The sequence below is a fragment of the Nocardia wallacei genome (assembly GCF_029868745.1).
Classification (GTDB): Bacteria; Actinomycetota; Actinomycetes; order Mycobacteriales; family Mycobacteriaceae; genus Nocardia; species Nocardia wallacei_B.
Genome location: NZ_JARWOP010000255.1, coordinates 1 through 94,885, shown reverse-complemented (window position 1 = coordinate 94,885; position 94,885 = coordinate 1). Strand labels below are relative to the sequence as shown.

General features: G+C 67.8%; 91 protein-coding genes, 5 tRNA genes, 1 other RNA gene and 1 riboswitch. Of the genes, 42 read left to right on the top strand and 55 right to left on the bottom strand.

Going from position 1 to position 94,885, the window contains the following annotated elements; genetic code table 11:
• Positions 1-329 precede the first annotated feature (329 nt).
• Positions 330-704, top strand: coding sequence for a VOC family protein (locus QH470_RS23145; RefSeq protein ID WP_280274444.1), 375 nt, complete (start codon positions 330-332; stop codon positions 702-704).
• A gap of 7 nt (positions 705-711) precedes the next feature.
• Here QH470_RS23145 and QH470_RS23140 read toward each other — a convergent pair whose 3' ends face one another.
• From QH470_RS23140 to QH470_RS23100, 9 genes are all read right to left on the bottom strand, one after another.
• Entirely contained in the window at positions 712-1,845 is a 1,134-nt protein-coding gene (locus QH470_RS23140; protein WP_280274443.1) for an LLM class flavin-dependent oxidoreductase, read from the bottom strand.
• Complete coding sequence (locus QH470_RS23135) at positions 1,842-3,206, bottom strand: NtaA/DmoA family FMN-dependent monooxygenase (RefSeq protein ID WP_280274442.1); 1,365 nt, start codon at positions 3,204-3,206, stop codon at positions 1,842-1,844. The genes QH470_RS23140 and QH470_RS23135 overlap by 4 nt, the downstream gene beginning before the upstream one ends.
• Positions 3,207-3,213: 7 nt before the next feature.
• Positions 3,214-4,293 (bottom strand): LLM class flavin-dependent oxidoreductase, encoded by a 1,080-nt coding sequence (locus tag QH470_RS23130; RefSeq protein WP_280274441.1) that lies wholly within the window; start codon positions 4,291-4,293, stop codon positions 3,214-3,216.
• Positions 4,294-5,931, bottom strand: coding sequence for a dipeptide ABC transporter ATP-binding protein (locus tag QH470_RS23125; RefSeq protein ID WP_425302765.1), 1,638 nt, complete (start codon positions 5,929-5,931; stop codon positions 4,294-4,296). It lies immediately after the preceding gene.
• An 8-nt stretch (positions 5,932-5,939) separates the two neighbouring features.
• Positions 5,940-6,767 (bottom strand): ABC transporter permease, encoded by an 828-nt coding sequence (locus QH470_RS23120; RefSeq protein WP_280274455.1) that lies wholly within the window; start codon positions 6,765-6,767, stop codon positions 5,940-5,942.
• A 306-nt stretch (positions 6,768-7,073) separates the two neighbouring features.
• Positions 7,074-8,033 (bottom strand): ABC transporter permease, encoded by a 960-nt coding sequence (locus tag QH470_RS23115; protein ID WP_280274439.1) that lies wholly within the window; start codon positions 8,031-8,033, stop codon positions 7,074-7,076.
• Entirely contained in the window at positions 8,030-9,100 is a 1,071-nt protein-coding gene (locus tag QH470_RS23110; RefSeq protein WP_280274438.1) for an LLM class flavin-dependent oxidoreductase, read from the bottom strand. Before QH470_RS23110 ends, QH470_RS23115 begins: the two co-directional genes overlap by 4 nt.
• Positions 9,101-9,208: 108 nt before the next feature.
• Positions 9,209-10,006 carry an amino acid ABC transporter ATP-binding protein gene (locus QH470_RS23105; RefSeq protein ID WP_280274437.1) on the bottom strand — a complete coding sequence of 266 codons (798 nt, stop codon included), beginning with the start codon at positions 10,004-10,006 and terminating at the stop codon, positions 9,209-9,211.
• Positions 10,003-10,947, bottom strand: a complete 945-nt coding sequence (locus tag QH470_RS23100) for an amino acid ABC transporter permease (protein ID WP_280274436.1) — start codon at positions 10,945-10,947, stop codon at positions 10,003-10,005. The genes QH470_RS23105 and QH470_RS23100 overlap by 4 nt, the downstream gene beginning before the upstream one ends.
• Positions 10,948-10,958: 11 nt before the next feature.
• Positions 10,959-11,052: riboswitch (SAM riboswitch) on the bottom strand.
• A 188-nt stretch (positions 11,053-11,240) separates the two neighbouring features.
• On the opposite strand from QH470_RS23100, the gene QH470_RS23095 reads away from it, so the two are divergent.
• A complete protein-coding gene (locus tag QH470_RS23095; protein WP_280274435.1) occupies positions 11,241-12,104 on the top strand; it encodes an SDR family oxidoreductase in 864 nt (287 codons plus the stop codon).
• Between the two features lie 114 nt (positions 12,105-12,218).
• On the top strand, positions 12,219-12,860 hold the full coding sequence (locus QH470_RS23090; protein ID WP_280274434.1) for a hypothetical protein: 642 nt from the start codon (positions 12,219-12,221) through the stop codon (positions 12,858-12,860).
• A 93-nt stretch (positions 12,861-12,953) separates the two neighbouring features.
• On the opposite strand, the gene QH470_RS23085 is transcribed toward QH470_RS23090, so the two are convergent.
• From QH470_RS23085 to QH470_RS23075, 3 genes are all read right to left on the bottom strand, one after another.
• A complete protein-coding gene (locus tag QH470_RS23085) occupies positions 12,954-13,127 on the bottom strand; it encodes a hypothetical protein (RefSeq protein WP_280274433.1) in 174 nt (57 codons plus the stop codon).
• Positions 13,111-13,632, bottom strand: a complete 522-nt coding sequence (locus QH470_RS23080; protein WP_280274432.1) for a flavin reductase family protein — start codon at positions 13,630-13,632, stop codon at positions 13,111-13,113. The genes QH470_RS23085 and QH470_RS23080 overlap by 17 nt, the downstream gene beginning before the upstream one ends.
• A gap of 341 nt (positions 13,633-13,973) precedes the next feature.
• Positions 13,974-14,678 carry a DUF8020 domain-containing protein gene (locus QH470_RS23075; protein ID WP_425302764.1) on the bottom strand — a complete coding sequence of 235 codons (705 nt, stop codon included), beginning with the start codon at positions 14,676-14,678 and terminating at the stop codon, positions 13,974-13,976.
• Between the two features lie 268 nt (positions 14,679-14,946).
• On the opposite strand from QH470_RS23075, the gene QH470_RS23070 reads away from it, so the two are divergent.
• The 4 genes from QH470_RS23070 to QH470_RS23055 are packed head-to-tail and all read left to right on the top strand — an operon-like array spanning position 14,947 to position 18,666.
• Positions 14,947-15,753 (top strand): ABC transporter permease, encoded by an 807-nt coding sequence (locus QH470_RS23070; RefSeq protein WP_280274431.1) that lies wholly within the window; start codon positions 14,947-14,949, stop codon positions 15,751-15,753.
• Complete coding sequence (locus QH470_RS23065; RefSeq protein WP_280274430.1) at positions 15,726-16,499, top strand: ABC transporter ATP-binding protein; 774 nt, start codon at positions 15,726-15,728, stop codon at positions 16,497-16,499. Before QH470_RS23070 ends, QH470_RS23065 begins: the two co-directional genes overlap by 28 nt.
• Complete coding sequence (locus QH470_RS23060) at positions 16,496-17,497, top strand: ABC transporter substrate-binding protein (protein ID WP_280274429.1); 1,002 nt, start codon at positions 16,496-16,498, stop codon at positions 17,495-17,497. The genes QH470_RS23065 and QH470_RS23060 overlap by 4 nt, the downstream gene beginning before the upstream one ends.
• Positions 17,498-17,511: 14 nt before the next feature.
• Entirely contained in the window at positions 17,512-18,666 is a 1,155-nt protein-coding gene (locus QH470_RS23055) for an LLM class flavin-dependent oxidoreductase (RefSeq protein WP_280274428.1), read from the top strand.
• Between the two features lie 835 nt (positions 18,667-19,501).
• Here QH470_RS23055 and QH470_RS23050 read toward each other — a convergent pair.
• Positions 19,502-19,648 carry a hypothetical protein gene (locus QH470_RS23050; protein ID WP_280274427.1) on the bottom strand — a complete coding sequence of 49 codons (147 nt, stop codon included), beginning with the start codon at positions 19,646-19,648 and terminating at the stop codon, positions 19,502-19,504.
• A gap of 379 nt (positions 19,649-20,027) precedes the next feature.
• Between QH470_RS23050 and QH470_RS23045 the strand changes: the two genes are divergently transcribed.
• Genes QH470_RS23045 through QH470_RS23035 form a run of 3 tightly spaced genes read left to right on the top strand, consistent with a single transcriptional unit; the run spans position 20,028 to position 21,707 of the window.
• Entirely contained in the window at positions 20,028-20,363 is a 336-nt protein-coding gene (locus tag QH470_RS23045; RefSeq protein ID WP_280274426.1) for a hypothetical protein, read from the top strand.
• The gene (locus tag QH470_RS23040; RefSeq protein WP_280274453.1) at positions 20,353-20,874 is read left to right on the top strand and encodes a DUF6879 family protein; all 522 of its coding nucleotides are present in this window, start codon (positions 20,353-20,355) and stop codon (positions 20,872-20,874) included. The genes QH470_RS23045 and QH470_RS23040 overlap by 11 nt, the downstream gene beginning before the upstream one ends.
• Positions 20,871-21,707, top strand: coding sequence for a helix-turn-helix domain-containing protein (locus QH470_RS23035; RefSeq protein ID WP_280274425.1), 837 nt, complete (start codon positions 20,871-20,873; stop codon positions 21,705-21,707). The genes QH470_RS23040 and QH470_RS23035 overlap by 4 nt, the downstream gene beginning before the upstream one ends.
• Positions 21,708-21,820: 113 nt before the next feature.
• Here the strand turns inward: QH470_RS23035 and QH470_RS23030 are convergent, their stop codons facing one another.
• On the bottom strand, positions 21,821-22,060 hold the full coding sequence (locus QH470_RS23030) for a helix-turn-helix domain-containing protein (protein WP_280274452.1): 240 nt from the start codon (positions 22,058-22,060) through the stop codon (positions 21,821-21,823).
• 305 nt (positions 22,061-22,365) lie between these two features.
• On the bottom strand, positions 22,366-22,950 hold the full coding sequence (locus QH470_RS23025; RefSeq protein WP_280274424.1) for an HhH-GPD-type base excision DNA repair protein: 585 nt from the start codon (positions 22,948-22,950) through the stop codon (positions 22,366-22,368).
• A 240-nt stretch (positions 22,951-23,190) separates the two neighbouring features.
• Between QH470_RS23025 and QH470_RS23020 the strand changes: the two genes are divergently transcribed.
• Complete coding sequence (locus QH470_RS23020; RefSeq protein WP_280274423.1) at positions 23,191-24,015, top strand: methyltransferase domain-containing protein; 825 nt, start codon at positions 23,191-23,193, stop codon at positions 24,013-24,015.
• A gap of 173 nt (positions 24,016-24,188) precedes the next feature.
• Here QH470_RS23020 and QH470_RS23015 read toward each other — a convergent pair whose 3' ends face one another.
• A complete protein-coding gene (locus tag QH470_RS23015) occupies positions 24,189-25,475 on the bottom strand; it encodes an aspartate aminotransferase type Ic (RefSeq protein ID WP_280274422.1) in 1,287 nt (428 codons plus the stop codon).
• Positions 25,476-25,618: 143 nt separating this feature from the next.
• Positions 25,619-25,713, bottom strand: an RNA gene (gene ffs, locus QH470_RS23010) — signal recognition particle sRNA small type.
• Positions 25,714-25,904: 191 nt separating this feature from the next.
• Between ffs and QH470_RS23005 the strand changes: the two genes are divergently transcribed.
• A complete protein-coding gene (locus QH470_RS23005) occupies positions 25,905-26,948 on the top strand; it encodes a hypothetical protein (protein WP_280274421.1) in 1,044 nt (347 codons plus the stop codon).
• Positions 26,949-27,107: 159 nt separating this feature from the next.
• Here QH470_RS23005 and QH470_RS23000 read toward each other — a convergent pair.
• The 3 genes from QH470_RS23000 to QH470_RS22990 form a co-directional block, all read right to left on the bottom strand.
• A tRNA-Ser gene (locus QH470_RS23000) sits at positions 27,108-27,193 on the bottom strand.
• Positions 27,194-27,255: 62 nt separating this feature from the next.
• Positions 27,256-27,945 carry a TIGR03086 family metal-binding protein gene (locus QH470_RS22995; protein WP_280274420.1) on the bottom strand — a complete coding sequence of 230 codons (690 nt, stop codon included), beginning with the start codon at positions 27,943-27,945 and terminating at the stop codon, positions 27,256-27,258.
• A gap of 81 nt (positions 27,946-28,026) precedes the next feature.
• Positions 28,027-29,448, bottom strand: coding sequence for a WS/DGAT/MGAT family O-acyltransferase (locus QH470_RS22990; protein ID WP_280274419.1), 1,422 nt, complete (start codon positions 29,446-29,448; stop codon positions 28,027-28,029).
• A 71-nt stretch (positions 29,449-29,519) separates the two neighbouring features.
• On the opposite strand from QH470_RS22990, the gene qcrB reads away from it, so the two are divergent.
• The gene (gene qcrB / locus QH470_RS22985; protein WP_280274418.1) at positions 29,520-31,139 is read left to right on the top strand and encodes a cytochrome bc1 complex cytochrome b subunit; all 1,620 of its coding nucleotides are present in this window, start codon (positions 29,520-29,522) and stop codon (positions 31,137-31,139) included.
• Between the two features lie 67 nt (positions 31,140-31,206).
• Here the strand turns inward: qcrB and QH470_RS22980 are convergent, their stop codons facing one another.
• Positions 31,207-31,416, bottom strand: a complete 210-nt coding sequence (locus QH470_RS22980; protein WP_280274417.1) for a DUF397 domain-containing protein — start codon at positions 31,414-31,416, stop codon at positions 31,207-31,209.
• 398 nt (positions 31,417-31,814) lie between these two features.
• On the opposite strand from QH470_RS22980, the gene QH470_RS22975 reads away from it, so the two are divergent.
• The 3 genes from QH470_RS22975 to QH470_RS22965 are packed head-to-tail and all read left to right on the top strand — an operon-like array spanning position 31,815 to position 34,098.
• Positions 31,815-32,285 (top strand): DUF309 domain-containing protein, encoded by a 471-nt coding sequence (locus tag QH470_RS22975; RefSeq protein WP_280274416.1) that lies wholly within the window; start codon positions 31,815-31,817, stop codon positions 32,283-32,285.
• A gap of 29 nt (positions 32,286-32,314) precedes the next feature.
• Complete coding sequence (gene gluQRS / locus QH470_RS22970) at positions 32,315-33,250, top strand: tRNA glutamyl-Q(34) synthetase GluQRS (protein ID WP_280274415.1); 936 nt, start codon at positions 32,315-32,317, stop codon at positions 33,248-33,250.
• Between the two features lie 44 nt (positions 33,251-33,294).
• Entirely contained in the window at positions 33,295-34,098 is an 804-nt protein-coding gene (locus tag QH470_RS22965; RefSeq protein ID WP_280274414.1) for an RDD family protein, read from the top strand.
• Between the two features lie 70 nt (positions 34,099-34,168).
• On the opposite strand, the gene QH470_RS22960 is transcribed toward QH470_RS22965, so the two are convergent.
• Complete coding sequence (locus QH470_RS22960) at positions 34,169-34,750, bottom strand: DUF4190 domain-containing protein (protein WP_280274413.1); 582 nt, start codon at positions 34,748-34,750, stop codon at positions 34,169-34,171.
• A gap of 49 nt (positions 34,751-34,799) precedes the next feature.
• Between QH470_RS22960 and QH470_RS22955 the strand changes: the two genes are divergently transcribed.
• Positions 34,800-35,573 (top strand): queuosine precursor transporter, encoded by a 774-nt coding sequence (locus QH470_RS22955; RefSeq protein ID WP_280274412.1) that lies wholly within the window; start codon positions 34,800-34,802, stop codon positions 35,571-35,573.
• Here the strand turns inward: QH470_RS22955 and tgt are convergent.
• From tgt to QH470_RS22940, 3 genes are read right to left on the bottom strand one after another with little or no spacing between them, the layout of a single operon-like run.
• Positions 35,564-36,805 carry a tRNA guanosine(34) transglycosylase Tgt gene (gene tgt / locus QH470_RS22950; RefSeq protein ID WP_280274411.1) on the bottom strand — a complete coding sequence of 414 codons (1,242 nt, stop codon included), beginning with the start codon at positions 36,803-36,805 and terminating at the stop codon, positions 35,564-35,566. The two genes, QH470_RS22955 and tgt, sit on opposite strands and share 10 nt — an antisense overlap.
• A 58-nt stretch (positions 36,806-36,863) precedes the next feature.
• Positions 36,864-37,301, bottom strand: coding sequence for a VOC family protein (locus QH470_RS22945; RefSeq protein WP_280274410.1), 438 nt, complete (start codon positions 37,299-37,301; stop codon positions 36,864-36,866).
• 1 nt (position 37,302) lies between these two features.
• Entirely contained in the window at positions 37,303-37,887 is a 585-nt protein-coding gene (locus QH470_RS22940; protein ID WP_280274409.1) for a DinB family protein, read from the bottom strand.
• 61 nt (positions 37,888-37,948) lie between these two features.
• Here QH470_RS22940 and QH470_RS22935 point away from each other — a divergent pair, with 61 nt between their 5' ends.
• The gene (locus QH470_RS22935) at positions 37,949-38,926 is read left to right on the top strand and encodes a helix-turn-helix transcriptional regulator (RefSeq protein WP_280274408.1); all 978 of its coding nucleotides are present in this window, start codon (positions 37,949-37,951) and stop codon (positions 38,924-38,926) included.
• Here the strand turns inward: QH470_RS22935 and QH470_RS22930 are convergent.
• From QH470_RS22930 to QH470_RS22915, 4 genes are all read right to left on the bottom strand, one after another.
• Complete coding sequence (locus tag QH470_RS22930; RefSeq protein ID WP_280274407.1) at positions 38,923-40,857, bottom strand: ABC transporter ATP-binding protein; 1,935 nt, start codon at positions 40,855-40,857, stop codon at positions 38,923-38,925. The two genes, QH470_RS22935 and QH470_RS22930, sit on opposite strands and share 4 nt — an antisense overlap.
• 8 nt (positions 40,858-40,865) lie before the next feature.
• Positions 40,866-42,599 (bottom strand): ABC transporter ATP-binding protein, encoded by a 1,734-nt coding sequence (locus tag QH470_RS22925; protein ID WP_280274406.1) that lies wholly within the window; start codon positions 42,597-42,599, stop codon positions 40,866-40,868.
• An 85-nt stretch (positions 42,600-42,684) separates the two neighbouring features.
• A complete protein-coding gene (locus tag QH470_RS22920; protein WP_280274405.1) occupies positions 42,685-43,155 on the bottom strand; it encodes an RrF2 family transcriptional regulator in 471 nt (156 codons plus the stop codon).
• Positions 43,139-43,969 carry a TetR/AcrR family transcriptional regulator gene (locus QH470_RS22915; RefSeq protein ID WP_280274404.1) on the bottom strand — a complete coding sequence of 277 codons (831 nt, stop codon included), beginning with the start codon at positions 43,967-43,969 and terminating at the stop codon, positions 43,139-43,141. The genes QH470_RS22920 and QH470_RS22915 overlap by 17 nt, the downstream gene beginning before the upstream one ends.
• Positions 43,970-44,169: 200 nt before the next feature.
• Here QH470_RS22915 and QH470_RS22910 point away from each other — a divergent pair, with 200 nt between their 5' ends.
• Positions 44,170-46,530 (top strand): MMPL family transporter, encoded by a 2,361-nt coding sequence (locus tag QH470_RS22910; RefSeq protein ID WP_280274403.1) that lies wholly within the window; start codon positions 44,170-44,172, stop codon positions 46,528-46,530.
• Positions 46,531-46,715: 185 nt separating this feature from the next.
• Positions 46,716-49,019, top strand: coding sequence for an MMPL family transporter (locus QH470_RS22905; RefSeq protein WP_280274402.1), 2,304 nt, complete (start codon positions 46,716-46,718; stop codon positions 49,017-49,019).
• Between the two features lie 105 nt (positions 49,020-49,124).
• On the opposite strand, the gene QH470_RS22900 is transcribed toward QH470_RS22905, so the two are convergent.
• Positions 49,125-50,060, bottom strand: coding sequence for an LLM class F420-dependent oxidoreductase (locus tag QH470_RS22900; RefSeq protein ID WP_280274401.1), 936 nt, complete (start codon positions 50,058-50,060; stop codon positions 49,125-49,127).
• Between the two features lie 233 nt (positions 50,061-50,293).
• On the bottom strand, positions 50,294-51,631 hold the full coding sequence (locus tag QH470_RS22895) for a lipase family protein (protein WP_425302763.1): 1,338 nt from the start codon (positions 51,629-51,631) through the stop codon (positions 50,294-50,296).
• Positions 51,632-51,792: 161 nt separating this feature from the next.
• On the opposite strand from QH470_RS22895, the gene QH470_RS22890 reads away from it, so the two are divergent.
• Positions 51,793-51,969, top strand: a complete 177-nt coding sequence (locus QH470_RS22890) for a DUF6374 family protein (RefSeq protein ID WP_280274399.1) — start codon at positions 51,793-51,795, stop codon at positions 51,967-51,969.
• Here QH470_RS22890 and tnpB read toward each other — a convergent pair.
• The 4 genes from tnpB to QH470_RS22870 all read right to left on the bottom strand — a co-directional run bounded on the left by tnpB (position 51,931) and on the right by QH470_RS22870 (position 54,828).
• Positions 51,931-53,472: an IS607 family element RNA-guided endonuclease TnpB gene (gene tnpB / locus QH470_RS22885; protein WP_280274398.1), complete on the bottom strand. Its 1,542-nt coding sequence runs from the start codon at positions 53,470-53,472 to the stop codon at positions 51,931-51,933. The two genes, QH470_RS22890 and tnpB, sit on opposite strands and share 39 nt — an antisense overlap.
• Positions 53,473-53,587: 115 nt before the next feature.
• Positions 53,588-53,675: transfer RNA gene (locus tag QH470_RS22880), tRNA-Ser, on the bottom strand.
• 65 nt (positions 53,676-53,740) lie between these two features.
• Positions 53,741-54,196, bottom strand: coding sequence for a nucleoside deaminase (locus tag QH470_RS22875; RefSeq protein ID WP_280274451.1), 456 nt, complete (start codon positions 54,194-54,196; stop codon positions 53,741-53,743).
• A 92-nt stretch (positions 54,197-54,288) separates the two neighbouring features.
• A complete protein-coding gene (locus tag QH470_RS22870) occupies positions 54,289-54,828 on the bottom strand; it encodes a tRNA adenosine deaminase-associated protein (RefSeq protein WP_187686144.1) in 540 nt (179 codons plus the stop codon).
• A gap of 58 nt (positions 54,829-54,886) precedes the next feature.
• On the opposite strand from QH470_RS22870, the gene QH470_RS22865 reads away from it, so the two are divergent.
• A complete protein-coding gene (locus QH470_RS22865; RefSeq protein WP_280274397.1) occupies positions 54,887-55,837 on the top strand; it encodes a prephenate dehydrogenase in 951 nt (316 codons plus the stop codon).
• Positions 55,838-55,985: 148 nt separating this feature from the next.
• Here QH470_RS22865 and QH470_RS22860 read toward each other — a convergent pair whose 3' ends face one another.
• The 3 genes from QH470_RS22860 to QH470_RS22850 form a co-directional block, all read right to left on the bottom strand.
• Complete coding sequence (locus QH470_RS22860; RefSeq protein WP_280274450.1) at positions 55,986-56,534, bottom strand: putative glycolipid-binding domain-containing protein; 549 nt, start codon at positions 56,532-56,534, stop codon at positions 55,986-55,988.
• A 162-nt stretch (positions 56,535-56,696) separates the two neighbouring features.
• Positions 56,697-58,589, bottom strand: a complete 1,893-nt coding sequence (locus QH470_RS22855) for an ABC transporter ATP-binding protein (protein ID WP_280274396.1) — start codon at positions 58,587-58,589, stop codon at positions 56,697-56,699.
• A gap of 167 nt (positions 58,590-58,756) precedes the next feature.
• On the bottom strand, positions 58,757-60,703 hold the full coding sequence (locus QH470_RS22850; RefSeq protein ID WP_280274395.1) for an ABC transporter ATP-binding protein: 1,947 nt from the start codon (positions 60,701-60,703) through the stop codon (positions 58,757-58,759).
• Between the two features lie 174 nt (positions 60,704-60,877).
• Between QH470_RS22850 and QH470_RS22845 the strand changes: the two genes are divergently transcribed.
• On the top strand, positions 60,878-61,165 hold the full coding sequence (locus tag QH470_RS22845; RefSeq protein ID WP_342228459.1) for a putative quinol monooxygenase: 288 nt from the start codon (positions 60,878-60,880) through the stop codon (positions 61,163-61,165).
• A gap of 3 nt (positions 61,166-61,168) precedes the next feature.
• On the opposite strand, the gene QH470_RS22840 is transcribed toward QH470_RS22845, so the two are convergent.
• The gene (locus QH470_RS22840) at positions 61,169-61,945 is read right to left on the bottom strand and encodes a maleylpyruvate isomerase family mycothiol-dependent enzyme (protein WP_280274394.1); all 777 of its coding nucleotides are present in this window, start codon (positions 61,943-61,945) and stop codon (positions 61,169-61,171) included.
• 113 nt (positions 61,946-62,058) lie between these two features.
• On the opposite strand from QH470_RS22840, the gene QH470_RS22835 reads away from it, so the two are divergent.
• Entirely contained in the window at positions 62,059-63,609 is a 1,551-nt protein-coding gene (locus tag QH470_RS22835; protein WP_280274393.1) for an esterase-like activity of phytase family protein, read from the top strand.
• Between the two features lie 117 nt (positions 63,610-63,726).
• Here QH470_RS22835 and QH470_RS22830 read toward each other — a convergent pair whose 3' ends face one another.
• The 3 genes from QH470_RS22830 to QH470_RS22820 all read right to left on the bottom strand — a co-directional run bounded on the left by QH470_RS22830 (position 63,727) and on the right by QH470_RS22820 (position 66,225).
• On the bottom strand, positions 63,727-64,491 hold the full coding sequence (locus tag QH470_RS22830; RefSeq protein WP_280274392.1) for a DUF998 domain-containing protein: 765 nt from the start codon (positions 64,489-64,491) through the stop codon (positions 63,727-63,729).
• 76 nt (positions 64,492-64,567) lie between these two features.
• On the bottom strand, positions 64,568-64,984 hold the full coding sequence (locus QH470_RS22825; protein ID WP_280274391.1) for a very short patch repair endonuclease: 417 nt from the start codon (positions 64,982-64,984) through the stop codon (positions 64,568-64,570).
• Between the two features lie 50 nt (positions 64,985-65,034).
• On the bottom strand, positions 65,035-66,225 hold the full coding sequence (locus QH470_RS22820) for a DNA cytosine methyltransferase (protein ID WP_280274448.1): 1,191 nt from the start codon (positions 66,223-66,225) through the stop codon (positions 65,035-65,037).
• 144 nt (positions 66,226-66,369) lie between these two features.
• Between QH470_RS22820 and QH470_RS22815 the strand changes: the two genes are divergently transcribed.
• Positions 66,370-66,945, top strand: a complete 576-nt coding sequence (locus QH470_RS22815) for a GNAT family N-acetyltransferase (protein ID WP_280274390.1) — start codon at positions 66,370-66,372, stop codon at positions 66,943-66,945.
• 53 nt (positions 66,946-66,998) lie between these two features.
• Here the strand turns inward: QH470_RS22815 and QH470_RS22810 are convergent.
• The 3 genes from QH470_RS22810 to QH470_RS22800 all read right to left on the bottom strand — a co-directional run bounded on the left by QH470_RS22810 (position 66,999) and on the right by QH470_RS22800 (position 68,007).
• A tRNA-Arg gene (locus tag QH470_RS22810) sits at positions 66,999-67,071 on the bottom strand.
• Between the two features lie 52 nt (positions 67,072-67,123).
• A tRNA-Ser gene (locus tag QH470_RS22805) sits at positions 67,124-67,213 on the bottom strand.
• Between the two features lie 98 nt (positions 67,214-67,311).
• Entirely contained in the window at positions 67,312-68,007 is a 696-nt protein-coding gene (locus tag QH470_RS22800) for a dienelactone hydrolase family protein (protein WP_280274389.1), read from the bottom strand.
• A gap of 125 nt (positions 68,008-68,132) precedes the next feature.
• On the opposite strand from QH470_RS22800, the gene hisC reads away from it, so the two are divergent.
• Positions 68,133-69,212, top strand: a complete 1,080-nt coding sequence (gene hisC / locus QH470_RS22795) for a histidinol-phosphate transaminase (RefSeq protein ID WP_280274388.1) — start codon at positions 68,133-68,135, stop codon at positions 69,210-69,212.
• A gap of 145 nt (positions 69,213-69,357) precedes the next feature.
• On the opposite strand, the gene QH470_RS22790 is transcribed toward hisC, so the two are convergent.
• Positions 69,358-70,425, bottom strand: a complete 1,068-nt coding sequence (locus QH470_RS22790; protein ID WP_280274387.1) for an alpha/beta hydrolase — start codon at positions 70,423-70,425, stop codon at positions 69,358-69,360.
• A gap of 100 nt (positions 70,426-70,525) precedes the next feature.
• On the bottom strand, positions 70,526-71,575 hold the full coding sequence (gene nicT, locus QH470_RS22785) for a Nickel transporter NicT (RefSeq protein WP_483243948.1): 1,050 nt from the start codon (positions 71,573-71,575) through the stop codon (positions 70,526-70,528).
• A gap of 128 nt (positions 71,576-71,703) precedes the next feature.
• Between nicT and QH470_RS22780 the strand changes: the two genes are divergently transcribed.
• Positions 71,704-71,788, top strand: a tRNA-Ser gene (locus QH470_RS22780).
• Positions 71,789-71,853: 65 nt separating this feature from the next.
• Here QH470_RS22780 and QH470_RS22775 read toward each other — a convergent pair.
• Positions 71,854-72,345, bottom strand: a complete 492-nt coding sequence (locus tag QH470_RS22775) for a MarR family winged helix-turn-helix transcriptional regulator (protein ID WP_280274386.1) — start codon at positions 72,343-72,345, stop codon at positions 71,854-71,856.
• A 63-nt stretch (positions 72,346-72,408) separates the two neighbouring features.
• Positions 72,409-73,584, bottom strand: coding sequence for an alpha-hydroxy-acid oxidizing protein (locus QH470_RS22770; protein WP_280274385.1), 1,176 nt, complete (start codon positions 73,582-73,584; stop codon positions 72,409-72,411).
• A gap of 56 nt (positions 73,585-73,640) precedes the next feature.
• Here QH470_RS22770 and QH470_RS22765 point away from each other — a divergent pair, with 56 nt between their 5' ends.
• Both QH470_RS22765 and QH470_RS22760 read left to right on the top strand, forming a co-directional pair.
• On the top strand, positions 73,641-74,132 hold the full coding sequence (locus tag QH470_RS22765; protein ID WP_280274384.1) for a GNAT family N-acetyltransferase: 492 nt from the start codon (positions 73,641-73,643) through the stop codon (positions 74,130-74,132).
• Between the two features lie 115 nt (positions 74,133-74,247).
• On the top strand, positions 74,248-75,237 hold the full coding sequence (locus tag QH470_RS22760; protein ID WP_280274383.1) for an NAD(P)H-quinone oxidoreductase: 990 nt from the start codon (positions 74,248-74,250) through the stop codon (positions 75,235-75,237).
• Between the two features lie 12 nt (positions 75,238-75,249).
• Here QH470_RS22760 and QH470_RS22755 read toward each other — a convergent pair whose 3' ends face one another.
• On the bottom strand, positions 75,250-76,452 hold the full coding sequence (locus QH470_RS22755; RefSeq protein ID WP_280274382.1) for a cysteine desulfurase-like protein: 1,203 nt from the start codon (positions 76,450-76,452) through the stop codon (positions 75,250-75,252).
• A 254-nt stretch (positions 76,453-76,706) separates the two neighbouring features.
• Between QH470_RS22755 and QH470_RS22750 the strand changes: the two genes are divergently transcribed.
• From QH470_RS22750 to QH470_RS22720, 7 genes are all read left to right on the top strand, one after another.
• A complete protein-coding gene (locus tag QH470_RS22750; RefSeq protein ID WP_280274381.1) occupies positions 76,707-77,288 on the top strand; it encodes a bacterial proteasome activator family protein in 582 nt (193 codons plus the stop codon).
• 147 nt (positions 77,289-77,435) lie between these two features.
• Entirely contained in the window at positions 77,436-78,260 is an 825-nt protein-coding gene (gene wzm / locus QH470_RS22745) for a galactan export ABC transporter permease subunit Wzm/RfbD (RefSeq protein WP_483243947.1), read from the top strand.
• Between the two features lie 7 nt (positions 78,261-78,267).
• Positions 78,268-79,086: a galactan export ABC transporter ATP-binding subunit Wzt/RfbE gene (gene wzt / locus QH470_RS22740; RefSeq protein ID WP_280274380.1), complete on the top strand. Its 819-nt coding sequence runs from the start codon at positions 78,268-78,270 to the stop codon at positions 79,084-79,086.
• The gene (gene glfT1, locus QH470_RS22735; RefSeq protein ID WP_280274379.1) at positions 79,083-80,024 is read left to right on the top strand and encodes a galactofuranosyltransferase GlfT1; all 942 of its coding nucleotides are present in this window, start codon (positions 79,083-79,085) and stop codon (positions 80,022-80,024) included. Before wzt ends, glfT1 begins: the two co-directional genes overlap by 4 nt.
• 30 nt (positions 80,025-80,054) lie before the next feature.
• Positions 80,055-81,029, top strand: coding sequence for a hypothetical protein (locus QH470_RS22730; protein WP_280274378.1), 975 nt, complete (start codon positions 80,055-80,057; stop codon positions 81,027-81,029).
• 254 nt (positions 81,030-81,283) lie between these two features.
• A complete protein-coding gene (rsgA, locus tag QH470_RS22725; RefSeq protein ID WP_280274377.1) occupies positions 81,284-82,327 on the top strand; it encodes a ribosome small subunit-dependent GTPase A in 1,044 nt (347 codons plus the stop codon).
• Positions 82,328-82,673: 346 nt separating this feature from the next.
• A complete protein-coding gene (locus tag QH470_RS22720) occupies positions 82,674-83,522 on the top strand; it encodes an SDR family oxidoreductase (RefSeq protein ID WP_280274376.1) in 849 nt (282 codons plus the stop codon).
• A 197-nt stretch (positions 83,523-83,719) separates the two neighbouring features.
• Here the strand turns inward: QH470_RS22720 and QH470_RS22715 are convergent, their stop codons facing one another.
• On the bottom strand, positions 83,720-84,118 hold the full coding sequence (locus tag QH470_RS22715; RefSeq protein ID WP_280274375.1) for a hypothetical protein: 399 nt from the start codon (positions 84,116-84,118) through the stop codon (positions 83,720-83,722).
• A gap of 21 nt (positions 84,119-84,139) precedes the next feature.
• Between QH470_RS22715 and QH470_RS22710 the strand changes: the two genes are divergently transcribed.
• Entirely contained in the window at positions 84,140-84,736 is a 597-nt protein-coding gene (locus tag QH470_RS22710) for a TetR/AcrR family transcriptional regulator (RefSeq protein WP_280274374.1), read from the top strand.
• A 14-nt stretch (positions 84,737-84,750) separates the two neighbouring features.
• On the opposite strand, the gene QH470_RS22705 is transcribed toward QH470_RS22710, so the two are convergent.
• Both QH470_RS22705 and QH470_RS22700 read right to left on the bottom strand, forming a co-directional pair.
• On the bottom strand, positions 84,751-86,688 hold the full coding sequence (locus QH470_RS22705; RefSeq protein WP_280274373.1) for a glycosyltransferase: 1,938 nt from the start codon (positions 86,686-86,688) through the stop codon (positions 84,751-84,753).
• 57 nt (positions 86,689-86,745) lie between these two features.
• Positions 86,746-87,255 (bottom strand): GtrA family protein, encoded by a 510-nt coding sequence (locus QH470_RS22700; protein WP_280274372.1) that lies wholly within the window; start codon positions 87,253-87,255, stop codon positions 86,746-86,748.
• Between the two features lie 124 nt (positions 87,256-87,379).
• On the opposite strand from QH470_RS22700, the gene QH470_RS22695 reads away from it, so the two are divergent.
• Both QH470_RS22695 and QH470_RS22690 read left to right on the top strand, forming a co-directional pair.
• On the top strand, positions 87,380-88,348 hold the full coding sequence (locus tag QH470_RS22695; protein WP_280274371.1) for a glycosyltransferase: 969 nt from the start codon (positions 87,380-87,382) through the stop codon (positions 88,346-88,348).
• Positions 88,345-89,889 carry a DUF2142 domain-containing protein gene (locus QH470_RS22690; RefSeq protein WP_280274370.1) on the top strand — a complete coding sequence of 515 codons (1,545 nt, stop codon included), beginning with the start codon at positions 88,345-88,347 and terminating at the stop codon, positions 89,887-89,889. Before QH470_RS22695 ends, QH470_RS22690 begins: the two co-directional genes overlap by 4 nt.
• A 5-nt stretch (positions 89,890-89,894) precedes the next feature.
• Here the strand turns inward: QH470_RS22690 and rfbB are convergent, their stop codons facing one another.
• A complete protein-coding gene (rfbB, locus tag QH470_RS22685; protein ID WP_280274369.1) occupies positions 89,895-90,896 on the bottom strand; it encodes a dTDP-glucose 4,6-dehydratase in 1,002 nt (333 codons plus the stop codon).
• A gap of 409 nt (positions 90,897-91,305) precedes the next feature.
• Between rfbB and QH470_RS22680 the strand changes: the two genes are divergently transcribed.
• Positions 91,306-92,013 carry a DUF8020 domain-containing protein gene (locus QH470_RS22680; RefSeq protein WP_280274368.1) on the top strand — a complete coding sequence of 236 codons (708 nt, stop codon included), beginning with the start codon at positions 91,306-91,308 and terminating at the stop codon, positions 92,011-92,013.
• A gap of 67 nt (positions 92,014-92,080) precedes the next feature.
• Here QH470_RS22680 and QH470_RS22675 read toward each other — a convergent pair whose 3' ends face one another.
• Positions 92,081-93,076, bottom strand: a complete 996-nt coding sequence (locus tag QH470_RS22675) for an alpha/beta hydrolase (protein WP_280274367.1) — start codon at positions 93,074-93,076, stop codon at positions 92,081-92,083.
• Between the two features lie 195 nt (positions 93,077-93,271).
• Between QH470_RS22675 and rfbA the strand changes: the two genes are divergently transcribed.
• The gene (gene rfbA / locus QH470_RS22670; protein ID WP_280274366.1) at positions 93,272-94,195 is read left to right on the top strand and encodes a glucose-1-phosphate thymidylyltransferase RfbA; all 924 of its coding nucleotides are present in this window, start codon (positions 93,272-93,274) and stop codon (positions 94,193-94,195) included.
• A 2-nt stretch (positions 94,196-94,197) separates the two neighbouring features.
• Entirely contained in the window at positions 94,198-94,758 is a 561-nt protein-coding gene (locus QH470_RS22665) for a dTDP-4-dehydrorhamnose 3,5-epimerase family protein (protein ID WP_280274445.1), read from the top strand.
• The last annotated feature ends 127 nt before the right edge of the window (positions 94,759-94,885 follow it).

Here is a 94,885-nt window from a genome sequence, read left to right as displayed (position 1 = left end):
CGAACCGTCGTCGCCATCCCGCACACCCACGAATCGCTATCGCCACCCCCGCACACCCACGAACCGTTGTCGACGACCCCGCCCACCCGCGACCCCAGTACGCCACCCCCCCACCCCCACCAACCTTTGTCGCCATCCCGTAATGCTTTTGGCCGGTATCAACACCGTTACTGCGGTTTTCCGCCAAAAAGCATGCCGGAATGACGAAGGAATTCGCGCCAGCATGGCGAAGGGTGCACGGCGGGATGGCGAAGGGACTGCTGCTGCGTCCTGCCCGGACGCACCGACTGCCGCAGACACCCTGCGCCGTCCCGGAATACCCTCATGTGATGATCCACCACGTGCAGGTCAGCAGCCCTGCCGGCAGCGAGCCGCGGCAGCGGGCCTTCTACACCGGCGTGCTCGGCTGGCCGGAGCTACCGAAGCCGCCCGTGCTGGCGGCGCGCGGCGGCTGCTGGTTCCGGGTACCCGGCATCGGCGGCCCCGACGGGGAGATACACATCGGCATCGAAAATGATTTCCGCCCGGCCCAGAAGGCTCACCCGGCATTCGTCGTGGACATCGACGCGACCGCCGCGGCGCTGACCGCGGCGGGTTACCCCGTGCACTGGGCAGACCCGGCCGAAATCCCGGGCCGCCGCCGCTTCCACACCCACGACGGCGTCGGCAACCGCCTGGAATTCCTTGCGCCGGAAGCGGAATAACCACACTTCACGCGGCACGTACGTGCGACAACCCCCATTCGCGGGCCAGCAGCCGATGGGAGTTCAGTCGGTCTTCGTGGCGGTGGGTTACCGAGGTGATCACGAGTTCGTCCGCGCCGGTGAGTTGTTGGAGGGCCGTGAGGCGTTGGGCGACAACGGCTGGAGTGCCGACGAACTGGGTGGTCAGGCGGTCGTGCACGAGACGTTGTTGCTGCTCGGTGAGGGGCTCGGCGGTGTCGGGGTCCTGGTACCGCGCCGCGCCGGAACCGCTGCGGATGCTGTAGACCCAGTGGCCGAAGGTAGAGGCCAGGTGCTTGGCGGTCGCTTCGTCCTCGGCAACCACCACGTCCGCCGACACCACCAGGTACGGCTCTGGGTAGCGCACGGATGGCCGGAACGAACCACGGTAGGCGGCAACGGTTTCCAGGATAGTTCCGGGAGACACGTGATAGTTGGCGGCGAACGGCAGCCCCAATCGTCCCGCCAGCTGCGCGCTCTCGCCGCCGCTGGAGCCGAACAACCAGAGGTCCACATCAGCCCCTTCGCCCGGGACGGCTTGCAGCGCAATGCCGTCCGCGGTCCGATAGCTTCCCTCGAGCAGTGCGCGGATCTCCTCGACCTGCTCGGTGTAACCGATCGCCTCGGCCCCGGGCAGCAACAGCGCCTGGAAGGAAGCCGCGAGCCGAGCGGTATCGAGCTGCTGCCCCGGAATGAACGGCGGCGGGATCACCACACCGTCCCGCACCTGGGTCGGCCGAACCGGCGCGGGCACCGGTTTCACACCCGCCGAACGCAATTGGGCCACGCGATGCGCCGAACGACCAAGACCGAGATCTAGTCGCCCGGGATACAGCGCGTCGATCGTCCCGAACGCCTCGACCACCGAGGCCGAGGTGTGGTGCCCGAGCTGCACCGCCGCCGAGCCGACGCGAATCGTGTTGGTAGCAGCGGCGATCAGCCCGATCAGCGTCGCCGTGGACGAGCTGGCGACCTGCACGAAATGATGCTCGGCCAGCCAATAGCGCCGGTATCCCCAGGATTCCGCGTGCCGAGCCAGATCGACGCTGTTGCGCAGCGCCTGCTGCGGCGTGGACCCGGCGCTGACCGGGGATAAATCCAGGACTGACAGCGGAACGCTCATGACGCCCGTACTCCTTCGCTGTGCTGGTGAGGATGGCGCAGACCCAGGTGCTCCCGCAGGGTCGTGCCGGTGTACTCGGTCCGGAAACTGCCGCGCTCCTGCAATTCCGGGATCACCTTGTCGACGAATTCGTCGAGCCCGCCGGGAGTCAGGTGCGGTACGAGGATGAATCCGTCGGCGGCATCGCTCTGCACGTAGTGGTCTATCTCGGCGGCCACCTCGCCCGGCGAGCCGACGAACTGCTGCCGCGCGGTCACCTCGATGATGAGTTCGCGGATGCTGAGATTGCCCGCCTCCGCCCGCGCCCGCCAATCCTCCGCGACCGCGCGCGGGTCCTTGGCGTGGCGGACCCGTCCGCGGGTGATGTCCACGTTGTCCGCCGGGTCCACCGCGGGCAAGGGGCCGTCGGGGTCGTAGCCGGAAAGGTCACGGCCCCAGACCTGTTCGAGGAAGGCGAGGGCCGTCTGCGGCCCGACCTGTTGCAACCGGATGTGGCGGGCCCGCTCCTCGGCGTCCGCGCGGCTGTCCCCGAGCACGAAGGTCGCGGCGGGCAGGATCTTCAGATCGTCGCGGGAGCGCCCGTATTTCGCGAGCCGCCCCTTCATGTCGGTGTAGAACCGCTGCCCGTCCTCGAGTTCGCCGTGGCGGCTGAAGATGGCGTCGGCCTTCGCGGCCCCGAATTCGCGGCCGTCCTCGGAATCACCGGCCTGCAACTGCACCGGGTAGCCCTGCGGGCTGCGCGGCAGTACGAAGCGGCCCTCGATGTCGAACTGGCTGCTGTCGACGCGGACACTGGGCGCGGGCCGCGCGAACACGCCGCGCTCCCGGTCCACCACCAGTGCATCCGGCGGCCAGCTGTCCCACAGCGCGCGGGTCGCGTCGATCACCTCGGCGGCGCGGACATACCGTTCGGCGTGCGGGAGGTAACCGCCGCGGCGAAAGTTCTCACCGGTGAACGCGTCCGAGGAGGTGACGGCGTTCCAGGCGGCGCGGCCCCCGGACAGATGGTCGAGCGTCGCGAACTGCTTCGCCAGCTCGAACGGCTCGTTGAACGTGGTGTTGATGGTCCCGGCCAGCCCGAGCCGGGTGGTGACCCCGGCCAGCGCGTTGAGCACGGTGAAGGTGTCCGGTCGGCCCACGACGTCCAGATCGAAGATGCGACCGCGGTGCTCGCGCAGCCGCAGCCCCTCGGCCAGGAAGAAGAAATCGAACAGCCCGCGCTCGGCGGTGCGAGCCAGGTGCACGAACGAGTCGAACTCGACCTGGCTGTGCGAATCTGGATCGCTCCAGACCGTGGTGTTGTTGACGCCCGGAAAGTGGGCGGCCAAGTGAATCTGCTTGCGTACCTTGTTCTTCGACATCTCGTCCTCAGGAAATGGTCGCGTAGCGGTTGACCGGTCGGGGCAGGCCGAGGCGCTCGCGCAGCGTCGGCGCGATCCGGGGCAGTTGTGCGGCGAACGCGGACAGCGCGAGGGGACGCAGCACCACGCCGTCGCCCGCGCATTCGGCGCGGACTTGCTCGAACACCGCGCGCAAGGAATGCGGAGTCCCGATGTGGCGCAGTGTGTTCGGCGGTTCGGTCGGCGTCCACGCCTCGAGCTGTGCGACGTCGAGGGCGGCCTGGTCGTCGGTCTCGGCGATGTGCACGTCGATGTCGACCAGCACCCGCACCAGGTTCGGGTCGCGGCCCGCCGCGGCGACGGCCGCACGCAGCTCACCGCGGGTCTGCGCGGCCGCGGCGAGGTCGGCTGCCGCGATCCGGATCAGGTCGGCCCGGTGGATCGCCACGCGTGTGCTGTGCGGATCGGCGGCGCGCACCGCGACCAGCGGCTGACCCTGTGGCGAGCGCGGCGTGATCGACGGGCCCTTCACCGCGAAGTTGTCCCCGGCGAAGTCGATGTAGTGCAGCTTGTCGCGGTCGATGAAGCGGCCGGTGGACCTATCGCGGATCTCGGCGTCGTCCTCCCAGCTGTCCCACAGCCGGGTGACGACCTCGATCGCCTCGTCCGCCTCGTGCCACAGCGACACGTCGTCCTGCTCGCCCTTGCGCCCGAACAGCTTCGACTGTTCGCGTGACACCATGACCTCCCAGCCCGCCCGGCCGTAGGTCGCGAAGTCCAGGCTCGCAATGGCTTTCGAGACATGGAAAGGCTCGGTGTGCGTCACGGGAGCCTGCGGCACCAGCCCGATGCGCCGAGTAGCGGCCGCGGCACGCGCGGCGATCCCGACCGCCTCCAAACGGCCTGCGGCACCGGCCGATTGCAGTGCGAACGAGTCGGGCAGGAAGGCGAAGTCGAGGCCCGCGGCGTCGGCGTCGGCTATCGCGTCGACCCAGTAATCGGCGGTGAACAGGCCCTCGGCACGCGAGTCGGGCCGTCGCCAGGACGCGGGATGGGTTCCGGTGCCGGACAATTCGACACCGAGCAGCAGTGGATTGGACAGGGGCATTCAGGCCGTCCTTTCGATCGGAGCGGGCCGTGCGGTCGGCTCGCGTACGGCGCCCGGGATCGCGGTCAGCAGGTCGCGGGTGTACTCGTGTCGTGGCGTGACGAAGATGTCGGCGGTGGTTCCCGTCTCGACGATCTCGCCGGCGCGCATGACCGCGACCCGATCGGCGATGCGGCGCACCACGGCCAGGTCGTGGGTGATGAAGAGGTAGCTCAGGTCCAGGTCGCGCTGAAGTTTTTCCAGCAGTTCGAGGATCTGCGCCTGTACCGAGACGTCCAGTGCCGATACGGGTTCGTCGAGTACCACCAGGTCCGGGTGCAGGGCCAGGGCGCGGGCGATCGCGACGCGTTGCCGCTGGCCGCCGGAGAGCGCGTCGGGGCGGCGGTTCAGGTAGTCGGCCGGCAGTGCGACCTGTTCGAGCAGCTCGGCGACGCGGTCGCGTCGGGTGCGCCGGTCCCCTATACCGAAGGCGCGCAACGGTTCCGCGATGGCCTGCGCCACCGTGAGTTTGGGATTCAGTGAGGCGTAAGGGTTCTGGTAGACGACCTGGATACGGCGACGCAGCTCGCGCAGTGGACCGCCGCGCAGCCCGCCGATGTCCTGTCCGTCGAAGGTTATGGTTCCGGCGTCGGGTTGTTCGAGGCGGGCGACGATGCGCGCGGTGGTGGTCTTGCCGGAACCGGATTCGCCGACCAGGGCGAGGGTTTCGCCGCGGTCCACCCGCAGGGAGACGTCGTCTACCGCGGTCAGCGTGGTGCCGGGGCCGAGCCGGAAGGTTCGGCGTAATCCGGTGGCGGCCAGCAATGGTTTGTCGGCGGCCGGTCGCGCCGGGCGGGTCGCGGCGTCCAGAGCGGGGACGGCGGACAGTAACCGGCGCGTGTAGTCGTGCCGGGGACTCGCCAGAACCTCGGCGGTGTCACCGATTTCGACTATTTCGCCGCCGCGCATCACCGCGATCCGGTCCGCCCGGTCGGCCGCGACGCCCAGATCGTGGGTGATCAGCAGGACCGCGGTGCCGGATTCGGCGGTGCGCTTCGCCAGGTGATCGAGGATGCGGCGCTGCACGGTGACATCCAGCGCGCTGGTCGGTTCGTCGGCGATCACCAGGTCGGGACCGCAGGCCAGCGCCATGCCGATGAGTACCCGCTGGCGCTGACCGCCGGACAAATCCTGTGGGTACTGCCGCGCCCGCAGTTCGGGACGGTCGAGTCCGGCCTCCTCGAGGATGCGTACGGCCTGTATCCAGCCGGTCCTGCGGGTCGCGCGACCGTGGATGCGCAGGGTCTCGGCGACCTGATCGCCGATGCGCAGCACGGGGTTCAGCGAGGTGCCCGGGTCCTGCGGCACCAAACCGATACGCGCGCCGCGCAATCGGCGCAGGTGACGTTGCGGAGCATTGTCGATGCGTTCGCCGGCGAAGCCGATGGCGCCGCCGATGATCGTGCCGCCGTGCAACAGACCGATCACCGCGTGCGCGAGAGTCGACTTGCCGGACCCGGATTCGCCGACCAACGCCACGGTCTCCCCCGGCGAGACCGTGAGCGTCGCCCCGGCGACGGCCGTCGTGGAGTTCGCTCCCTCGCCGTACCGCACCCGCAGTTCATCGATGCGCAGCAGCGGCTCCGGCAGCCGTTCCACCGCCGCGCTCACCGGTCACCGTCCCGGGCGATGGTGCGGCCCAAGTGCTGTGCGGACAGCACGACCGCCACGATGACCAGGCCCGGCAGAGTCGTCATCCACCACGATGTCGCCAGGTAGTTGCGACCTTCGGAGATGAGCGAACCCCATTCCGGGGTCGGCGGAGTCGCGCCGTAACCGAGAAAGCTCAGCGACGAGACCGCCAGCACGGCGACGCCGAACTCGACCGCCGCCAGCGCCGCCACGGGCGCGTAGGCATTGCGCAGCACATGCCGCACCAGCACCACCGGCCACCGCACGCCGCTCGCCAGCGCCGCCTCCACATACTGCGCCCGCCGCACCCGCAGCACCTCGGTCCGCATCACCCGGGCGAAGCGCGCGACCAACGCCACTCCGACCGCGATCGCGACATTGCGAGTCCCGAAACCGAGCACGGTGACCAGCGCCAGCGAGGTCAGCAGCTCCGGAATCGACAGCAGCACATCGACAATCCGCATGATCACCGCGTCCACGCCGCCACCGGCGGCCCCCGCCACGAGACCGATCAACGTGCCGAACACCAGCCCGATCAGCACCGCGAAAACAGTTGCCGTCAAAGATAACTCGGCCGCATGCACCACCCGCGTATAAACATCCCGCCCCAAATTGTCCGTCCCGAACCAGTGCTCCGCACCCGGCCCCCGCAGCTTCTCCGCAGGCACCCCCACCAACGGATCACGCCCGCTGAACACCCCCGGCACCACCGCCCACCCCAGCACCACCAACAAAACCACCCCGGCCACCCCAGCAAAAACATTGCCCCGCAAAGCCTTCAACACCCCGACCCCACCAGGCACCGCAACCCGCAGCACCCCACCCCGCTCCACAACAACCGATTCACTCACTCCCGGCCCCCTCTCTCCCACCCCACAAACATCCCGGCACACCACACCCCACTCGCCATCCCGGCACACCACACCCCACTCGTCATCCCGGCACACCACACCCCACTCGACATCCCGGCACGCTCTTGGCCGGGATCCATCCGGACCAGACGCGCATTCCGGTCGCAAGGACGCCGGACTGGCGGAGGGACTGCCGACAGCAGGATGGCGGGCGGTGAGATCGGCGCTACTCGGGACGTGGGCGCCTGCACCACGGGCCTACGCATGGGAGGGCTCCTTTGCTCGGAAGGCTTGGGCGACACGGGGGTCCAGGGCGGGATACACCAGGTCTACGGCGAGGTTGACCAGGACGAAGGCGGCGGCGGTGAGCATGACGATGCCTTGGACCACCGGGATGTCCTGGTTCAGGACGGCGGTTTGGGTCAGGCGGCCGAGGCCCGCGCGGGAGAAGACGGTCTCGACGATGACCGAACCGGCGAGCACCGTGCCGACCCACACGCCCGCGACCGTGAGCGCGGGAGCGACCGCGGGCCGCAGGACATGGCGCAACTGGACCCACCAGCGCGAGGCGCCCTTGGCCAGTGCCACTTCCACGAACGGCTGCCGCCAAGTCTGTGCCAGGCTGCTGTGAAGCACCTGCGCGATGACCGCGCCGACGGGTATCGCCAACGTCACCGCGGGCAGCAACGTGCCCTGCAATCCGGTGCCGCCGAAGGCAGGCACCCACCGCAGCCGGAACGAGAACAGTTGCAGCAGAAGCAGTCCCACCCAGAACGTCGGGGCCGACGCGCCGATCGGCGGCAACGCGGTCAACAGTCCGCGCAGCCAGCGGCGTTCCGTATAGGTGGCGGCGAGCGCGAGCGCGGTGCCGAACACCACCGCCAGCGCCAGCGCGAACGAGGCCAGCGCGAGAGTGGTCGGCAATGCGTCCGCGAGCGCGCCGGTCACCGTCTGCCCGGTGCTCAACGACCGCCCCAGGTCACCCTGCACAGCGTGGGTGAGCGCCGTCCAATACTGCTGCCACACCGGCTGATCCAGCCCGTACCGAGCCCGCATCTCCGCGATCGCCGCCGGATCGACCGGCGTCCCCGGCGTAGCCCCAGCTGCCAGCTCCACCGGATCCCCAGGCAACAAGTACAACACCGCGAACGACACCGTGAACGCCGCCCACAACACCGCAACCGCCTGCAAAATCCGCACACTCACATACCGCTTCATCCCCACACCCCCAACCCCCCACGCCGCGCTCCCAGTTCACGGGACGGAATGCGCTGGCGCAGTGCGGGAGCCACCTCGGATTGGAACAGCTCCAGGCTTTCGCGATGTTGTTTGTCGGTGAAGCCGTCGCCGTCGGCGGACAAATGGATTACCTCGTGGCCGAACCGTTCGTGGTAGCGCAGTACCTTTTCCAGCACCTGTGCCGGGCTGCCGATCAGGGCCGAACTGCGGTCGACGAAGTCCTCTACGGTCTGGAATACGCTGGGGAGGCCGTGCTTTCGTGCAACAGCCTGGCGTGCCTCGAAGATCGGGCGGTACCGTTCGAGTGCGTCTCGAGAGTCGCGGGTCACGTGGAAACCGGCGGTGCCCGCGCCGATCAGCGCGGCCGCGGGGTCGTGGCCGTAGGCAGCCCAGCGTTCTCGATAGTGCTGCACCAGTTCGGCATACGGCTCGATGGGGTAGGTGACGTTCGCGGAAAAGAGCGGATCACCGTAGCGCGCGGCCAGATCCACCGATTCCCGGCTGGTGGCGCTGCCGTGCCAGATGCGCAGGCGCGGCTGTAGCGGCCGCGGCAGCGCCTTGGCCTCGGTCAGCGAGGGCCGGAACCGGCCGCTCCAAGTGACGCTGTCGTGTTCCCACAGCTGCCGGAACAGTTCGTAGCCTTCGCGATTGCGGTCCCACTGATCATCGGGAGTGACATGGAACAGCTGCGCCTGCGCGGCGCCATTACCCTTGCCGATGATCAGTTCGAGCCGGCCGCCGGAGAGATTGTCCAGCGTCGAATAGTCCTCGAAGGCCCGCACCGGATCCAGCAGACTCAGCGTGGTGACACCGGTGAACAGCGCGATCCGCGAGGTCACCGCGGCGATATGGGAGAGCACCACCGGCGGCGCGGAGGAGATGAACGGATCCTCGTGCCGCTCACCGACGGCGAACCCGTCGTAGCCGAGTTCCTCTGCGAGCCGGGCACTGTCGACCATCCGCCGCAAGCGCTGCGCCGGGGATTCGGTCACGCCGGTGACCGGGTCGGGCTGGTGTGTGATCAGTGTCAGCAGCAGGAATTTCATGCCACGCACACCTCCTCGGTCCTTCTCGGCCACCGCACGGAACGGCCTGAGCTCATCTGCTTTTCGTGCGCCGGACGCCACGGGGAGGCGGGCGACTCCGCACCGGTCTCAGAGCACATGGGCCAGGAAGGCTTTGGTACGCGAATGGGCCGGGTCGTCCAAAACCTGTCCGGGCGGCCCCTGTTCGACGATCTCCCCCGAATCCATCAGCACCACGGTGTCGGCGATCTCTCGCGCGAAACCGATCTCATGGGTGACGATGACCAGCGTGGCTCCGTCGCGGGCCAGCCCGCGGATCACCGCCAGCACCTCGCCGACCAGTTCCGGATCCAGCGCCGAGGTGGGCTCGTCGAACAGCACCACCGCCGGGCGCAGGGCCAGCGCCCGCGCGATCGCCACCCGCTGCTGCTGTCCGCCGGACAACCGCCGCGGGTGCTCCGCCGCCTTGTCCGCCAGTCCCACCCGCTCGAGCAGCTGCCCGGCCTCCGCTTCCGCCTCGGACCGCCGGCGCCCCTGCGCGGAAACCGGTGCCAGCACGACGTTTTCGAGCACCGTCAGATGGGGGAACAGGTTGAAGTCCTGGAAAACGAAGCCGATCCGCGAGCGCTGCCGCAGAATCTCGCGTTCACTCAGCTCGTGCAGTTTCGCGCCCTTGCGGCGATAGCCCACCAATTCGCCGCTCACCCGGACGCTACCGGCGTCGACCTTCTCCAGGTGATTGATGGTGCGCAGCAGTGTCGACTTGCCCGATCCGGACGGTCCGAGAATGACGGTCACCTCACCGGGCCGAACCGCCAGATCGACTCCGCGCAGCACCTCCTCGGTCCCGAAACGCTTTCGCACCCCGCGTAATTCGACCGCGTACGCGGCGGAACGCGGGTCGTCTTCGGTGGCGGGCTCGCTCATCGGCGTTCCTCCGTGATCTCGGCGATCTTGCCGCGCACCCGCTGCCAGGGTGTCGGCGGCAGCTCGCGCCGGCCGCCCTTGGCGAAATGCCGCTCGATGTAGTACTGCACGACGGTCAGCACCGTGGTGAGCACGATGTACCAGACGGTGGCCACCATCAGCAGCGGCACCACTCGCCCGTTACGGCCGAAGATGACCTGGACCTGGTAGAACAGCTCGGCGATGGCCATCACCGACACGATCGAGGTGCCCTTGAACAGGCTGATCACCTCGTTGGCGGCATTGGGCAGGATGCCGCGCATGGCTTGGGGCGCGACGATGGTGAAGAACTGACGCCGCCACGGCAGGCCGAGCGACTTGGCGGCCTCCAGCTGCCCCGGATCGACCGAGATGATCCCGGCGCGAATGATCTCCGCCGAATACGCCGCCTGGTGCAGCGCCAGCCCGATCACGGCGGCGGTGAACCCGCTGATCACGCCGTTGACGTCGAAGGTCAGGAAGGCCGGGCCGAACGGAATGCCGATCGACATCCGCTGGTACAGGTAGGCGATGTTGAACCAGAACAGCAGCTGCACGATCAGCGGGATCGACCGGAAAGCCCACACGTAGACCCACGCGATCACTTGCAGCACAGGGATTTTCGACAGCCTCGCGACCGCCAGCCAGATCCCGAGCAGGAACCCGAACAGCGTGCCCCAGAAGGTCAGTTCCACGGTCACCCGCACGGCCTCGAGGACCGATCGGGCCGTGAAGTACCGGGTGAAGGTCGGCCAGTCCCAACCGGGGTTGGTGGCGAGGCCGTGCACGAACTGCGCGACCACCACCAGCGCGGCCGCCCCGACCAGCCAGCGCCACGGATGCCAGGTTCGCGCGACGGGTAGCGCGTCCTCCTCGGCGGCCGATACCACGCCGGACGACTCTGCGGCGGCCAGTGTGCTCATGGAATCGCGATCCTCCATCGGTCCTGGCGGTAGCACCCGCACCCGGCGAGCGGGGGGTTGCTGCGGTCTCGTCGAGCCAGGTCTCTCAACCGCTCTGGATGGGTGAAATCGACGGTAAAGGAGCCTCGACCGGATGTCTGCCCTCCCGATCACCGTGAATCCAACTGTTGGCAAAGGGTTTTCCCCAGCGGACCCGGGAATTGCACAGGAGAGGACGCCCTCTGTGTACAGTGCTGTTCGCAATACTCTAGTGTGAAATCACAGTTGTTCTGAATCCGCTAGGAGATCCGCTCATGAAAGACCTGACCGGCCGGAAATGCCTGATCACCGGCGCGGCCAGCGGCATCGGCCGGGCCACCGCCCTGGCCGCGGCGCGCCAGGGGGCGCAGCTGTTCCTGACCGACATCGCCGAGGCCGGACTACGGGAGACGGCGCGGCTGGTCGAGGAGGCCGGGGGCCGGGTGGCGGCGCTGCAGGCGCTGGACGTATCGGACTACGACGCCGTGACCGCGTGGGCCGAGCGGGTGCGCGCCGAGCACGGCAGCCTCGACGTAGTCATGAACATCGCCGGCATCGCCACCTGGGGCACTGTGGAGAACCTCGAGCACCGGCACTGGCGTGCCGTCATCGACGTGAATCTGATGGGACCTATCCACATCATCGAGAATTTCGTGCCGCCGATGGTGCGAGCCGGGCGCGGCGGCCATCTGGTGAACGTGTCCTCCGCGGCCGGGCTGCTCGCCCTGCCCTGGCACGCCGCCTACAGCGCCAGCAAGTTCGGGCTGCGGGGCATCTCGGACGTGCTGCGATTCGATCTGGAGCGACACGGCATCGGGGTGAGCCTGGTAGTGCCGGGCGCGGTGCGGACGCCGCTGGTGGGCACCGTGCAGATCGTCGGGGTGGACCGCGACGATCCGCGGGTGCGAAAGCTGACCGGACTGTTCGAGGGACACGCGGCGAGCCCGGAGCAGGTGGCCGATCGGATCATCGCGGGCATCGAGCGCAATCGCTACCTGGTGCACACGTCGTTCGACATCCGCGTGGCGTACTGGTTCGCCCGGAAATTCGCGCTGCCCTACGAGATCGTGATGCGCATCGCGAACCGGCAGTTCAGCAGGCTGCTCGAGGAGCGGAACCGGGCGTCCGCGCTGGAGTGAGCCGGACGTGTGGGCCGCGCCGACGAACCGAATGCCCCGCTTTTGCTTGCGCCGGTGCGGTATTCATGGCTCAATCCGAGTGGATGTGGCAGTCGGAGCGAGCGGGGACCACCGATGATGACTCGGAATTCGCATCGCTGGGAGCCGACCGGCGAAGCGGACATGGTGGAGCTACAGGATCTGGCCTCCGGCCGGGCCGTGCAGCTCGTGCGCCCCGCGGCCGACGAGCTACCCGGTGAACTGCTCGCCGAGACCGAAGAACTGGTGTTCCGGTGGGCGAGCCTGGGCACGCACGCCCAGGCCGAGGCCGAGCTCGGCGACCTGCACCCGACCTCCACGCTGTCGGCCCTGAGCTGGCTGTGCGCGCTGTGGGCGGTGGTGTGCGAGACCAGACTGGGCAAATCGGCCGGCGACATCATTCGCGACCTGGACTATCGCGGCGGCTGGCGCAAGATCCGCACCGACGAGGAGGCCCACGTGTGGAACGGGCTGACCCAGCGGGTGCGGCTCGGCGCGCTCGCGGCGCTGACCGAGGACCCGCGGGCCGTCGAATCCTATTACCGCGCGTGCACCGATCCGCCGGACATCGGCCCGACCCTGGTGCGGCACACGCTGATTCATCTCGACGCCTTCAGCCAGGACATGCACATGCACGACCTGCAAGCCCGGGGTCTGGCGGCGACGCTGGTGGCACATACCGATCCGCTACCGGGCCCGCGCCGCCGCCTGTGTTTCCGCCCGTCCCATCCACTGTGATCCCTATGCGTCCGGGATGTCTTGCCCCTCATCATGTTCCAGACATCCGCGAACGCGACGCCCGTCCGGCAGGGCCGGGCGTGTGCCGGATCATTACAGCGGCGCGACGCCGACGACCACACCGATCCAATCGGGGTTCACCCAATTCCATGCTCGCTGAGCCGGATCGGCCACCGGTACGGCGGAATCCTCGATCAGCTCCCGTAGCAACCGCGGCCACCGCGGCAGCGTGAAGGTGAAATCGCCCGGGTCAGTGGGCGACGCCATTGCGCACCTCTTCGGGATGCAGGCGGCGGAACCGGCTGCCGTGGAAGACCAGCGGATCGACCTCGGCCTGGGTCGCCAGGCGCCGGACCCGCAGGATGACCACATGATGATCGCCCGCGGGGACCTGGGTCTCGATCACGCCCTCGAGCCACGCCGAGGCGCCGTCGACGAAAACGGAGTGCCCGGCGCCGCGATGCAGTTCCAGGTCCCGGAAGCGGTCACCGTTCTTGGAGCTGAGCGACCGGGCGGCGTCGTGCTGCTCGGTACCCAGCAGGCTCAGGCCCAGATAACTGGCCGCGGACAACCGGGGCCAGGTGGTGGAGCTGTTCTGCACACAGAACGACACCAGGGGCGGGTCCAGCGACACCGGAACGAAGGTGCTGACCGCCAATCCGTATGGGGTGCCGCCGATTTCGGCGCACACCGCGACGACTCCACTGGGGAACGCGGCGAAGGCGCGGCGTAAACCGGCGCCGTCGGCGGGAATTTCGTGCAGTTCAGCCATGATTCACCAGCTCGATCTCGACTACGTCGGCCACCGTTCGCGGTCTGCTCATCGTCGCTCCCAGTGTGCGCCTCGAAGGGGCGCCGAGCACGATTCCCCGAGCACCCGGCGCGAACTCCACTACATCACCCCCAGCGTAGGGAACGCGAGAGTTTCGATCGCCGGGATCGCATCGCCGGTCCGGAGCACGCGGCCCCGGCAGACCGCTCGCTCCGGCGCGCTCGCTGGTGTCAGAGAACGCTTGTGCCACAAGGGTATTCGAATGCGGACCGGCCCCGCCCGGCACGGCTTCCGGACGGGACCGGCGTCCCCCCGGCGCCACTGCGCCGGGTCTTCCCCACCTACTTCGGAGCCGGTGCGAACGGCTGGTTGATGGTGGTGAAGTACTGTGCGGCCGCCAGCACGGCCACGGGCGCGGTGACCAGCAGCTGACCGGCCAGCGTGCCCAGCGCGCCGACGGCGATGATGCCGCCGAGGCAGCCGATCACGGCCGCGGGCAGGAACGCCCCGAACAGGCCGACGATGGCGGCGGCGGCCACGGTGGCGCCCGCGATGCCGCCCAGCAGGCAGCCGACGGCACCGCCGGCGATACCGCCGACCAGTGTCCCGATGGTCGCGCCCGCGCTGATGGTGCTGGTCAGCCGGGTCCAAGCGGCTACTTCACGGTCGTAGGGCGTCTTGAAGGGGGCCAGTTCCTCGAACGGCAGCGCCACCGGCCGGTAGGTGGCGTGCGCGAGGTCGAATTGCGGGGTGAGCGTCGCGGTGCGGTCCTGGATCTCGGCGGCGATCGGGAAGACGAAATCGTCCACCCGGAACGACAGCTCCATCCCGGCGACCGTGCTGCCGTCCGCGGCCTTGATCGTGAACACCCCGTTGTCCACATCGAGCGAACCGACATCGGTCGAGATGATGGTGGCCCTTTCGGTGGTTCTGGCCTGGTAGTTCACGACGCCGTCGGGGGCCGGAGCCGCGTACGCCGTGCCTGTGGCTATGCTTGTTGCCGCTGTCACCAGAGTGGCGACAGCGGTGAATTTCCTCATCTTCACCAGCTTGTTCCTCATCATCAGGCTGCGGCGGGTCAGCTGCAGTTCGGGATTCATGGGTGGCGGATTCGCCGGAAGTGCCGCGGCGGCCCGGGTAACCTGCTGCGGCTGCCGCCAAGTCTCAGCGAGTTCTCAGCGATTTGTCAGGGCTAAGAACCAGGCAGATTTCAACCGGTGACTTCGCGTCCCGCCGCGGGCACTATCTGAATCTGGGCCGCCGACCGTTCGGCACCGCCGACACAGTCCGCTACCAGTGCACGAGGTTTTCGCGTTGTCATCACTTGCCCTGCGGTCGACGCCGGTCCGGCTCCCGCGATTACCGACCTCACGGTGGGTGCGTCTGGTCTCGCCCGTATTGATCGTGGTGCTCTGGCAACTTGCCAGCTCCACCGGTGTACTGCCGGAGCGCCTGCTCGCCGCGCCGACCACCGTGGTGGACACCGCCATCGAACTCCTCCGCGATGGCACTCTGACCGAGGCCATCTCGGTCTCGCTGCAGCGGGCGGCCATCGGCTTCGCCATCGGCGCGGTGATCGGCGTCGGCCTGGCGGTGATCGCCGGGCTCAGCCTGCTCGGTGAGCACATCGTCGACCCGCCCATGCAGATGCTGCGCACGCTGCCGTTCTACGGCCTGATCCCGCTGCTGATCCTGTGGTTCGGCATCGGTGAGCTGCCCAAGATCGTGCTGGTCGCCTTCGGCGTCGCGATTCCGCTCTACCTCAACACCTTCGCCGGAATTCGCGGCGTGGACGGCAAGCTCGCCGAAGTCGCTCGCGTACAACAACTGTCGCGGCTCGCCACGATCGGCCACATCGTGCTGCCCGGAGCATTGCCGCAGACCCTGGTCGGGCTGCGGCAGTCGCTCGGGGTCGCGTGGCTCGCGCTGATCGTCGCCGAGCAGGTGAATGCCGATGCGGGACTGGGCTTTCTGATCAACGACGCCCGGGAGTTCCTGCGCACGGACGTCATCGTGGTCGGGTTGCTGGTCTACAGCGTGCTGGGCCTGCTCACCGATGCGGTGGTCCGGCTGATCGAGAGGAAGGCGCTGGTATGGCGACGCGGGTTCTTGGGGAATTGACGGCCGAGGCGGACGCGCCCGCCGCCGAAGCGCCCGTGGTGGCGCGAATTCGCAAGCTGAGCAAGGCTTTCGGCGAGCGGGTCGTGCTCGACGGCCTGGATCTCGACATCGCGCGGGGCGAGTTCGTCGCGTTGCTGGGTCGCAGCGGGACCGGCAAGTCGACGCTGCTGCGCGCCCTCGCCGGACTGGACCGGGAACACGACGGCGAACTCACCGTCACCGGTGACGTGGCCGTCGCGTTCCAGGAACCCCGGCTGGTGCCGTGGAAACGCGTGCACGCCAATCTGACTCTGGGGCTGCGGCACCACGACCCGAAGGCCGCCGCGCGGGCGGCGCTGGCCGAGGTCGGGCTCACCGAGCGCGGCGACGCCTGGCCCCTGACCCTGTCCGGCGGCGAGGCACAGCGCGCGTCGCTGGCGCGGGCGCTGGTCCGCGATCCGGATCTGCTGCTGCTCGACGAGCCGTTCAGCGCGCTGGACGCGTTGACCCGCATCACTATTCACGCGCTGGTGCTCCAGCTGTGGAACCGGCACCAGCCGGGCGTGCTGCTGGTCACCCACGATGTCGACGAGGCGCTGTTGCTGGCGGACCGCGTGCTGGTGCTCGCGGACGGCCGCATCGCCAACGACATTCGCGTCGATCTCCCGCGGCCGCGCCGCCGCGAGGAGTCCCGATTCGTGACGCTGCGCCGGGGCCTGCTCGGCGATCTCGGCGTCACCGTAGAGGAAACCGAAGGAACCGCATGATCAGCCGCCGACTCTTCGCCGCACTCGCGCTCACCGCTCTCGTCGCGACGGCCTGCGGCACCGACGATGCCGAGGACACCGCCGTCCGGGCCGACGGCAGCGTGGACTTCTCGCAGGTGACGCTGCGGCTCGGCGATCAGAAGGGCACCGGACTGCAGGCGCTGCTGGAATCGGCCGGTGAGCTGAAACCCGTGCCGTACAAGATCGAATGGTCGCAGTACACCTCGGGGCCGCCGATGTTGGAGGCGATCAACTCCGGCGCTGTCGATTTCGGCGGCGTGGGGAACTCGCCGCCGATCTTCGCGGCCGCCGCCAAGTCCGCCATCAAGATCGTTTCGGCGTACCGGGCCGGCACGGCGGGGCAGGCGATATTGGTGCCGAAGGATTCGCCGCTGCGCGCGCCCGCGGATCTGAAGGGCAAGAAGATCGCGGTCGCCAAGGGCAGTTCGTCGCATCATCACCTGCTCACGGTGCTCGCCAAGAACGGGCTGTCGTTCGACGACATCCAGCCGCAGTATCTGCAGCCCGCCGACGCGCTGGCCGCGTTGAGCACCGGTCGCGTCGACGCCTGGTCTATCTGGGATCCCTACACCGCGCAGGGGCAGGCGCAGACCGGCGCGCGAATCCTGGTGGACGGCAATGGTTATGTGAACGGTGACGCCTTCTTCATCGCGGGCTCCAAAGCGCTACAGAGTAAGTCGCGCACGGCGGCCATTCGCGACCTCGTCGGGCGCATCCAGCGCGCCCACGCCTGGGCCGACCAACACCCCGAACAGTGGGCGCAGACCTGGGGGCAGCTCACCGGACTGCCCACCGAGGTGACGCTGGTGGCCGCGAAACGTGATCCCTACGAGGATCATCCGCTCGACGCCGCGACCATCGATGCCGAACAGCAGGTCGCCGACGCCTTCACCGAGGCGAAATTGATCCCGAACAAGGTGCGGGTCGCCGACTTCGTCGACACCCGCTTCAACGACCTCTTTCCCCCGGCCTCCTGAAGGGAGCAGCACGAATGTCCTTATCGTTCCACTGGTTTCTGCCGACCTACGGCGATTCGCGCAACCTGATCGCGGGCGGGCACGGCACCGCGATGTCCGGCGACCGGCCGGCCTCGCTGCGCTATCTGAACCAGATCGCCGGCGCCGCGGAGGAGAACGGCTTCGAGGCCGTACTCACCCCGACCGGGCTGTGGTGCGAGGACGCGTGGCTGACGACGGCCATGCTGGTGGAGACCACGGAGACGCTCAAGTTCCTGGTGGCCTTCCGGCCCGGCATCGTGAGCCCGACGCTGGCCGCGCAGATGGCGGGCACCTACCAGCGGCATTCGCGCGGGCGACTGCTGCTGAACGTGGTGACCGGCGGCGAGCCGCACGAGCAGCGCGCGTTCGGCGATTTCCTGGACAAGGAGCAGCGCTACCAGCGCACCGGCGAATTCCTGCACGTGGTGCGCGAGCTGTGGCGCTCGCACGAGCCGGTCAGCTTCGAGGGTGAGCACATCCGGGTCGAGAACGCGCTGCTGAACAATCACCCCGATCCGGTTCCGCCGATCTTCTTCGGCGGCTCCTCCGAGGCCGCCGGACCGGTGGCCGCCCAGTACGCCGACACGTATCTCACTTGGGGCGAACCGCTTTTCGCGGTGAGCAAGAAGCTGGAGTGGGTCCGCCGCCTCGCGGTGGACCGCGGCCGCAAGCTCGACTACGGCCTGCGCATCCACGTCATCTCCCGCGACACCTCCGAACAGGCGTGGGCCGAAGCCGACCGGCTGCTCGAGGCGGTCGACCCCGCCGAGATCGAGCGGGTGCAGGCGAGCCTGGCCCGCAGCGAATCCGAGGGCCAGCGCCGCATGCTGGACCTGCACGGCGGCTCCACCGAGCGCCTCGAGATCGCCCCGAACCTGTGGGCGGGCGTGGGCCTGGTCCGCGGTGGCGCCGGCACCGCCTTGGTCGGCTCGCACGAGGAAGTCGCCGAACGCCTCATCGAATACTCCCGCCTCGGCATCAACCACTTCATCCTCTCCGGCTACCCCCACGTCGAAGAGGCCTACTGGTTCGGCGAGGGCGTCCTCCCCATCCTCCAGCGCCGCGGCCTCTGGAAGCCCCCGGCCCAACGGGAAACCCGCGTAACCGGAACCCCTTTCGCCTCATCGGCGGCCGCCAGCAGCAGCTAGGGGTATTCACCGAAACGGCTGTCTCCCGGAACACGTTGGGAGGCAGCCGTTTTCACAAAGTGCTGGCCCTACCCACCGGCATCTTCGCGCTCGACCCCGCTCCCGAATCGCCTCGACCGACCTCCCTCGCGGTAACCGCTGCGGCCAGAACACCGCACCGGCCAACACGGCAAGCGGGATACCGATCACAACGAGCAACCCAGCGCGCCAACCGATCCCACTCACGAGGCCTCCGCCTCGCCACTGCCCTCGTCCTCTCCACTACGCCCGTCGACCTCCAGACGAGCACCGGTGCCCACGTCACCATCCCCCGAGTCGTCCTCATACCCACGAAGCTCCAACATCCCACCGGGAAATTCGAAGACTCTTGCCCGCCAGTTCATCTCGACCCCTCCTGTCGTTGGTCACCATCCGGGACGGCTACACCGGATCCTGATACGACGCTAGGAACGCGCGAGCCAACAGCGCCAGATGTTTGCTTGAGTTTGACAGATATTGTCCAAACAGCGCTTTCTCGGCCCACGGCCGCGGCACCATGTCTTGGACACAGAAAACCTTCGCAAGATCCAAGGTAGGGGGCAACAATCATGCATCTCGAGTTGGGGAGTGGCTAAACCAGTCTCGCCTGAGCGCTTGAAGGGCCCTGCCTACGTCTCCGACTATTGACATGACGGGTTTCGTCCGCCTACAAGTCATACAGGGCCGCTTGGCGGGCGCGGCGTTCGGTATTCAAACACCCCCGGAAGAACAGCGCGGGAAGACCGAGGGTGCCGAGTGTCGGTTACCGTTCGACGTAAGAAAGGAGTCCGGCGGAGCACGGGCGTCGGCGCACCCTTCAGCCGTCCGCATTCTCCTGCTCGATTCGTTTCCGAATCGCCTGGACAGTCCGGTCCTTCGGTGCACGATCAGGCCAGAACACAGCGACCATGAACACGGTCACCGGTAGCGCGATCACGACGAACAGGCCGAGGTGCCAGCTCATGACGCCTCCGGTGCCGTCCTGTCGTCCTCTGCCGGTTCGGTCTTGTCTGGCAGGTAGGACTCCATGTAGACCCCGGGACCGTATTCCGGGTCGGTATCCCCATAGTCCTCGACTTCCAGGAAGCCTCCGGGGAACTCGAAAATCCTTGTGCGCCGCTCCATGTCGACCCCTCATAGTCGTTGGTGGGCGACCCGGGCCGGGACAGCTCCGCCGATCCCGGGTGCCAGCAAACGACGCTAGGAAGCAGCAATAACTCTGGTCTACGAACTTGCATGAGCTTGCTCAGAATCGGGCATTGTTACGCGAAGCCAGCCACTATGAGGGAACATCAGAAACGGCAGTGCAAGCACAAGCACACCACTCGACAGGAGGCAAGATCATGCTTGATGGGCTGAGATTCCTTGGCAAGGGTGGCTCAAAGGTCAACGACTGTCCGACTCTGTACGCCACCGACCACGAAAGCTATGTAATTGTCGGCTGGAAGATCGATATGGCAGGAACAATAGAAATACCACATCTGCTGCTTGGATTCGCGGAAAAGGACACCTTCCTTGGCGCAACAATGACCGATACCGGCCGAGGGACCTTCACCCTCGCCGGAGAGCCGATATCTGATCACGATACAATTGAACAGTTGAAGATGGAATCCTACGAGACTGCTATCGAGGTCCCCATGAGTCGAAGGACATACTACGGTGGAATTGATGCAGCATAATCCGTGGCCAGATCTCTTCCGAGACTGCCGACGGTCGGCATTTCATTTGGAAGTCAGAGACTCATACGCCGTACCCAGCGAATCCGAGCCCTTTCGCCGATTCCTTAAAGGCGAGCCTCGAATTACCGAGCCGGACGAAGCGTGGCGGGAATGGGCGGAACGAATGCGACAACTGGGACAGCGCGGAGTGACGGTAAGCCGTGTCCGGGTTGTCACTGTACCTCACAGCGACTATCAAAGGTGGCTGCTCAGCGAAACCGTAGACAATATCGACGTAGGCGAAGATATCCGCTACTTGCCCCGCCATCTGGCCGGAGAAATACTTACAGATGATTTCTGGCTTTTCGATGATGAACGAGTAGCATTCAATCTTATCGACAAGGAAGGGAAACCGGCGGGAGCAGCAGTAACTGACAACCCGCACATTGCCGCATACTGTCACAGCGCAAAGGAGCGTCTCTGGAAGCTGGCAACACCATATTCCGAATACGTGATGAACGCCGGACAGTGACGAACTCGGTGCAGGAAGCGCGGGAAGCTCTCGGTAAACGGCTCCGAGAAGTACGCCGAAGGGCAGGAGTCACCGGCCGGGAGCTTTCGCGGCGCGAAGGATGGCACGAGTCCAAAGTATCTAAAATCGAGTACGGGAAGATAAAGCCGTCTGATGACGATATCCGCGCCTACTGTGCCCACTCAAATGCCGAGGATCAACTAGCAGATCTGTTGGCCACCGTTCACAACATCGACGCTGCATACATCGAATGGCGGCAAGCCCTGGGTGCTGGGATCAAACGAATACAGCAACAAACCCTCAAGCTAGAATCAGAAGCAGGCCACATCCGCAATTGGCAACCCCAGGTGATTACAGGGCTTCTACAAACGGCAGATTATGCAGAAGCGATCCTAAAATACGCTATCGACTTCTACGACATAACCGATGATTTGGATCAAGCTGTATCCAAGAGGATGGAACGTCAGCAAATTCTTTACCGCCGTAATCATAAGTTTCACTTTCTTATCGGCGAACAATCTCTGTACACCACCATCGGCAGTGATGAGGTAATGAGAGGGCAGCTCGATAGACTGCACTCCATAATAGGAATGCCCCGTGTCACCTTGGGAATAGTTCCTAGAGAAGCGGTCGGGCTCGTAGTGGTGGAGAACTTCGTAATGTTCGACAACCGGATGGTGAAGATAGAAGGCCACACGGCAGGAATCACGATTACCCAACCCAGAGAGATTGCGCTCTATGGTCGAGCCTTCGACGTGTTAGCAAAACAGGCCGCGACGGGAGAAGCGGCGAGGGAGCTAATCAGGAAAGCGCTCGAAATTCGGTCTATATGACCAACTGGGCTGCCCAGCTTGGCTAGAGTGGTCCGGGGTGGGTCCGACCGTCCAAGGGACCACAGAGAAGAAACAGGCCCCGATTTCTCCGGGGCCTTTGCCATGTTCGGAATCTACTCCCCGGACAAGTACCGATAGGCAGTCGCCCGGGAGCACCCGAGCACCTTCACGATATCCGGGACGCTCACACCTTGGTCTTTCATCTTGCGGGCCTTGGCGGCGTCGGCATCGTCCACCTTGCGGGGGCGACCACCCTTGCGACCGTTGGCCGCTGCTGCCTCGAGTCCGGCACGGGTCCGCTCGATCATGGTGTCTCGTTCCAACTGAGCGAATGCGGCCATGATCGTGAGCATGGCCTTGCCCATCGGTCCGTCTGTGTGAAGTTCCTCGGTGAGGCTGCGGAGCCAATACCGCGTTCCGTCAGTTGTTCGATGAGCTGAGGAGCGAGGGTACGCAGAGCAGTTCCAAGATCGCAACTAGGTGGTGTTCAGTGATTTTCATTGCTCCACGGCTGGCCAGAGGAGATGCCTTGGCGCGTGCCTTGGCTAGGCAAAAATGGTCCCCAGGGAGTACAACCCCTGCCCGTGGTTCGGGATCGGGATGTAATGCGGCCTCCGAATCCTGTACGGGTTTTCAGGCTCGCAGCAGCGCCAATGCCTTACTTTCCGGCAGCCTTCGCAGCCGCTTTCATTTCCTTCTTGAAGGCCCGCACTTCGAGCAGTGATTGCTGGTCAACGATGTCAGCCGCCGATCGGCGCGAGCCCTTCTCCGAGTACGCGCCTGCGGCCTTCTCCCACCCCTTCGGCTCCACGCCGAGTTGCTTACCGAGCAGAGCGAGGAATATCCGCGCCTTTTGATCGCCGTAGCCTGGGAGATCCTTCAGCCGACGAAGAACCTCCTTGCCGTCCGGATTACCCTCGGTCCAAATAGCTTCGGTGTTCCCGTCGTAGTGCTCGACCACGTACCGGGCCAACTCCTGGGTCCGGCGAGCCATAGACCGTCCATAGCGATGGATCGCTGGAGGCGTGGCGCACAGGTCTTCGAATGCCTGGGGATCGGCCTCTGCGATCCGATGAATGTCGAAGCCATCCATCCTGTCTGCGATCTTCCTAGGTCCCCGGAAGGCGTGTTCGAGCGGGTATTGCTGATCCAGCAGCATCCCCGTCAGCAGCGCGAAGTTGTCGGTCGACAGCAGCTTGTCCGCCTCCGGATCCTGCGCGAGGCACAGTTTGCGGCTCACCATGCCTCGATCATCGCACCCGGGCCGTCCGGGGTGGTGGCCAACCCGCTACTCGATCGGGTTCGACACGCCGTGCGAGCTGTTGCGACAGCGCGGCGCGCCGGAGGTTGCGGGGGACGTGGCGCGGACTCACGTTCGTACCGGCGCGTAGCTTTCCATCGCGCGTAGGGTGTCGGCATGCCTGACACTATGGCTACATCCACAGTGGCAACGGTGCCGAGAGACAGTAGAACGGCAAGACAGATGGCGCCCACACACAGCACCTCGTCCTCCGGTTTGCGGCCGGACCGTTTCGATCGGGACGGCCGGGAGCAGCTCATCGATGTCCGCGACCTACAGGCCGCGCTGCCCGGAATTCGCCGGTTGCGGCGCTGGGCGCATGAAGCCCTGGCCGCGCGGCCCGGTGAGAGCGCCGTCGACATCGGGTCCGGCGCCGGGTCGGAGGTACTCGCGTTCGGCGAGGCGGTCGGACCCAGCGGGTCGGCCGTCGGCGTGGAACCCGACCCGGAGCTGCTGGCCACGGCCGAGCGCCGCGCTGCCGAGGCGGAGTCGACGGCCAGGTTCGTCCCCGGCGATGCCTACAACCTTCCGCTGGCAAGCGAGAGCTGTGATGTCGCCCTGTGCGAGCGGGTGTTCCAGCACCTGACGACCCCGGCCCGTGCCGTCGGCGAGATCGCGCGGGTGCTTCGTCCGGGCGGGCGGGTGGTGCTGATGGACAGCGACTGGGGCACGGCCATCGTGCATCCCGGCGATCGTCATGTCGTGCACGAGGTGATCGAGACGCTGATCAGCAGCACCACGGACCCGTTCGCCGGGCGTCGGCTGCCCGGACTGCTCACCCAGGCCGGGCTGGAGATCGACGACTACGGTTCGCACGCATTGGTGCAGGATCCCGCGATCGGGGCCGGGTCTCTGGTGGGCCGCGTCTCCGCGATGGCGGTAGCCCGCGGCGCGATCACCGAACAGCAGCGCACCCAATTACTCGCCGACTTGGACGCGGGCGCCCGTACCGGCGATATCCACCTGTCCGTGACCCTCTTCGCGGTACTCGCCCACAAGCCCGAATAAGACCATCAACGCTGCCGCCGCTGCAAAACAGCGGCGGCAGCTTCATGTGGCGGAGAACCGTTCCGGCCAGAATCCACGAGCGTGATGGGTCCGGCCAAAAGCACGCCGGGACGACGGGAGTGCCGCTCCACCGGGACGACGACAGTGCCGCTCTGCCCGGACGGGCGCGGCCCCTACTTGCCGAGGTGCTTCTCTGTGGCGGCCAGCAGGACGCAGGTGGACAGGCCGTGCATCGCGGCTTCCAGATCCGGGAGAGAGGGGAAGCTGGGGGCGATGCGAATGTTCTTGTCCTCCGGGTCTTTTCCGTAGGGGAACGCCGAACCCGCTGGGGTGAGGGCGATACCGGCCTCCTTGGCGAGCTTCACCACCTTGGCGGCGGTACCCTCCAGGACGTCGAGGCTGACGAAGTAGCCGCCCTTGGGCTCGGTCCAGGACGCCACCTTCGAGGCGCCCAGCCGCTCCTCCAGAATGCGCAGCACCAGTTTGAATTTCGGCTCCAGGACGGCGCGGTGCTTCTGCATGTGCGTGCGCACGCCCTCGGCGTCACCGAAGAATCGCAGGTGCCGCAGCTGATTGATCTTGTCCGGGCCGATGCTCTTCTTCGACAGGTGCTTCAGGTACCACTCCAGATTGGCGGCCGATCCGCCGATGAAGCTGACGCCGGATCCGGCGAAGGTGATCTTCGACGTGGAGGCGAAGACGAAGGGACGGTTCGGGTTTCCGGCGGCCGCGGCCATACCGAGCACATCCAGCACCGGCGCTGCGGTGTCGGTCAGCGGGTGCACCGCGTACGCGTTGTCCCAGAACAGACGGAAGTCCGGCGCCGCGGCGGGCATCGAAACCAGCTCGCGCACAACATCTTCGGAGAAGGTGACACCGGTCGGGTTGGAGTAGTTGGGCACCGCCCACAGGCCCTTGATCTGCGGATCGGCGGCCACCAGCGCCGCGATGGCCCGCACGTCCGGGCCGTCGTGGTGCATGGCGACCGGGATCATCTCGATACCGAGGGACTGGGTGATCGCGAAGTGCCGGTCGTAACCCGGTGCGGGGCAGAGGAACTTGATCGGCTCGTCCGCCCAGCGCCGCGGCGAATCGGCCGTGCCGTGCAGCATGGCGTAGACGATGACGTCGTGCATCAGCTCCAGGCTGGCGTTGTTGCCGGCCAGCAGGTTCTCGACCGGGATGCCGAGCAGTTCGCCGAAGATGGCGCGCAGCTCCGGAAGTCCGTGCAGCCCACCGTAATTGCGGCAGTCGGTGCCGGAGGCGTCGCGGAAGTCGCCCTCACCGGGCAGCGTCAACAGCTCGGCGGACAGGTCGAGCTGTTCCGGCGACGGCTTACCGCGCGTGATATCCAGCGTGAGCTTCTCGGTCTGGAGCTTCGCGTAGTTCGCGGTCTGCGTCTCGTGTTCGGACACGAGTTCCGCGTGGCTCATCAAACCGATCTGCGTTTGCCGGGGCATCCTGAGCAGCCTTTCAAGCAGCGAGGTACAGGGTTGCGGGCCGGGTGCTTCTGGCCCCGGTCCAGCCGACCACGTTACCCGGCGCGCAAGGTGTGGTGCATACGACTTTCGGAACTTTCGGCCGCCCCCAGGCCGCGGAGAAATTAAGGGGACCCCGCGCACCCGGCAGAGCCCGTTGACCCTTGCTGCCTTCCGGCCCTGGGGGAGTTCACAGGATGCGCGCCGCGCGGGATCCATCGGCAAGTGTAGCGACTGTGCGGCCCGGAGCCGAACCGGCCCCTCGCCACCCGCGTCACCACGGCAAACGCCGCGGCGGGTGGCGGGGTTTGCTGCCCCCACAACTGGCATCGCGACGTAGAGCGCCCGAATCGCTACGATCTGTGCGACATTTCGAGGGGGCTTCCGCGCCACAACCGGAGGATTTGAGCAGTGACAGGCACCAACCCACCGCACGACCGGGATCAGCCGGCGCAGAGCGGGCAATCCAATGAGACACAGTGGTGGTCGACGCCCATGTCGAGCCCGGACAACCCGGTCACCGGCGCGGATCCGACCGTGTACGGCGGCGGACAAGGACCGGTGACGGGCACCGACCCGACCGTGTACGGCGGCGGGCAGGGGCCGGTCACCGGCACCGACCCGACCGTGCTCGGCGCCGGTTTCGACAACTACCTCGGCACGCCGCAACCGCAGTATCAGCAGCAGAGCCAGCCGCAGTATCCACAGCAGGCCCAGCAGCCCGGTTATCCGGCGCCGCCGTACGGTGGCACGCCCTACGGTCAGCAGCCTTATCAAGGCGGGTATCCGCCCAAGAAGAGCAATGCGACCCCGTGGATCATCGGCGGTGTGCTGGGCCTGGTCGTGCTCGTCGGCGTGGTCATCGGCATCGTGGCCCTCGCCGCCAAGGACGACGGCGGAGGCGGCGGCAGCGGAGTGCCCGGTACGGACAAGAAGACCGACGGCAACTACTCCATGTCCAACATCAACGACGCGTGCGCGCTGGTCGACACCACGGTGCTGCGCAAGTGGGCGCCCACGCCCGACGGCGCCAACGAGCACACCGAGCGCCAGCCCGACGCCAGCTACGGCGGCGGTTCGCTGGAGTGCCGCGCGTCCTACACCGGCGCGGGCAAATACGGCTCCGACGGCTCGGACCTGGACTTCGAGGCCGATTTCCAGTCGAAGTACGGCACGCCGGGCTTCAACAACTGGAAGGACTACGACACCAAGACCACGGGCAGCGGCCGCACCTCCGGCACCATCGCCGGCCTCGGCCAGGACGCCTACTACGCCGTCTACGAGCAGAACTACTCGAGCTTCGTCAGCACGGACTACACCTGCGCGGTACTGGACTCCAACCTCTCGGCCAAGGTGAAGCTGTCCATCGACTCCTCCTCGCCGATCAACAAGGAGGATGTCGGCACGGTCTGCAAGGAGCAGCTGAAGAAGGCCTTGACAGCCCTCCACAAGTAGGCACCACGCGCGCGGCCGGTGGAAATCGGCCGACACGCAGAAGCTCGGCCACAACGCAGAACCGCCGGTAGAAAGCCAGCCAGAACACAGAACCGTCGGTAGAAGCCCAGCCAGAATGCAGAACCGCCGGTAGAAACTTCTTCTACCGGCGGTTCGCTGCGGAGGATGCGGGATTCGAACCCGCGAGGGCTGTTAACCCAACCCGCGTTCCAGGCGAGCGCCATAGGCCACTAGGCGAATCCTCCGCGGAGGAGCATACCGGCCTGGGCGTGTGTGTGTAAAAACGGGCTGTGCCGGAGGGCGCGGATCAGGCGACTGCGGCGGGGACCCAGTGTGGGTTGCGGCCGGTGACGGCGACTATGCGGTCGATCAGGGGGGCGTCGGTGGGCAGGTCGACGGCGACGCCCCACAGGGCCGGGACGGGGGCGGCGGGGACGAACGCGGTGACGTGGTCGAGGCAGGCGCGCAAAGTCGGTTCGGGGAGCCGGAACGGACGGCCCAGCGCCGCTGCCAGATCCCAGCCGTGCACCACCATCTCGGTGAACGCGATCTTCCCCCACAGCTCATTTGGCAACTCGAGCCCACCCGCCACGGTCGTGCCCACCCAGGCGGCCGGGTTGTCCCAAGCCATCCCCAGCGCCCGCACCTGCGCCGCGACCGCACGCAGGTAGTCGGCGGACGGTAGGCAGGCGAGGTCGTTCTCCACGGGACGCACCGCGCCTCTCGCAGCAGCCCCGGCTCGATCACCCGCGCCGTTGGTCGTGCCGCGCGGTCCTGCAGCGGCTACGTCGGTCGGACCGTCACCCGCGGGATCGGTTGCGCTTCGTGAGGCGACACCACCGGCGAGTTCTGTTGCGCCCCAGGCTGTCTCAGCGATGTGCTCGACGAGGTTTCTGACGGTGCACTCGGTGCACGGCGTGGGAAAGCAGAGCTGAAAGCCGGAGATGCCCTCGAGCAGGTCGCTCATGGTGTGGCAGGCCGGTTTCAGGTCGATCATGATGTGCTCCCTCCTGGTTCGGCACGATCCGGGTACGCGCGCCCGAGAGGTAGACCGGCTGGGATGCGCGAATTCATCGGTCTAACGCACCGACCGCAACGCGTCGACCACCTCGGTCAACGCCGCGTCGAGCAGGTTCGCGTAGTTGTCCACAGCTGTGACGGCCGCGGGATCGGCGTGTATCGACACCGTCACCGTTTCGCCGAGTCCGTGCACGCCGTGGGTCAGATGCATGACGGTCCCCAGCGCCGGGAAACCGCCGGTGAATCGGACCCGGCCACCGCCTAGCGTCAGGTCGGCCGGACCACGGTTCACGCTGGAGACGACCGTGTGCCCGGAGAGGGTCGCAGGCACCAGATCCATTGGGTACGTGGCGATATCGCGACGCAGCACGGGCGCGGGCAGCACATCGGTGACCCGGTCCTGAACCGCGAGCAGCGGATGCGCGGCGCGAACACGGCGCAGGGCGAGGTCGGCGGCGATGCGGTCGGCGCGGCGGCACGGATCGGTTTCCGCGCCGTGCAGTTCGATGCCGACATCGTGGTAGTTGTTGCGCGCGTGCGGATTTCGTTCCGCACGAGCCATCGAGACCTGTGCGGCGAGTGCGGCGGCCGGTTCGCCCCGCGATGCGAGATACCGGGTCAGCGCCGCCCCGATCGCCGTCAGCACCACCACGGTGACGGTGCGGCCGGGGACGTGCAGATCGTCCCGGACCAGCATGCGCACCACGTGCGCGGCCGGTGGCGGCAGCCGATTGAGCAGCGTGGGCGGGTAGTCCGCCACGGGCGGCGGCACCTCACCGCGCTCGGTGATTTCCGCCAGTTCGCGACGCGCCCGCTCGGCCGCGATACCCCGAACCACCGTGCGCCCCAGCGCAACCGGAAGCAGTGCCAGCGAACCGGCCTCTTCCGCAATTCCTTTCACCCGATAGGCATCCACATCTATCCCCAGCCTGTCGCGACCGCGTGTACCGGTCCGATCCGCGCGGACTGGTGTGGGCTCCGCACTGTCCTCCGCCTCCGTGAACAGTGCGCGGGCGATGGTCGCGGCACGGCGGCCGTCGGCCAGCGCGTGTGAGAGTTGCAGGACCGCCACCAGCGCGGGTTCATCGCCGCCCGGTGCGCCGAGTACGCCGCGAAACAGGTGCAAGCGCCATGGGCAGCGCGCGGCGTCTACCCCCTGTGAGAGCAGATCACCCAGTGCCGCAACGGTATTCGTCCATGTCGCGACGGTGTGGCCATGGTCGATGATCGGGGTATCGCCGAATTCGGCCGGAACCCACGCCGGATAGGCGAACCGATGCTCCCGCACCCGCACCGACAGGTCGGCGATGCGTCGGGATCGCTCGGCCAACGCCGCGCGCAGGACCTCGGGCGGCAGTCCGGTATCGATGAAGCAGTACAGCAGGAACAGGTCGTTGCACGTCCGGCGGGACAACCAGTACCTGGTCGCGTCCTGGGGCGTCAGCGCATCCACGCCGTAGACGATATCGGGCGAAGCCATGGATCGGCCCGGACGGAAGTGCTACCGTCTGTAGTAGAAGATCAGTTCTCTCCCTGGGTGGGGTGATCGCCATGGCGACTCAGCAAGGCGCCCTCGGCCGCCGCATTGCCGCGCAAGCCGATTCCGCCGATCAGCGATACCGAGCGGCCAATTTCGTCAAGAGATCCATCAACAAGGTCTTCCCGACGCACTGGTCGTTCCTGCTCGGTGAGATCGCCCTGTACAGCTTCATCATTCTGCTGCTGTCGGGGGTGTACCTGACGCTGTTCTTCGACCCCTCGATGACGGAGGTCGTCTACAACGGCACGTACCAGCCGCTGCGCGGGGTGACCATGTCGCGCGCCTACGAATCGGCGCTGCAGATCACCTTCGACGTGCGCGGCGGGCTGTTCGTCCGGCAGGTACACCATTGGGCCGCACTGCTTTTCACGGCGTCGATGATCGTGCACCTGTGCCGGATCTTCTTCACCGGCGCGTTCCGCAAACCGCGCGAGGCGAACTGGGTGATCGGCTCCATTCTGCTGATCATCGCGATGTTCGAGGGCTTCTTCGGCTACTCGCTGCCCGACGACCTGCTCTCGGGCACCGGTCTGCGCGCCGCGTTCGCGGGCATCACCATGAGCATCCCGGTGATCGGCACCTGGACACACTGGCTGATGTTCGGCGGCGACTTCCCGGGCGACATCATCATTCCGCGTCTGTACATCGCGCACGTGCTGCTGTTCCCCGGCATCATGCTGGCCCTGATCGCCGCCCACATCGCGCTGGTCTGGTACCAGAAGCACACTCAGTATCCCGGCCCGGCGCGCACCGAGAAGAATGTCGTCGGCACGCGCATCGTGCCGGTGTTCTCGCTGGATCAGGGCGCGTTCTTCATGTTCACGCTGGGCGTGCTCGCGATCATGGGCGGCGTGCTGCAGATCAATCCGATCTGGAACCTGGGGCCCTACAACGCTTCTCAGGTGTCGGCCGGCACCCAGCCCGACTTCTATCTGATGTGGACCGACGGCTTCCTGCGGCTGTTCCCGGCGTGGGAGCTGTATATCTTCGGGCACACGGTGCCGGGCGCGTTCTCGGTGGCGATCCTCATGCCGCTGATCTTCGGCGCGCTCATCGCCTACCCGTGGATCGAGAAGCGGCTCACCAAGGACTACGCGCGCCACAACCTGCTGCAGCGCCCCCGCGACGTTCCCGTGCGCACCGCGATCGGTGCCATGTCGCTGGCCTTCTACGTGACCCTCACCCTGGCCTGCGTCAACGACATCATCGCGTTCCAGTTCGACATCTCCCTCAACGCGACGACCTGGTTCTTCCGCATCGCCCTGCTGCTCGCGCCGCCGCTGGCCTACCTCGCGGCCTACCGGCTGTGCCTGGCCCTGCAGCGCAGCGACCGCAGCGTGCTCGAGCACGGCATCGAGACCGGCGTGGTCCGGCGGCTGCCGCACGGTGAGTACATCGAGATCCATCAGCCGCTCGGGCCGGTCGACGAGCACGGGCACCCGATCCCGCTGCCGTACCAGGGCGCGCCCGTGCCGAAGAAGATGAATCGGCTGGGCCTGTCCGGCAAACCCGGCAGCGGCACCTTCTTCCGCGCGGATCCGCCGCCGGAGATCGAGCAGCTGCGCGCCACCGAGCACGACCAGGAGCGCGAACAGCTGGCGGTGCTGCGGCGGCATCAGGAGAACGAGTAGCCCGCGATCGCGAAGGCCCCGAGTCGGTCGACCCGGGGCCCGTGATCACCTCGCTCGGGGCCGCCGATCAGGCGTGCCCGAACTCTCCCGCGCTCACCTCCGTGACAAAGGCGTCCCACGCGCCGGGTGTGAAAGCCAACACCGGACCGTGTCCGCGGTCCTTGGTGTCGCGAACTGCAACATTGCCGTCGACAAGAAATGCGACCTCTACGCAGTTTCCATCGGGTCCGCTGTACGTGCTCTTGCGCCACACGGCACCGGTCGAATCGAACTTCACGGCACTGCTCCTTTGCTGCATCGAGAACGATATAACGCTGGCTTTGCTTTTCTGGTACCGAGATCCCACTTCCCTGTGGAATCTCGCGATGCGCCTGGCAGTAGCGCGCAACATTGCATTGTGCTGCTTTCAAAGCATGTGCCCGCTCCATGAGCACCACGGGGGATCACCCCCGCCGTGCACATTAGCAGGTCCGCGCAATGAGATGCCGTTTCCTATTCGTTTTCAATCGCGCGCATTTCACTTTATTCGGACAACGATTGCGGTAGCGGAATAATTGCTATCAGGGTTCGATCGACGCTCGTCAAACGCTATGCGAAAGCGATATATACGTACGTGCGTACGACTGTGCCCGACCCGCAAATCACCATGCCCGCGAAACCGTGGATCATGGAGCGGTGGTCGAACGTGATCGAGACGATGTCGGACGTGCCCGAAATGCCCGTCCCCGGGACCGATTCGGGCGCCCATTGCCGCCGGGCAGCGTCGGTGTCGAGCGCGTACCCGACGATCTGGACCTGGCGCCGGACGAGACGCTCGACTACGCGCAGCGACTGCTGGACGACGGCCTGGCCTTCAACGCCCACGAAGTCCTCGAGGGCGCCTGGAAGAACTGCCCGTTCGCGGAGCGGATGCTGTGGCAGGGTCTGGCCCAGTACGCGGTCGGACTCACCCACATCCAGCGCGGCAACCCGAAGGGGGCTCGCACCCTGCTCGAGCGCGCCGTGGGCCGGTTGAGCGCCTACGGACCCACTCCCTACGGCATCGACGGGCCGGGTCTGATCGACCATGCCGAGAGTCTGCTGGCGGATCTGGCGGCCGGGCGGGCGGTTGGCGAGGACCGGTTGCGCCCGCGTCTACGGGGCTGAACACGGGGTGCTCTCTACGATGGACCGACATGTCCACCGATGAGCGGCCGCCCCGGTCCGGCGCGGGCAGGTTCGCGCCGAGCCCGTCCGGCGACCTCCACCTGGGCAACCTGCGCACCGCGCTGCTGGCATGGCTGTTCGCCCGGTCGACGGGGCGCGCGTTCTTTCTGCGCGTCGAGGATCTCGACCGGGTGCGGCCCGGCGCGGCCGAACGCCAGCTCGGTGATCTGTCCGCGCTCGGCCTGGACTGGGACCCGCCGGTGCTGTGGCAATCCGAGCGGCGGGACCGGTACCGCGCCGCCATCGACACCCTCGTCGCGGCCGGGATGACCTACGAATGCTATTGCACGCGAAGGGAAATCCAGCAGTCCGCGGCCGCGCCACACGGCCCGATGGGCGCCTATCCGGGCACCTGCCGCGAACTCACCGCCGCCGAGCGCGCCACCCGGCGCGCCGCGGGGCGTCCCGCCGCGCTTCGATTACGGTCGCGGACAACGGAATTCGAGATCAAGGACGAGATCCACGGCGTCTACTCGGGTGTGGTGGACGATTTCGTGCTACGCCGCGGCGACGGCACCCCCGCGTACAACCTCGCCGTCGTGGTCGACGATGCCGAACAGGGAATCGACCAGGTGGTGCGCGGTGACGATCTGCTGCCCTCCACTCCGCGCCAGGCGTATCTGGCCACCGTGCTCGGCTTCCCGATCCCGCGGTACGCTCACGTCCCGCTGGTTCTCAACCGGGACGGGAAGCGGCTGGCCAAACGCGACGGCGCGGTCACCCTGGCCGATCGCGCGGCGCTGGGCGAATCCCCGCGGGAAGTGGTGGCGCTGCTGGCGAATTCGCTCGGCCGTAGCGGTTCCACCCCCACCGCACTGCTCGACGGCTTCCGACCCGATACGCTGCCGCGCGAGCCATGGACACTCGACTCCGGGAACATGGTGAAATCCAGCGGGAATCCGTAACGTACGCAGAAGCCCGAAGCCACAACCATTCACAAGGACAATTGATGACAAGCGGTGGGTACGACCCCAACCAGTATCCGCAGGGCGGCCAGCCGTATGGCCAGCCGTATCCCCAGGGCGGTGGCCAGCAGTATCCGCAAGGCGGCCAGCAATATCCAGGACAGGAACAGTACGGGCAGCAACAGCCGTACGGCCAGCAGTACCCGCAGGGTGGCCAGCCACCGTACGGACAGCAGTACCCGCAGGGCGGGCAGCCCCAGGGCGGCCAGCCGCCGTACGGACAGCAGGAGCCGTACCCGCAGCAGCCGGGTCAGCCCTACGGTCAGCCCGGCCAGCCGGGTCAGCCCTACGGTCAGCAGCCCGGCCAGCCCTACGGCCAGCAGCCCTACGGCCAGCCGCAGTACGGCGCGCCGGGCGTGCCGCCGGGCACCGTCCCCGGTGACCTGGGCGTGCGCTTCGGCGCCCGCGTGATCGACGGCCTGATCGTCGGCATCCCGATCGCGATCATCTTCTTCTTCCTCGGCAACAGCCTCGGCATCCAGATCGTGGAGGGCATCGTCGCCGCCCTGGTCTACGTGGGCTACAACGTCGCGCTGGAGACCTCGCAGGGCGCCACGCTCGGCAAGAAGCTGCTCGGCCTGCGAGTGCTCGCACCCGGCGGAGGCACGCTGGACGCCGGCACCTCCTTCAAGCGCAACCTGTGGTACCTGGCCGGGGTCGTCCCCTGCCTGGGTTCGCTGGTGGAACTGGGCTTGATCATCTACATCGCCGTGACGATCTCCCAGGACCCGGCCAAGCAGGGCTGGCACGACAAGTTCGCGGGCGGCACCCAGGTCGTCAAGGGCTGACCTGCCGCACTGGGCCCAATAGGCAAGGGGCGCATCCGGATTCCGGATGCGCCCCTTCGCTTGTTCGGGCTCAGCTGGAGAGGGCGATGTTCACCACGACCCAGACGATCTGCAGGACGATGGCGGCGGCGCCGACCCAGATACCCGACAGGGCCAGGCCGCGTCCTTCACCGCCGCGCTCCTTGATCTGGTTCAGCGCGATGATGCCCAGGATGATGCCGACGATCGCGCCGATGCAGGTGCACAGGCCGAGGACCGAGGCGATCAGCGAACCGATCGCGAGGCCGTTGGTGCCCTGGGCCTGCTGGGGATAGCCGTACGGCTGGTACGCCCCGCCCGCCGGATAACCGTAGGCGGGCTGGCCGTAGGGCTGCTGCGGATATTGCTGGCCGTACTGCTGGGCGCCCGGCTGACCGTACGCCTGCGCACCCGCCTGGCCGTACGGCTGCGACGGCTGCTGCGGGTAGCTCGGGTACTGCTGCTGCGGAGGCGGCGTCATCGGCGGCTGCGCCTGCGGCTGCCCGCCCGAGGAGTACCCCGCGGGCGGTGCGGACGGGGGCGGTGGCACCTCGGCATGGCCCCCGGACTCCGACGACACGCCCTCGCCGCCGTATTGCTTCCACCATTCGTCGGAATCGCCGGGATTCGTCATTGGCACAGCCTATTCCACGACGGCTCCGGGCCGGTATCGTCGTCACCTCGTGAGGGATACCAGCGATACCACGGAAACCGACGGGTCTGGACGCCCCGCGCCCGCGCACGCAGCATTCGCGCAGGCCGCGGGGGGCCCGTTCACACTGATCGTGACCTTGTTCACGGCCACCTTGATGATCTCCAATATCTGCGCCACCAAGGGCGTGCAGTTCTTCGCCGACCACCAGCTGTCGCTGGGACCGCTGGAGATTCTGCCCATCACCACCGACGGCGCGTTCTTCCTGTTCCCGCTCGCCTACGTCATCGGCGACGTGCTGAGCGAGGTGTACGGCTTCCGCGCCATGCGCCGCACCGTCTACTACGGCTTCGCCATGCTGCTACTGATGGTGGTCTGCTTCTGGATCGCCATCGGACTGCCCGCGGCCGGGTTCTACGAGAACCAGGACGCCTTCCGCACCATCGTCGGCACCACCCCGCAACTGGTCGCGGCCGGGCTGGCCGGGTTCGTGGTGGGACAGTTCCTCAACTCGGTGACGCTGGTGCTGATCAAGGAGCGCACCAAGGAGAAGCACCTGTGGGCCCGGCTGCTCGGCTCCACCGTCGCCGGCGAATTCGGTGACACGCTCGTGTTCTGCTCGATCGCGGCGACCGCCATCGGCATCGACACCTGGGGCGCGTTCGTCAATTACGTGATCGTCGGCTTCCTGTGGAAGACCTTGGTGGAGGTCGTCGTCCTGCCGATCAGCTACCGCTGCATCGCGCTGTTGAAGAAGCGCGAACCGACCTACAAACCGCTGGACCGCCCGGCCATCTACAGCTGAGCCCGGCCCTGCCAGCGGCCCAGCGCCTCCGCCTTGAACTCGTCGAAGTAACCGCCCTCGATGCTGGCGCGGATGCGGTCCACCAGGCGGACGGTGAAGCGTTCGTTGTGGATTGTGCACAGGGTCGACGCCAGCATCTCCTTCGCCTTGAACAGGTGATGGAGGTAGGCGCGGGTGTAGTGCGCGCAGGTGTAGCAGTCGCAGGTGTCGTCGATGGGAGTGAAGTCGCGGCGGAAGCGGCTGGTGTTGATGTTGAAACGACCGGTGTCCACATAGATGGCCGCGTTGCGGGCGACCCGCGACGGATTCACGCAGTCGAAGGTGTCCGCACCGTTCTCCACCGCGACGAACAGATCCTCCGGCTCGCTGATCCCGAGCAGGTGCCGCGGCTTGTCCTCGGGCAGTTCGTCGGAGCACCAGCCCACGATGGTGCCGAGGTTCTGTTTCTCCAGCGCGCCGCCGATGCCGTAACCGTCGAATTCCGTTCCGGCGCGGCCGCGCATCGCGTCCAGCTCGCGGCAGGCCTTGCGGCGCAGGTCCTCGTACTGCGCGCCCTGGATCACCGCGAACAGCGCCTGATAGGGACGGTGGCCGCGGGCCGCGGTGAGCCGCTCGTGCTCGTCGATGCAGCGCTGCGCCCACTCGTGCGTGCGCTGCAGCGACTTCTCCTGGTAGCCACGGGTATTGAGCAGGGTGGTCAGCTCGTCGAAGGCGAACATGATGTCGGCGCCGAGCCGGTGCTGGATGCCCATCGAAACCTCGGGCGTGAAGCGGTGTTTCGAGCCGTCGAGGTGTGAGCGGAAGGTGACGCCGTCGTCGTCGACGACCGCCAGCCGCTCCTTGCCCTTCGCGATCACATCGTCGTTGCGCACCCCGACCGCGTCCATCGCCAGCACCTTCTTGAACCCGACGCCGAGCGACATCACCTGGAACCCGCCGCTGTCGGTGAAGGTCGGCCCCGGCCAGTTCATGAACCGGCCCAGCCCGCCGGCCTCGTCCACGATGTCCGGGCCGGGTTGCAGGTACAGGTGGTAGGCGTTGGCCAGCAGGGCCTGCGCGCCGAGTTCCGCCATCGTCTCCGGCAGCACCGCCTTGACCGTCGCCTTGGTGCCGACGGGCACGAAGGCCGGGGTCGCGATGGCGCCGTGCGGGGTCGTGATCAGGCCGGTCCGCGCGTGCCGGCCCGCCACACGGGTACCGACGGTGAACGAGAACGACGCGGGATCGGGCACGCAGACATAGTGCCAGCACGTCGCGGACGCGCCATGGCCTGCCTGCCCGTTCGCGCGATCAGTCCAGGCAGAACTCGTTGCCCTCGGGGTCGGCCATCACGATGTGGCCGTAGCCGAGCGGGGGTTGCGGTTCGTGGCGCTCGAGCCGGGTCGCGCCGAGCGCGCCGAGCCGCTCGGCCTCCTTCTCGAGCGCGGCCATCCGGGCGTCACCCTCGAGGCCCGGCGCGGCACGAACATCGAGGTGCACGCGGTTCTTGGCCGTCTTGCCCTCCGGGACCCGCTGGAAGAACAGCCGCGGCCCCGCTCCTTCGGGGTCGCTCAGGGCGGAGGCGTCGTTGCGTCGCTCGGGCGGTACGCCCATCGCCTCCAGGGCTTGGTCCCAGGATTCGAAACCGCCCGGCGGCTTCTGCAACTGGTAGCCGAGGGCCTCGGCCCAGAACGCGGACAGCGCGGCCGGGTCGCCGGCGTCGAAGGTGATCTGGATATCGCGGGCCATGTCAGCTCGCCTCCTGTCGGATCGAACGGCGGGTGTGCAGGTACAGGTCACGCAGCAGGCACACCTCGGAAAGATGGTGGATCACTTCACGATTGATGTGCAGCACCAGCGTCGCCAGCGGCATGTCGCCGTAGGGTCCCTCGGCCTCGCCGGACGGGCGGGCCAGTCCGTCGTCGCCGAGGGACTCGACTCCGGCCAGCCAGGCGGCGTACTCGGCGTCCAGTTGGCTCAGTGCCGCGGCGGCGGTCGGGGCGTACTCGAAGGATTGGTAGTCGGTCGGTTCGCCACCGAAGTGCGAGGCATTGCGCATCGCGAGGACACCGACGATCACGTGGCCGAGGCGCCAGGCGATGGTCGTGAACGGTGGCGGTTCGGGCGGCGGGAACGCGAAGTCGATGGTCATCGCGCCGGATCCGGCCTGCACCGGGGCGGTCCCGGTGCCACGCGGCCGGACGTTCCAGCAGTCGGCCACGGGTTCCCAGAAGTACTCGTCGTCGCTCAGCCCCTCGAGGCGCGGACGCAGCTGATGGGACCAGTGCCAGCTGAGCTGCTCGCGGAGTAGGGGATTCCAAGTCTGGTCGGTCATGCCCTCAGCCTGCCGCAAATAGCGGACAGGATCGGTCCGTGATCTGTGCGACGATGACCGCGTGACCGTCGAGACGACGACCGAACGCGTGCTGCGGCTGCTGGCGCTGCTGCAGCGGCGGCCGTCCTGGACCGCCACCGAACTGGCCGCCGAGCTGGGCGTCACCGATCGCTCGGTGCGACGCGACGTGGAACGGCTGCGCTCGCTCGGTTATCCGGTGCACGCGACGGCCGGGGTCGGGGGCGGCTATCAGCTCGGCGCGGGCACCCGGCTGCCGCCGCTGCTGTTCGACGACGAGGAGGCCATCGCGACCGCGGTGTCGCTGCGGCTGGCGGCGGGCGGCACGGTCGTCGGGGCGGGTGACGCCGCGTTGCGGGCCCTGGCCAAACTCGACCAGGTGATGCCGCCGCGACTGCGCGGCGAGGTACGAGCGGTACACGGCGCAACCGAGACACTGGCCGATCCGGGCGTGGCGATCGACGCGGAATTGCTGGTGACGCTCGCCCGCGCCCGTCGCGACGCGGTGCGGGTGCGCTTCCGCTACGCCGGGCGCGACGGCAAGTCACGGGAGCGCACGGTGGAGCCGGTGCGCATGGTCACCACGGGCCGCCGCTGGTACTTGATGGCCTGGGACGTCGACCGCGACGACTGGCGCACCTTCCGCCTCGACCGCATCCGCGAACTGGAGGCGACCACCTGGCGCTTCCGGCCGCGAGACCATCCCGATCCGGCCGCCTACGTACAGCGTTCGGTCACCGAGGCGCCCTACCGGTACCTCGCCCGAATCCGCTTGCGGGCCAACCCCGAACAGGTACGCGAACTGGTGCCGCCCCAGGTGGGCCGGGTCGAGGAGGACCGGGACGGATGGTGCGTACTCGTCGTCGCCGGAGAGAACCTGGACCAGATCGCCGTCCAGACCGTCCGACTCGGATTCGAGGCGCAAGTGCTGGAACCACCCGAACTACGCACGGCCGCAATCGAACTCGCGAACCAGCTGACGGCGATGACCACACCCGGGCGGGCGGAGCGAGCGGACTAGACGATGTCGACGGATTCCTCGTCGACCAGATCCTGATCGACTGCGGCACCGGCGAATTGGGCGTTGTAGAGCTGGTAGTAGGCGCCGCGGCGGGCCAGCAGCTCGTCGTGTGTGCCGTGCTCGACGATGTGCCCCTTCGCCATCACCACGATCGTGTCGGCGTCGCGAATCGTCGACAAGCGGTGTGCGATAACGAAACTGGTGCGGTCGCGCCGCAGTGCCGCCATGGCCTGCTGCACCAGCAGCTCGGTGCGGGTGTCGACCGAACTGGTGGCCTCGTCCAGGATCAGGATGGACGGTTTGGCCAGGAAGGCGCGGGCGATCGTGATGAGCTGCTTCTCGCCCGCGCTGACGCCCGAACCCTCCTCATCGATCACCGTGTCGTAGCCGTCGGGCAGGGAGTGCACGAACCGGTCGACGTAGGCGGCGCGGGCGGCGGCCACGATCTCGTCCTCGCTCGCGGTGGTGTTGCCGTAGGCGATGTTCTCGCGGATGGTGCCGCCGAACAGCCAGGTGTCCTGCAGCACCATGCCGATGCGGGAGCGCAGATGGTCGCGGGTGATGCGGGTGATGTCGACGCCGTCGATGGTGATCGCGCCGGAATCCAGCTCGTAGAACCGCTCCAGCAGATTCACCAGCGTGGTCTTGCCGGCGCCGGTGGGCCCGACGATGGCGACCACGTGACCGGGCTCGGCGACCAGCGACAGGTCCTCGATCACCGGCTTGTCCGGCTCGTAGCGGAACGACACCGACTCGAACGCCACCCGGCCGCGGTCCACCGGACGGGAATCCTCCTCCACCGGATCCGGCACCTGCTCCTCGGCATCGAGAATCTCGAAGATCCGCTCGGCCGAGGCGACCCCGGACTGCAGCAGGTTGACCATCGAGCCGATCTGCGTGAGCGGCTGGCTGAACTGGCGCGAGTACTGGATGAACGCCTGCACCTCGCCCAGGGACAGGCTGCCCGAGGCCACCCGCAGGCCGCCGACCACCGCGATCAGCACGTAGTTCAGGTTCCCGATGAACATCATCACCGGCATGATCAGCCCGGAGATGAACTGCGCCCGGAAGCTGGACTCGTAGAGCTTGTCGTTGCGCTTGTCGAACTCCTGGCCGACCTCGCGCACCCGGCCGAAGGCGGTGACGATCTCGTGGCCGGTGTAGGCCTCCTCGACCTGCGCGTTCACCAGGCCGGTGTACTTCCACTGATCGACGAAGTGCGGCTTGGAGCGCTTGGCGATCTGCGCGGTGACGATCACCGCCGCCGGCACCGTGAGCAGCGCGATCAGCGCGAGCAGCGGCGAGATCCAGAACATCATCGCCAGGATGCCGAGCACCGACAGCACCGAGATGAGCAACTGGCTGATGGTCTGGTTCAGGCTCTGGGCGATGTTGTCGACGTCGTTGGTGACGCGGGAGAGCAGATCGCCGCGCGGCGTGGAATCGAAGTAGCTCAGCGGCAACCGGTGGATCTTGTCCTCGATATCGCTGCGCAGCCGCTTCACCGTGCGGTTGATGACCAGGTTCAGCAGGAACGCCTGCAGCCAGGTGAACACCGCGGCGCACACGTAGATCACCAGCACCAGCAGCAGCACGTCGCCGACGGCGCCGAAATCGATTCCGGCGCCGGGGATCACGTGCATGCCCGCGAGCATGTCGGCCAGCCTGTCCTGGCCCTGGGCGCGCAGCGACTCGACCGCCTGGTCCTTGGAGAGCCCGGCCGGGAGTTGCTTGCCGACGACGCCGTCGAAGATCAGGTTGGTGGCCTTGCCGAGCAACTGCGGGCCGAGGGTGTTGAGTACCACGGCCGTCACCGCGAGCAGCAGGATCGCGATCAGATACACCCGCTCCGGCGCGAGCCGGCGCAGCAGGCGTTTCATCGACGGCCCGAACGACTTGGCCCGGGTGTCCGGCGCACCGGGGCTGGGCATGCCGGGCCTCATCGCACCTCCTCCACACCGAGCTGAGACTCCACGATCTCCCGGTACTCCGGGCAGTCGCGCAGCAGCTGGTCGTGCTTGCCGAGCCCGACCATCGCGCCGTCCTCCAGCACCACGATCTGGTCGGCGTCGCGCACGGTCGAAATCCGTTGGGCCACCGTGATAACCGCGGCCGCGGCCGTCTCGGGCCGCAGCGCCTCCCGCACCCGGGCGTCGGTGGCCACGTCGAGGGCGGAGAAGCAGTCGTCGAAGAGATAGATCTTCGGCTTCTTCACCACCGCGCGGGCGATCGCCAGCCGCTGGCGTTGACCGCCGGACACGGTGGTACCGCCCTGTGCGACAGGCGTTTCCAGCCCCTGCGGCATGTCCCGGACGAAATCGGCGGCCTGCGCGACCTCGAGCGCGTGCCACAGCTCCTCGTCGGTGGCGTCCGGATCGCCGTAGCGCAGATTGGACGCGATCGTGCCGGAGAACAGGTATGCCTTCTGCGGGACCAGGCCGATCTGCGAACGCAGCAGATCCAGCTCGATGTGGCGGACATCGGTGCCGCCGACGTACACCGCGCCGTCGGTCACGTCGACCAGCCGCGGGATCAGATTGATCAGAGTGGTCTTACCCGAACCGGTGGATCCCACGACCGCGGTGGTCTGCCCCGGTCCCACCTCGAATCGGATGGCGCGCAGCACCGGCTTCTCCGCACCGGGGAACTTGAATTCGGCGAAGGCCACGTCCACCGAGCCCGGATCGGACTTGAAGGGCTGCGGCAACGGCGGCGGCGTCACCGACGAATCCGTCTCCAGCACCTGCGCGATGCGCTCGGCCGAGACGGCCGCGCGCGGCGCCATCATGGCCAGGAAGGAGGCCATCATGACCGCCATCAGGATCTGCATGATGTAGGAGAGCATCGCGGTCAGCGAGCCGATCTGCATCTCCCCCGAGTCGATGGCGTGGCCGCCGAACCAGATCACCGCCACCGTGGTGAGGTTGCTGATCAACATGACGGCCGGGAACATCAGCGCCATCAGCCGCCCGACGTACAGCGACGACTCCGTCAGCTCCGAGTTGGCGACGCCGAAACGCCAGGTCTCCTGCCGCTCGCGGACGAACGCCCGGACCACCCGGATGCCCGTGATCTGTTCGCGCAGTACGCGATTCACCGCGTCGATGCGCTCCTGCATGCGACGGAAGCCGGGCACCATCCGGGAGATGATCACGGCCATGGTCAGGCCCAGCGCCGGGACCGCGATCAGCAGCAGCCAGGACAGGCCCAGATCCTGCCGCAGCGCCATGACGATGCCGCCGACGCACATGATCGGCGCCATCACCAGGATGGTCGCGCTCATCACGATCAGCAACTGCACCTGCTGGACGTCGTTGGTGTTGCGGGTGATCAGCGACGGCGCGCCGAAGATGCCGACCTCACGCGCGGAGAAGGTGGAGACTCGGTGCAGCAGGGCCGCGCGCATATCCCGGCCCGCGCCCATCGCCGCCTGCGCGCCGAGGTACACCGAGTAGCCCGAGGCGACGATCTGCACGGCCGTGACCAGCAGCATCCACAGGCCGGTGTTCCAGATGTAGGCGATATCGCCCTTGGTGACGCCGTTGTCGATGATGTCGGCGTTCAGGCTGGGCAGGTACAGCATCGCGATCACCGAGATCAGTTGCAGCACGACGACCCCCACCAGCTGGGTGCGGTAGGGGCGCATGAAGCCGCGCAGCAGTCTGATCAGCATGATGCGTGCAGGCTACCGTCTACGACCGACAGCCGCCGCTACCTTTTCGCGCGACACGATGGCTGTTCGGTTGCCGGACACGGCCTCACGCGCCGGGGCCCGGCCGCCGCGCCCAGGCGCCGGGATCGCTGGTCAATTCGCCGACGAAGGCCGGTAACTCGCCCGCGGCGAGCTGTGCGATCGAGACCCGCTCCAGCACCGCGCGGATGTTGACGCGCAGCGCGATCCACACGTGCTGCAGCGATTCGGCGGCGCCCGGATAACTCACATCCTCGGGCCGCTGCCCGCGCACGGAGGCGAGCGGGCCCTCGACCGCGCGGATGATGTCGGCCACGCTGATCTCCGCGGCCGGGCGCGCGAGCCGGTAGCCGCCGTCGGGACCGCGCCGGCTGGTCACCAAACCGGCCCGCCGCAGTTCGGCGGCGGTGGACTCGAGAATCTTGGGCGGGATCGACTGGGCGGCGGAGAGTGTGTCGGCCTTGACCGAATCGGACTGTGCGCGAGCGATTTCCAGCAGAATGCGGACCGCGTAGTCGACCCTAGCGCTGATGTGCACGGCCGCTCCCCGCGGTGGGGCCGCCGACCGCGACCATCCCCGCGCCGCTCGCACCCGCCTCGTAACCGCCCACCGCATCTGCCGCGTCACCCGCAGTCGCTGCGTAACCGCCCCCCACACCTGCCGCGTCACCCGCAGTCGCTGCGTAACCGCCCCCCACACCTGTCCCGTCACCCGCAGTCGCTTCGTAGTGGGTGATCGGTCCGGACATGTCCGGCGGATTCGCTCCCCCGTCGACGCCCAGCACTCCGAACGCGGCATCCAGCAGCACGCGCTCGATCAACTCGTCTTCGGTGTCGGGACTCAGCTCCTTCGACCACAGTGCCGCGCCGAGCAATTCGAGCGCCGCGCTGGCCCGCAGTTTCTGTTCGGGCGTGGGATTCGCGCCGGACAGCCAGTCGCACAGGCGGCGGTGCATGTCGATCATGTCGGGGTAGCGGTCGCCGATGGCGTTGATGATCGCGACGGTGTCGCGCACGCACATCGCGCCCGCGGTGCGGTGCCGCAGCAACGTGTGCAGTTGTCTGGTCAGTACCTCGCGGACGGTGTCGGGACCGTAGGGCACCTCGTCCAAGTGGGTCACGACGGCGTTCAGATCGTCGAAGATCGGCTCGATGATGGCGAGCAGCAGATCCTTCTTCGAGGCGTAGTGATAGTAGAGCGACGCTTTTGTGATTCCTACCGCATCTGCGACCTCGCGCAGGCTCGCGTGATCGAATCCTTTGCTCGAGAAAAGCCGGATCGCAGCGTCCCGGATCGCATCCTTGGTGCTTCCACCTGCGACTACGTCCCCGGATGTACTACGGGCTCTCATGGGATGATCCTCTCATCACGATCCGGTTCGGCGGGTGAAGCCCCGGAAATCGAGGTTGTTCCTCCGCTTACCGCTGGGTAGTCTACCTACCGCACGGTAGGCAAGGCTCAGGTGGAGGCGGTACGCGTGCAGGGCGGCCGCGAAAGTGCTGTCTACACGCCTGAAATCAGCAACCCGGTTATCACTAGGAGAACCCACTCGTGTCCGTATACCTCTACCGGTGGGGCAAATTCGCCTTCCGCCGGAAATGGATCGTATTGCCGGTCTGGCTGTTGATATTCCTGCTGATCGGCGGGCTCGGCGTCAGCCTGAAGAAGCAGAGCCAAGACGACTTCAACATGCCCAACCTGCCTTCGCAGCGGGCCACCGACATCCTCGACAAGCAATTCCCCGGGGCCTCGGAGCAATTCAAGTTCGACGCCGTCACCGGCACCTACGTGGTCGCCGTGGAGAACGGCGGGAAGCTCACCGACCCTGGCAATCACGCCGCGGTCACCGCCCTGATCCAGCGCCTGCACGGCCTCGGCATCGTCGACAACGCCAAGTTCGACACCGCCCAGAAACCGGCCGATCCGATCGGCGCCACCTCCGCCATGGGCTGTCTCACCGGCGACCGCACCGACCCCGCGTTCATCTCCAAATGCGGTCTCGCGCCGCTGAATGTGCTGGGTGAGGGCAACGCCGACACCGTGGCCTACATTCAGGTGCCGTTCTCGATCAAGTCGTTCTCCGACGTCACCGCGGCCGACCGCGAGGCGGCCTACAACGTAGCGACCGAGGCGCGCAACGCCGGGCTCACCGTCGAGCTGAGCGGCAGCATCGCGCAGGAGGGCATGACCTCCAGCGGCAAGGCCGAAATGATCGGCTACGCAGTCGCTTTCATCGTCATGATGGTCGCCTTCGGTGCGCTCATCGCCGCGTTCGTGCCGATCCTCACCGGCATCGTCGGCGTCGGCTCGGCCTCGGCGCTCATCATGATGGGCACCTCGGTGGTGAACATCCCGAACTTCACCATGATCCTGGCGTCGATGATCGGTATCGCGCTGTCGATCGACTACGCGCTGTTCATCGTCTCGCGCTACAAGAGCGAACTGGCAGTACAGGATTCGCCGGAGGAGGCGGCCGGCATCGCGATCGGCACGGCCGGTTCCGCGGTGGTGTTCGCCGGCCTGACCGTGATCATCGCGCTGTGCGGGCTGAGCATCGTCGGAGTCAGCTTCCTGACCTGGATGGGACTGGGCGGCGCGCTGGCGGCGGCGTTCGCCATCCTGGTCGCGCTGACCCTGCTGCCCGCGCTGATGGGCGCGTTCGGGCGGTTCCTGTTCAAGCCGAAGCTGCCGGTAGTCGCCAAGCACAACCCCGAGGACGAGAACTCGGTCGCCAACGGCAAGCGGTTCGCGCGGCTGATCGGCAAGGCCCCGGCGGTGACGCTGGCGCTGAGCGTCGTGGTGCTCGGCCTGCTGGCCGCGCCCGCAGTCAACCTCAGCCTGGGTCTGCCCGGTGAGGACAGCCAGCCCAAGACCAGCACCATCCGCAAGGCCTACGACCTGCGCACGGAGGGCTTCGGCGAGGGCAGCAACGGCATTCTGACCGTGGTCGCGGATCTCACCGATGTCGCCCCGGCGCAGCGGCAGGCCGCGGTGACCGCGCTGCGCGACAAGCTGGCCGGCTACGAGGGCATGGACTTCGTCACCGCCGCGTCGACCAACGCGTTCGACGCGAACAAGGCGCCCGACTGGGAGCGCAGCACCGGCGCTCAACTGCTGGCCGTCCCGCAGACGGGTCCGAACGACGAGGCTACCCAAGACCTGGTGAAGCACGCTCGCGAGGCCGAGGCGGACTTCAAGTCGCAGTACGGCATGGAGTACGGCATCACCGGCACCACAGCCATCTACGCCGATGTGTCCAATGCCCTGCTCGGCAAGATCCTGCCGTACATGACGATCGTCGCCCTCGCCGCGTTCGTCCTGCTCGTGCTGGTCTTCCGGTCGATTCTGGTGCCGCTGACCGCGGCGCTGGGCTTCCTGCTCTCGATGGCGGCGACCTTCGGCGCGACGGTGCTGGTGTTCCAGCAGGACAAGCTGGGACTGATCGGCGAGCAGCATCCGATCGTCAGCTTCCTGCCGATCGTGCTGATCGGCCTGGTGTTCGGCCTCGCGATGGACTATCAGGTGTTCCTGGTGACCCGCATGCGCGAGGAGTACGTGCACGGCAAGTCGCCGAAGGAGGCCATGATCTCCGGATACCACCACGGCGCCCGGGTGGTGGCCTCGGCCGCGGTCATCATGATCTCGGTGTTCGGCGGCTTCATCCTGGAAACCGACGTCACCGCGAAGTCGATGGGCTTCGCGCTGGCCGCGGGCGTGCTGTTCGACGCCTTCATCGTCCGGATGGTGCTCATCCCGTCGCTACTGGTGCTGCTGGGCAAGTGGGCCTGGTGGATGCCGAAGTGGCTGGATCGCATCCTGCCCAACGTCGACGTCGAAGGCACCAAGCTGCGCGAACTGCAGCAGCGTGAGCGCGACGCGGCGGCGGAGCGAGAGCCGGTGCCCGTCGGCTGACCCGAGCCGGACACATCGCACCGTCGGCCCCCCATCCACTTCGGATAGGGGGCCGACGGCGTTCCCGGCCCCGCCGCTTGATCTTGTAGCAACGACACAGCAGACTCGAACACGTTCTCCAGCTACTGTCCCGCATCCCGGTTCGACAAGCGAAAGCACGGCCTACAGACCGCAAGGAGACGCTCGTGTCCGTATATCTGTACCGGTGGGGCAGGTTCGCGTTCCGCCGCAAGTGGATCGTCCTACCCGTATGGATCTTGCTGTTCATCGTGATCGGCGGCCTCGGGAACCAGCTCAGCAAGCCGATGAGCAACGACTTCAACATCCCGAACCTGCCCTCCGAACGAGCCACCCGGATTCTCGACCAACACTTCCCGGGCATGTCGGAGGCGTTCCAGTTCGACGCCGTCACCGGCACCTATGTCATCGCGGCGCCCGCGGGGCAGAAACTGACCGATCCGGCCAACCACGCCGCGATCCAGCAGCTGATCACCAAGCTCGGCACGCTCGGCATCGTCGATCACAACACGCCGCTCGCGGACCCGATCACCGCCACCGAGCAGCTCGGCTGCCTGGCGCCAGACCGCGATTCCGGCGCATTCTCCGCCAAATGCAGTGCCGCACCACTGAACGTACTGAACAAGGAGAAACCGGATTCGGTTGCGATACTGACGGTTCCGTTCACGATCAAGCAGTTCACCGACGTCACCGCGGACGACCGCAAGGCCGCCTACGACATCGCCGGCGACGCCCGCGCCGCGGGGCTCACCGTCGAACTCGACGGCTCCATCGCGATGGAACAGCAACAGCCCAGCGGCAAGTCGGAGATGATCGGCATGGGCTTCGCGCTGATCGTGATGATCGTGGCGTTCGGAGCCATCGTCGCGGCGTTCGTGCCGATCATCACCGCGATCGTCGGGCTGGGCGTCACCATGTCGGTGATCATGCTGGGCACCTCGGTCGTGGAGATACCGAGCTTCACCACCTTCCTCGCCTCGATGATCGGCATCGCGCTGTCCATCGACTACGCGCTGTTCATCGTGTCGCGCTACAAACACGAACTGGTCGTGCAGGATTCGCCCGAATCGGCGGCGGGCACCGCGCTCGGGACGGCCGGGGCGGCGGTGGTGTTCGCGGGCGGGACGGTGATCATCGCACTGGTCGGGCTGGCGATCGTGGGCATCCGCTTCCTGACCTTCATGGGTCTGGGCGGCGCGCTGGCCGCGGCGTTCGCGGTGCTCACCGCCATCACGCTGATGCCGGCGCTGCTGGGTGCGTTCGGGCGGTTCCTGTTCAAGCCGAAGCTGCCGGTGATCGCCCAGCACGATCCGGAGGACGACGACTCCGTCACCAACGGCACGCGGGCGGCGCGGCTGATCGGCAAGGCGCCGGCCATCACGCTGGTACTCAGCATCGTCGTGCTCGCGCTGGCCGCCGGGCCCGCCACGCACCTGCAACTCGGGCTGCCGGGCGAGGACAGCATGCCCAAGGACACCACCATCCGGAAGGCCTATGACCTGCGCACCGAGGGCTTCGGCGAGGGCAGCAACGGCAAGCTGATGGTCGTCGCCGAACTCGGCAACGTCGCGCCGGAGCAGCGGCCCGCCGCGATGCAGGCGCTGCGCGACAAGCTGGCCGGGTACTCCGGCATGGACTACGTCACCGAGCCGCAGCTGAGTCAGGACGGCGCGGGCGCGCTGCTCAACGCCGTGCCGAAGACCGGCCCGAACAACCAGGACACCAAGGATCTGGTCCGCGACGCCCGCGATGCCGAGGCCGGATTGCGGGACCGGTACGGCATCGAATACGGCATCACCGGCACCACGGCCATCTACGCCGATGTCGACCACGCGCTGCTGAGCAAGATCGTGCCGTATCTGGCGATCGTCGCGGGGGCGGCGTTCCTGTTGTTGATCGCCGTGTTCCGGTCGGTGCTGGTGCCGCTCACCGCGGCGCTGGGCTTCCTGCTGTCGATGGCGGCCACCTTCGGCGCGACCGTGCTGATATTCCAGGACGGCGCGCTCGGGCTGGTCGACGAACCGCGGCCGATCGTGAGTTTCCTGCCGATCATGTTGATCGGCTTGGTATTCGGGCTCGCGATGGACTACCAGGTGTTCCTCGTGACCCGCATGCGCGAGGAGTACGTGCACGGCGAGCCGCCCAAGGAGGCGGTGATCAAGGGCTACCACCACGGCGCCCGCGTCGTCACCTCCGCCGCGATCATCATGATCTTCGTATTCGGCTCGTTCATCCTGGAATCCGACACCACCGCCAAGTCAATGGGCTTCGCGCTGGCGGCGGGCGTACTCTTCGACGCCTTCCTCGTCCGGATGGTCCTGATTCCCTCGCTACTGATCCTGATGGGCAAGTGGGCGTGGTGGATTCCGAACTGGCTCAGCAAGATCGTGCCCGACATCGATGTGGAGGGCGCGCGGCTGCGGGAGCTGAACCGCGAGCACGAGACGAAAACGACTGTGCCCGTGCGGTAGCCAGCCTCCGGTACACGAAAAGCCGCGGGCTCCAACCCAGTTACGGTTGGAGCCTGCGGCTTGTTCGCGATCGGCCCGCTGCCGTCGGCAACGCGCGCAGGGAGCTCAGCCCAGCTGGGGCGCGACCTCGGCGGCTACCAGTTCCAGGTGGTCCATGTCGGACAGGTCCAGGGTTTGCAGGTAGAGCCGGGTGATGCCGGTGGCCTCGCGGTAGCGGCCGATCTTGTCGACCACCTCCGCCGGGGTTCCGGCCAAGCCGTTCTGCCTCAGTTCGTCGACCTCGCGACCGATGGCGGCGGCGCGGCGGGCCACCTCCGCGTCGTCGCGGCCCACGCACAGCACCTGTGCGGCGGACCGGATGATCTCGCCCGGATCGCGACCGATTTCCCGGGCCGCCGCCGCGACCCGCTCGAATTGCGCTGTGGCCGTGGCGGAATCGACGAACGGCAGATTGAACTCCCGCGCGAAGCGGGCGGCCAGCTCCGGCGTGCGCTTCTTGCCCATGCCGCCGATGATCACCGGCGGGCCCGGCCGCTGCGCGGGCTTGGGCAGCGCGGGGGAACCTTCCAGCGTGTAGTGCTTGCCGAGGTAGTCGAAGGTCTCGCCCTCGACGGTCGCCCACAAGCCCGTGATCACCTCGAGCTGCTCGGAGTACCGATCGAACCGCTCCGCCACCTCCGGCAGCGGAATGCCATAGGCCCGGTGCTCCTCCTCGAACCAGCCCGCGCCGAAGCCGAATTCGACTCGGCCGCCGGACATCCGGTCCACCTGCGCCACCGAGATCGCCAGCACCGACGGATGCCGGAAGGTGGCGGCGGTGACCAGCGTGCCCAGCCGAATCCGAGAGGTCTCCCGCGCCAGCCCGGCCAGCGTGATCCAGGCGTCGGTAGGGCCCGGCAGCCCCGACACACCGCCCATCTTCAGATAGTGGTCGGACCGGAAGAACGCGTCGAAGCCCGCGTCCTCGGTCGTCTTCGCCACGCGGAGAAGATCGTCGTAGGTAGCGCCCTGCTGAGGTTCGGTGAAGATCCGTAGGTCCACGGCTCCAACGTACCGACGCCCCCGAGGGTTCGTATCGCACGACCCGCCCTGCGGGCATCGCCCGTGGTTTCTAACGCCGAGCGTGCCGGTCCAGGTGGTCGTGTCGAGACCGGCGCGCGGCCACGGCGAACATGGCGATGTCGTCGTCGGTGCGTGCCGCATCGCGCGATATCGCCACCCGCCGCACCGCCGCCCACGGGAGGGCGGGGTACGGCGGGTGGATCGGAGGTGGGTCAGGCGATGGTGCAGCCCGTCACCGGCTTGTCGGCGAGGCGGTCGAGCAGGTAGGTGACCGCGTTGTCGGGGCCGAAGCCGTCGATCATCTCCGGGCCGAAATGGTTGGGGATGGTGGTGCCGGGGAGGATCGGCGGCAGTTCGTTGGTGCGGAACGTGACCGTGGCGCCCTTGGCGCACCATTCCTCGGCGAGGTGGCGGGCCTGACCGTACGGGACGGTGTCATCGTTGCGGCCGCTGGTGATGAGCACCGGAGTGGCCGGGGTGAGACTGCCCACGCGCAGGTCGGCGAGCACCGGGGCCGCCTCGGGAATGGCCTGCAGATGTGTCGTGAGGGGGCGGCCGTCGATGGTCAGCGAGCTGGTCCGCTGGAACGGGTGGCGGACGATGATGTCGCCGATGCATTCGTGACTCAGCGTATCGAGCATGGCGCGACCGGCCGGGCTGGTCACACGGTCGACCGCCTTCTGCAGTTCCGGGTAGCGGGCGAGCATGCCGTTGACGGCGAAGCCGATGGCGCCCGAGATGAGCGAGCCGTCGATGCGCTCGAGGATCGCGGCGAGGTCGGCGACCGGGCCACCTGCCCAGGTGCCCTTGAGGTTCAGCTCGGGGGCGTAGTCCGGCGCCATCTCGGCGGAGGCCGCGGTCGCGCCGCCGCCCTGCGAGTAACCCCACAGCACCAACGGCGTCTCGGGTCCCGCGCCGGCGAGATTGTTGGCGGCACGAGCGCCGTCGAGCACGGCGTGGGCCTCCTCGATCCGGTTCGCGTAAGTGTGGATACCGGGCGTGCCCAGACCGATGTAGTCGGTGACCAGGACGCGGGCGCCCAGCGCGCTCCACACGGCCGCCGCGGGCGCCTCCTGATTCGCCGACAGCGACACCGAGGGGTCGGCGGTCAGCGTCACCCCGGTCGCGAACGCCTGCGACATCGCGCACTGGTCGCCCTGCCCAGAGGTGCCGGGCGCGATGACCACGGTCGGGCGCGGGCCGGCGCCCTGCCACGGACCTGCGGCGTCGATGAACGTGCCGGTCACCGTCGTCGGCGAGCCGTCCTGCAACTGGCTGGTGTACATGACCTGCTGGGCGGCGACGGGCCACCGGCCCGCGGTCGGCGGGGCCGCGAACACGCTCATCGGCTGAGTCTTGACGATTGCGCCCGGTTCGGACGGAATCTGCGCGGGCGGCGTGTAGAAACCGCCCACCGGATCCGCTACCGCCTCCCGCATGTCCATCGCCCCCGCCGCCGCGACGACGGAACAAGCCGCGGTCAAAACCGCCGCCGTCCGTGCAGCCCATAGTCGCCACGGCGCCCGGACACGCCCCTGCTGTCGATACATCGATAATCTCCCGCTACTTCCCGGCGCCGTCGCCGGAGTGTCCCGAGTCGCAACGCGGACCGGAACATGAGCCCGGTCACGATCACGACTTACCGGACAGTAACATGGTTACCGAGACCAAAGGTATCGAACTCTTGTTCGAATCGGAGTACTCTAACCCCATGCCCCTCGACCGCCACATCCAGTTCGCCCAGCTGTGGCTGGAGCAGGTCCGCGACCACCTCGCCTCCGCCGCCGCCACCAGCACCCACCTCTCCCCCGAACAACTCAACGTGATGTCAGGCAAGGTCACCGAGGGCCTACGAGTCTTCAGCGAACTCGCCGATACACAGCGATAGCCCGAGGGCGGAGGGATTTGAACCGTTGCCATCCAGCGCATGGTTCACGTTCGATGACAGTCGCGTGCTTGCGCACTCGACGTTGCCCTCGTGGGGCTTCCCGTGGCAGTATCCGCCGCCGGCGATGCCGGTCTTCCGTGGATTTCCAGCGGGCTCGTTTAACGTCGCCCCGCGACTCGGGGAGGACGTGTCATGGTTGACAGTCCGGGCAGCGAGTGCGGCCAGATTCCGGGCAGCGTTGCGGTCCCGGTCGGCCCGGAATCCGCAGACCTCGCAGTGGTAGACACGGTGGGAGAGGCGAAGTTTGGTTTTTACGGCGCCACACACCGAGCACAATTTGGAACTGGGGTACCAGCGGTCGGCAACCACCAGACGGCCGCCACGCCGGCCGGTCTTGTAGGCGAGTTGACGGCGTAGTTCGCCCCATCCGGCCCCTGCTATCCGACGGGCCAGTCGGCGATTGCGCAGCATGCCCGCGACATTGAGATCTTCGACCACAATCACACCGAATCGATCGGTCAGCGCGTTGGTCAGCCGATGAAGACCGTCCTCCCGGCAGTTCGCGACGCGAGCATGCAACTTGGTGACCGTGGCGTTGGCGCGCCGCCAGCGCCGCGACGGTGTCGCACTTCCGCGCCTATCCGGTCCACGGCGTCGTGCCGCTCGACGCTGCAGTCGGCGTAACTTTCGCTGGGCCCGCTCGAGATGCGCCGGGTTGGCCACCATGCCGCGATCATCGGACACGCCGAGCACCGGGCATGACAGCACTGCCAGGTACTTCACCCCGAGGTCCACTCCCACCACGGCATCCGGCCGTACGGGCGGCAGCTGCGCGTACCGGACCTCGACGGAGAACGAGACGAACCAGCGGTCGCGTCGGTGAGTTACCGTCGCCGACCTGATCCGGGCAGCACCGGCCTCGATGCGGCGAGCCAACTTGCGGGTGGATTCATGGGTGCGTACCGGTCCGATCCGTGGCAGCTTCACGTGCCGTCGGTCCGAAGCCGTCAGGCCGAACGCGCCGGTGGTGAACCTGCACGACAACGCACACTTCTTCGATTTGAATCGCGGGAATCGCATCCGCTCACCGGCCCGGTCGCCATCTCGCGATCGTGCCCAATTGTTCAGAGCGGCAGCCAGATTGGCCAAGCCCGAGGCATATGCCTCTTTCGAGTTCTCCCGCCACCAGGGCGCGATGCTGTCCTTGGCTCGGTTCCATGACCGGCGCATACCGTAGGCATCCCATGGCACCGGCGGTGTCATCAGTTCTTCGGGGATTTCGTAGGAACGTTCGGCGGCACGCTGGCCGACATTGGCCTTGATCACCGCGAGGCCCCAGTTGTAGGCAAAGCGTTGTGCACCGCAGTGCGATCGCAGCATCTGTTCCTGCGCCGGCGAGGGGTCGAGCGCGAACCGGTAGGCCCGCACCACCCAGCCGTCCGGCTCCTCGCACTTGGCTGCTGTTCCCCCCATGGCCCAGATCATGACATCCGGTACCGACACGTTGCGGCGACCATCGACATCAGCATTGCGAGCTCAGTGTGGGGAATGCGTGTCGTCCAACCTCCGGATATCTCGCAAAAAGCCCCTCACCTGCTGGGCAGATGAGGGGCAAGAGCGGTGGCGGCGGGATTTGAACCCGCGGAGGGGGGTTACCCCTCACACGCTTTCGAGGCGTGCTCCTTAGGCCGCTCGGACACGCCACCGCCGGTGACTTTACCGGAACGACCCCGAATTCCCGAAATCGGCGGGGAGGGGGTGGTGCGAGGGCTCAGGGGCGGTGGGTGTGGAAGAAGGCGTCCAGGGTTGCGGCGCATTCGGATTCGAGGATGCCGCCGCGGACTTCGGGGCGGTGGTTGAGGCGGCGGTCGCGGACGACGTCCCAGAGGGAGCCGACCGCGCCCGTCTTCGGTTCCCAGGCGCCGAAGACCAGGCGGTCCACTCGGGCCAGCACCAGCGCGCCGGCGCACATCGTGCAGGGTTCCAGCGTCACGGCCAGCGTGGCGCCCGCGAGTCGCCAGCCGTCGCCGTGCACCTCGGCGGCGCGGCGCAGTGCCAGGACCTCGGCGTGGGCGGTGGGGTCGCCGAGCGCTTCGCGGGCGTTGGCCGCGCGGGCCAGCTCACGCCCGTCGCCGTCGAAGACCACGGCGCCGACCGGCACATCGCGGGGGTCGGCGTCGGCGGCCGCGGACAGCGCCGCGCGGACGAGTTCCTCGTCGGACGGCATCACGAGCTGTCGCTCCGCCCGTCGCTGCCCCCGGGTGCACTGCCTCCGGGCGCCCGCATCGAGCCCCGTACTCGCCTGGTGTCCGACACGGTTCAGCGGGGCAGCTTGTCCAGCACCGCCGACAGCTCGTTGGCGAAACCGAGGCGCTGGGCGATCATTCCGAGCTGCTCGTCCGGGTACAGGTCGGTCTCGGCGAGGATCACGCTCAGCACCGGTTCGGGCAGGCCCAGGTCGGCGAGCACACCGAGATCGCCTTCCTCCCACGGCTCGACGTCGTCGAGTTCATCGGGATCGATATCCGGAATCTCGACATTCAAAGTCTCGAGGACGTCCGCGGCGATGTCGTAGTCGATCGCGGCCGTGGCATCCGAGAGCAACAGCCGGCTGCCGGTCGGCGCGGGCCGCAAAACGATGAAGAATTCGTCGTCGACATCGAGCAATCCGAACACCGCTCCGGTACTGCGCAGTGCGCGCAGTTCGTGTTCGGCCGCCGTCAAACTGTTGAGTGCCGCGGGGGACAGCGGGCTGCATCGCCAGGTGCTTTCTTCGCGGACAACCGCCACTGCGAACCCTTCGACGTCTTCGTAATCGTCCGACGCCGCCCTGTTCGTGCTCGAGCGCTGTGCTGCCATGGCCGCAACGGTAGTCCGCTTGGGCGGAAATGTTGAAGTCGTATGCGAATCTGATCCGGTGACAGGCGACCGAAAATCAGCCGTATGCGTGTTGGGCACGGGATTGATCGGCGGATCGGTGCTGCGCGCCGCCGTCGCCGCGGGTTATCCGGCCTGGGGATACAACCGTTCGGAGGCCGGTGTGCGGGCCGCCCGAGCGGACGGATTCGACGTCGACGGCAATATCGAAGCCGTCCTTTCCCGGGCCGCCGCGGCCGACGCGCTGCTGGTGGTGGGCGTGCCGATGCCGGCCCTCGCCCCGATCCTGTCCGATGTGAAACAGTTCGCGCCCGATTGCGCGCTCACCGATGTGGTGAGCGTGAAGGGTCCGGTCGCCGCCGCCGTGCGCGAACACGAGTTGGGAGCGCGCTACGTCGGCGGGCACCCGATGGCCGGTACCTCCGAATCGGGTTGGGCGGCATCGAGTCCCGACCTATTCCAGGGCGCGGCCTGGGCGATCGGCGTCGATACCGGCACGCACGCCGACCCGTGGACGCGGGTCGCCCGGCTGGCGCTGGACTGCGGCGCGTATCTGGTCCCGGTCCGCGCCGAGGAACACGACCGCGCGGTGGCACGGATCTCGCATCTGCCGCACGTGCTCGCCGAGGCGCTCGCGGTGGCCGGAGCGGGCGGCGGCGACCTCGCGCTGGGCCTGGCCGCAGGCTCCTTCCGCGACGGCACCCGAGTCGCGGCCACCGCCCCCGACCTCGTGCGGGCCATCTGCGAGCCGAATTCCGCCGCCCTCTTGGACGCCCTCGACGACACCCTGCGACTACTCACCGCCGCCCGCGACAACCTGTCCGCCACCGGCGCCCTGGGCGAACTCGTCGACGCCGGATACACCGAACGCAACCGCTACGACACCCTCGAACGCTGGGAAATCACCGGTATCCGCCCCGGCGACCACGACTGGCTCGAGCAGCTGCGCGACGCGGGCCAACGCGGCGGCGTCCTCCGCACGCTTTCCTGATCGACACGACCTGGACAGTGCGCTGACATCGGCGGCACTCCGCCCTGGACCCTGGGCCACAAGCCGCCGGGGAGGCTGTACACATTTTGTCCCCTGGACAACCCGAGTCCCGGCGGCGTCCGGAGAAGTCCCGGCAGCGCCCGGAGAATCAGATGCGTTCCGCAAGCCCCGGATAGTCCAACACGAGCCCGTCGGGATCGACGGTCACGGTCGCACTCGAGACCGGGGAGAGGACGTGAATGCCGTCGGCGCCGCTGGAGTAGGTGAGACTCGCCTCCTGCACGAGCAGATCCGGCAGGCGCACGTAGACGACGGGTACCTGGACGTCCTCGGCGGCCTGAGCGAGACCGTAGCGGCGGATCGGCAGAGTGTTGAAGAACGGGCTGAGCACCACGTCGACGTCCAGCGCCCCGCCGAAGGTCGAGCGCACGTGGGTCCCGCCCGCGTCGATCAGCCAGTAGTTCTCCTCGTCGCGGGCGATGGAGGCGTGCCGCTCGCCCGCGGCCACCGTGCTGCGCAGCGACAGGCGTTTCGTCACCCCGCTCTCATCGGTGACCAGGTCGTAGGAGGCGCTGAACGCGGGGTGCTCGTCGGAGTCGCCGGCGATGATCCGGCCGGAGGCGCGAATCCGGTTGCCGGTGAGGATCACCCGCACCGACTCCATGCGAGAGGCATTGTGCGACCGCCAGGTGAGCATCGCGGGCCAGCGCGATACCGTCGCTGCCGCGTCCACACGTTCGCCGCTCGCCTGGGCGGCCGCCGAATTGCCCTGGGCTGGATTGCTCACCTCTCTACCGTAAGTGACGAGTCACCCGTCCCCCGCGCGCCGTAGGTGCCGCGCGCCGCCCGAACCTCGGGTTCACACCAGCGACTCCTGCCAGGCCGTGTGCAAGGAAGCGAAACGCCCGGTGGTAGCTGTCAGTTCGGCCGGGGAGCCGTCCTCGACGATGCGGCCGGACTCCAGCACCAGCACCCGGTCGGCGATGGCCACGGTGGACAGGCGATGCGCGATGATGACGGCCGTGCGGTCGCGGAGCACGGTTTCCAGGGCGTGCTGGACCTGCCGCTCGCCCGGAATGTCCAGGCTCGAAGTGGCCTCGTCTAGCACGATCACCGCCGGGTCGGCCAGGAACACTCGCGCGAACGCGACCAGCTGACGCTGCCCCGCGGACAACCGCCCACCGCGCTTGCGCACATCGGTGTCGAAACCCTCCGGCAGCGACATCGCGAAGTCGTAGAACCCGACCGCGCGGGCCGCGGCATGCACCTCGGCGTCGGAAGCGTCGGGCTTGCCCAGCCGGATATTGTCGGCCACCGAGCCGGAGAACAGGTACGACTCCTGGGTCACCATGGCGATATTGCGGCGCAGGTCGACATCGGACACCTCGCGCAGATCCACGCCGTCCAGCCGGACGGTACCGCCGGAGGGATCGTAGAAACGCGCGACGAGTTTGGCGAGCGTCGATTTCCCGGCACCCGTGGCACCCACCAGCGCTATCACCTGTCCCGCCGGAATTCGCAACGAGAATTTCGGCAGGACGGGCTTTTTCGCGAAATTTTCCGCCACCTCCCCGTCGTCCTGAGCATTTCGCGCCGGGTATTCGAAGTGGACGTCATCGAGCGACAATTCGCCGCGCGCCCGGCCGAGCGGGTGCGGCGTGCGCGGTTCGGCCACGGTCGGCCGCTCCTCGAGCACCCCGGAGATGCGTTCCAGCGCCGCGGCCGCGGATTGGTAGGAGTTGAACACCTGGGCCAATTCGTCCAGCGGTCCGTAGAACTGCCGCAGGTACAGCAGGAAGGCCGCCAGCACGCCGATCTCGACGTGGCCGTGAATGACTCGCCACGCGCCCACCACCAGAATCACCACGGTGGTCCCGTTGCTGATCAACCGCACCAGGCCGATGTAGCCGGCCATGCCGCGCAGTGCCCCGGCATTCGCGGCGCGGTACTCGTCGTCCTCGGTTCCCAGGATGGTCTGGTTGCGGTCCTCGCGGCGGAAGGCCTGCACCGCGCGAATCCCGCCCATGACCTCCACGAAATGGACGACGACCTTGGCGATGGCGCTGCGGGTGCGCCGGTATCCCGCCCGCTGCCGCCGCTGCGCCCAGCGGGTCACGTAGACGAGCGGGACGAACCCGGCCAGCACCACCAAGGCGAGCGGAATGTCCAGCCACAGCAGGATCACCGCGATCGTCGCGACCGACAGCACGGCGCTCAGGGCATCGTTGAGGGCGCGGTCGAGCAGGTCCTCCAGCGACTCCAGATCGCTGGTGAGCCGGGCGACGATCTTGCCCGAGGTGTAGTTCTCGTGAAAGGCGACCGACAGCCGTTGCACGTGGGCGAACACCCGCATCCGCAGATCGAACAGCACCTGCTGACTCAGCCGACCCGAGATGCGCACGAACAGGAACGTCGTCACACCACCCAGTACCGCGCACCCGGCCACCCCGCCGACGGCCAGCAACAGCGGCCCCCAGTCCCCCGACATCGCCGGGCGCACACCGGCATCCAGCCCGTGCGCGATGAACAGCGGCGCCGACACCATGGCGGCGTTGTCCACCACGACCAGCACGAGCGCCGCCAGCGCCCACAATCGATACGGCCGCACCAGCGACCACAGCAACCGCCGCTGCCGCGCCGCCAACGCGAGATTCACGGCATCGGAAGCCTCGGTCTCCTCCGCGGCGACACCACGCCACTCGGCCTCGGGTGCTTCCGGTTCGGTGATAGTCGCGGTCGAGGGCAGCGACATCGCGGGCGGAAATGCGGCCGGGTCAGCCGGGGGCCGGGGCGAGCCGGTCGGGAACACGACCGAGCCGGAGGGCATAGCCTGCTCAGGTGCCGACTCGACCGAAGGTGCGGACTCGGCTAGATGCGCCGAGGAGTTTCGTTCCGGGAAGGAGCTTTCCGGCATCTTCGTCACCTCCTGTCCACTGAAATCGTTTGCGAACCAATGCCTTCGGGAACACGATCGCCGCCGGCCTCCCCGGCCTCCCCGGCCTCCCCCGTCTCCCAGGTCTCCCCGGTCTCCCCTGTTGCGCGACCACCCTCAACCACCCCGCCCATAAGCTCGCGGTAGCGCGGGCAGGTTTCCAGCAGGCGTTCGTGCGGGCCGTCGGCGATGATGCGGCCACCGTCGAGCACCGCGACGCGGTCGGCCCAGGCGGCGGTGGAGGGGCGGTGGGCGACGAGCAGCACGGTCGCCCCGGCGAGAGCGGCGTGCAGACGGGCCTGCACCACTTCCTCGGTGGTGACGTCCAAGGCCGACAGCGGATCATCGAGCACGACGATGTGCCCGTCGCTGTGCCGCTGCCGGTCCAGCACCGCGCGGGCGAGCGCCAGACGCTGCCGCTGTCCGCCGGACAGGCTCAGCCCCTGCTCGCCGATGCGCGTGCGCAGACCCCAGGGCAGGTTGTCCACGAGCTCGGTGGCACAGGCGACCTCGAGCGCGGCGCGAACCTGCGCGACGGTGGCGTCCGGATACCCGAGGGTGATGTTCTCCCGCACACTCGCCGAGAACAGCACCGGTTCCTCGAACGCGACCGACACCATCGAGCGCAGGTCCGCCAGGCGCAGCGAGCGGATGTCGACGCCGTCGACGGTGACCGCACCGGCGGAGACATCGAACAGCCGCGGCGCCAGCCCCAGCAGAGCCGACTTGCCGCTTCCCGTAGCGCCGACGATCGCGACCGTCTCACCCGGTCGTATCCGCAGCGAAACATCGTGCAGCAGATCGTGTTCGGCGTCCGGGAAGCGGAAACGCACACTCTCGAAGCACAATTCACCGCGCAGTGGCCGCGGCGCCGGCACCGGCCGCACGGGATCGGCGATCTCCACCGGAGTGTCGATGATCTCCCAGTACCGCTCCGCCGCGGTGCGGGCCTGGTTCATCTCGGCCAGCACGAACCCGATCCCCATGATCGGCCATTGCAGGTAGGTGGCCAGGGTGATGCCCGCGACCAGGGTGCCGAGCGTCATCGTGTGCGTCGTGAGCAGGAACCCGCCGATGGCCAGCGCCGCCGCGATACTCAGCGTCGACAGCGTGTTCAGCGCCGTCCACAGCCGGGCGGCCAGCCGCACCTTGTCCAACTCCAGCCGCTGCAATTCGCGGGCCTGCCGCCGGAACCGGCCACCGAACCACAGACCGCGGCCGAAGGCCTTGAGCACCCGGATGCCCTGCGCCGACTCCTCCACCGTGGTGGCCAGATCGCCGGACTGGTCCTGGGCGCGCCGCGACGCGCGGCCGTACTCCTGCTCGAATCGCAGCGCCAGCAGCACCAGCGGCACCGCGATCAGCAATTCGACCAGACCGATCTGCCAGGCGAACGCGAACAGGATCAGCACCCCGGCGGCCAATGTCATCGACAGCGCGACCAGCGTCGGCGCCACGAACGCGAAAAACCGGCGCAGCGTGGACATGTCGGTGATGGCGCGGGAGGTCAGCTGCCCCGATTCCATGCCGTCGTGCACGCCGACGGACAGCACTTGTAGTCGCCGAAACAGCCTGGCGCGCAAGCCGACTTCCAGCTGCGCGGCGGGATGGGCGATGATCCATCGCCGCAGCCACGACGTCATGGTGCTGAGCAGCGACAGCACCGCCACCAGCAGCACCGGGCCCCAGATCCCGTCGAAATCGCGGCGGGCGACGGGCCCGTCGACGATGTGCGCGGTCAGCACCGGCACCAGCAGATCGCACAGCATGCCGAGACCCGGCAGCAGCGCGCTGGCGTAGAGCGCGCGGCGGTACGGGCGGAAATCGGGCCACAGCCGCCGCATTGGACCCGAATGCGAGTTTTCGACCGGCGCACTCGATCCGGTAATGTCGGCCTCCGTATCGGACGAGGCCCCCGCCAAGACGACGGACACAGCTTCTCCCCCTTCGTCGTTCGCAAGATTCTCCCGCCCCACACAGCGGCCGCCGCACAGCTCGCGCCGGGGTACGACCCTCCAGGTTGCCAGCACCGGGCACGGGCACGCCACAGGTTTTCGGCGGACTCGTCCGGTCCGGAAGCTGCTCGCGGCGGGCCCGAGACCCGGCCTATGCTGCACGACGTGCTGATAGTCGCCGGATACCTGCGCGTCCTCGACCGCGATCGCTATCTCGACAGCTGCCGCGCGGTGATCGAGACCGCGCGGACCACCCCGGGTTGCCTGGACTATGCCCTGGGCGCGGACCTCGTGGAGCCCGATCGTGTCACCGTGTACGAGCGCTGGACCTCGCGCGAGGCCGTGGAGTCCTTCCGCGGCGCGGGTCCGGGCGATCTGTCCGAGCAGATCATCGACGCCGACGTGCGCGAATTCACCTGCTCGGACGAGCGACGACTGTGATTCCTACAGCCAGTCGGGCAGCGCCGGGAGGTCGCCGGTGAGATCGGCGCCGTCGGACCGCCCGATGAGCCAGGCGGCGACGGCGGCGGCCGGACCGGTGACCTCGGTCGTGGGCGAGGTCCCGACGGTGGCCGTGTAGCCGGTGTCGGTGGTGGTCACGGTGAAACTGGGCGGCTTGGGCTCCGCCGGATCCGATGTCATGGGCTTCGCGCCCGGCGGCAGGCTGGGCGTGGCCGCGCGGTCCAACCCGTGCACCACCTCGGGCAGCAACCGTGCGACGAACTCCTCGGGCCAGTCGGCGGGCCGATAGCCGATGTCGAGGTCGACGTGGTGGATCTCGGCCTCGCGCAGGCGCAGCCACGGAATTGCCGTGGCGGGCAGTTCTTTTCCGGTGCGGGTGCGCACCGGGGTGGGCCAGCGGTCGGCGGGCATGGCACGGGCCAGCGCCAGCCAGCGGTCGGAGGCGGCGCGCAGGTCGTCGATCTGCTCCGCCAGCGGCCGCCGCGCGCCCATCTCGATATCGGAGTCGCGCAGGAATTGGCTTGCGTACTGCGGTGTTTCGATTCCGGTGCGGGCCCACAGCAGCAGATTCACCAGGCTGTCGGCATTGCGTGCCAGATGCGCGAGCACGTGTGCGCGGGTCCAGCCGGCGCACAGCGACGGTCCAGGCAGGTCGTCGTCGGTCAGTTTCTCCACCGCGCCGAGCAGGCGGGCGGTCGCCGTGTCGACCGTGCCGAGCAGGGACAGATGCTCGCTCAGTTCGGGGGCATCGCTGGTCACGGATGCGACACTACTCATCGCGGCGGCGGCGCGCCGCACCATATCGATCGCCGAAAGGTAACTGTTCAGATGCGAGACAAGTGGTCGTCGCCTGGTCGCGATAGGCATCACCGATGAGAACCAGCAGTTGTCTCCGAGCCGCCATGCTGGCCGCCGCCTTGTGCCTGGCCGCCTGCTCGTCCGATCAGCCGGGCTTCGCCACGGGGAAGGACCGGCCGCTGGTCATCTCCCCGGACGATCTCCTCGCGCGCACCGGCGGCAGCGCGGCCGTCGCGATCGCCGACCCGGCGCACGGGCGGATCGAACATCGTCCCGACGGCGCGGTGATCTACACCCCCGACGCGGGTTTCACCGGCTCGGACACGCTCTCCGTCACCACCACCGATGCCGTGCGGCTGTACACCACCGACATTCCGACCTTGGGACAATTCGGTGGCACGACGGTGCAGGGCAGTGGTTTCGGGTCGGCGCTCACACCGGTTCCGGGATCGGCCGACGAGTTCTACGGACTGACCGACCGCGGCCCCAACGTGGATGGTCCCGCGAAGGATGAAAAGCTCACACCCACACCGGATTTCGTTCCGAAGATCGGTAAGTTCAAACTGACCGGCACGCGCGCCGAATTGGAATCGACCCTGGAACTGAAAAACCGTGCGGGCGTGGCGTTCAACGGAGGAGTCGATTCGTCGGCCTCGACCGGCGAGACAATCCGCGACCTCGACGGCCGGCCCCTGGCCCCGACCGATCACGGCCTGGATCCCGAGGGTCTGGTAGCACTGCCCGACGGAACCTTCTGGATCTCCGACGAATACGGCCCGTTCCTGGTGCATTTCGACGCCGCCGGTACCGAGATCGAGCGCCTCGCCCCGGGCAGCGGCCTGCCGAAGGAACTTTCGCTACGCACCCCCAATCAGGGGATGGAAGGACTCACCGTCACACCGGACGGCGGCACGCTCGTCGCCATCATCCAAAGTGGTTTGCGCACACCGGGTCTCACCTCGGCCCGCGTAGTCCCGATGACCCGCATCGTCACCGTCGACCTGAAATCCAAGGCGGTCCGCGAGTTCGTCTATCCGCTGGAGAATCCGAAGAGTCAGCTGGCCGTCTCCGATATCACCGCGTTGAGCGCCACCACCTTCCTCGTCGACGAGCGTGACGGCAAACTCGCGCCGAAGTCGGACAAGAAGCTGTGGACCATCGATCTGGCCGGGGCCACCGACGTCGGTCCGCAGGCCGCGGTGCCCGGCACGCGCTACGACCCGAACCTCGGTCTGCTCGTCGGAGACAAGCCGCTGGAGACCTACGTCGGCGCCGTGCCCACCGCAGACGGCGTGGCGGCGCTGCGGCGGGCCGCGATCACACCGGTCGCGAAGCGTTCGAACCTCGACCTGTCGGGCCTGGTGGCCGGGCTGGCCGCCGACGGCGGCTTCTTCGGCCACGACAAGATCGAGGGCGTCGCCACCACCGACGGCGGCAGGACCCTCTACATCGCCGACGACAGCGACTTCGGCCTGGCCGGCAGCACGGGCGACGCCCCACCGTTCGGGCTGCGACCCAAGATCCTGCCGAACGGGGCGCAGGACAGTGGCGAGATCCTGCGGATCGACACCGGCAAACTGCCCGCGCGCACCGAGACGGCCGAGGTGACCGTGACCGTCGGGTGATTCTCAGGATTTACCCACACAGCACACGGACCGCTGACAGGCGGCGGTGTCACGGTGGAGTTATGCACATCCTCATGGAGATCATCGTCGGAGCCGGCGCGCTGGCCGTCCTGGGAGCTATGGCCGTGTCGGGTGCCGTCGCGTCGGCGGCACCGCGCTCGCTGGTCGCCGTGCGCGTCCGCCGCCGCTGACCAGCCCGACCTGCACCGCCAGCGCCACCAGCCACAGCGACATCGACCCCACCTGGATGCGCTGGGCGATGCCGAGCGCGTAATCGCCGGTCAGGTTGTCGGCGATCAACATCCAGGCCGTCGCCGCCGTCCCCAGCACAACTATCCACAGGCCCGAATGCCGCAGGATCGGCCAGCGCCGGTACCGGAACGCGGCCGCGCTGAACGCGATCATGGCCACGAAGATCGAGGTCACGGCGAGCGTGCTGGTGAGCGCGTGCACCTGGTGCAACTGCGGGAACAAGCCGTTGTCGCACGATTCGGCGCACGGTTCGATCGGCCACTGCGCGTCCGCGATGGTGGACGCGCCGAAGCAACCCAACGCCACCCATCCGACCGTCGACAACCGGCGGCGCGAGAATGCGAACAGCCCGCCGAGTGCGGCCGCCAGCGCCAGACTGCCCGCGATCGTGTCGGCTGTGGAGAAGACCCAGCCGTAGGGGCGGCCGTCGGCGTCGAGTTCGCTGAGGAACGAGTCGACCGGGTCCAGGCCGACCGGCAGCACGAATTCCAGGACCCACGAGGAGTAGCAGACGCCCGCCACCGCGATCGCCGCGGCAATGCACCAGCGCAGGGCCCGCGGCCGCCGAGACACCGGCCGATCCCGTTCCAGCACGGCCGCCGCGGAGCGCGAGTGTTCGGTCTGCGCCATCGCCCTCGTTTCGTTGGTCCGTCGGCCCGACTACGGACTGGTCGGACGGGTTGCCGCCCTACCGCTCCATCATGACCTATCGACCCGACAGCGCCGCCTGCACTCGGTCGGCCGCCACCGCGGCCGGCTCGTGCTCCCACACCCGCACCACCAGCCAGCCCGCATCCGCCAGCCGCGCATCGGTGTCGCGGTCCCGCGCGACATTGCCCGCGAGTTTGTCCGCCCACCACTGCGCATTGTTCTTCGGATAGGTGGCATGCTCCGGGCAGCAATGCCAGAAACAGCCGTCGACATAGACGGCCACCTTCCGACGCGGGAACACCAGGTCCGCCCGTCGCCGCAGGCCACGCACCGGTGCCCGGTCCACGAAGAACCGGCACCCACGCCGATGTAGCTCCTTGCGCAGCTCGGTTTCGGGTTTGGTACCGACCCGGCGCTGGCGGGACATCCGCGCACTGGTTTGCGCGTCGGTCGTGGGGCGTCCTGCGGTCACGATGCCCAAGGGTATTGCGATGTACTGCCTTTCCACATGCTGTGCTCCCGTCAGCGGGCCGTCACACGGGTCTCGGCGAGTGTGGACAAGTCGGTGAATTCGCCTGCGACCGGTGGGAATCCACCCATTCTGAGCAGATGGTTCTCCACATCGCCCAGGAATCCGGGTGGGAAGCGGAGATTGCCGCGGGCGGCGCGGCGGAGGAAGCCCGCGGTGGCGCGGGCCGACAGCAGGCGGGCATCTTCGAGGAACCAGCGGAGGTCCTCGTACGGTTCGTGCACCGGCCAGGTCGAGACGGCCACGCGATGCACGGTTCCGGCGTGTCCCCAGGCCGCCGCGGGCCAGCGGTGACTCGGCAGCGGCAGTTCGTCGGGGACCACGTGGACCACCGGATCGGCCAATCGCGCCCCCGCCCACGACGCCATCCGCACGCTGACCGCATTGCCGACCAGCTTCCACCGGTGACCCTGCCGCACGCCCGGGGCGGCCAGCGCCGCATCCGTCCAACCGGGCGAAAAGCCTTGCAGGCGTTCGGCATCCGCGAGGCCGGGCGTGACGATCTCGCCGGACGGCAACCGCACCGCGGGCGGGCTGGCGATCCCCAGCCCGGATCCCCCCTTGAGAGTAGGTACGGCGTTCACCGCCCAGCCGAGCCCACGCACCCCCTCGGTCCAATAGAAGCCGCACGGATCGACATCCGCGTCACCGATCATCCGCGGCCCCGCGTCGGTGCCGAACAGCACCGGGCGCGGATCCTCGGTGCGCGAGGCCAGCATCAGCACCCGCTGTCGCCGCTGTGGCAATCCGAACGCTCGGGCATCCACCACCCGATACGCCCAGGTGTAGCCGAGTTCTTCCAGCGCGGCGGTGATGTGCCGCATCGCCTGCCCGCGATCGAGTTGCAGCATGAACGGCACATTCTCGATCAGCAACCAGCGCGGCCCCCGCTTGCGCCGCACCAACCGGAACACCTGATCCACCAAACCCGAACGCGCACCGGTAATCCCGGCGGTCCGCCCGGCCTGCGACAGGTCCTGACAGGGAAACCCGGCGGCGACCAGATCGGTCCCGGACGGCAGCGACCGCAACCGCGTCACGTCCGCATGCAACTCGACCTCGGGAAACCGCGCCGCCAGCACCGCCTGCGCACCCGGATCGATCTCGCACAGCAATTCGGTCCGCCACCCGTGCGCGCTCAGGCCGAGCTCCAGTCCGCCGATACCGGCGAACAGCCCGACCATCAGCGCGCCCGTCACAGCTCTCCTTTCGCCGCCCGACCCCGGCAAGCCCGCCACTACCGTGCCGGGCCTGCGGGAGAACGTTACTCGAGTTCCGGAACGGGGTATCCGACTCCCCGCGAAATCGGCTTGCCCACCGTCGCGCCCATGACGACCATGGGCCGCATGACCTACCCGGCCGAAACCCTCACCCACGGACGCGTACAGCTACGCCGGGTCCGCCGCACCGACGAAGACACCCTGTACCGCCTCATCAACGAGTCCCTCACCCACCTCCGCCCATGGATGGGCTGGGTATCCCCCGAGGGCGAACACCCCCGCGCGGCAATCGCGGAGTACCTCACCCGAGCCGACCAGAACTGGCTCTCCGGTGACTCCTTTTCCTACGCGATCCTCGTCTCCGACACCATGATCGGCGCCTGCGGCCTCGAAAACCGAATCGGCCCGGGCGCCCTCGAAATCGGCTACTGGCTACACCCCGCCCACACCGGCCGCGGCTACGCCACCGAATCCGCCGCAGCCCTCATCACCGCCGCCTTCACGCTCCCCGCCATCGACCGCGTCCAAATCTGGCACGACGCCGCCAACACCGCGAGCGCCGGCGTTCCCCACCGCCTCGGCTTCACCGAAATAGCCCGCCGCACCCCACCTCGCGACCCCTTGGCTCCTGCAGAAATCGGCACAGACGTAATCTGGGAATTCACCCGAGCCGAAACATCGTGAAACGTAGGCAAAGAGAAATCCCCTGACACACAATGTGTGTCAGGGGATTGATGCGCGCCCGGAGAGACTCGAACTCCCAACCTTCTGATCCGTAGTCAGATGCTCTATCCGTTGAGCTACGGGCGCAGGTGATGTCCAATGACATCGTGTGTTCAGTTATGACCCGGCTGGCCGGGCGTGGCGGAGGCGAGAGGATTTGAACCTCCGGTCCCCGTGAAGGGACAACTCATTAGCAGTGAGTCCCATTCGGCCGCTCTGGCACGCCTCCTGGAGCCTTCTCGTTCGAGGGGCCCGGTCCTTTCGAACCGCCGAGAGCAAAGAGTACAGAGGTACCGCTCGGGACGCAAAACGGCTGGTCAGGTGGGGCTAGCGTAGGTGGCTGTCGAACCAGTCGAAGATTCGGGACTGGGCGTCGAGCAGGATGTCGGCATCTTCGGAGTCGGCGGCGTCGAAGCCGGGGTGGTCGGGACGGTGGTGCAGGCCGGGGTAACTCACCAGGAGGGTGGCGACGGCGGCTCGGGCGGCGGCCTCGCGCAGGGACTCGAGTTGGTCGGCCGGGGTGGCGGGATCGTCCGTGCCGTACAGGCCCAGCCATGGGGCCTGCAGTTGCGGGGCGGCCCGGACCAGCGCGTCGGCCCGATCGTCGAGGGGGACGGTGATTCCGGGGGCGGCCACGCTGACGGCGGCGCCGATCGGCCGGTTGGTCGCCACCAGGCAGGCGGCGGTGCCCGCCGAATCGAAGCCGAGGACCCCGATGCAGTCGCCGAACACCCCGCGGCCGACGAGCCAGTCGTAACACGCGTCGAAGTCGTCGAACAGTTCGTCGCCGAACACCGCGTCGGTGCTGCCGTTGCGGTGGAACAGATTGGGCGCCACGACGATCCAGCCCTCGCTGGACAGCGACCGCATCAGCTCCAGCAACGCATCCGCGAACTCCCGGGATTCGTGCAGCACAACGATCGCGCCGCGCGCATGCCCCTCCGGCTCGAGCACGGTGATCGGCACCCGGGCCGCCACGGCGCCGTCGCGCGGCGCTGCGATGTCTCGATAAATGCCCGACATGAAACCAGGGTAGTTCGGCTTCGGAAACTTCGGGAGAACTCGCATGTGAGGCGGACTCACCCGAATAATTTCCGGCCGGGCCGCCACCGCGACCGAGCCGGTCCGGCAAGTTCTAGTGTGGTGAGGTGAGCGCTCGTATTCGTCCGGACCTGGAGTCCATCCCCGCCTACGCACCCGGCCGCAGCCGTCCCGGTGCGGTGAAGTTGGCCAGCAACGAAACCACCCACGGCCCGCTGCCGACCGTTGCCAAGGCCATCGCGGAGGCGGTCGAACTCGCCAACCGGTACCCGGACAACATGGCCGGCGAACTTCGCGCGGCCATCGCCGAGTTCCACGATGTGGACGTGTCGCGGGTGGCGGTCGGTTGCGGCAGCGTCGCTCTGTGCCAGGAATTGGTGCAGATCACCTGTGCCGCGCCGACCGACGAGGTGCTGTTCGCGTGGCGCTCGTTCGAGGCTTATCCGATCGTCACCCAGGTGGGCAACGCTCGGGCGGTGCAGGTGCCGCTGACCGGCGGCTACGCCCACGACCTGGACGCGATGGCCGCGGCCGTCACCGAGCACACCAGGCTGATCTTCGTCTGCAACCCGAACAATCCCACCGGCACGGCCCACGGGCGCGCCGAGTTGATCCGGTTCCTCGACGCCGTGCCCGGCCACGTCCTGGTCGTGCTCGACGAGGCTTACTACGAATATCTGCGGCTGCCCGCCGACGATCATCCCGACGGCGTGGAGATCGGCCGCGATCGGCCGAACGTGCTGGTGCTGCGGACCTTCTCGAAGGCGTACGGGCTGGCCGGGCTGCGGGTCGGCTATGCGGTGGGCGATCCGGAGGTCATCACCGCGCTGCTCAAGGTGCACATCCCGTTCAGCGTGAATCGGCTGGCGCAGGCGGCCGCGATCGCCTCTCTGGAGGCCCGGCACGAACTGCTGGACCGCACCGATCATGTTGCGGCCGAACGGGATCGGATGGGTGACGCGCTGCGGTCAGCGGGCTACACCGTGCCGCCGAGCGAGGCGAATTTCGTGTGGCTGCCGCTGGGCGAGCGCAGTGCGGAGTTCGGCGAGGCGAGCGCCGCGGCGGGAGTGCTGGTGCGGCCCTACGGAACCGACGGCGTCCGAGTGACGGCGGGCGATCCGCACGAAAACGACCTGTTCTTGGCCTTCGCTACGAATTCAGAGGTCACCGGCCGTTTTCTGGGCTGAGGGGACCACACCCGCCCAGGTGAGCCGTCGGCGCCGGAGGGGCGACGGTGGCCGTACTCAATGAGGACCGGCCTCAGCGGACACAATCCGCCTCGGCGCGGCGAAATCCGCCGGTTGCCGACGGATTGTGTCCGTTCAGACCGGGTCAGTGTGTGCCCAGCGCCTTGGCGAGCGTCGGCCACGCCTTGGGCAACTCATCCGCCCAGTACGGCCAGGAGTGCGTCCCCACCGGGTTGAGGTTCACGGTGGCCGGGATCTGCATGCGGGACAACCGGTCGGCCAGCGCCATCGTGCAGGCGTTGGCCGCGGCCTCGAGCGGTCCACCGAAGGCGACCGAGGTGGTCGAGTCGGGGTTGGCGGAGCTGTCGTGCGGGCCGGGCAGACCGCTGCCCGACGACAGGTAGATCGTCTCGCCGCGTAGCCCTTCCGCGTTCACCATCACATCGTGCGCCAGCCAGTCGGGGTCGTCCTGGTTGCCGAACATGTTGTCCGGGTCGCCGCCGTAGGTGCGCACCACGGCCCGCGCCTGCGCCTGCCCGAGATCGGAACCCATGGCGTAGCAGCCACTGTGAGCGGCGACCGCGCGGTACAGCCGGGTATTGCGCATGACCAGCATCATCGCGGCCTCGGCGCCCATCGATACGCCCTCGACGGCGTTGCTGCCGTTGCCGTCGAACTTCGCGTCGATCAGCGGCGGCAGCTCGCGGGTGAGAAAGGTTTCCCACTTGTTGGTGCCCAGGACCGGGTCCGTCTGCTGCCAGTCGGTGTAGTAGCCGGCCGGGCCGCCGAGCGTGAAGACCACGTTGACCTGTTTGTCGTCGAAGAACCGCAGGGCGTGGCCGCGTTCGATCCAGTTGTTGTAGTCGTTACTCGCGCTGCGGCCGTCGAGCATGTAGAGGGTGGGGCGCGGTCGGCTGCGGTCGGTGGGCAGCAGCACCTGCACCTCCACCGTCCGGCCCATCGCGGGCGAGCGCACCGATACCTCGACCAGCCGATCGGAGAGGGACTCGACGTGGTCGATCGCCGCTTCCAGGGGAGGCGACTTCTCCGCCCGGGGCTGCGGCCCCTCGGCCGAACCGGACTCGGCGGGCGGTTGATGCGGGGGCGGAGGGTCGGCCATACCCGGAGCTGCCGAACCGGCCACACCGATGACCAGTGCGGCACAGGCGATGGCGGCGCCGGACAGCCGACACCGTCTCCGGCGACGAACCATGACCGTCATCCTGCCAGAGGTCGAGGGCGGCGGCGAAGCGCGGAATAGGGGTCGCGCCGAAAGTGGCCTGCGCCACAGCAATTCGAGTTACGCTGGCGAGTCAGTCCGAGGCCAGGTCGTTCTCCCAGCGCCGCTCCACCCCGGTGAACCGCCAGATCGCCACGGCCACCGCCCAGGTCAGCACGAAAAGTCCGACGATGATGAAGCCGAGCTGCCCCAGGTCGAGATTGCCGATCCAGGCGACGATCCCCGACTCCACACCGACCTTCTCCACCAGGATCGACACCAGTTCCTGCCCGCCGATCAGCAACGCCACCGCTACCGATAGCCCGGTGATAACCAGGTTGTAGTAGATCTTGCGGATCGGCCGGGCGAAGGCCCAGTCGTAGGCGTAGCTCATGAACGAGCCGTCCAGCGAGTCGAGCAGCGACATGCCGGCCGAGAACAGCACGGGCAGCACCAGAATCGCGTACCAGGGCAGTCCGGTCGCGGCCGCGCCGCCCGCGATGACCAGCAGGCCCACCTCGGTGACGGTGTCGAAACCCAGCCCGAACAGCAGACCGACCGGATACATGTGCCACGGCCTGCGCACCATCCGCACCGCGGGCGCGAGCACTCTGTTCAGCAGCCCGCGCGAGTCCAGCGCCCGTTCCAGCTGCGCCTCGTCGAACTCGCCGCGCCGCATCTGCCGGAACACCCGCCAGATCCCGATCAGGGACGCCAGATTCAACAGCCCGATCAGAATCAGAAAAGTGCCCGAGACGCTGGTACCCCACAGCCCCGTCCACCGTTGCAGCCCCGAATCGGAATCCTCCAGATTCCGCGCCAGCGCCCGCACCCCCAGCGCGATCAGCCCGACGAGCACGAAGACCACCGACGAGTGCCCCAGCGAGAACCAGAACCCGACCGACTGCGACCGTGCCCGCCCGTTCTCCGCCACCAACTTCCGCGTGGTGTTATCGATCGCGGCAATGTGATCGGCATCGAACGCATGCCGCATCCCGAGCGTGTAAGCGGTCACCCCCAGCCCGACCCCGAACACCGCTCCGTCGACGAGGTGCTGCTGCGGCACGATCACCAGCAACAACACACCCCACCCGACCACATGCAGGACCGCGATCGCCCCCGCCATCCCAACCACGCCGCGCACCGCAACACCCCGTTCCCCTACCAACCGAACCGGTCAACGGTACAACCTGCCCCCTCCCCCCGCCCCGACACCGATTGGGCATCCCGCCCAGCTCACCAGTAACCTGAGATGGCTCCGTCCCGGAGCAAGGTGGGTTGCCCGAGCGGCCTAAGGGAACGGTCTTGAAAACCGTCGTGGTTCACGCCACCGTGGGTTCAAATCCCACACCCACCGCAGGTCAGGGGTACGTCTCGGTGCCAACCCGGCGCCTGTGCTGGGCGCGGCCCACCCCCATCGCTTCAGCGGAAGTCGCGGGTGGACAGTTCCTTCTCGACCAGTTCGAAAACCTCGCCCAAAACCCTGATCTGGTCCGGGGTCAGCAGGTCTATGAAGTCTCGGCGGACCGCGTTTACGTGGCCTGGGGCTGCGGTGCGTAGGCGGGTCATGCCTACCTCGGTGAGGTGGGCGCGGACTCCTCGGCCGTCTTCCTCCGCGCTCGTGCGGCGGACCATGCCCTGGGCTTCCATGCGGCGGATCTGGTGTGTGAGGCGGCTTCTGGAGGAGAGGACGCCGTCGGCTAGATCGCTCATGCGGAGGGAGTGGTCGGGGGATTCGGAGAGGAGGACGAGGATTCGGTATTCGGCGAGGCTTAGGTCGTTGTCGCGTTGGAGTTGGCGGTTGAGTTGGGCCATGAGGCGTTGGCCGCCGTCCATGTAGGCGCGCCAGGCGCGCTGCTGAGCCGAGCTGAGCCACCTCGGCTCCGGGGGCGTACCGCTCGGTTCGGAAGTCATGCGGACATTCTATTAGCCGCCCGAGATGCGAGCTTCGCCCGGTCAGGGCGGGGACGACCGGGGTCAGCGGGTGGACGACAGCATTGCGCGGCTCAGGTCGGCGATGCCGGTGCAGCCCGAAAGGCCCATGGCCGCATCGAGATCCGCGAGCAGCACGCGGAGGGCGTGCCGGACTCCGGCCGCTCCGGCGATGCCCAGGCCGTAGGCCCACGGGCGGCCGTAGAGCACTGCCTTGGCGCCCAGTGCGAGGGCGACCATGACGTCCGAGCCGGTGCGGACGCCGGAGTCGAAGAGCACGTCGGCGCGGTCGCCGACGGTCGCGACGACCGTGGGCAGCGCGTCCAGCGCCGCGATGGAGCCGTCGACCTGGCGGCCGCCGTGGTTGCTCACCACCACTGCGTCGGCGCCGGCGTCGACCAGTTGGCGGGCGTCGTCGGGATGCAGGACGCCCTTCACCGCGATCGGCAGTTCGGTCCATTCGCGCAGCCGGGCGATGTCGGCCGGGCGCAGGCCGTGGTTGCCGAACAGGCCGACCCAGGTCAGCACCGCCATCCGCAGCGCCTCCTCGCTCTCCTCCGGCGGCGCGGACAGCTTCGCCCGAAACACGGGGTCCGACAAGTAGTTCGCGACGCCCTTGGCCTGCAGGAACGGCAGGTGGGCCAGCTCGAGATCGCGCGGACGCCAACCCAGGCTGGGAGTGTCCGCGGTGACCACGATCGCCCGGGCGCCCGCCTTCGTCGCCCGCTCCACGAACGAGCGGGCCAGCTCATCGTCGTTGGGCCAGTACAGCTGGTACCACCAGGCCCCGGCGGCCGCGCCGACGTCCTCGATCGGGGTCGACGCCGCCGTCGACAGCACCATGCCGACGCCGAGTTCGCGGGTCACCTCCGCGACGAGCGTCTCGCCGCGTTCGTGCAGCAGTTCCAGCACGCCGACCGGTGCGGTCAGGATCGGCGCGGCCAGCCGCGTGCCGAGCACCTCCACCGAAAGATCGCGCACGCCAGGTCCGCTGGCGCCGCGCCACATCCGCGGGACCAGCCGGTACCGGTCGAACGCCGCCTCGTTCGCCGCCGCGGTGCGTTCGGACGACGCGCTGCCCGCCACATAGGCGTAGGCCTCCGGCGACAGCACCTCGCGGGCTCGTTCGGCCAGGCCCGCGGCCGTCATCGGCAACTCGGGGACCGCACCGGAGAGCCCGGCCAGATAGATCTCGTTCTGGAAGTCGGCGAAACTGCTCATTCCCGGAACGCTAGTAGGAATCACCCGCCGCCGAACAGAATCGATAGTGTCGGCGCATGCCCGAGTTGATCGCGCCCACCACACGCCTTCACGACGCCTGGCTCGACGCGCATGCCGAGTGGGGTCCCGGCGCGCATGAAGACGGGTTCGGGCTGGCGCCCACCGACGAGGTCGAGTCGCAGACCGGTTTCACCGCATGGGTGAAACGGCTGACCTACGACACGGACACCACATACCGATGGATCGCCGAAGACAACCGCATACTCGGCGGAATCGCACTGCGACACAACGTCGACGACCATGTGAATTGGGCCGGCCACATCGGCTTCGGCATCCGCCCGACAGCACGACGACAGGGGCTTGCCACCTGGGCGCTGGGCGAGATGCTCGACCACGCACGTGCACTCGGCATGGACCGCGTGCTGGTTGTCTGCGCCGCGCACAATGTCGAATCGGCGAAAACGATCGAGCGCGCCGGCGGCATCCTCGAAGAAGTCCGCGATACCCGACACGGACCCGCGCGACGGTACTGGATAGCACTCGCCTGACCCGAAGCAAGACGGCAAGGCGGGAAGCCGAGCAGCAGCGCAGTACCGGCGACGGAGTGCTGGTTTCGGCGCGGGGCGCGGGAGTTCGGGACGGGAGGGTCGTAAGGTCGCGGGTATGTATGCGGTGACACTCGAGGGTTTCGGCGGTCCTGAGGTACTGGGGTGGGCGGAAGTGCCGGATCCGGTGGGTCCGGCGGCCGGTGAGGTGCTCATCGAGGTCGCGGCGGCGGGCGTGAATCGCGCGGATCTGATGCAGCGGCAGGGGTTCTATCCGCCGCCGCCCGGCGCCAGCGAGATCGTCGGACTGGAAGTGTCGGGTGTGATCGCGGCGGTCGGGGCGGGCGTCACGGACTTCCGGACGGGTGATCGGGTGTGTGCGCTGCTGTCCGGCGGCGGATACGCCGAGCGGGTGGTGGTGGCCGCGACCCAGGTGCTGCCGGTGCCCGACGGGCTGGATCTGGCTGCGGCGGCGGCACTTCCGGAGGTGGCCGCCACCGTCTGGTCGAATCTGGTGCTGCGGGCCGGGCTGCACGCGGGGCAGCTGCTGCTGATTCACGGCGGCGGCAGCGGTATCGGCACCCATGCCATTCAGGTGGCGGTGAGCCGCGGCGCGCGGGTGGCGGTGACGGCGGGCTCGCAGCTCAAGCTCGACCGCTGCGCGGAACTCGGCGCGAGCATCCTGATCAACTACCGCGACGACGATTTCGTGGCCGTGGTCGGCGAGGCGGGTGGCGCCGACGTCATTCTCGACAATATGGGCGCGGCCTACCTGAACCGCAATGTCGAGGCCCTCGCCGAGGACGGGCAGCTGTGCATCATCGGCATGCAGGGCGGGGTGCGCGCCGAGTTCGATATCTCGAAACTGCTGGCCAAGCGCGGCACCGTGCACGCAACGAACCTGCGGCGCCGCCCGGGAACCGGCCGTTCCAGCAAAGCGGAGATCATTGCCGAATTGCGTCGCCACCTGTGGCCGCTGATCGCCGACGGCACCGTCGCCCCCGTGGTGAGCGCCGAACTTCCCGCCACCGAGGCCGCCGAGGCGCATCGCCTGCTCGACTCACCGGAGACCGTCGGCAAGGTGATCCTGCGGATCAACGAGCAATAGGGAGACGGACGCTCAGTCCAGCGTCGCCAAGGCCCGGCCCAACTGCTCGATCTCGAATTTCGTTGTGTAAGGCGCCAACCCGATGGTGACCGCCCCGCCCTCGTCGTTCACACCCAGCGCGTCGAGCAGACGGCTTCCCCCGTGCACGCCGCTGAGCGTGCCGACGCGATGATCGGCCAGCTTCGCGGAGACCTTCTCGGCCTGCATGCCGGCGATGGTGAAACTCACCGTCGGGATGCGGGTGGAGGCGCGGCCGATCACCGTCAGGTTCGGGACGCGGTCCAGCACGTCCATCAGATGCTCGAACAGCTGATCGTGATAGTCCTGCAGCGAGGTGATCGAGATCTCCAGCCGCTCACGGCGAGTGCCGGTGGCCTGCTCGTCCAGCCCGGCGAGGTATTCGATGGAGGTGGTGAGCCCGGCGAGCAACGCGTACTGGTGATGCCCGACCTCGAGCCGCTCGGCGCCTTTGGCATAGGGATTCAGCGACATCGACGGAATCCGGTCCAGGAACGCCGGATCCCGGAACACCAGCGCGCCGATCTGCGGCCCGCCCCACGCGGGGGCCGACAGCGCGACCACGTCGGCATTGAGTTCGTCGATATCGATCAGCGCGTACGGTGCGGCGCCGAAGCAATCGGCCACCAGCAAACCGCCGACCTCGTGCACCCGGTCCGCGGCAACCCGCACGGCCGGCGCCGAACCCACGATCGGCGACGCCGCCGTCAAGGCAACTAAACGCGCGGTGGGCCCGATCAGCTCCTCGAACTGCCAGGCCGGCATCTCACACGTCTCTATTTCCACCTCGGCCCAACGCACATGGGCGCCATAGCGGTTGGCGATGCGCAGCCACGGCGCCACGTTCGCCTCGTCGTCCAGACGCGACAGCACGATCCCCGTGCCCAGCCCGAGCCGGGAACTCAACGACTCGGCCAGCCAGGCCAGCAGCACCGCGCGATCCGGGCCGAGTACGACGCCCGCCGGGTCGGCGCCGACCAGGTCCGCAACCGCCTCGCGCGCGGCGTCCAGGATGGCGCCGCTGCGCCTGGTGGCCGAATACCGATTACCGTGGGTGAACGCGGAAGTACGGAAACCTGTTGAGACGGCGCGGGATACCGAATCGGGGACGAGCATCCCCGCCTGCGGGTCGAGATGGATCCAGCCGTCGCCCAGGGACGGTATCAACCCCCGAACCCTCGCGACGTCGTAAGTCATGTGGGCCACTCTAAGGGCAGGGGGCAAGTCGAGGTAACCGTGTCGACGGCTACCACCGGGCACCGGACTACCACACCGGTACCACCGGGGTAACCAGCTGACAGATCACGCGACATGGCAACCGACTTTCAGCAAACCGAACCACTCACGAGGCGGACACGACCGCAACAGAATACTGACCGTCACCCTCCGGCATACCCGCAGTGCGTACCCACCCGAAGCGCGTCGCGGCCGGACAAGACATGATGGAGATCATGACGCAATCGGACGGAGCACCGGATTCCATCGTGGTGATCGGCCCCGAAGGCAAGCCGCTGGTCATCCCGGCGAGCGCCCAGGGCGAGGCGCCGTTCGCCGGGCAGGTGGTCGGCGAGGGCGGCGCGGAGACCGACAGCAAGGACGAGTCGCTGGCCGACATGGTCGAGCAACCGGCGAAGGTCATGCGCATCGGCACCATGATCAAGCAGCTCTTGGAGGAGGTGCGGGCGGCGCCGCTGGACGATGCCAGCCGCACCCGCCTCAAGGAGATCCACCAGACCTCGATCCGCGAGCTGGAACAGGGCCTGTCGCCGGAGCTGCGCGACGAGCTGGAGCGTCTCGCACTGCCGTTCAGCGAGGGGTCCATCCCGTCGGACGCCGAGCTGCGCATCGCCCAGGCTCAGCTGGTCGGCTGGTTGGAGGGCCTTTTCCACGGCATCCAGACCGCGCTGTTCGCCCAGCAGATGGCCGCGCGCCAGCAGCTCGAGCAGATGCGGCACGCGCTGCCGCCGGGCGCGCACACCCCGGGTGAGCGCGGGCAGGGCGGTTCGGCCACGGGCAGCGGTCAGTATCTCTGACGCTTCCGAACACCGACCATGCGCGGTTTGCGGCCCGCACGCAGCGGCCGCCACCGCGCACAGCTACAGTCGGTCACTGTGCCCGCAGCAGCTCCAGCCGAGCCGGCGACCGCCGAACAGCGCCCGGCCGACGCCTCGGTACCGATAGTGTCTGATTCGCAGTCGTTCGGACGTGCGTTCAAGGATCTACGCGACGGCTTCGCGCAGCGTGAACTATGGCTGTCGCTGGGCTGGCAGGACATCAAGCAGCGGTACCGCCGGTCGGTGCTGGGGCCGTTCTGGATCACCATCTCGACCGCGGTGCAGGCGGCCGCCATCGGCCTGCTGTACGCGACGCTGCTCGCTCAGCCGCTGCGCGAATATCTGCCGTACGTGACCGTCGGCATCATCGTGTGGAATGTGATCGAGGCCAGCATCATCGAGGGCGCGGACGTGTTCATCGCCAACGAGGGCCTGATCAAACAGCTGCCCTCGGCATTGAGCGTGCACATCTACCGCATGGTGTGGCGGCAGTTCCTGTTCTTCGCGCACAACCTCGTCATCTACGCGGTGATGCTGGTCGGATTCAGCGTGTGGCGCGATCTGAACTGGTCGGTGCTGCTCGTGCTGCCCGCCATCGTGCTGTTGTTCCTCAACGCGATGTGGGTGTCGATCGTGTTCGGCATCTTCAGCACTCGCTACCGCGACATCGCGCCCATTCTCGGCAGCCTCACCCGCATGCTGTTCGTGCTGACCCCCGTCATGTGGTCGGCGAAAGTGCTGCACGCGCAAGGCGGCACGGTGAGCGAGCGGGCCCGGCTGGTCGAATTGATCCCGACGTTCCACTATCTCGAGATCGTGCGCGCACCGGCGCTGGGCGATCCGATCGCGTTGCGCAGCTGGCTGGTGGTGCTGACATTCACCGTCGTCGGCTGGGTGGTGGCAATCTTGGCTCTGAAGCAGTTCCGATCCCGCGTCCCCTACTGGGTGTGAAGGCGACATGTCCGATGTGAGTATCGAAACCCGGAACGCCTGGGTGGAGTTTCCGATCTTCGACGCCAAATCACGATCTTTGAAGAAGGCGTTTCTCGGCAAGGCCGGTGGTTCCATCGGGCGCAACAAGTCCGACGTGGTGGTCGTCGAGGCGCTGCGCGACATCACCGTGTCGTTCCAGGAGGGCGACCGGGTGGGCCTGGTCGGCCACAACGGCGCCGGCAAATCGACACTGCTGCGGCTGCTTTCGGGAATCTACGAACCCACTCGCGGCAGCGCGCGCGTAACCGGCCGGGTGGCACCGGTTTTCGATCTCGGCGTCGGCATGGACCCGGAGATCTCCGGATACGAGAACATCGTCATTCGCGGGCTGTTTCTCGGGCAGAGCCGTAAGCAGATGATGGCCAAGGTCGACGAGATCGCCGAGTTCACCGAACTCGGCGAATATCTCAACATGCCGCTGCGCACCTATTCGGCCGGTATGCGGGTCCGTCTGGCGATGGGCGTGGTGACGTCGATCGATCCCGAGATCCTGTTGCTGGACGAGGGCATCGGCGCGGTGGACGCCGAGTTCATGAAGAAGGCGCGAAATCGCCTGCGCGATCTCGTCGCTCGCTCCGGAATCCTGGTATTTTGCAGCCATTCCAACGAATTCCTGGCGCAACTGTGCGACACCGCGATCTGGATCGATCACGGACAGATGCGGATGCGCGGCGGAATCGAGGAAGTGGTGCGGGCCTACGAGGGGCCCGATGCCGGTGATCATGTCGCCCAAATTCTGCGCGAGCTGGAACGAGAACGGGAACTGGAGCGGAATCCCACATGAGTGATCAGGCGGCCGCCGCCGAGGCAGCGCGGTCCGAACCGGCACCGGGCGGGGACCGCATCGTCGCGGTGGTCGTCACGCACAAGCGCCGCGAGTTGCTGGCCGAATCGTTGAAAGTGCTGGGCGCGCAGACGCGCCCGGTCGATCACCTGATCGTGGTGGACAACGCCAACGAGCCCGAGGTGGGCGAGCTGGTGCGGGAGCAGCCGGTGCCGGCGACCTACCTGGGTTCGGAGCACAACCTCGGCGGCGCCGGTGGTTTCGCGCTGGGCATCCTGCACGCGCTGTCGCTCGGCGCGGACTGGGTCTGGCTGGCCGACGACGACGGGCGACCGGAGGGCCCGGAGGTGCTCGAGACGCTGGTCGGCTGCGCCCAGCGGCACGGGCTCGCGGAGGTGTCGCCGGTGGTGGCCGACATCGACGATCCGGATCGGCTGGCCTTCCCGCTGCGCCGCGGCGTGGTGTGGCGGCGACTGCGTTCCGAACTCGGCGACGACGACTTCCTGCCCGGCATCGCCTCGCTGTTCAACGGCGCCCTGATCTCGGCGCGGGCCGTCGACGTGATCGGCGTTCCGGATCTGCGGCTGTTCGTGCGCGGGGACGAGGTGGAGATCCATCGCCGCCTGGTGCGGTCGGGACTGCCGTTCGGCACCTGTCTGCGGGCCGCGTACCTGCATCCCAACGGATCCGCCGAGTTCAAGCCGATTCTGGGCGGGCGGATGCACACCCAGTACCCGGACGATCCGGTCAAGCGCTACTTCACCTATCGCAACCGTGGCTACCTCATGGCACAGCCCGGGATGCGGAAACTGCTGCCGCAGGAATGGGCTCGATTTTCCTGGTTCTTCCTTGTGCAGCAAAAAGATCCGGCCGGTCTGAAAGAATGGCTGCGACTGCGACGCCTGGGGCGGCGCGAGCAGTTCCACAAACCCGGTTAGATCAGCGTTTTCGAATATGGAGGTACGGCTGTGAGCAACCCCTACGGCGGGCAGCCACCGAACGGGCACAATCCCTGGCAGCAGAACGGGCAACCGCCGTATCCCGGAGTTCCCCAGCCGCAGAACGGCGGTGGCGCCTACGGTGCGCCGCAGCTCCCGCAGCGCGGGGCGCAACAGCCGCACAGCGCCTCGTCGCCGCAGCTCCCGCAGGCCGGGCACGGTGGGTCCGCGCCGCAGATCCCGCAGCCGCACAGCGCGTCGTCGCCGCAAGTGCCGCAGCCGGGATATGGTGCGCCGCAACCACATAGCGCGTCGTCGCCACAGATCCCGCAGCCGGGATACGGTGCGCCGCAACCGCACAGCGCGTCGTCCCCGCAGGTGCCGCAGCCCGGTGCGCCGCAGTTCCCGCAGCCCGGTTATCCCGCGCAGCCGCCGTACGGTGCGCCGCCGCAGCCGGGTTACGGCGCACCCCAGCCGGGTTACGGCGCACCCGTTCCCGGACAGCAGTTTCCGGGCGCTCCGGCCAATCCCTATGGCGGGCAACCGAATCCGTATGCCCAGCCGAATTACGGTGCGCCGCAAGGGCCCTACGGCCCCGGGCAGCCGCAGTTCCAGCCCGAGCCGGGCCCGCCCGGCATCGTGGTGGACAGCTCCTACTTCCCGATGGCCTTCATGCTGGCGCTGACCGGGCCGAAGATTCTCGTGAACGGGCAGCAGGTGCCGATGGCGCGCTGGGGCGCCACGCACATCCCGATCGGGCCGGGCCAGCATCACCTCCGGGTCGCTACCCGCTGGATGTGGGACATGGGCCCGGCCGACGCCGTGGTGCCGGTGACCGAGGGTATGAGCACCCGCGTCTACTACCGGTCACCGGCGATCGCGTTCATCCGCGGGGCGATCGGGCCGGTGCCGCAGTCCACGCCCGGTATCGCCTTCATCTACGTGATGTGGGGCCTCGCGGCGCTCATCATCCTGCTCAACATCGTGATGATCGCGGCGCTGTAGGCGCGGTCGGAAGATCGGTTCTCGGAAAAATATGTTGCGCCCCGTCCGGGGCGCCTGTCATCGTTGTACCAGTCCACAACGGACACAACGTCGAAAGGGTCGAGGAGGTGGAAGCGTGAACGTCAACTATCGGATTGTCGCGGTCGGGCAGCGGCCGGATATCGAAAGCCGCGCCGCCGCATGCGCTTCCACCCTCTCCCCGATGCACTGAGCCCACGCCGGGCGCAGTGCCCGACGAAGGACGACTCTCCATCATGGTCGATTACGACCGTCTGACTTCTTACGGCTGGAATCCGGCCGTTTCCGCCGCGTATACACGACTGCTCGACACCGGCTGGGTCCCGGCCCGCGTGATCCGGATGGATCGCAGCGAGTGCGACGTCGCGACACCCGAAGGGCTCGCGCGTGCGCGCTGCCCGCGGGCGGATACCAACGTCGAGGGCCTGTGTACCGGCGACTGGGTCGCTGTGGACACCGAACTCGTTGTGCGGCAACTACTTCCCCGGCGCACGGCGATCGTGCGCGCTACCGTCTCCGGGCGTTCGGAGGCCCAGGTACTGGCCGCGAACGTCGATACGGTGCTCGTGTGCACGGCCGCCGACGGCGACGTCGACCTGGGCCGCATCGAGCGACTGCTGGCCCTGGCCTGGGAATCCGGCGCGCAACCGGTGGTGGTGCTGACGAAAACCGATCTGGCCGTGGACGTTCCGCTGGACGAGGTGCGCGCGGTCGCGCCGGGCGCGACCACGCTGGCCGTCAGCGCGAACACGGGTATGGGCATGGACGTGCTCACCGCCGTGCTCTCGGGCACCGTCGCGTTGATCGGTCCCTCCGGCGCGGGCAAGTCCACGCTGGCGAACGCGCTACTCGGCGCGGAAGTGTTCGCCACCAACGACGTTCGCGCCGCCGACAAGCGCGGACGGCACACGACCGTGCACCGCGAGTTGCGCCCCCTACCGGGCGGCGGCACCCTCATCGACACCCCGGGTCTCCGCTCGGTCGGGCTGTGGGATGCGGCCGAGGGCCTGGGCCGCACGTTCAGCGATATCGAAACCCTCGCCGCCGACTGCCGTTTCGCCGACTGCTCCCACCAACGCGAGCCCGGCTGCGCGATCCGGTCCGCCCTGGAATCCGGCGCACTCCCACAACGCCGCTTCGACAGCTACCTGAAATTGCAACGCGAAAACGAGTGGCTGGCCTCCCGCACCGACGCCCGCCTCCGCGCCGAACGCCAGCGAGCCTGGAAAACCGCGACCAAGTCACAACGCTGGGAATACCGCAAACGCCATTCCGGCTGACGACGGTCGGCGGCGGCGTCCGGCTCGGCGCGTGCCGCCTTCAGCGCGGCGCGAGGCCGCCGATCGCCGCCGCGGACCGAGCGGGCTCGGGCAGGTGTGACGTTCACCGCATAGGACACAACGCCCACCGCGTCCGCTCGGGATCGCGCCGCGCCACGAATGCGGCGCTCACCGCGAAATACCGCGGCACTGCCGCATTCGTGTGCCGGCGGATACCCTCCACCTCACTATGCAACTAGTTGCATAGTGATGAGCGGTCGCTTAATCTCCGAATCGGGCAGATCCCTCCCCCGGCCGTCGTCTACTCGAGATCATCGAGTCGGGGGCGACAGATTGGAGCAGGCGAATGACGGAAGCAGGCAAGCCGCTGGCGGGCCGGACCCTGATCATGTCGGGCGGCAGCCGCGGCATCGGGCTGGAGATCGCCAAGCGAGCCGCGGGCGACGGGGCGAACATCACCCTGATCGCGAAGACCGACCAGCCGCATCCGAAGTTGCCCGGCACCATCCACACCGCGGCCGCGGAACTCGAGCAGGCCGGGGGTACGGTGCTGAAGTTCGTCGGCGACGTGCGCGACGACGATGCGGTCGCGCAGGCCGTGCAGCAGACCATCGGCCGATTCGGCGGCATCGACCTGGTCGTCAACAATGCCTCGGCAATCGACCTCTCGCCGACCGAGACCCTGGCGATGAAGAAGTACGACCTGATGCAGGACATCAACTGCCGCGGCAGTTTCCTGCTGTCCAAGCTGAGCATTCCGGCGCTGAAGGAATCCGCGCAGGCCGGCCGCAACCCGCACATCCTGACCCTGTCCCCGCCGCTGAACCTGGACCCGAAGTGGGCGGGCCAGTCGCTGGGCTACACCATCGCGAAGTACGGAATGTCGCTCACCACCCTGGGTTTGGCGGAGGAGTTGCGCAAGTACGGCATCGGCGTCAACTCGCTGTGGCCCCGCACCACCATCGCCACCGCCGCCGTACAGAACCTGCTCGGCGGCGAGGAAATGGTCCGCACCTCCCGCACCCCCGACATCTACGCCGACTCCGCCTACCTCGTCCTCACCTCCCCGGCGAAAGACACCACCGGCAACTTCTTCCTCGACGACGAAGTCCTCGCCGCCCACGGAATCACCGACCTGGACAAGTACCGCGTGACCCCCGGCGACGAACCTCTCACCACCGACCTGTTCCTCTGACAGGCCCAGGCGGCCGAACCCGCTGACAGACAAGGTTTCCCGGGCTCCGCCGTGCCCGATCCCGTCACAAACTGGACGGCCGATTTTGTCGGTACATTGGAGTGCGGTCGTCGACAACAACCCGCCGCCGGCGCCGACCGGCTCGGCCGGTCGCTGAGCTCAGCCGGGCATCGGCCGGGGCCGGTGGCGCTGCCGCCTCAATCCGCAGCCGTCGCCGTCCGGCCGCGTTCGGCCGACGCGGCGATCCGGCGCAGCATCCGCCGGACCACCAACCGATGACCGCCGCTGCCGATGACGAGTGCCTTGTAGACGCGGCCCGCCACGCCGGGAAAAACGGCGCGCGTCTCGGCCGTGAGCGTGGTGCGCCCCGGCGTGGTCTCGGACAGGGAGAAGACCAGCGCATACCGTGAGAACGGGTGGTCGCCGCGCAGCGCCAGACGACGCGGCGGATCCGTCTCGTCGAGCGCGAAACCCCTGGGCACCGTGCTGAGGTCGGCCGGATCCGAGCAGAACGACCGCAGCAGCGCGGCCCAGGTATGTTCCGCATCGGCGGTGATTATTCTGGAATGCTGATCGATATAGGGCAAACGCTCCATATAGAAGGAACGTACTAGTACATGGCGCCACCCCGCAAGCACGACACCGACGTGATCCTCGACGCAGCGCGCAGCCTGGTCCTGCGCGACGGCCCGCGCGCGGCCAGCGTCGCCGCCATCGCGGCGGCCAGCGGCGCGCCCGTGGGCACGCTGTATCACCGCTTCGGCAATCGCAACGGGGTGCTCGTCGCGACCTGGATCCGCGCGCTGGAACGGTTTCAGGCGCGGGCGCTGGCGGCCGCGGCGGACCCGGATCCGTTGCAGGCCGCCGTCGGAATGGCCGTTGCCACCATCGAATTCGCGCGCGCCCTGCCCGACGACGCCAAACTGCTCCTGCATCTGCGACCGGGAGACCTGCTCGACGGCGCACCCGAGACCGAACTGCGCGACCGCCTGGCCCGCATGAACTCACCCCTGATCGAGCACGTCCGGCGCCTGACCCGGGACCTGTTCGGCGATGACGACCCGCGCTCGATCGACCGGCTCACCCGCGCCGTGGTCGATCTGCCCAATGCCACCCTCCGCCGCCACGCCCGCCAAGGCGACCTCCCCGACTGGCTGGAATCCGACGTCGCCGCCGCCGCCCGCACCCTGCTCGTCTCGAGTCCGGGCGGCTGACCACACCGTCGAATTCAGATGCCGTAGAGGCGTTCCCAGTTCTCGCGGCTGGTGAGTTCGGGCATGGCCGCGCGGTACTGCTCGGACACGGCGGGCAGTTCGCGGCGCAGGCGGCGCAGCACCCGGACCGTGCGCAGCAGCAGGGCGCGGGCCTTGGCCTTGTCGCGCCGCCGGATTCGCACGCCGGACTGAGACGCGTCGGTCACCATCACATGGTCGAACAGGCCGATGTGCCACCAGTGCGCGTCCTCGCGGGTGACGGCCTTCAGACCCGGCTGGACGCGGCCGGTCCACTGCTGGATGGCCCGCTTGATCAGCACCAGCACCGGACGGCTCGGCTCGCCGCTCGCCCGCCGCACCTCGATATCGGCATTGCGGATCGGCGCGGTGGCCGCGGGATGCTTCACCGTCTCGCCGTATTCACCGCGGCTGGTGCGCGCGGCGGCGAGGGCGGCCTGACCGCCGTCCTGCAGCGTCCGCGGACCCTTCAGGAAATCCTCGATGCCCTGCAGGGTCGTGTGCGCCAGCCCGTATTGCATACCGACCAGATACTCCGAGATCTCACGGAAAAGCCTGCGGGTGACGAGTTTCGGATCCAACCGGGTGTGCAGCGCCGAGACGATGAGCGAATTGCGCGAGGAGAAGTAGCGCGCCCAGTCGTCGAAATCCTTCCAGTAGAAGTCGGCGTGCCACACCGCCGCATTCGGCAGGGTCACGGTGACGAAACCGTGTTCGCGCGCGCGCAAACCGTATTCGACGTCGTCCCATTGGAAGAAGATCGGGATCGGCAACCCGATGCTCTGCACCACCTCGGACGGGATGAGGCAGGTCCACCAGGCGTTGTACCCCGCGTCGACGCGCCGCTCCTGATTGCGCTTGAGCATGCTGGTGTTGCGCAGCGCCTTGGCGACCTTCTGACCGTGCCGCAGGATCGGCAGATCCGTCTCCTCCGCGCCGACATTCAGGTAGTCGGGGTTGAGCAGGAACAGCATCTGCGCGCCGACCAGTGTCGGCTCGGTCGTCAGATTGGCGAAAGCGTTGAGCCGCAACACCGTTTCCGGTTCGCAGAGGATGTCGTCGTCCATCAGGATGACGTCGGCGTGCTCGTTGGCCGCCGACACCTCGTACAGGCCGCGGGTAAAACCGCCCGCCCCACCGAGATTCGGCTGACGCAGGTAGCGCAGCTTGTCACCGAAGCGCGGCTTGGTCTCCTGGTACAGCGGCCGATCCTCGACCAGATCGGTGCCCTGATCCACCACGTACACCGCGTCGATGGCGGCCAGCACGGTCGGATCCGACGCCAGCGCCGCCACGGTGTGCGCGCAGTCCTGCGCCCGGTTGAACGTGCAGATGGCGATCGCCACGGGCCGCACCCGCTCGGGCGCCGCCGCCGACCACTCCAGCTCGCCGATGCCCAATTCGCCACCGACGGCATCGAATTCGAGCCACAGCGCGCCGCCGTCGACGTATTGGTCCAGCGGCGCGCGCAACACGACGCGCTGTCCGGCGACGCCCTCGTCCGGGCCCTGGCCGTTGCGCCGGGCGGGCGTGCGGACGTCGGCGGTGTCGATGATGCGCCGGTGCCCGGCGATGTCGGAGGCCGCCAGCCGGACGCGCGCGCGGTCGCCCACGGTCAGGGTCATGGCAACCTCGACCTCGGTGACCGTGGTCCAGCGCTGCCAGTAGCTGGCGGCGAACCGGCCGAAATAGGTGTTGGTGTGCGCGGCGGCGCCCTTCTCCAGCCGCAGCGTCATCCGTTCCCGCGTGGCCTTGCCCTTGGTGACCGCGTACATCTCGGCGCTGATCTTCGGCGCGGGACCGGCGAAGATGCCCCGCTGTAGCACCAGCCGTTCCGGAGCCCGGTGATCGGCCCGCAACGCGGCGGGCGCGGAGTTGGCGATCAGCCGGTCGTTCTCGGATGCGGTCACGGCCTGCCCAGCCGACTGGTCCATATTTACAGTCCCTTTTTGTGATCTCGTGTTCGCCAGAGCGGAACCATTATCTCCATCTCACGCGCCGATGTCGGATCGGCCCGCCCGCGCGCCGGTGAACACGAATTTGTCGTATGCCCAATAGCGGAATACCACCGCGACGATCTGGCCGATCAAAGTACCGGAGATGTTGTCCGACAGCGGTGTCGACAGATCCAGTATGTACCGCGAGAAACCGAGGCAGCCCAGTTGCAAGCCGATCGCTACCACGTTGAACAGCGCGTAGAGCAGATATTCGCGCCCCGGGCTGCCGCCCTTCTTGTCCGCGAAGGTCCACCACTTGTTGCCGAAGTAGGTGACCACCGTCGCCACCACGATGGCGATGATCTTGGCGGGCAGCGGCGCGTGGTACAGCACGCCCTCGCCGCCCCAGAAGACCAGCAGGTTGTAGGTGCCCGCGTCGACGAGGAAACCGATCGCACCGACGACGAGAAACGCCCCGCCCCGGCGCAGCGCGGCGAGCACCTTGGTGATCAGGGACGCGCCGGTCCGAGCGGCCGGATCGGTCGCGGTTTCACTGCTGGTCACTTCGGGGACGGTACCGCATCCTGGATACACACCGAGGGTTACCGGGCGCGTCCGGGCGGCTCCCCTGTACCCTCCCGGTGTTCCGTATTTCACCGTCCGATTTCACAAATGAGGGACTGACGGGGTGGACCCCACCGAGCTTCGTATCGCCGCAGTGGTGCCCTGCCACAACGAGGAGGCCGCGGTGGCCAAGGTCGTCGCCGACCTCAAGGCCGCCGTGCCGGGCATCGTCGTCTACGTCTACGACAACCTGAGCACGGACGGCACCGCCGACCGTGCCCGCGCCGCCGGTGCGATCGTGCGCACCGAGCACACCAAGGGCAAGGGCAACGTCGTACGGCGAGCGTTCGCCGATATCGAGGCCGACGTCTATCTGATGATCGACGGCGACGACACTTACGACGCCTCCGCCGCGCCGCTGATGATCAAGACCCTGCTGGACGGGCCCTACGATCACGTGCTGGGTGTGCGCAAGCAGAACGAGGGCGAGAACGCCTACCGCGCGGGGCACGAGGCCGGTAACAAGGTCCTCAACGGCGTGGTCGGCAAGGTGTTCGGCGAGAACGTCGAGGACATGCTCTCCGGCTATCGTGTGTTCTCCCGCCGGTTCGTGAAGAGCTTCCCGGCCGTGTCGCGCGAGTTCGAGATCGAGACCGAGCTGACCGTGCACTCGCTGCACCTGCGAGTCCCGCAGACCCAGGTGCCGGTCGGCTTCCGCGATCGGCCGGCGGGCAGCGAGAGCAAGCTGCGCACGTATCACGACGGCTTCAAGATCCTGGCCCTGATCGTCGGGCTGGCCCGGCACGAGCGGCCGGTGGCGTTCTACGGCCTGTTCGGCACCCTGGCGTGGGCGATCTCGATCATCCTGATCACCCCGATCGTCATCGAGTTCTACGAGATTCACGAGGTGCCGCGCTTCCCCACGCTGTTCCTCGGCTTCACGCTGCTGCTGCTCGGCAGCCTGGCCTGGACCGCGGGCCTGATCCTGGACGGCATCCGCCGCTCCCGGCACGAGGCCGCCCGCCTGATGTACCTGAGGTACTCGGCGGTCGGCACGGAGGCCGGTGAGCGGATCGGCGAGGGCCGCCGATGACGACCGACGCCCGTCCGCAGACCGTCGAGCGGACTGCCGAGGACGAGGCCGAGAGCGAGGCGGCGGAGACGCCTGCCAGACCGGCTCCGCTGCGCCGGGCCGGCGGCTGGGCGCCGCGGCGGCTGGGCGCGGCCACGGCCGTATTCCTCGTCGTCGCCGGAATTTTCGGGGTCGCGTGGGCGACGGTGACGCCGTCGTTCTGGGGCCACGACGAGATCACCCAGTTCGGCCGGGCCTACCAGGTCGCGCACGGCGGCTTCCTGCCGCAGCGCGTCCCCGACGACCGCGGCGTCGCCTACGGCGGCGAGGTCCCGCTCAGCGTCGACGGGCTGATGGGCTACGCCTTCTACGACTACAACCGCCGCCCGGCCGAACCGGAGCCGATGGCCGCCGACCGCGTCTCCTACCGGCTGCTGGAGTCGGCCCCGGTGACCACCGAGGCCACCAAACCGATCTGGTTCACCAATACCGCCGCCTACTCGCCGGTCCCGTATGTGCCTGCGGCCGTGGGCATCCGGCTGGCGGAGGCGCTCGATCTCGACGTGGGCGGGCTGGTGCTGCTCACCCGGCTGGCGGGCCTGATCGCCTATCTGGCCGTGGTCGGGTTCGCGCTGTGGTTGCTGCGCGCGTTCCGGGTGCAGTGGCTGGCTTTCGCCGTCGCGGTGCTGCCGATCGCGCTGTTCCAGGCCGGGACGGTCACCGCCGACACGCTGACCAACGCGCTGGCGATCCTGGTGTCGTGCCTGCTGGTCAAGGGACTGTTCCTGGGCGCCCGGTTGTCCCGCGCGGAGGTCGCCGTCGCGCTCGCCGCCACCGTGGCACTGCCGCTGTGCAAGCCGACGTATGTGCTGCTGGCCATGCTGACGGTGCTGATTCCGGCTCGGCAGTACGGCTTTTCGAGCCGGCGGCGCTGGATTCCGTGGGTTTGCGCGGCGGTGGGCGCCGGCGCTTTCGCGGTGTGGATGAAAATCGCCGCGCCGACGGGCGAGGGCATGGGCCTGATGCGGCCACCGGCGCAATGGCATTCGGTGCGGCCCGGTGATCAGCTGAAAGAGATTCTCGGCCACCCCGGGGATTTCCTGAACACCTTCGTAGAGAGCATCTGGTTCCGCGATCAGCGCTGGTTCACTCAATTCTTCGGGGAACTCGGATTCGCCTATATCGACGTGCCCGCGATTTCGATTCTGGCCTGCCTGCTGGCATTCGCGGTGGGGCTCGGAATCGCCGAGCGGATGACCGCGGACCGGCTGCGCACCTGGGTCGTCGCGCTCACCGTGCTGGCCAGCATCGCGATGATCTACGTGACGCTGTACATGTCGTTCGCGCCCGTCGGCTATTACCTCGTCGACGGCGTGCAGGGCCGTTATTTCGTGCCGCTGGCCATCGCCGCCTTCGCGGTGCTGCTGCGGTGGATGCCGCTGCGGCTGACCGATGTTCGGGCGATGACGCCCGCGAAGGGGCCGGCGATCGCGATCGTGGCGGCCACGATCGTTTCGCTCGCCGCCGCGGTCGCCAAGTACGACTTCATGGTCTGGGGCTGAGCGAACTACAGCACCTTTTCCCCGGCGGCCGCGTACGCCTGCTCGGTGAGGTCCTTCTGCGGCCGCCACCAGTCCTCGTGCTCGCGATACCAGCGAATGGTGTCGGCCAGCCCCGCGCGGAAATCGGAAAACCGGGGCTCCCAGCCGAGTTCGGCGCGGAGCAGGCGGGCATCGATGGCGTAGCGCTGGTCGTGGCCGGGCCGATCGGTGACATGGTCGAAATCGTCCGGATCGCGGCCGAATTCGGCGAGAATCAAGCGGACCACGGCCTTGTTGTCCAATTCGCCGTCGGCGCCGATGAGATACGTCTGCCCGGTCCGGCCGCGGTCGAGAATCGACCACACCGCGCTGTTGTGGTCGTGTACGTGGATCCAGTCGCGGACCTGATGACCGGCGCCGTACAACCGCGGCCGCACCCCGTCGATGAGATTGGTGATCTGCCGCGGGATGAACTTCTCCACATGCTGATACGGGCCGTAGTTGTTGCTGCAGTTGGAAATCGTCGCGCGTACGCCGAACGAACGCACCCAGGCTCGCACCAGCATGTCGCTGGAGGCCTTGGTGGCCGAATACGGGCTGGACGGGTTGTACGGGGTCGACTCGTCGAAGGCCGGGGCCGCGGCGTCGAGGTCGCCGTAGACCTCGTCGGTGGAAATGTGGTGGTAGCGCACGTCGTGCCGGCGCACCGCCTGCAGCAGCGAATAGGTCCCGACGATATTGGTCTGCACGAACGGCCACGGCTGCGTGAGCGAGTTGTCGTTGTGTGACTCGGCGGCGAAGTGCACCACCGCGTCCACCCCGCCGACGAGCCGATCGACCAGCTCCAGATCCGCGATGTCACCGTGCACGAAGTCGATGCGGTCGGCGACGGGCGCCAGCGACGCCCGATTACCGGCGTAGGTGAGCTTGTCGAGCACCACGACCCGGGTGTCGGGCCGCTCGGCGAGGGTCTGGTGGACGAAGTTGGCGCCGATGAACCCGGCGCCCCCGGTTACGAGCAATCGCACGATCGTCAACACTATCGGCCACCGCCGGGGCCGGACCACGGCCGGGCCCGAGGTGCGGCCGACGTCCGTTCGGGCGACAATTGATGTCAGCTATTTCATACCGGACGGTCGGGCATTTCGGGCACCCGGTCGCCGATTACTACGGGATGCAAATAACAAATCGGTTACCCACGTCACCCAACTGCTGTGACATTCATCACAAACCGCTCGTTACGGCCGTCGGTCTACGATTCTATTTCCGCACGAAAACCGCACTCACACTGCATGTTTCCACAACCTTACGATACGCAAGAACCCGATGGTGAACAGAATTTGAATGAACGGTCACGACAGGTTCACCGCACGTTAGCTGCGTTCCATTTCGATTCTCGTGTCCCCCCGAACCACTCTGTATCGAGGTTCCACAGAAATGCTGATGAGGAAATTCGCCGCGACGTCGGCCATGCTGATCGCCGCAATCGGCGTGACCGCGGGCACCGTGAACGCGCAGCCGACCGCCGATGAGGGCGCGGTCAACTACAAGGCCACCACCACCGAGACCAGCACGATCATCTCGACGGACTCCGGGTCCCTGGTGAACGAGAACGGTGTCTTCAAGATCAAGGCCGCCAACGGAACCACCCTGGCCGGCACCGACCTCTCGTTCCGTGTCGACGACTACGTGTTCCCGATTGCTGCCGACATCTCGGGTAACACCGCCACCCTGACCCCGCAGTTCGACCTGGAGCACGCGAGTTACCGGCCCGTCGCGCTCCCGTTCGAGGACTCGGCCCCCTGGAAGACCCCGTACGACCGTGAGCTGGCCGCCTTCACCCGGCTGAAGGACACCATCTCCACCGGTGCCGCCATCGGCACCCTGGTCGGCGGCATCGGCGGCGGCGCCATCGGCTGCGTGCTCGGCGGCATCGCCGGCGCGACCGTGGCCTCGGCCGCGATCATCGGCCTGTTCGGCGCGTTCATTCCGGCCGCGGCCATCGGCTGCCTCGGTGGCATCATCGCCATCGGCGCGCTGGGCACCCTGGCCGGGCAGCTGCTGATCACGGCTCCGGTGGCGATTGCCGCTGCGGCGCAGTACTTCACCACCATCAACCAGCCGTTCGTTCCGCCGGCCAAGTGATCCGGTAGGAACCGTTCGGTTCCCCCAGCACCCCCGCCCTGTCAACGCCGGGCGGGGGTGCTGTCGTTCACGCGGTGCGCGCGACGCGGCCGCTCTCCACCCGGGCCCGCACGAAACGCGCCACCCGGCCGAGCGCGGACCGGCTCTCCGGCAGGTTCGGCAGGATGCTCATGAACGCGTGCACCTGGCCGCGCCACAGCTCGAGCGAGTTCGGCACGCCGGCCGCGGTCAGCCGCCGGGCCATGAGTTCGCAGTCGTAGCGCGGTAATTCGTCCTCGCCGACGATCAGGAGCGCGGGCGGCAGGCCCGCGAGCGCGCCGTTCACCGGGGAGAGCGCGGAGCATTCGCCGTCGGTGCCGTAGCGGACCATCTGCTCCATCGCCGACAGCGGGATGTACGGGTCGCGGGCGATGTTCAGGTAGTCGCGCTTGGCCGCGCAATCCAGATCGAGCGCCGGGGACAGTCCGACCAGACCGGCCGGCGCCGGCAGGCCGACCTCGACCGCGCGCAGCGCCGTCGCGAAGGTGAGGAACCCACCGGCCGAATCGCCCGCGAAGACGATCCGCGCCGGATCGACGCCGTGCCGCAGCAGCCACCGGTAGGCGGTGAGACAGTCCTCGACCGAATCCGAAATGCGCGTGGCGGGCAGCTGCCGGTAATCCACGTTCAGCACCGACAGTCCGGTGCGCCGGGCCAGCGCGGCGGCGACCGGACGATGCGTGTCCAGCCCGCAGAGGAAGAAGCCGCCGCCGTGCAGATACATCACCACGCCGTCGCGCAGCGCGCGCCGCGCACCGGCCGGGCGCAGGATCTCCATCCGGAAACCGCTGAGCCGCACCTGTTCTCGCTCCACTCCGGACGGCATGGGGCGCAGCCGGGCCAGACCGTCGACCACCGCGCTCGCCAGCGGCATGGTCAGCGGAGTGATCGGATAGTGCCGGACGACCGGCCGCACCACGCCGAGACAGGCCAGGCGCAGCGCGCGGGACGGCAGGCTGCCGCCGCCGGGATTCACCACGACGCCCGGCTCGCTGAGGGATTCGCCGATCGGGATCGCCACCATGGCGCACCTACTTCACTCCGGGCGCACCGAGCCGTCACAACCGTGGTCCGGCGGCGAGCTGTCGGCGCTGACAACGTGACCTACGCAACATTTTGTCGCCCCAGCGGGACTCGGCTAAACCGCCTGTGATCAATTCGCGGTCGAGTCGGAACCTCGTCGAGCCCGGACGCGGCGCGAATGGCAGACTGCTGTGACATGCGCGGAATCATTCTGGCCGGTGGCACCGGGTCACGGCTGCATCCGATCACGCGCGGAGTGAGCAAGCAGCTGGTTCCCGTGTACGACAAGCCGATGGTGTACTACCCGCTGTCGACGCTGATGCTGGCCGGGATCCGCGACATCCTGGTCATCACCACCCCCGAGGACGCCGACGCGTTCCGGCGGCTGCTCGGCGACGGCTCGCAGTTCGGCCTGTCGATCGGCTACGTGGTGCAGCCCGAACCCGACGGCCTGGCGCGCGCGTTCGTGCTCGGCGCCGACCACATCGGCACCGAGGCGGCGGCACTGGTGCTGGGGGACAACATCTTCCACGGTCCCGGACTGGGCACCCGGCTGCGCCGCTTCGACGGTCTGGACGGCGGCGCGGTCTTCGCCTACCGGGTGTCGGACCCGAGCGCGTACGGCGTCGTCGAATTCGCCGACGGCAAGGCGATTTCCATCGAGGAGAAGCCGAAGCTGCCCCGGTCCAACTACGCCATCCCGGGTCTGTACTTCTACGACAACGACGTCGTGGAGATCGCCCGCGACCTGCGTCCCTCCCAGCGCGGCGAGTACGAGATCACCGACATCAACCGCACCTATCTGGAACAGGGGCGGCTGTCGGTGGAGGTGCTGGCCCGCGGCACGGCCTGGCTGGATACCGGCACCTTCGACTCGCTGCTGGACGCCTCCAACTACGTCCGGACGATCGAGGAGCGGCAGGGTCTCAAGATCGGGGTGCCCGAGGAGGTGGCCTGGCGGCTGGGCTTCATCGACGACGAGCAGTTGTGCCGGCTGGCCGAGCCGCTGGCGCGCTCGGGCTACGGGAAGTATCTGCTCGAACTGATCGAGCACGGCCGCGGGTGGGAGCAGGACGGCATGGAACACGTCCGGCGGCCGGGCGGAGACGAGCACCGATGAGTATGCGGATCCGGGAACTCTCGGTGCCGGGCGCCTGGGAGTTCACCCCCACGCTGCGCGGCGACGACCGCGGGGTGTTCAGCGAATCGTTCAAGGCCTCCGAATTCGAGAAGGCGGTCGGGCGGCCGTTCGAGCTGTTGCAGGTCAACACCTCGACCTCGGCGGCCGGGGTGCTGCGCGGTATCCACTACACCGAGGACCCGCCCGGCCAGGCCAAGTACGTGACCTGCGTGCGCGGGGCCTTCCTGGACGTGGTGGTGGATCTGCGCCCCGGCTCCCCGACCTTCGCCACCTGGGACGCCGTCCTGATCGATGACGTGCACCGGCGCTCGGTGTTCCTGTCCGAGGGACTGGGCCACGCGCTGCTGTCGCTGGAGGACGACTCCACGGTCACCTACCTGTGCTCACTGGAGTACTCCCCCGAATTCGACCGGGATCTGGACGCTTTCGACCCCGAGCTGGGTATCGGCTGGCCGACCGTGGGCCGCGACGGCAGGCCGCTGACGTTCGTGCGCTCCCCGAAAGACGCCGCGGCGCCGCGATTGCGAAGCCTGCGCGCCTAGTTTCTACTCCCGACGACACGAACCGGGGGGGGGGGGGGGAAAATTGTGGACCCCCGCGGGGAGGCGAACGGCCGGACGGGAAGGGAGCCCCCCACAAGCCCCCCCCCCCCCACCGGCCGCCCCCCGG

Excerpts from the sequence above, each read along its gene's own strand:
- QH470_RS23145 (WP_280274444.1), top strand. The coding sequence starts at position 330 with ATGATCCACCACGTGCAGGTCAGCAGCCCTGCCGGCAGCGAGCCGCGG.
- QH470_RS23140 (WP_280274443.1), bottom strand. The coding sequence starts at position 1,845 with ATGAGCGTTCCGCTGTCAGTCCTGGATTTATCCCCGGTCAGCGCCGGG.
- QH470_RS23135 (WP_280274442.1), bottom strand. The coding sequence starts at position 3,206 with ATGTCGAAGAACAAGGTACGCAAGCAGATTCACTTGGCCGCCCACTTT.
- QH470_RS23130 (WP_280274441.1), bottom strand. The coding sequence starts at position 4,293 with ATGCCCCTGTCCAATCCACTGCTGCTCGGTGTCGAATTGTCCGGCACC.
- QH470_RS23115 (WP_280274439.1), bottom strand. The coding sequence starts at position 8,033 with ATGAAGCGGTATGTGAGTGTGCGGATTTTGCAGGCGGTTGCGGTGTTG.
- QH470_RS23110 (WP_280274438.1), bottom strand. The coding sequence starts at position 9,100 with ATGAAATTCCTGCTGCTGACACTGATCACACACCAGCCCGACCCGGTC.
- QH470_RS23105 (WP_280274437.1), bottom strand. The coding sequence starts at position 10,006 with ATGAGCGAGCCCGCCACCGAAGACGACCCGCGTTCCGCCGCGTACGCG.
- QH470_RS23100 (WP_280274436.1), bottom strand. The coding sequence starts at position 10,947 with ATGAGCACACTGGCCGCCGCAGAGTCGTCCGGCGTGGTATCGGCCGCC.
- QH470_RS23095 (WP_280274435.1), top strand. The coding sequence starts at position 11,241 with ATGAAAGACCTGACCGGCCGGAAATGCCTGATCACCGGCGCGGCCAGC.
- QH470_RS23090 (WP_280274434.1), top strand. The coding sequence starts at position 12,219 with ATGATGACTCGGAATTCGCATCGCTGGGAGCCGACCGGCGAAGCGGAC.
- QH470_RS23085 (WP_280274433.1), bottom strand. The coding sequence starts at position 13,127 with ATGGCGTCGCCCACTGACCCGGGCGATTTCACCTTCACGCTGCCGCGG.
- QH470_RS23080 (WP_280274432.1), bottom strand. The coding sequence starts at position 13,632 with ATGGCTGAACTGCACGAAATTCCCGCCGACGGCGCCGGTTTACGCCGC.
- QH470_RS23065 (WP_280274430.1), top strand. The coding sequence starts at position 15,726 with ATGGCGACGCGGGTTCTTGGGGAATTGACGGCCGAGGCGGACGCGCCC.
- QH470_RS23060 (WP_280274429.1), top strand. The coding sequence starts at position 16,496 with ATGATCAGCCGCCGACTCTTCGCCGCACTCGCGCTCACCGCTCTCGTC.
- QH470_RS23055 (WP_280274428.1), top strand. The coding sequence starts at position 17,512 with ATGTCCTTATCGTTCCACTGGTTTCTGCCGACCTACGGCGATTCGCGC.
- QH470_RS23050 (WP_280274427.1), bottom strand. The coding sequence starts at position 19,648 with ATGAGCTGGCACCTCGGCCTGTTCGTCGTGATCGCGCTACCGGTGACC.
- QH470_RS23045 (WP_280274426.1), top strand. The coding sequence starts at position 20,028 with ATGCTTGATGGGCTGAGATTCCTTGGCAAGGGTGGCTCAAAGGTCAAC.
- QH470_RS23040 (WP_280274453.1), top strand. The coding sequence starts at position 20,353 with ATGCAGCATAATCCGTGGCCAGATCTCTTCCGAGACTGCCGACGGTCG.
- QH470_RS23030 (WP_280274452.1), bottom strand. The coding sequence starts at position 22,060 with ATGCTCACGATCATGGCCGCATTCGCTCAGTTGGAACGAGACACCATG.
- QH470_RS23025 (WP_280274424.1), bottom strand. The coding sequence starts at position 22,950 with ATGGTGAGCCGCAAACTGTGCCTCGCGCAGGATCCGGAGGCGGACAAG.
- QH470_RS23020 (WP_280274423.1), top strand. The coding sequence starts at position 23,191 with ATGGCGCCCACACACAGCACCTCGTCCTCCGGTTTGCGGCCGGACCGT.
- QH470_RS23015 (WP_280274422.1), bottom strand. The coding sequence starts at position 25,475 with ATGCCCCGGCAAACGCAGATCGGTTTGATGAGCCACGCGGAACTCGTG.
- QH470_RS22995 (WP_280274420.1), bottom strand. The coding sequence starts at position 27,945 with ATGATCGACCTGAAACCGGCCTGCCACACCATGAGCGACCTGCTCGAG.
- QH470_RS22990 (WP_280274419.1), bottom strand. The coding sequence starts at position 29,448 with ATGGCTTCGCCCGATATCGTCTACGGCGTGGATGCGCTGACGCCCCAG.
- qcrB (WP_280274418.1), top strand. The coding sequence starts at position 29,520 with ATGGCGACTCAGCAAGGCGCCCTCGGCCGCCGCATTGCCGCGCAAGCC.
- gluQRS (WP_280274415.1), top strand. The coding sequence starts at position 32,315 with ATGTCCACCGATGAGCGGCCGCCCCGGTCCGGCGCGGGCAGGTTCGCG.
- QH470_RS22965 (WP_280274414.1), top strand. The coding sequence starts at position 33,295 with ATGACAAGCGGTGGGTACGACCCCAACCAGTATCCGCAGGGCGGCCAG.
- QH470_RS22960 (WP_280274413.1), bottom strand. The coding sequence starts at position 34,750 with ATGACGAATCCCGGCGATTCCGACGAATGGTGGAAGCAATACGGCGGC.
- QH470_RS22945 (WP_280274410.1), bottom strand. The coding sequence starts at position 37,301 with ATGGCCCGCGATATCCAGATCACCTTCGACGCCGGCGACCCGGCCGCG.
- QH470_RS22940 (WP_280274409.1), bottom strand. The coding sequence starts at position 37,887 with ATGACCGACCAGACTTGGAATCCCCTACTCCGCGAGCAGCTCAGCTGG.
- QH470_RS22930 (WP_280274407.1), bottom strand. The coding sequence starts at position 40,857 with ATGCCCAGCCCCGGTGCGCCGGACACCCGGGCCAAGTCGTTCGGGCCG.
- QH470_RS22925 (WP_280274406.1), bottom strand. The coding sequence starts at position 42,599 with ATGCTGATCAGACTGCTGCGCGGCTTCATGCGCCCCTACCGCACCCAG.
- QH470_RS22915 (WP_280274404.1), bottom strand. The coding sequence starts at position 43,969 with ATGAGAGCCCGTAGTACATCCGGGGACGTAGTCGCAGGTGGAAGCACC.
- QH470_RS22895 (WP_425302763.1), bottom strand. The coding sequence starts at position 51,631 with ATGTATCGACAGCAGGGGCGTGTCCGGGCGCCGTGGCGACTATGGGCT.
- QH470_RS22890 (WP_280274399.1), top strand. The coding sequence starts at position 51,793 with ATGCCCCTCGACCGCCACATCCAGTTCGCCCAGCTGTGGCTGGAGCAG.
- QH470_RS22875 (WP_280274451.1), bottom strand. The coding sequence starts at position 54,196 with ATGCCGTCCGACGAGGAACTCGTCCGCGCGGCGCTGTCCGCGGCCGCC.
- QH470_RS22870 (WP_187686144.1), bottom strand. The coding sequence starts at position 54,828 with ATGGCAGCACAGCGCTCGAGCACGAACAGGGCGGCGTCGGACGATTAC.
- QH470_RS22860 (WP_280274450.1), bottom strand. The coding sequence starts at position 56,534 with ATGCTCACCTGGCGGTCGCACAATGCCTCTCGCATGGAGTCGGTGCGG.
- QH470_RS22855 (WP_280274396.1), bottom strand. The coding sequence starts at position 58,589 with ATGTCGCTGCCCTCGACCGCGACTATCACCGAACCGGAAGCACCCGAG.
- QH470_RS22845 (WP_342228459.1), top strand. The coding sequence starts at position 60,878 with ATGCTGCACGACGTGCTGATAGTCGCCGGATACCTGCGCGTCCTCGAC.
- QH470_RS22835 (WP_280274393.1), top strand. The coding sequence starts at position 62,059 with ATGAGAACCAGCAGTTGTCTCCGAGCCGCCATGCTGGCCGCCGCCTTG.
- QH470_RS22830 (WP_280274392.1), bottom strand. The coding sequence starts at position 64,491 with ATGGCGCAGACCGAACACTCGCGCTCCGCGGCGGCCGTGCTGGAACGG.
- QH470_RS22820 (WP_280274448.1), bottom strand. The coding sequence starts at position 66,225 with ATGGTCGGGCTGTTCGCCGGTATCGGCGGACTGGAGCTCGGCCTGAGC.
- QH470_RS22815 (WP_280274390.1), top strand. The coding sequence starts at position 66,370 with ATGACGACCATGGGCCGCATGACCTACCCGGCCGAAACCCTCACCCAC.
- QH470_RS22800 (WP_280274389.1), bottom strand. The coding sequence starts at position 68,007 with ATGTCGGGCATTTATCGAGACATCGCAGCGCCGCGCGACGGCGCCGTG.
- QH470_RS22790 (WP_280274387.1), bottom strand. The coding sequence starts at position 70,425 with ATGGTTCGTCGCCGGAGACGGTGTCGGCTGTCCGGCGCCGCCATCGCC.
- QH470_RS22775 (WP_280274386.1), bottom strand. The coding sequence starts at position 72,345 with ATGACTTCCGAACCGAGCGGTACGCCCCCGGAGCCGAGGTGGCTCAGC.
- QH470_RS22770 (WP_280274385.1), bottom strand. The coding sequence starts at position 73,584 with ATGAGCAGTTTCGCCGACTTCCAGAACGAGATCTATCTGGCCGGGCTC.
- QH470_RS22765 (WP_280274384.1), top strand. The coding sequence starts at position 73,641 with ATGCCCGAGTTGATCGCGCCCACCACACGCCTTCACGACGCCTGGCTC.
- QH470_RS22760 (WP_280274383.1), top strand. The coding sequence starts at position 74,248 with ATGTATGCGGTGACACTCGAGGGTTTCGGCGGTCCTGAGGTACTGGGG.
- QH470_RS22755 (WP_280274382.1), bottom strand. The coding sequence starts at position 76,452 with ATGACTTACGACGTCGCGAGGGTTCGGGGGTTGATACCGTCCCTGGGC.
- QH470_RS22750 (WP_280274381.1), top strand. The coding sequence starts at position 76,707 with ATGACGCAATCGGACGGAGCACCGGATTCCATCGTGGTGATCGGCCCC.
- wzt (WP_280274380.1), top strand. The coding sequence starts at position 78,268 with ATGTCCGATGTGAGTATCGAAACCCGGAACGCCTGGGTGGAGTTTCCG.
- glfT1 (WP_280274379.1), top strand. The coding sequence starts at position 79,083 with ATGAGTGATCAGGCGGCCGCCGCCGAGGCAGCGCGGTCCGAACCGGCA.
- rsgA (WP_280274377.1), top strand. The coding sequence starts at position 81,284 with ATGGTCGATTACGACCGTCTGACTTCTTACGGCTGGAATCCGGCCGTT.
- QH470_RS22720 (WP_280274376.1), top strand. The coding sequence starts at position 82,674 with ATGACGGAAGCAGGCAAGCCGCTGGCGGGCCGGACCCTGATCATGTCG.
- QH470_RS22715 (WP_280274375.1), bottom strand. The coding sequence starts at position 84,118 with ATGGAGCGTTTGCCCTATATCGATCAGCATTCCAGAATAATCACCGCC.
- QH470_RS22710 (WP_280274374.1), top strand. The coding sequence starts at position 84,140 with ATGGCGCCACCCCGCAAGCACGACACCGACGTGATCCTCGACGCAGCG.
- QH470_RS22705 (WP_280274373.1), bottom strand. The coding sequence starts at position 86,688 with ATGGACCAGTCGGCTGGGCAGGCCGTGACCGCATCCGAGAACGACCGG.
- QH470_RS22690 (WP_280274370.1), top strand. The coding sequence starts at position 88,345 with ATGACGACCGACGCCCGTCCGCAGACCGTCGAGCGGACTGCCGAGGAC.
- QH470_RS22680 (WP_280274368.1), top strand. The coding sequence starts at position 91,306 with ATGCTGATGAGGAAATTCGCCGCGACGTCGGCCATGCTGATCGCCGCA.
- QH470_RS22675 (WP_280274367.1), bottom strand. The coding sequence starts at position 93,076 with ATGGTGGCGATCCCGATCGGCGAATCCCTCAGCGAGCCGGGCGTCGTG.
- rfbA (WP_280274366.1), top strand. The coding sequence starts at position 93,272 with ATGCGCGGAATCATTCTGGCCGGTGGCACCGGGTCACGGCTGCATCCG.
- QH470_RS22665 (WP_280274445.1), top strand. The coding sequence starts at position 94,198 with ATGCGGATCCGGGAACTCTCGGTGCCGGGCGCCTGGGAGTTCACCCCC.